87 protein-coding genes (2 of these 87 only partly in view) are annotated in these 115,343 nt (G+C 46.4%); 51 read left to right on the top strand and 36 right to left on the bottom strand.

Features of this window, described 5'->3' with window-relative positions; all coding sequences use genetic code 11:
- The 13 genes from BMZ72_RS10560 to BMZ72_RS10500 form a co-directional block, all read left to right on the top strand.
- Positions 1–912: the 3' portion of an MATE family efflux transporter gene (locus BMZ72_RS10560; protein WP_255373172.1), read on the top strand. 432 nt of this gene lie to the left of the window's left edge; 912 of the gene's 1,344 nt are visible here — the last part of the coding sequence; its start codon lies beyond the left edge, outside the window; it ends in the stop codon at positions 910–912.
- A complete protein-coding gene (locus tag BMZ72_RS10555; protein WP_089808016.1) occupies positions 909–1,925 on the top strand; it encodes a polysaccharide pyruvyl transferase family protein in 1,017 nt (338 codons plus the stop codon). Before BMZ72_RS10560 ends, BMZ72_RS10555 begins: the two co-directional genes overlap by 4 nt.
- The gene (locus BMZ72_RS10550) at positions 1,909–3,006 is read left to right on the top strand and encodes a glycosyltransferase family 4 protein (RefSeq protein WP_089808014.1); all 1,098 of its coding nucleotides are present in this window, start codon (positions 1,909–1,911) and stop codon (positions 3,004–3,006) included. Before BMZ72_RS10555 ends, BMZ72_RS10550 begins: the two co-directional genes overlap by 17 nt.
- 2 nt (positions 3,007–3,008) lie before the next feature.
- Positions 3,009–4,238 (top strand): glycosyltransferase family 4 protein, encoded by a 1,230-nt coding sequence (locus BMZ72_RS10545; protein WP_089808012.1) that lies wholly within the window; start codon positions 3,009–3,011, stop codon positions 4,236–4,238.
- 27 nt (positions 4,239–4,265) lie between these two features.
- Positions 4,266–5,702 carry a hypothetical protein gene (locus BMZ72_RS10540; RefSeq protein ID WP_089808010.1) on the top strand — a complete coding sequence of 479 codons (1,437 nt, stop codon included), beginning with the start codon at positions 4,266–4,268 and terminating at the stop codon, positions 5,700–5,702.
- Positions 5,703–5,979: 277 nt separating this feature from the next.
- Positions 5,980–6,987, top strand: a complete 1,008-nt coding sequence (locus BMZ72_RS10535; RefSeq protein ID WP_089808008.1) for an acyltransferase family protein — start codon at positions 5,980–5,982, stop codon at positions 6,985–6,987.
- 26 nt (positions 6,988–7,013) lie between these two features.
- Complete coding sequence (locus BMZ72_RS10530) at positions 7,014–8,201, top strand: glycosyltransferase family 4 protein (RefSeq protein ID WP_089808006.1); 1,188 nt, start codon at positions 7,014–7,016, stop codon at positions 8,199–8,201.
- A 40-nt stretch (positions 8,202–8,241) separates the two neighbouring features.
- A complete protein-coding gene (locus BMZ72_RS10525) occupies positions 8,242–9,372 on the top strand; it encodes an XrtY-associated glycosyltransferase XYAG1 (protein ID WP_089808004.1) in 1,131 nt (376 codons plus the stop codon).
- A gap of 52 nt (positions 9,373–9,424) precedes the next feature.
- Positions 9,425–9,895, top strand: a complete 471-nt coding sequence (locus tag BMZ72_RS10520; protein ID WP_177222749.1) for a VanZ family protein — start codon at positions 9,425–9,427, stop codon at positions 9,893–9,895.
- 6 nt (positions 9,896–9,901) lie between these two features.
- Positions 9,902–10,468 carry a WcaF family extracellular polysaccharide biosynthesis acetyltransferase gene (locus BMZ72_RS10515; RefSeq protein WP_089808000.1) on the top strand — a complete coding sequence of 189 codons (567 nt, stop codon included), beginning with the start codon at positions 9,902–9,904 and terminating at the stop codon, positions 10,466–10,468.
- A 33-nt stretch (positions 10,469–10,501) separates the two neighbouring features.
- Positions 10,502–11,752, top strand: a complete 1,251-nt coding sequence (locus tag BMZ72_RS10510) for a WcaI family glycosyltransferase (protein ID WP_089807998.1) — start codon at positions 10,502–10,504, stop codon at positions 11,750–11,752.
- 22 nt (positions 11,753–11,774) lie between these two features.
- Complete coding sequence (locus tag BMZ72_RS10505; protein ID WP_089807996.1) at positions 11,775–13,160, top strand: undecaprenyl-phosphate glucose phosphotransferase; 1,386 nt, start codon at positions 11,775–11,777, stop codon at positions 13,158–13,160.
- Positions 13,161–13,295: 135 nt separating this feature from the next.
- Positions 13,296–13,982, top strand: a complete 687-nt coding sequence (locus BMZ72_RS10500; RefSeq protein WP_089807994.1) for a histidine kinase — start codon at positions 13,296–13,298, stop codon at positions 13,980–13,982.
- Between the two features lie 107 nt (positions 13,983–14,089).
- Here the strand turns inward: BMZ72_RS10500 and BMZ72_RS10495 are convergent, their stop codons facing one another.
- From BMZ72_RS10495 to nirB, 7 genes are all read right to left on the bottom strand, one after another.
- Positions 14,090–15,577: a malate:quinone oxidoreductase gene (locus tag BMZ72_RS10495; RefSeq protein WP_089807992.1), complete on the bottom strand. Its 1,488-nt coding sequence runs from the start codon at positions 15,575–15,577 to the stop codon at positions 14,090–14,092.
- 158 nt (positions 15,578–15,735) lie between these two features.
- Entirely contained in the window at positions 15,736–17,217 is a 1,482-nt protein-coding gene (locus BMZ72_RS10490; RefSeq protein ID WP_089807990.1) for a rubredoxin, read from the bottom strand.
- A gap of 2 nt (positions 17,218–17,219) precedes the next feature.
- Positions 17,220–20,777 (bottom strand): nitrate reductase, encoded by a 3,558-nt coding sequence (locus BMZ72_RS10485; protein WP_089807988.1) that lies wholly within the window; start codon positions 20,775–20,777, stop codon positions 17,220–17,222.
- A 2-nt stretch (positions 20,778–20,779) separates the two neighbouring features.
- A complete protein-coding gene (locus BMZ72_RS10480) occupies positions 20,780–22,084 on the bottom strand; it encodes an MFS transporter (RefSeq protein WP_089807986.1) in 1,305 nt (434 codons plus the stop codon).
- 106 nt (positions 22,085–22,190) lie between these two features.
- Positions 22,191–23,546 (bottom strand): alginate export family protein, encoded by a 1,356-nt coding sequence (locus BMZ72_RS10475; RefSeq protein ID WP_255373171.1) that lies wholly within the window; start codon positions 23,544–23,546, stop codon positions 22,191–22,193.
- Positions 23,547–23,600: 54 nt separating this feature from the next.
- Complete coding sequence (gene nirD, locus BMZ72_RS10470) at positions 23,601–23,969, bottom strand: nitrite reductase small subunit NirD (protein WP_089807982.1); 369 nt, start codon at positions 23,967–23,969, stop codon at positions 23,601–23,603.
- Positions 23,970–23,993: 24 nt separating this feature from the next.
- Complete coding sequence (gene nirB, locus BMZ72_RS10465) at positions 23,994–26,513, bottom strand: nitrite reductase large subunit NirB (protein ID WP_089807980.1); 2,520 nt, start codon at positions 26,511–26,513, stop codon at positions 23,994–23,996.
- Between the two features lie 195 nt (positions 26,514–26,708).
- Between nirB and cobA the strand changes: the two genes are divergently transcribed.
- Positions 26,709–27,467 carry a uroporphyrinogen-III C-methyltransferase gene (gene cobA / locus BMZ72_RS10460; protein ID WP_089807978.1) on the top strand — a complete coding sequence of 253 codons (759 nt, stop codon included), beginning with the start codon at positions 26,709–26,711 and terminating at the stop codon, positions 27,465–27,467.
- Positions 27,454–28,146, top strand: coding sequence for a Crp/Fnr family transcriptional regulator (locus tag BMZ72_RS10455; protein ID WP_089807976.1), 693 nt, complete (start codon positions 27,454–27,456; stop codon positions 28,144–28,146). Before cobA ends, BMZ72_RS10455 begins: the two co-directional genes overlap by 14 nt.
- On the opposite strand, the gene BMZ72_RS10450 is transcribed toward BMZ72_RS10455, so the two are convergent.
- From BMZ72_RS10450 to BMZ72_RS10430, 5 genes are all read right to left on the bottom strand, one after another.
- The gene (locus tag BMZ72_RS10450) at positions 28,143–28,766 is read right to left on the bottom strand and encodes a response regulator transcription factor (RefSeq protein ID WP_089807974.1); all 624 of its coding nucleotides are present in this window, start codon (positions 28,764–28,766) and stop codon (positions 28,143–28,145) included. The two genes, BMZ72_RS10455 and BMZ72_RS10450, sit on opposite strands and share 4 nt — an antisense overlap.
- Positions 28,767–28,782: 16 nt before the next feature.
- Positions 28,783–30,747, bottom strand: coding sequence for a tetratricopeptide repeat-containing sensor histidine kinase (locus tag BMZ72_RS10445; protein ID WP_089807972.1), 1,965 nt, complete (start codon positions 30,745–30,747; stop codon positions 28,783–28,785).
- A gap of 511 nt (positions 30,748–31,258) precedes the next feature.
- Positions 31,259–33,445: a catalase gene (locus BMZ72_RS10440; RefSeq protein WP_089807970.1), complete on the bottom strand. Its 2,187-nt coding sequence runs from the start codon at positions 33,443–33,445 to the stop codon at positions 31,259–31,261.
- 46 nt (positions 33,446–33,491) lie between these two features.
- Positions 33,492–34,082, bottom strand: coding sequence for a YciE/YciF ferroxidase family protein (locus tag BMZ72_RS10435; protein ID WP_089807967.1), 591 nt, complete (start codon positions 34,080–34,082; stop codon positions 33,492–33,494).
- Positions 34,083–34,293: 211 nt separating this feature from the next.
- Positions 34,294–34,725: a DUF983 domain-containing protein gene (locus tag BMZ72_RS10430; RefSeq protein WP_089807965.1), complete on the bottom strand. Its 432-nt coding sequence runs from the start codon at positions 34,723–34,725 to the stop codon at positions 34,294–34,296.
- A 188-nt stretch (positions 34,726–34,913) separates the two neighbouring features.
- On the opposite strand from BMZ72_RS10430, the gene BMZ72_RS10425 reads away from it, so the two are divergent.
- The gene (locus tag BMZ72_RS10425) at positions 34,914–38,141 is read left to right on the top strand and encodes an AsmA family protein (protein WP_089807963.1); all 3,228 of its coding nucleotides are present in this window, start codon (positions 34,914–34,916) and stop codon (positions 38,139–38,141) included.
- A gap of 196 nt (positions 38,142–38,337) precedes the next feature.
- Here the strand turns inward: BMZ72_RS10425 and BMZ72_RS10420 are convergent, their stop codons facing one another.
- The 4 genes from BMZ72_RS10420 to BMZ72_RS10405 form a co-directional block, all read right to left on the bottom strand.
- Positions 38,338–39,642 carry a hypothetical protein gene (locus BMZ72_RS10420; protein ID WP_089807960.1) on the bottom strand — a complete coding sequence of 435 codons (1,305 nt, stop codon included), beginning with the start codon at positions 39,640–39,642 and terminating at the stop codon, positions 38,338–38,340.
- A 192-nt stretch (positions 39,643–39,834) separates the two neighbouring features.
- Positions 39,835–40,896 (bottom strand): hypothetical protein, encoded by a 1,062-nt coding sequence (locus BMZ72_RS10415; RefSeq protein WP_089807959.1) that lies wholly within the window; start codon positions 40,894–40,896, stop codon positions 39,835–39,837.
- Positions 40,893–41,492 (bottom strand): hypothetical protein, encoded by a 600-nt coding sequence (locus BMZ72_RS10410; RefSeq protein WP_089807957.1) that lies wholly within the window; start codon positions 41,490–41,492, stop codon positions 40,893–40,895. The genes BMZ72_RS10415 and BMZ72_RS10410 overlap by 4 nt, the downstream gene beginning before the upstream one ends.
- Positions 41,492–41,827, bottom strand: coding sequence for a PadR family transcriptional regulator (locus tag BMZ72_RS10405; RefSeq protein WP_089807955.1), 336 nt, complete (start codon positions 41,825–41,827; stop codon positions 41,492–41,494). Before BMZ72_RS10405 ends, BMZ72_RS10410 begins: the two co-directional genes overlap by 1 nt.
- 622 nt (positions 41,828–42,449) lie before the next feature.
- Here BMZ72_RS10405 and spt point away from each other — a divergent pair.
- Genes spt through BMZ72_RS10355 form a run of 10 tightly spaced genes read left to right on the top strand, consistent with a single transcriptional unit; the run spans position 42,450 to position 53,487 of the window.
- Entirely contained in the window at positions 42,450–43,655 is a 1,206-nt protein-coding gene (gene spt, locus BMZ72_RS10400) for a serine palmitoyltransferase (RefSeq protein WP_012790064.1), read from the top strand.
- Entirely contained in the window at positions 43,656–44,837 is a 1,182-nt protein-coding gene (locus BMZ72_RS10395) for a hypothetical protein (RefSeq protein ID WP_218155229.1), read from the top strand.
- Entirely contained in the window at positions 44,834–45,817 is a 984-nt protein-coding gene (locus BMZ72_RS10390) for an NAD-dependent epimerase/dehydratase family protein (protein WP_089807953.1), read from the top strand. The genes BMZ72_RS10395 and BMZ72_RS10390 overlap by 4 nt, the downstream gene beginning before the upstream one ends.
- Before the next feature lie 26 nt (positions 45,818–45,843).
- Positions 45,844–47,169, top strand: coding sequence for an inositol-3-phosphate synthase (locus BMZ72_RS10385; protein ID WP_089807951.1), 1,326 nt, complete (start codon positions 45,844–45,846; stop codon positions 47,167–47,169).
- Positions 47,166–47,630, top strand: a complete 465-nt coding sequence (locus BMZ72_RS10380) for a phosphatidylglycerophosphatase A family protein (protein WP_089807949.1) — start codon at positions 47,166–47,168, stop codon at positions 47,628–47,630. Before BMZ72_RS10385 ends, BMZ72_RS10380 begins: the two co-directional genes overlap by 4 nt.
- Entirely contained in the window at positions 47,627–48,028 is a 402-nt protein-coding gene (locus BMZ72_RS10375; protein ID WP_089807947.1) for a GtrA family protein, read from the top strand. Before BMZ72_RS10380 ends, BMZ72_RS10375 begins: the two co-directional genes overlap by 4 nt.
- Positions 48,029–48,071: 43 nt before the next feature.
- Positions 48,072–50,585, top strand: a complete 2,514-nt coding sequence (locus tag BMZ72_RS10370; protein ID WP_255373170.1) for a DUF5686 and carboxypeptidase-like regulatory domain-containing protein — start codon at positions 48,072–48,074, stop codon at positions 50,583–50,585.
- A gap of 22 nt (positions 50,586–50,607) precedes the next feature.
- Positions 50,608–51,888, top strand: coding sequence for a DUF4833 domain-containing protein (locus tag BMZ72_RS10365; RefSeq protein ID WP_089807943.1), 1,281 nt, complete (start codon positions 50,608–50,610; stop codon positions 51,886–51,888).
- A 21-nt stretch (positions 51,889–51,909) separates the two neighbouring features.
- The gene (locus BMZ72_RS10360) at positions 51,910–52,530 is read left to right on the top strand and encodes a sterol desaturase family protein (RefSeq protein WP_089807941.1); all 621 of its coding nucleotides are present in this window, start codon (positions 51,910–51,912) and stop codon (positions 52,528–52,530) included.
- Positions 52,531–52,536: 6 nt separating this feature from the next.
- Positions 52,537–53,487: a phosphatase PAP2 family protein gene (locus BMZ72_RS10355; RefSeq protein ID WP_089807939.1), complete on the top strand. Its 951-nt coding sequence runs from the start codon at positions 52,537–52,539 to the stop codon at positions 53,485–53,487.
- Here BMZ72_RS10355 and BMZ72_RS10350 read toward each other — a convergent pair.
- The gene (locus BMZ72_RS10350; protein ID WP_089807937.1) at positions 53,477–54,691 is read right to left on the bottom strand and encodes a tetratricopeptide repeat protein; all 1,215 of its coding nucleotides are present in this window, start codon (positions 54,689–54,691) and stop codon (positions 53,477–53,479) included. The genes BMZ72_RS10355 and BMZ72_RS10350 overlap by 11 nt on opposite strands.
- 329 nt (positions 54,692–55,020) lie before the next feature.
- Between BMZ72_RS10350 and BMZ72_RS10345 the strand changes: the two genes are divergently transcribed.
- Positions 55,021–55,713, top strand: coding sequence for a sulfite oxidase-like oxidoreductase (locus BMZ72_RS10345; protein ID WP_089807935.1), 693 nt, complete (start codon positions 55,021–55,023; stop codon positions 55,711–55,713).
- Between the two features lie 407 nt (positions 55,714–56,120).
- Here BMZ72_RS10345 and BMZ72_RS10340 read toward each other — a convergent pair whose 3' ends face one another.
- From BMZ72_RS10340 to BMZ72_RS10330, 3 genes are all read right to left on the bottom strand, one after another.
- Complete coding sequence (locus BMZ72_RS10340) at positions 56,121–57,716, bottom strand: hypothetical protein (RefSeq protein ID WP_143087662.1); 1,596 nt, start codon at positions 57,714–57,716, stop codon at positions 56,121–56,123.
- Positions 57,717–57,772: 56 nt separating this feature from the next.
- Positions 57,773–59,680, bottom strand: coding sequence for an AAA domain-containing protein (locus BMZ72_RS10335; RefSeq protein WP_089807931.1), 1,908 nt, complete (start codon positions 59,678–59,680; stop codon positions 57,773–57,775).
- A gap of 83 nt (positions 59,681–59,763) precedes the next feature.
- Entirely contained in the window at positions 59,764–60,741 is a 978-nt protein-coding gene (locus BMZ72_RS10330; RefSeq protein WP_177222748.1) for an EndoS/ChiA family endoglycosidase, read from the bottom strand.
- A gap of 319 nt (positions 60,742–61,060) precedes the next feature.
- On the opposite strand from BMZ72_RS10330, the gene BMZ72_RS10325 reads away from it, so the two are divergent.
- On the top strand, positions 61,061–61,663 hold the full coding sequence (locus BMZ72_RS10325; protein WP_089807927.1) for an HD domain-containing protein: 603 nt from the start codon (positions 61,061–61,063) through the stop codon (positions 61,661–61,663).
- 135 nt (positions 61,664–61,798) lie between these two features.
- Positions 61,799–62,596, top strand: a complete 798-nt coding sequence (locus BMZ72_RS10320; protein ID WP_089807925.1) for a phosphatase PAP2 family protein — start codon at positions 61,799–61,801, stop codon at positions 62,594–62,596.
- Positions 62,597–62,793: 197 nt separating this feature from the next.
- Here BMZ72_RS10320 and BMZ72_RS10315 read toward each other — a convergent pair whose 3' ends face one another.
- The 3 genes from BMZ72_RS10315 to BMZ72_RS10305 form a co-directional block, all read right to left on the bottom strand.
- Complete coding sequence (locus BMZ72_RS10315; RefSeq protein ID WP_089807924.1) at positions 62,794–63,321, bottom strand: hypothetical protein; 528 nt, start codon at positions 63,319–63,321, stop codon at positions 62,794–62,796.
- Between the two features lie 157 nt (positions 63,322–63,478).
- A complete protein-coding gene (bioA, locus tag BMZ72_RS10310) occupies positions 63,479–64,753 on the bottom strand; it encodes an adenosylmethionine--8-amino-7-oxononanoate transaminase (RefSeq protein WP_089807922.1) in 1,275 nt (424 codons plus the stop codon).
- A 115-nt stretch (positions 64,754–64,868) separates the two neighbouring features.
- The gene (locus tag BMZ72_RS10305; protein ID WP_089807920.1) at positions 64,869–65,252 is read right to left on the bottom strand and encodes a VOC family protein; all 384 of its coding nucleotides are present in this window, start codon (positions 65,250–65,252) and stop codon (positions 64,869–64,871) included.
- A gap of 199 nt (positions 65,253–65,451) precedes the next feature.
- On the opposite strand from BMZ72_RS10305, the gene BMZ72_RS10300 reads away from it, so the two are divergent.
- Entirely contained in the window at positions 65,452–66,459 is a 1,008-nt protein-coding gene (locus tag BMZ72_RS10300; protein ID WP_089807918.1) for an RNA ligase (ATP), read from the top strand.
- A 157-nt stretch (positions 66,460–66,616) separates the two neighbouring features.
- Here the strand turns inward: BMZ72_RS10300 and BMZ72_RS10295 are convergent, their stop codons facing one another.
- A complete protein-coding gene (locus BMZ72_RS10295) occupies positions 66,617–67,348 on the bottom strand; it encodes a GntR family transcriptional regulator (protein ID WP_218155228.1) in 732 nt (243 codons plus the stop codon).
- A 184-nt stretch (positions 67,349–67,532) separates the two neighbouring features.
- Here BMZ72_RS10295 and BMZ72_RS10290 point away from each other — a divergent pair, with 184 nt between their 5' ends.
- Genes BMZ72_RS10290 through BMZ72_RS10275 form a run of 4 tightly spaced genes read left to right on the top strand, consistent with a single transcriptional unit; the run spans position 67,533 to position 74,449 of the window.
- Complete coding sequence (locus BMZ72_RS10290; RefSeq protein WP_255373169.1) at positions 67,533–70,427, top strand: glycoside hydrolase family 38 N-terminal domain-containing protein; 2,895 nt, start codon at positions 67,533–67,535, stop codon at positions 70,425–70,427.
- A gap of 17 nt (positions 70,428–70,444) precedes the next feature.
- A complete protein-coding gene (locus BMZ72_RS10285; RefSeq protein ID WP_089807914.1) occupies positions 70,445–72,301 on the top strand; it encodes a class I mannose-6-phosphate isomerase in 1,857 nt (618 codons plus the stop codon).
- Positions 72,285–73,598 (top strand): MFS transporter, encoded by a 1,314-nt coding sequence (locus BMZ72_RS10280; protein WP_089807912.1) that lies wholly within the window; start codon positions 72,285–72,287, stop codon positions 73,596–73,598. Before BMZ72_RS10285 ends, BMZ72_RS10280 begins: the two co-directional genes overlap by 17 nt.
- On the top strand, positions 73,598–74,449 hold the full coding sequence (locus tag BMZ72_RS10275) for an ROK family protein (RefSeq protein WP_089807910.1): 852 nt from the start codon (positions 73,598–73,600) through the stop codon (positions 74,447–74,449). Before BMZ72_RS10280 ends, BMZ72_RS10275 begins: the two co-directional genes overlap by 1 nt.
- Before the next feature lie 121 nt (positions 74,450–74,570).
- On the opposite strand, the gene BMZ72_RS10270 is transcribed toward BMZ72_RS10275, so the two are convergent.
- Positions 74,571–75,137 (bottom strand): dihydrofolate reductase family protein, encoded by a 567-nt coding sequence (locus BMZ72_RS10270; protein WP_089807908.1) that lies wholly within the window; start codon positions 75,135–75,137, stop codon positions 74,571–74,573.
- Between the two features lie 138 nt (positions 75,138–75,275).
- Between BMZ72_RS10270 and BMZ72_RS10265 the strand changes: the two genes are divergently transcribed.
- Positions 75,276–76,256 carry a GlxA family transcriptional regulator gene (locus BMZ72_RS10265; RefSeq protein ID WP_089807906.1) on the top strand — a complete coding sequence of 327 codons (981 nt, stop codon included), beginning with the start codon at positions 75,276–75,278 and terminating at the stop codon, positions 76,254–76,256.
- 1 nt (position 76,257) lies between these two features.
- Here BMZ72_RS10265 and poxB read toward each other — a convergent pair whose 3' ends face one another.
- On the bottom strand, positions 76,258–77,982 hold the full coding sequence (poxB, locus tag BMZ72_RS10260) for a ubiquinone-dependent pyruvate dehydrogenase (protein ID WP_089807904.1): 1,725 nt from the start codon (positions 77,980–77,982) through the stop codon (positions 76,258–76,260).
- Between the two features lie 191 nt (positions 77,983–78,173).
- Between poxB and BMZ72_RS10255 the strand changes: the two genes are divergently transcribed.
- The 11 genes from BMZ72_RS10255 to BMZ72_RS10205 all read left to right on the top strand — a co-directional run bounded on the left by BMZ72_RS10255 (position 78,174) and on the right by BMZ72_RS10205 (position 91,464).
- A complete protein-coding gene (locus BMZ72_RS10255) occupies positions 78,174–78,626 on the top strand; it encodes a helix-turn-helix domain-containing protein (protein ID WP_089807902.1) in 453 nt (150 codons plus the stop codon).
- Positions 78,627–78,831: 205 nt separating this feature from the next.
- Positions 78,832–79,590 carry an SDR family NAD(P)-dependent oxidoreductase gene (locus BMZ72_RS10250; protein WP_089807899.1) on the top strand — a complete coding sequence of 253 codons (759 nt, stop codon included), beginning with the start codon at positions 78,832–78,834 and terminating at the stop codon, positions 79,588–79,590.
- 304 nt (positions 79,591–79,894) lie between these two features.
- Entirely contained in the window at positions 79,895–82,711 is a 2,817-nt protein-coding gene (locus BMZ72_RS10245) for a SusC/RagA family TonB-linked outer membrane protein (RefSeq protein ID WP_218155227.1), read from the top strand.
- Positions 82,712–82,723: 12 nt separating this feature from the next.
- On the top strand, positions 82,724–84,070 hold the full coding sequence (locus BMZ72_RS10240; RefSeq protein WP_089807894.1) for a RagB/SusD family nutrient uptake outer membrane protein: 1,347 nt from the start codon (positions 82,724–82,726) through the stop codon (positions 84,068–84,070).
- 32 nt (positions 84,071–84,102) lie between these two features.
- Positions 84,103–85,011, top strand: coding sequence for a cyanophycinase (locus BMZ72_RS10235; protein WP_089807892.1), 909 nt, complete (start codon positions 84,103–84,105; stop codon positions 85,009–85,011).
- 238 nt (positions 85,012–85,249) lie between these two features.
- Positions 85,250–87,613: an ABC transporter permease gene (locus BMZ72_RS10230; RefSeq protein ID WP_089807890.1), complete on the top strand. Its 2,364-nt coding sequence runs from the start codon at positions 85,250–85,252 to the stop codon at positions 87,611–87,613.
- Positions 87,614–87,904: 291 nt separating this feature from the next.
- Positions 87,905–88,153: a hypothetical protein gene (locus BMZ72_RS10225; RefSeq protein ID WP_089807888.1), complete on the top strand. Its 249-nt coding sequence runs from the start codon at positions 87,905–87,907 to the stop codon at positions 88,151–88,153.
- Between the two features lie 164 nt (positions 88,154–88,317).
- Positions 88,318–88,980 carry a DUF4272 domain-containing protein gene (locus BMZ72_RS10220; RefSeq protein ID WP_089807886.1) on the top strand — a complete coding sequence of 221 codons (663 nt, stop codon included), beginning with the start codon at positions 88,318–88,320 and terminating at the stop codon, positions 88,978–88,980.
- Positions 88,981–89,075: 95 nt separating this feature from the next.
- Positions 89,076–89,951 (top strand): alpha/beta hydrolase, encoded by an 876-nt coding sequence (locus BMZ72_RS10215; RefSeq protein ID WP_089807884.1) that lies wholly within the window; start codon positions 89,076–89,078, stop codon positions 89,949–89,951.
- Between the two features lie 446 nt (positions 89,952–90,397).
- Complete coding sequence (locus tag BMZ72_RS10210; RefSeq protein ID WP_089807882.1) at positions 90,398–90,685, top strand: ArsR/SmtB family transcription factor; 288 nt, start codon at positions 90,398–90,400, stop codon at positions 90,683–90,685.
- 92 nt (positions 90,686–90,777) lie between these two features.
- On the top strand, positions 90,778–91,464 hold the full coding sequence (locus tag BMZ72_RS10205; RefSeq protein ID WP_089807879.1) for a GNAT family N-acetyltransferase: 687 nt from the start codon (positions 90,778–90,780) through the stop codon (positions 91,462–91,464).
- A gap of 79 nt (positions 91,465–91,543) precedes the next feature.
- Here BMZ72_RS10205 and BMZ72_RS10200 read toward each other — a convergent pair whose 3' ends face one another.
- The 7 genes from BMZ72_RS10200 to BMZ72_RS10170 form a co-directional block, all read right to left on the bottom strand.
- Positions 91,544–93,292: a RagB/SusD family nutrient uptake outer membrane protein gene (locus BMZ72_RS10200; protein ID WP_255373168.1), complete on the bottom strand. Its 1,749-nt coding sequence runs from the start codon at positions 93,290–93,292 to the stop codon at positions 91,544–91,546.
- 17 nt (positions 93,293–93,309) lie between these two features.
- Positions 93,310–96,837, bottom strand: coding sequence for a SusC/RagA family TonB-linked outer membrane protein (locus BMZ72_RS10195; protein WP_089807874.1), 3,528 nt, complete (start codon positions 96,835–96,837; stop codon positions 93,310–93,312).
- A 54-nt stretch (positions 96,838–96,891) separates the two neighbouring features.
- Positions 96,892–97,905, bottom strand: coding sequence for a FecR family protein (locus BMZ72_RS10190; RefSeq protein WP_089807872.1), 1,014 nt, complete (start codon positions 97,903–97,905; stop codon positions 96,892–96,894).
- Positions 97,906–98,067: 162 nt separating this feature from the next.
- Positions 98,068–98,601, bottom strand: coding sequence for a hypothetical protein (locus tag BMZ72_RS10185; RefSeq protein WP_089807870.1), 534 nt, complete (start codon positions 98,599–98,601; stop codon positions 98,068–98,070).
- Complete coding sequence (locus BMZ72_RS10180; protein WP_089807868.1) at positions 98,601–99,596, bottom strand: AAA family ATPase; 996 nt, start codon at positions 99,594–99,596, stop codon at positions 98,601–98,603. Before BMZ72_RS10180 ends, BMZ72_RS10185 begins: the two co-directional genes overlap by 1 nt.
- A 26-nt stretch (positions 99,597–99,622) precedes the next feature.
- Positions 99,623–100,240 carry an RNA polymerase sigma factor gene (locus BMZ72_RS10175; protein ID WP_089807866.1) on the bottom strand — a complete coding sequence of 206 codons (618 nt, stop codon included), beginning with the start codon at positions 100,238–100,240 and terminating at the stop codon, positions 99,623–99,625.
- A gap of 98 nt (positions 100,241–100,338) precedes the next feature.
- The gene (locus BMZ72_RS10170; RefSeq protein ID WP_089807864.1) at positions 100,339–101,664 is read right to left on the bottom strand and encodes an APC family permease; all 1,326 of its coding nucleotides are present in this window, start codon (positions 101,662–101,664) and stop codon (positions 100,339–100,341) included.
- A gap of 225 nt (positions 101,665–101,889) precedes the next feature.
- Between BMZ72_RS10170 and BMZ72_RS10165 the strand changes: the two genes are divergently transcribed.
- The 4 genes from BMZ72_RS10165 to BMZ72_RS10150 all read left to right on the top strand — a co-directional run bounded on the left by BMZ72_RS10165 (position 101,890) and on the right by BMZ72_RS10150 (position 108,790).
- Positions 101,890–102,489 carry a sigma-70 family RNA polymerase sigma factor gene (locus BMZ72_RS10165; RefSeq protein ID WP_089807862.1) on the top strand — a complete coding sequence of 200 codons (600 nt, stop codon included), beginning with the start codon at positions 101,890–101,892 and terminating at the stop codon, positions 102,487–102,489.
- Between the two features lie 300 nt (positions 102,490–102,789).
- The gene (locus BMZ72_RS10160) at positions 102,790–103,749 is read left to right on the top strand and encodes a FecR family protein (protein ID WP_089807860.1); all 960 of its coding nucleotides are present in this window, start codon (positions 102,790–102,792) and stop codon (positions 103,747–103,749) included.
- Positions 103,750–103,908: 159 nt separating this feature from the next.
- Positions 103,909–107,139 (top strand): SusC/RagA family TonB-linked outer membrane protein, encoded by a 3,231-nt coding sequence (locus BMZ72_RS10155; protein ID WP_255373167.1) that lies wholly within the window; start codon positions 103,909–103,911, stop codon positions 107,137–107,139.
- Positions 107,140–107,173: 34 nt separating this feature from the next.
- Positions 107,174–108,790 (top strand): RagB/SusD family nutrient uptake outer membrane protein, encoded by a 1,617-nt coding sequence (locus BMZ72_RS10150; RefSeq protein ID WP_089807856.1) that lies wholly within the window; start codon positions 107,174–107,176, stop codon positions 108,788–108,790.
- 43 nt (positions 108,791–108,833) lie between these two features.
- On the opposite strand, the gene BMZ72_RS10145 is transcribed toward BMZ72_RS10150, so the two are convergent.
- From BMZ72_RS10145 to BMZ72_RS10135, 3 genes are all read right to left on the bottom strand, one after another.
- Entirely contained in the window at positions 108,834–109,517 is a 684-nt protein-coding gene (locus BMZ72_RS10145; protein ID WP_089807854.1) for a RibD family protein, read from the bottom strand.
- Between the two features lie 109 nt (positions 109,518–109,626).
- The gene (locus tag BMZ72_RS10140; RefSeq protein WP_089807852.1) at positions 109,627–113,052 is read right to left on the bottom strand and encodes a PA14 domain-containing protein; all 3,426 of its coding nucleotides are present in this window, start codon (positions 113,050–113,052) and stop codon (positions 109,627–109,629) included.
- Between the two features lie 286 nt (positions 113,053–113,338).
- On the bottom strand, positions 113,339–113,809 hold the full coding sequence (locus BMZ72_RS10135; RefSeq protein WP_255373166.1) for an ankyrin repeat domain-containing protein: 471 nt from the start codon (positions 113,807–113,809) through the stop codon (positions 113,339–113,341).
- Positions 113,810–114,240: 431 nt separating this feature from the next.
- Between BMZ72_RS10135 and BMZ72_RS10130 the strand changes: the two genes are divergently transcribed.
- On the top strand, positions 114,241–115,343 hold the 5' portion of the coding sequence (locus BMZ72_RS10130) for a catalase (RefSeq protein ID WP_089807850.1). 439 nt of this gene lie beyond the right edge of the window; 1,103 of the gene's 1,542 nt are visible here — the first part of the coding sequence; it begins with the start codon at positions 114,241–114,243; its stop codon lies off the right edge, out of view.

The raw sequence follows: 115,343 nt of genomic DNA, 5'->3' as shown, positions 1-115,343 counted from the left end.
TCGCTTATTCCTTCTTTCTTCATGGCGTTGTCAGGTACCATCCTGCAGATTGCGCCGAAGCTGAGACAGGACATTGCGCCTTTGCAGAAGAACCAGGTCTACATGAACTTAGGCAGGCTGGTATTGCTGGCACTGACCATCTTCATTTTCCCTTTTGCTTTTGTAGCAGTACTCGCAGCAGGATTGCCACAGATATGGGGAAATATGAACCTCCGGAAGATCTCATCCGGGTATGCGGACTGGCATAAGAAACCCGATCCGGAGATCAGGCAGAATATCATGAAGATGGTACGCCGTCTGCTGCCGATGGGTATCTACACCTGTCTGTCCGGACAGATCACGATCTGGCTGATCTCCATCTTTGGTACTACCAAAGGGGTGGCACAGCTGGGGGCACTGGACAGGTTGTCAATGGCGCTGAGTTTCATTACGATCGTTTTTGGCACTGTGATCTTACCAAGGTTTTCAAGACTGCCTAATAACAAAGCATTGCTGATGCGTCGCTTTGTGCAGATACAGGGAGGATTACTGGCAATGGGTGCCTGCATTGTTTTTACGGCATGGCTCTTCTCTGCACAGATCCTGAAAATACTGGGACCCAATTATTCGAATCTGACGAACGAGGTAGTACTTAAGATCACCATCAGTTGTCTCGGTATTATCGCAGCATCTACTTTTTCATTGTTCACAAGCAGGAGCTGGGCGATCAACCCGTTCATCTCCATTCCGGTAAGTATCGCATCGATCGCATTGGGCGTCGCATTTATCGATGTATCGTCCCTGCGCGGTGTACTCTTCATGAACATCATGATACAGCTGATACAGGTAGTGATGAACGTTTCATACACTTTCCTGAAGATCAGCAAAACAAACAACTCATTACCCACTGAAAATAACAAAGAATCTATATGACATATTACTATCAGGTAGAAGGATTACTCCGCAATAATATCGGAGATGTACTTCAGGGAATGGTCGCAAAAGACCTCTTGCCTGAAGGCGCAAAGGTAGCTGACAGGGAAGCACTGGCTGACCTGGCAGGCAGAGACAGCGGACTGCTGGTCGCTAATGGCTGGTACATGCACTCTTTTGCGAAGTTTCCCGCACCAGATAATATTACGCCTTTATATGCCGCTGTGCATGTCGCTAACTCTGCTTTGCTGTCAAGCGAACATGTAAGAGAGCATTTCAAACAGCACGCACCCATCGGCTGCCGTGATACAAAAACTTTACGTCTGCTGCTGGGTTGGGGTATTCCTGCTTACTACTCCAGCTGTCTGACCATTACATCAAAACCACGTGGTCCTATCAACAAAAATCCTGATGGTGAGATCATCCTGGTTGATAACGTAGACCATCCGGTACCGGATGCAGTGGTTGCCAAACTGGAAAAAGTACTGGGTAAGAAGATGGTGAGAGTATCTCACGATCCGCCAGATACAAGTGGTTCTATCGAATCATATGCGAAAGTATCCGAGGAGCACATGAACAGTCTGCTGGCCCGTTACTGCAATGCATCCCTGATCCTGACCACCAAGATCCACTGTGCACTGCCTTGTCTGGGTATGGGTGCAAATGTGAAACTGATCCATCCAAATCCTGCTGACCCGCGTCTCGCAACGGTAGCAGAATTTATCGATATTATTTCCTACAAGGATATCCTCGATAAAGGGGATGCAGGTCTCAACGATTCTCCTGTCAACAAAGAAGCGCTGGCAAAGAGAAAAGCGTTCCTGTTGGAGCTGGTAGCTGATTCTGTAAAAGAAGGCGCCAATGCTGTACAGGTATCAGGTAAAATGCGTTACCGTCTGATCAGAATGAAAGCTAACCTGTTGTCTAAGCTGTACCGCATGAGCGTTGTACTGTCTTACCGCACAGGATTTGCAAAAGAAAAGATCCAGAGAGTGTATGGCGCAGGTTTCTGATAAACAACGTATACTGGTTTATTCTACCCAGTTAATGGAAACTGGTGGTATAGAAAGCCATCTGCTGGAATTCTGCCGGCAGATGGCTGCTAACGGTACGGAAATAGACCTGGTGGTGCTGAATGCAGCTACTACCGGCGAAACAGAACAGGTCTACAGAAGTATCTGCCGTAAGGTACACTTCGGAAGACATGGCCGTTCCTACAAACGTTTACTGTGGATGTTGCAGACAGGTCTGAAACTGCGCAGCTCCCGTAAATACGATGCGGTTTATACCAACGGTCAGGGGGAGAGTATCTGGATGCTGTCCCGTATGCTGCCGGGTTATGCTACCTGGGTACACCATCACCATACTTCCGGTGATGCGAAAGATCAGGCCACCTGGGGCGAGAAATACAAAAAGACATTGCATACTGCCAATACCATTATTGCCTGTTCACACAGAAATGCAGGCGATATGCAAAGCGTGTTGCAACGTCCGGTAGATACGATTCCCTGTTTCTCCAGAAATGTGGAAGTCTCTTTTACCGAAAATAATTCAGGCAAGCTGCGTTTTGGTTATTATGGCCGTCTGATCGCGGAGAAAGGCATTGACCTGATCTGCAGGATGAGTGAAGACGCAGACCTGAAAAATGAAGTGGAATTTCATCTGTGGGGAGAAGGAAAGAACTATCCGGCTCCTTATTTCGATCAATATCCCAATGTACATTATCACGGCACATTCGCAGGCGAAGCGGGTTTAAAGGGCGCTATTGCGCAACTGGATGCCTATCTGCTGCTGTCTGTGCATCCGGAGGGACTGCCTATCAGTCTGCTGGAAGCAATGAGTGCAGGATTGCCCTGGCTGGCGACAGACAGAGGTGGTATTCCTGACATTGCCTGTGATCCTTTGTCGACAAGAGTGATATCAGCCGCATCTGATTATGAAGCAGCGAAAAGTGCGGTAATGGCATTTGCAAAAGATATCAGGAGCGGAGTGGTGACAAAGACAACGCAGAAGGACCTGTATGCAAACAGATTCTCTGCCGTGGCATTACGCACCGCCTGGAGTAATGTACTTGGACTTCAAAAGCAAAACTAACAATGGTCATTATATCACATCCCACCGGTAATGCCAATCTGAGAGCAGCAGTAGCTGGTCTCGCAGATGCAGGCATACTGTCTGAGTTTCATACGGCCATTGCCAGCTTCCCGGGATCTGCGTTCGGACGCCTCGCCGGTTTCGGACCACTGTCAGAAATTAAGCGTCGCGGTTATGAACCACGTCTGGAAGCTTATACCCGCTTACATCCCTGGCATGAACTGGGACGCCTTGCGGCGACAAAAGCGGGCTTTAAAAGCCTTACAAGGCAGGAGAAAGGCATGTTCTCTGTAGATGCAGTGTATCATGCCATGGACAGAAGAGTGGCTGCCCGTCTGAAAAGTGTAGGCCGTAAAGCCAATGCGGTGTATGCATATGAAGACGGTGCTATGCTTTCATTCAGAGCAGCAGACCGCCTGGGACTGAAACGCCTGTATGATCTGCCGATAGGTTACTGGCGCGCTTCTCAACGTCTGCTGTCACAGGAACTGGAACGCTGGCCGGAATGGAAGAATACCATCTCGAGTCTGAGCGCTTCTCAAAAGAAACTGGACAGAAAAGATGAAGAGCTACAACTGGCCGACAGGATCTTTGTAGCCAGCAGTTTTACTGCCAAAACACTGAAAGATTACCCCGGACAGCTTGCACAGATAGATGTGATACCTTATGGTTTCCCTGCTGTGTCTGCGACAAGGGACTATGATAAAATATCCGGCCGGCCACTGAGAATATTATTTGTAGGTGGGCTGTCACAAAGGAAAGGTATCGCCGATCTTTTTGCCGCTGCAGATAAACTGGGTAATGCGGTAGAGCTGACAATCGTGGGAAAGAAGATGTCGGATAACTGTCCGGCACTGGATAAGGAACTGGCGAAACATACCTACATTCCGAGTCTGGCGCATACAGAGATCCTCAGGCTGATGAGAACGCAGGATGTATTCATCTTCCCTTCGCTGTTTGAAGGATTCGGACTGGTGATCACAGAAGCGATGTCACAGGGCACACCGGTGATCACGACTGACCGTACTGCGGGACCGGACCTGATCACGGATGGAAAGAACGGATGGCTGACAGCTGCCGGTTCGACGGACGCTTTATATAATGCGATCGCTGCTTTGCTGAACAATCCTGACAGTGTACCCGAAGCGGGACTGGCAGCGATGGAAAAGGCCCGCAGCAGACCATGGGCAGTGTACGGGCAGGAGCTTGCCGCTGCTATCTCAAAAGTTTAATTACATGACGTTTGCATAAGTGTGAAAATGAATAATCAGTATCCCAATAATATGACGGCGGATCGTATGGCCGACCTGGCGTCCCGGCGCTTTCAGGAGATCACAGCGATGAACAATCAGAAGTTCATGCTGCGACTCAAGCAGGGCGTATGGGCATATCTGCTGCTGCTGTTGTTTGAGGGGGCGTTGCGTAAATGGTTCCTGACACCGCTGGCGACACCTTTGCTGGTTGTGCGTGATCCGATCGCTTTATGGCTGATCGTGATGTGCTGGCAGCGTAAGTTGTTTATTCCTTCTTATGCCCTGCCACTGATGACGCTCATTGGAGTGCTCGGATTGATATTCGCGGTGACGGTCGGACACGGGAATCCCTTTGTGGCGATATTTGGCGCGCGTATCTTACTGATCCACTTCCCCATGATATTCGTTATTCAGGGGTTATTTACACGAAAAGACGTCATACAGATCGGGAAGTTTATGGTGGCCCTATCGATACCGATGCTGGTCCTGATCGCGTTGCAGTTTTATAGTCCGCAGAGTGCCTGGGTAAACAGAGGTGTCGGTGGTGATGAAGGTGGTGCGGGTTTCAGTGGTGCAATGGGATATTTTCGTCCGCCAGGTACCTTCTCTTTCACGAATGGTACAACCTTGTTCTTTAGTTTACTGGGACCCTACCTGTTGTATTTCTGGCTGAATCCGGACGGTATCAAACGCTGGATATTGATTGGCGGTACGGTTGCCCTGTTAATGTCAATACCATTGTCTATCAGCCGTGCCTTGTTATTCCAGACAGTTATCGCCGTGATGTTCTGCATGTTTGCGGGATCGAGTAATCCTAAGTACGCGGGCAAGTTATTTGGTGCATTGTTCGGCCTTGTTGTACTGATCCTGATACTTAGTCAGACGTCGATCGTGGGAGGGGCCATTGAAGTATTTATGGCACGCTTTGATAATGCGAATGAAAGTGAAGGAGGTATGGAAGGCGTATTTATAGATCGTTTTCTCGGTGGACTGGTGGGTGCATTCAACACCACTTCGGCATTACCCTTATGGGGATATGGTATCGGTATGGGAACGAATGTGGGTTCCATGCTGCTGACAGGAGGCGTTACCTTTCTGATCGCAGAAGGGGAGTGGGGCAGAACTATCGGGGAACTGGGACCTATTCTTGGTCTGGGTGTTGTATTCCTCCGTATGGGAATGGCTATCAATATGGGCTGGCTTACCTTCGACAAATTACGTCGCACAGGAGATATGTTGCCATGGATGTTGTTCAGTGACGCATTCCTGCTGGTTGCTCAGGGACAATGGGGACAGCCAACAGCGCTTGGTTTCTGTGTATTTATCGGCGGATTGCTACTGGCATCGCTGCGCGAGGATCCGGAAGAAGAAGAAGAGGAAGCCGCTGTAATTGAACCGGCAGATAAACCAACTGAACAGAAAATTATTTACTATCATAACTAAGAAGACCTGTGAACTTAATGTGTAGCTGTAACAGTAGCTGTTACACCACTGAATAGCGTAATCAGAGATTATTATAACCATACTTATTGTTCGAGGGACCTTATCTGTCTGTCCTTTCTTGTGTTGATATGAGGCAGACAAAAATCTCTCCTTCAATACCTGTATAGCTAAGCCGATTGTTGACAATCACAATAGTGTATCAGGTTTTCATCAATAGACCATATAAAGTGTAGTTGGCCGGTTTGGCCTTTACTATGCTGCTTTAACAAAGACCGTAATGAGCACCCAATCAAGAATCGCATGGATCGATACCCTGAAGGGTATTGGTATTCTGACAGTAGTGGCCGGACATATCTTTCCGGAAGCTGTGTCCAGGTACATCTTTCTTTTTCACATGCCGCTGTTCTTTTTTATCGGAGGGTTCTTATTTAAACCTGCTGCCGATCAGAAAGAATACCTGGCAAAGAAATCGTTTCACCTGCTGGTGCCTTATGTCGCATTTCTTTTCCTGATCTATGTGCCGTATGAATTGAAAGAGATCATGGCGGGTCGTGAAACGTATGTGAAGGCGGTGATCAGACCTGTGCTGGGTGGACGTTATCTGATAGAGTGGGTGTCTGTGTTCTGGTATATCACCTGTTTCTTTCTTGTGCAGCAGGTGATGAATGTGCTGATGAACAAAGTGAGTAAAAAAGTCATTGATCTGTTGATGTTGGTAAGTCTGCTGGTCAGCTATGCACTGAGCAGATTTCTACCTTCTTTCTGGTTGCCATGGAATGCAGATGTGGTATTTGCAGCGTTGCCGATATTCTATCTGGGTTACCTGTACAAAGGCGCACAGGAGCAGATCAGCAGGTATAAGATCGCATTGTTTGTATTGCTGGCTGGTGTGATCCTATTCACTTATTACTATCCGGCAAACAGATATGAAATGAAAGCGGCTGTGTATGGTATTCCTTTTGTTACACTATTCTCCAGTCTGGTAGTTGTACTATGCCTGATAGAGTTATCAAAAGTGATCGCCACTAACGCCACAGTCAGTAAAGTGTTCAATGAACTGGGTACTGCTTCGATGATCGTGATGTTCCTGCATCAGCCCATACAGTTCATCGCAAAGGAGCAGTTTGGTATTGCAGATCCTGCGACGCGTTTTTTCATAGCAGTGGTATTGTCAATGGCAGGTTATTATCTGTTGAACAGTCTGGCTTTTGGAAGAGCCGTCTTCATGGGATCACTGACAGATTTCAAAAAGATATTCAGTAAAGAAAAGCTGGCAACGGTATAAAAGAAAAGGAAAATTAAACGGAACGTATGCGCATTGTTTTAGTAGGGAATTATCCGAAGGATAAACAGGAGAGTATGGAGCGGTTTGCCAGAATGATGGAAGCCGGCTTTAAGAACGCCGGTCATGCTGTGGAGATCTGGCGTCCGTCTGTTTGCTTCGGTCGTCCTTTTAAAGCAACAACCGGAGGAATTGCCAAATGGTTCGGGTATCTGGATAAGTGGTTGTTATATGCCCTGGTATTGCGTATAAAGCGATTGTTTGCCGGAGCAGATACACTGTATCATGTATGTGATCATTCCAATTCCTTTTATGTAAGACATCTTCCTGCCGAAAGGACGAGCATTACCTGCCATGATGTGCTGGCGATCAGAGGCGGACTGGGATATGCAGATGCTTATGCGCCTGCTTCCGGTTTTGGTAGATACATGCAGCGCTGGATACTTTCCAATCTGCTGACCGCTAAAAAGATCGCCTGTGTGTCTCAGTTTACACTGGGACAGCTGACCGATCTCGCACAGCATAAAGGGAAACAACCTGCTGACTGGCGTGTGATACACAATGGATTCAATGATGATTTCAGTCCTGTCAGCAAAGAAGAAAGCAGAGAACTGCTGAAAAGCGTTGGTGTCAATATAGACGAACCTTACATCCTGCATGTAGGCTCCCGTCAACTCCGTAAGAACCGTAAGATGCTGATCGATATGGTGCATGCGGCCGGTGATAAATATACCGGTAAGATCGTATATGCCGGATTTGAGATAGAACCAGCTCTATATGCACATGCAGCACAACAGGGTGTAAAAGACAGGGTGATCGGCGTGACCAAACCACCACATAAAGTATTGAAGGCGTTATACAGTTCTTCCTATGCTTTTGTGTTCCCTTCTTTATCAGAAGGATTTGGCTGGCCGGTGATCGAAGCGCAGGCGTGTGGTACGCCTGTTATCGCCAGCAGTACAGCACCGATGCCGGAAGTGAGCGGAGGAGCTGCATTACATGCCGATCCATTGAAGCCGGAAGCATTTGCCAGTGCACTGGCGCAATTATCAGATCCGGCTGTAAGGGCAAAACTGCTGGAAGACGGAAAGCGTAACGTGACACATTTTACGCCTGAGATCATGATGGATGCATACGAGTCTATGCTGGGCATCCCAACTGATAATAGCAAAGCGGGCGTACAGGAACGTAACAGATCTGTAGCATTGCCGCAATAACAAAATAACAATCACCTAATTAATAGAAAAGAAAGCACCGATGAATATTCTTCATATCATCCCTTCGTATAAACCGGCATATATCTATGGAGGTCCCATTTATTCCAGTTCTGCCCTGTGTGAACAGCTGGTGGCAGACGGACATAAAGTGACTGTACTGACGACAACCGCAAACGGAGAGGTGGAACTGGATGTGCCTCCCGGTGTGGCACAAAACATTGATGGTGTAAGTACACTGTACTTCAAACGTGTCACGAAAGACAATACAAACTTCTCACCTGATCTTGTTAAATACCTCTATAAGAATATTAAGCAATATGACGCTGTGCATATTCATTCCTGGTGGAATCTTGTGGCCATCTTCACCGTACTGGTATGTTATATCAGAAGAGTGAGACCTGTGTTTTCACCAAGAGGTATGCTCTGTCAGTATATCCTGGAAACGAATCACCCTTTCCAGAAGAAGGTCATACAGACAGTGATTGGTAACAGACTGTTGCCTAAAGTGAAATTTCATGCGACATCTACTGCGGAATTACATGAGATCAAAGAATTGTATCCTTCTTCACAGGTAGAAGAGATCTTCAATTTTGTATCTGTTCCGGAAACGCCGACAGTACCCAAAGCACCTGCAGGAGAAAAGATCAAGTTCCTTTTCATGAGCCGTATCGATCCGAAGAAAGGACTGGAGCTGCTTTTCAAAGGACTGAGCATGGTTGATTTTCCATATGAACTGAACATTGCAGGTCCTTACAAGGAGGAATACCTGGAGCAGTTGAAAGCAGCTACACGCGAACATGGTATTGATCAGCATGTGAACTGGTTAGGTCCTGTATATGGTGAGGCAAAGTTTAAACTGCTGCGTGAAAATGACGTGATGGTCCTGACTTCCTACAATGAAAACTTTGCCAACATCGTGATAGAGTCACTGGCCGTAGGTACACCGGTACTGATCAGTAACATGGTTGGACTCAGCACATATATTTCCAATAATGATCTCGGATGGATCTCTACAATAGATCCGGTCAACATTAAGGAAACATTGGAGAAGGCTTACGCCGAAAGAGAGCGTTTGCCTGAATTATCAATGCGTGCACCGCAAATGATGAAGAAAGATTTTGACAGAAAGAGCCTGGTGAATAAGTACCTGGATCTGTACAGGGCGAACTAGGCGCATGTCTGTTGTATTGAATAAAAAATCCGAAAGGGAGATCAAAGAAAGAATGGCAATCAGATTAAAGAGAAGCACGGTTATCATCCTGTTGGTAGTGTATATACTGGCAGTGATATACGTTGTGTTCCTCGATCCAACGAGAGTAGCAGGTGAACGGTATGCGGAACCAAGATGGATGCCACTGAAGAGTACCTATGATTTTATTATAGAAGCCGGTAAGTCAGTCCGGTATATCCGTTACTGGGCGTTCTTTTTACTGAACCTTATCGGGAACGTTATCATGTTTATGCCACTGGGTTTTCTGCTGGAAGCATTGTCCGCAGGAGCTGCCAACAAAATAAGAGTAATCACGATCGCATTCTTTTTCAGTCTGAGTATTGAGTTACTGCAGCTGGTGCTGATGATCGGTGTGTATGACGCCGATGACATTGTACTAAACACACTGGGCGCCTGGCTTGGCTTGTGTATGTATCGCAAAATGGCAAAGAAGAATGTGATCCTTGTTCATAATAATTCCTGAATAGTCATGAATAATTTTTATCTGTCACAGGTCCGCCTGAAGGACTTTGACGCATCTGAAGGTCTGAACCGCGGAGCGGGTAAGTTCAAAGAAGCCTGCTGGTATATTGTGAAGATGTTTTTCTTCCTAACAGCTTTTCCTATTCCTTCTGGTCTTAAAGCCAGAATGCTGCGCCTGTTTGGTGCAAAAGTAGGAAATGGTGTGGTGATCAAACCAAGAGTGAATATTCACTTTCCCTGGAAACTGGAGATAGGAGATGATGTATGGCTGGGAGAGGAAGCTTACCTGCTGAATTTTGAGCAGATGGTGATCGGTAACAACGTGTGTATATCACAGCGTGCATTCCTGTGTGGAGGTAATCACAACTATCGTCATCCGGCTATGCCTTACCGCAATGCACCGATCGTACTGATGGATGGCTGCTGGGTAGGCGCCTGTGTATTTATCGGTCCCGGCGTAACAGTAGGAACAGATACCGTGATCACCGCAGGATCTGTTGTAACAGCCTCTGTATCGCAGAATGGTATCTTCAAAGGCAACCCATTGACCTTTGTATCTGAAAGATGGAAATAACCCAAAAAGCAAACAAGAAATCTATATAGCGGTATGTCCAAGCGATTATTACTGATTGGAGGTAATTTCTCACCGGAACCAACCGGAATAGGCAAGTATAATGGTGAAATGATCAAATGGCTGGCAGCCGGAGGATATGATTGCACCGTCATTACAAGTTATCCCTATTATCCGGAGTGGAAGGTGCAGCCTCCGTACGACAAGCACAAAAACTGGTATAAGAAGGAAGTAATTGAGAGTAATGGACAGGGCGGAGGTAAGATCACCGTATACCGTTGTCCGCAATATGTGCCTGCCAGGCCTACCGGCAAGACACGCATCATGCTGGATTTTTCATTTGCAGTATCTGCCTTTTTTAAAGTGCTGCAATTATTACCCCGTAAGAAGTTTGATGTAGTGATCAGTGTGGTGCCGCCTTTTCATTTAGGATTACTGGCGGTATTATACAAGAAGTTCAGAGGCGCGAAGTTCCTTTATCACATACAGGATATGCAGATAGAAGCAGCCCGCGATCTGAATATGATCAAATCTCCAAAAGTGATTAAAGCCCTTTTCGGACTGGAGCGTTACATCTTTAAGAATGCTGATATGGTCAGCAGTATTTCAGATGGTATGATGCGTAAGATCCAGGAAAAGGCAGGCAAGGATATATTCTTTTTCCCGAACTGGGTGGACGTAAGCCTGTTCCATCCTATTGAAGACCGTATCAGACTGAAAACAGCATATGGATTTGATGTCAATGACAAGATCGTGCTTTACTCAGGTGCGATAGGTGAGAAGCAGGGACTGGAATCTATTCTGAAAACAGCGGATACACTGAGAGCAGATACACAGCTGAAATTCCTGATCTGCGGATCGGGTCCTTATAAAGAGAAGCTGAAAGCAGATGCAGAAGCACTGGGATTGTCGAATGTTATTTTCTTTCCGCTGCAACCTTTTGAGAAATTTAATGAGTTCCTGAATATGGCAGATGTGCATCTGGTAATACAGAAAGGAAATGCCAGCGACCTGGTGATGCCTTCCAAACTGACCACTATTCTGGCAGTTGGCGGACTGGCACTCATCACGGCCAACGATGGTACCAGTCTGCATGACCTGGTAAAGAAGCACAACATGGGAATACTTGTGAAGGCAGAAGACCAGCAGGCGCTGACTGACGGTATCGTCAGAGCGATGGGGGACAATGCAGCAGAACTGGCCAGGAACGGACGCTTATATGCAGAGAATCATCTGTCTGTAGGTAAGATCATGTCACGATTTGAAGAAGCCGTAGTTATTAATTAACACTACTGAACCGTACTTTATTATGTTAGACCGTTATCTCAAAATATGTAGCATCCAGATACTCGTGCTGGACTTCATATGCCTCAATGCCTTCTTTTTCTTTACGCTTTCAGGGATGCAGCAATATGGTATACCCGTAAGCGTTAATAAAGACACCTTCCTGCTCGCTACGAACATCTCCTGGATCGTGGCGCTGTATACTACCGGTCTTTATTTTATGAGCACGCATATGTCTGTGGAGCGGATCACCAAGAAGCTGTTACAGAGTATCATGTTATACCTGCTGCTCATGCTGGTGTTTGTATTCCTTACAAAAGAGGCATTCAACAGGATCTTTATTTTGTCTTACTGTACGCTGTTTGTTATTATCGTATTGTTAGACAGGATATTCTTTTATATGCTGACGAACTACATCATTCACCGTAAGGAGATTGAGCGCAGAGTGGTGATCGTTGGCTATAATGACCTGTCTAAACAGCTGGTGGATAACCTGACCGGCCGCAAGAGCAATCTGCGTTTTGAAGGTTATTTCGAAGACTATCACAATGTACATGAGTTATCCATACATCCGGTGATCGGTAACCTGCGGGATTGTATTCCGTATGCACAGTCAAACGGTATCAAGGAGATCTATTCAACCTTATCACCTGAGCAGTTCCCGTATCTGTATACGCTGGCGCATGAAGCAGAGCGGCATTTCATCCGTTTCCGTTTTGTGCCTGACTTCAGGATGTTTGTGAACAGACAGATCTATGTGGACTATCTGGACAATATTCCTATTATCTCTCTGAGAGCGGAACCGCTGGATGATATTGCAAATCGCTTAAGGAAGCGTATTTTTGACATCGCGTTCAGTGGCGCAGTGATGTTATTTATCCTGAGCTGGCTCATTCCGCTGCTGGCCCTGTTGGTGAAACTGGAATCGAGAGGTCCTGTATTCTTTATACAGCATCGTACCGGTCGTAACAACCAGACATTCCGTTGTTTGAAATTCAGGAGTATGTATGTGAACAATGAAGCAAACTCCAGGCAGGCAACAAGAAACGACCGTCGTTTTACGAGAGTGGGCCGTATACTGCGTAAGACAAACCTGGATGAAATGCCTCAGTTCCTGAATGTATTTCTGGGTGATATGTCTATCGTAGGACCACGTCCGCATATGTTAAAGCATACAGAAGAGTATTCTGCAATTATCCAGAAATATATGATCCGTCACTTCCTGAAACCTGGTATTACAGGATGGGCACAGGTGAATGGTTATCGTGGTGAGGTGACAGATGAATTGCATCTGCGCAAACGTATCGAACATGATATCTGGTATATGGAAAACTGGTCTGTATGGCTGGACATTCGTATCATATTCTTAACCGTATTCAACACCGTGAAGGGCGATAAGAACGCATTTTAACATTTCCTATAGCATATTTTACTCGTATTAGTAGGAATGTTAATAGAAAAGAAAGCGTGTTAAGTGTTATTTTTACACTCCGGTAGTAGTCAGGATACGCCGGAGTCAACCAGGGATGCCTGTAAACAACGTTACATGAAAAGTTCCGTTTTAGCACAAAATTTCCTTGATGACAATCGGCTTGTAGAAGACATCTTTCATGAATTGAAGTCTATTGTAGCAAGTATTCTGTCAAGTGTAGAGCTGATCGTATTATATGACGGAAAGGCTATGGGGAACAAGATCACCCGTCAGGCTGAGTCAATAAAATCGCAGGTAATAGAGCTGGACTTTCAGCTACAGAATATAAGGATCATACAGCACATGCTTGATAAGACATTTCAGGTAAAGCGCAAAATGACCAACCTGTTATTCTTCCTGGGGCAGCTGGTACGTGAAGAACCATATAATAACCTGCTGTCACCCGCTGTTGAATTACAGCAAAGCAAAGTACCGGTGGAAGCCAACATAGATGAGTCGGTACTGCGACAACTGATCCTGAACCTTTTTTTTTGGATGAACCGGCATTCAACCACCCATCAGATACCTCGGATGGAGTTTAGTTTTGAACCGGGTAACTTTAAGATCAGGGGATCATTTTATGCGAACTATATCTTTTCCTCTCCTTTCAAATCTTCGGAGAAAGGGGATGGTGAAATAATACACCAGCCGATATGTAAGATGATGTCCTTTCTTGCCTCTTTACACGATGGCACGTTTGAGATTGTGACTGAGCCGGAGAAGAACGTGGAGGTGCTGGTGACCATCCCCTGCAAAGCCTAGTGCGGCGCAGGCTGAAACAAGTCTCTTAGAAACAATAAGATAAGGTTAAAACAAAAGGGGATATTTCCATATCCCCTATTCTTTTTTATACCAGTATGTAAATTATCTTATTTCTTCAGTTGCAGTACTGCATTTGACCAGTCTCTTACCTGTTCGAGCAGGATCGGATTTTCCGCCAGTTTCTGACCATAGGAAGGGATCATTTCTGTCAGTTTATCTTTCCACGCTTTTGTAGCCAGGTATTTAGGGAAGCAACGTTGCAGCAGCTCCAGCATGATGGATACGGCTGTAGAAGCTCCCGGAGAAGCGCCCAGCAGCGCAGCGATAGAGCCATCTGCCGCACTCACTACTTCTGTACCGAATTCCAGGATACCGCCATGTTCAGGGTCTTTCTTGATCACCTGTACACGTTGTCCGGCTACTTCCAGACTCCAGTCTTCTAATTTAGCTTCAGGAAGGAATGCCTGTAAAGCTTCCAGTCTTTCTTCCGGCGACTGACGTACCTGATCGATCAGGTATTTGGTCAGCGGCAGGTTGTCCATACCGGCAGCCAGCATCGGACGGATGTTATTGAACTTAATGGATCTTGGCAGATCGAGCCATGAACCATTCTTCAGGAATTTAGTGGAGAAGCCTGCATAAGGGCCGAATAAGAGGGCTTTTTTGCCATCGATCATACGGGTATCCAGGTGTGGTACAGACATTGGAGGCGCGCCTACAGATGCTTTACCATATACTTTTGCAGCGTGTTTTTCTACGACTTCCTGGTTGGTACAAACCAGCCATTGGCCACTCACAGGAAAACCACCAAAGCCTTTACCTTCAGGAATATCTGATTTCTCCAGCAATGGGAGGGAACCACCACCTGCGCCAATGAAGACGAATCTGGTGTGTAATTTCCTTTTCTTGCCTGTTTCCAGGTTCTTCACTTTCAGGTACCATCTGCCATCTTTCTCCTGTTCCAGATCACGCACCTCGTGTTTAAGACTCAGCGTTACGCCGTTTTGTTGTTGCAGGTAGGCAATGAGCGCGCGGGTCAATGCACCGAAGTTGATGTCAGTACCTGCATCCATGCGGGTAGCAGCTACCTTGTCAGCAGGATCACGTCCTTCCATCACCAGCGGGATCCATTGTTTCAGTACTTCCTTGTCTTCGGTGTACTGCATCCCCTTGAATAAATTATTGCTTTCCAGCGATTGCTGGCGCTTTTTCAGGTATTCTACATTCTTTTCGCCCCATACAAAGCTCATGTGAGGAATGCTCTGTATAAACGTCTCCGGGGACTTAATGCAACCATTCTGTACGAGGAAAGACCAGAATTCTTTGGATACCTCGAAGGACTCGGCGATCTTGATCGCTTTACCGATTTCGATATCACCATTGGATTTTTCCGGGGTGTAGTTGAGTTCGCAGAAGGCGGAATGGCCTGTCCCTGCGTTATTCCATGCATCCGAACTTTCTCCTGCTATGATATCCAGTCTTTCGAATATCTCAATGGTCAGTTCCGGTTGTAATTCTTTCAACAGTACGCCAAGCGTTGCACTCATTATACCTGCACCGATAAGGACGATGTCAGGCGCCGATTTAGGAGACATATTATCTTATTTTCACGATTTGCACCGCAAAAATAGTACTAAATACATTAGTTGTATATGCTTTTACTGGTTGCATGAATACTTTTTACTATAATATGGCACAAATTTTCAGTGTAAACACCTGCTGTAGTGCATATGCGAAAAATGTAAATGTATTGTTAATCCTGTGTCCCGGCCAGCCATCCCAGTGAAGTTGCAGAGACAGTGGCAAAGCTTTCCCCTGGTGCATCACAAAGTGAGCAATGATAAGCGGAAGGGAGGGTGGAAAATGGCGTCCCTGGCGCAATCCCCTGGTCAGGGTCTCCGATCGCCTCATCATAGACGGTCAGACAACGTGTACACTGATGCACAGCTTTCTCTGTGTGAGTGATGGCTGTAACTATCTGCTGACCAGCTACATAACTGATCAGCGGATCGGCAGGCGCGCTGTTGTCATAGAATTCCCTGCATAAGGACGTGATATAGGGGCCAAGATGTTCTTTGGCTACTCCTGTGCGGTAAGGTAATAAAGTGCCGGAATTGGGGTTAAAATCCTGTGTATAGAGAATGTCGTAACGATGATGTCCCTTCAGCCGGCTTTTGTATTTGTCCTCCTGCTTGCTGATCACAATGGAACCGAAGCAGTTATTACCCGGATTGATCCGGATACTGAAACATAAACCATATGTTCTGACATCCGCATTATCGAAATGCCGGATGATATGTCTTTTGATGATCAACGCATCTTCGCTGTTGTCTTCTACATGCCAGTTCAGTTCATTGGCGGCATGCCGCACATTGATCCCGTATTTACCAAGGATATAATCCCACAGTCTTCTGTGCTCCGGTGCAATGTTCTTGATGATAAGCGACTTCCAGGACGTCGCATATAGTTGTCCTGTCTTAGTCTCCAGACAGATATTGCACAGGTTGCGGAGGAAGGCTACCGGGAATTCCTCATCACGCCGGTAGATGCCTAACCAGTAATGATTCTCGTGCCTGTTAAATCCTTCGTAATAAGGCAGATGGAAGGCCGGTAGTTCCAGTTCGGTAGTGACCGGTTTGCTGTTATATTCCAGTTGCGCTTTCACTGCCGTATGTAGGGCTTCATTGCTGATATCCGGTGTTGCGGCCAGGACGGATTCAATACACTGGCTGAGCTGCGCGATGTTATTGGTGTAGATCAGATCGGGCCAGGCAAACAGGCGGCTGCTTTTCGGGAAACGGATGAACAGGTGCCAGTAATGTGCGGACCCTGCTGCAATCCAGTTGATATGCCCCGAAAAGAAGGGCGTGAAGGTCTGTTTGTTATCGCAGATATTGATTTTCAGTACGGGTGCGTAGTCGAACAGAGAGAATACATCTTTATAGATCCCTTCTGTGAGCCAGCCTTCATTAATGAAGATACCAGCACCGGGATAGGAGCTCGTGATATTCGGCGCTGTACCGTAGCTATGCCAGTTGATCTGCTCACGCGCACAATCTGCCTCAAACTGTTCAGCATATTTACCCTGTACTTCCAGCAGCAACTGCTGCCGCAGGCCGAAGCGTACCTGTGTTACTCTTGCCGCTTCTGCAATGTCAAGGATGGTCAGCAGCTGACCAGGAGAAATAATTCCCCCGGTGAAATTAATGCTGACGGTCTGTGTATATCTGCTCATGTTTAAACTGCTTGCATAATAAGTACGGTATCCGCTTTTTTCTCAACTGGCATTTCCTTCTCCAGGATGGCCTTGATCTCCGGTCTGCAGCTGCCACAACCCATACCGGCGCCGGATGCTTTGCACAACTCTTCCAGTGTATGGCAGCCTTCTCTGATCTTCTCACATATATTACCTTCTCCCACACTGCCACAGCTGCAAACAAGCTTACCGAGTACCGGTGCGGCTTTCCTGCCGGAGCGTAACAGTTCCAGCCGTTTATCAGAAAGCTCTATTTTGTTGGCTATCAGGTCTCTGAATTCCAGGAACTCTGATTTATCACCAATCAGGATAGCGCCTACCAGCCTGTCATTGTGGATAACGCACTTCTTATAATAACGTTTGGATTTATCAATGAATACTACTTCTTCATAAGCCGGGTCAGCAGGGGTTTCTATCATTCCCAGTGAGCAAAGGTCTGTACCATGCATCTTGAGGATGTTCATAAACAGGGAACCCTGATAGTAACCGGTAAGATCGCCGGCCATATGACGGGCTACTACGGCTGCCTGTTGTTCTGCTGCTGCGGTGATGCCGAAGAGCGTACCATTGAACTCTGCGATCTCTCCGATTGCATAGATAGCCGGATCGCTGGTCATCAGGTATTCGTTGACGATCACGCCCCGCTTGCATAATAAAGAAGCAGCTTTCGCCAGTTCTATGTTCGGAACAGTACCTATAGACATGACCACGGCCTGACAGGTCACCTGTCGTCCGCTTTTCAGGCGGATGCCATCCAGTTTGTTCAAACCGGTGAAGCGTTCTATTTCATCATTGTATAAGATCTCTATGCCGCGATCTGTCAGTTCTTCATACAACAGCTGGCTGCCCAGGGCATCCAGCTGTCGGTCCATCAGTTTAGAGGTACGCTGCAATACAGCGACCTCTATATCCATTTCTCTTAGTGAAGCAGCTAATTCAATACCCAGCAGTCCTCCCCCTACGATCACCACTTTCCCTGCTGCCGGATCTATGTGCTGCACAAAGGCATCGGCATCTCTGCGGTTACGCATGGTGAAGATACCTGGCAGCGATGGTGTGTCTTTCAGTGTTGCCGCACGGCTACCCATGCCCAGAATGAGCACATCATATTCGTGTACACGGCCTTTACTGTCCGTCACTGTTTTTTGTTCCCTGTCTATTTTTTCGACACTGACGCCCCGGTGTAATGTGATGTCCAGCATGGATTCCTCATCATCTGTCATCTTCACCAGCTGCTGCCATTGCTGTGTCCCGCTGATATAATCCGGTAGCATCACCCTGTTATAGAAGGGCTGATCTTCTTTGCTGAATACGGTAATCGTATCGGTTGTATTCAGCTCCCTGTATGATTTAATAAAGCCACAGGCGCCTGCGCCTGCACCGATGATGATAATACGTTGCCGGGGTTTGCGGTAGAGTTGTACCTGTACCGCTGTATATTTCAGGTCCGGTTGTTTGGATATCTTATCCACCAGTCGGTGGGTCAGGTTGTTAGCCCTGTTCAGGTCATTGTCCAGTATCTTACCCCAGTGCATGGGCAGGAATACCACTCCTTTTTTAATGGAAGTGCTCAGTTGTGCTTTCACACGTACAATACCATTTTCGCTGAATATCTCTACGATATCGGCTTCTTTGATATGCCGTTCCCTGGCATCTTCCGGGTGTATTTCCAGGAGGGGAGCAGGAATATGCTGTTTTAGCTTGCTCACCTTACCCGTTTTGCTCATGGTATGCCATTGATCCCTTATACGTCCTGTAGTGAGAATGAGCGGGAACCGGGGATGAGGTGGACCTGATCTGTTATCATCCGGGAAAGAATGTATGACCGCTTTGGTGGATGATGTATAGAAATGATGATCTGTAAAGAGGCGTGGTGTACCCGGACCGGTTGTGCCGGCAGGGTAGGGCCATTGGAGGGAACGTTTTTCTTTCAGCACCGTATAATCTACGCCACTGACGTCGATATTGGTACCGGCAGTCAGACGACTATGTTCTGCATAAATGTCGGCCGGACTTTTATAATCAAAACCTTTGAACCCCATTTTCTGTGCGAAGCGGCAGATGATCTCTGCATCCGGCAGCGCTTCTCCCGGTGCTTCGTTGACACGCTGCAGATAAGTGACCCTTCTTTCTGCGTTGGTCATGGTGCCTTCTTTCTCGGTCCATGCCGCAGCGGGTAGTACAACATCTGCGTAGCGGACTGTTTCCGGTTTATTCGAGATCTCCTGTACAACGACAAACTTCGCCTTTTGCAGGGCGGCTTCCGCCATACGGGCGTCCGGCAGACTTACCAGCGGATTTGTACACATGATCCAGATGGCTTTCAACCTTCCGTCATTCAGTGCTTCAAACATTTCAGTAGCGGTCAGTCCTGGTTTGTCGGAGATCTTCGTACCTCCCCAGAAAGCTTCTACTTCTTTACGGTGTGCCGGGTTATCCAGTACTCGGTGTGCCGGGAGCATATTGGATAATCCGCCTACTTCTCTGCCGCCCATCGCATTGGGTTGACCGGTAAGCGAGAAGGGGCCACAGCCGGGTTTACCGATCTTTCCGGTGATCAGGTTGAGGTTGATCAGGCTCAGATTCTTATTGACGCCAACAGCGCTCTGGTTTAGTCCCATGGTCCACATGGTCATGAAACTGCGCACGTTGCCCAGCATGGTGGCAGCTTCATAGATCAGGTCTTCTGAAATACCACAAATGGCAGCAGCACTACTGATACTGCGTTCCATCACCGTATCCCGGTATTTTGAGAATCCTTCTGTATGTTGCTGAATGAAGTCATGATCGATATGACCAGCCTCTATCAGCAGTCGTCCGATCGCATGATGTAATACGATATCGGTACCCGGCATGACCTGCAGGTGTATATCTGCGATGGCGCAACTTTGCGTGACACGAGGGTCGCTGACAATGATCTTCAGATTCGGATTTTTTGCTTTAGCAGCTTCGATCCTGCGCCATAAGATCGGGTGACACCAGGCCGGATTAGCGCCTGCCACAAAGATGCAATCTGTCAGTTCGATATCATCATAACAACCAGGTACGCTGTCTTCGCCGAGTGATAATTTATAGGCGGCTACTGCACTGCTCATACAGAGCCTGGAGTTGGTATCTATGTTATTACTGCCAATGAATCCCTTGATCAGTTTATTAACGACATAGTATTCTTCTGTGAGACATTGTCCGGATGCGTAGAATGCAACTGAATCAGGACCATATTGCTCAATCATCTGTTTAAACACGGCAGCGGTGCGCTCGAGCGCCTGGTCCCAGGAAACGCGCTGTCTGGGCATTTGCCGGTGATAGCGCATTTCCGGGTAGTAAAGCCTGTCTGATGTATCCATCACTGTGTAGTGGAGGTTCATGCCTTTGGAACAAAGCATGCCTTTATTGACCGGATGATCTTTATCTCCTTCCACTGTGATCTTTCCCTGCCTGTCCCTGTTGACAATAATACCGCAACCTACGCCGCAATAACAGCAGGTGCTACGGTAACTGCCCGCAGGAAGTTTAGTATGTTGATGATTGCCTGTCATGGTTAATCTGCAAATGCTACCTGCCCTGTAGTGGCGGTGGAGGCTTCAGTAGCTGGTTTTTTAATGAATCGGGTGAGCAGTACAATGACTGATACTGCGATCACGATATAACCGATGTAGGTGAATGCTTCTACATAGGTGATAGATTCCGATTTGAAGAGGAAGCCAAACAGCATACCGCCGAGATTACCGCCTGCTCCTACGATACCACTTACCAATCCGACATTCTTTTCGTTGATGAATGGAACGATACCATAGGTAGCGCCATTGGCCATCTTCAGGAATAAGGCGAAGCTGAGCATGGAAATGATAGCAAGTGCCAGTGTGCCTGCCTGTGCAAACAATAACAGTCCGATTCCTTCCAGTAACAACACACAGGCCAGCAGCATACCTTTACCACGCATTCCTGATCTGGCGCCTACCTTATCAGAGATGATACCTCCCAGTGCTCTTGCGAAGATGTTCATGAAACCAAATACGCCTGCCCAGAAACCTGCGCTGCTTTGTGAAAGATGAAAAGTATCCACGAAGTGTAAAGAAGCGACGTTATCAAAAGTGATCTCCATACCGAAACACATTCCATATGCCAGCGTGAGTGCCCAGATGCGCCAGTCGGCCAGTATACTCCAGTCAGTTTTTGATTTTGTTTTATCACTATTACGGCCGATCTCATCAAAGTTGCCCGCAGGTGTATCTTTTGTGAATTTGTAATACATCCATGCCACGATCAGCATCATCACACCCGGTACGATCATTGCGAAGCGCCATGCTTCCTGTTTGGTATAACCGAAGCCTACGATTGCTGCAAATATCAATGGCATCACCATGTTGGTTACACCGCCACCCAGGTTACCCCATCCACCGGTTACTGCATTGGCAGTACCCTTGATGTTGGCAGAGAACATCATGGAAGTATGGAACTGTGTAATGACGAAAGAAGCGCCAATAACGCCGATGGCAAGACGAAACAGCAGAAACGTTGTATAATCTTTTGACAGTCCTACCAGGAATACCGGCAGCGAACCTGCTATGAGTAATCTGATGGCTGTTTTACGGGGCCCCCAGGTATCACAGAGTTTACCGATAATGAGTCTTGCTATGATGGTGCTGGATACGGATGCAATAATGATATTGCCTACCTGCGCCTTGCTCAGGCCGAGGTCTTCCCTGATTGTTGGCATGAGTGGCGCAAGGCCAAACCATCCAAAGAAGCAGACGAAGAACATCAGCCAGGTAGTATGAAAGGTGCGCATGTGCACCGAGTTCAGTGTAAAGAGGGGGAGTTTATTTAAAGGTTGTGTGTTCATGTTGAAAAGATCTCGGTTGTTAATAATCCGGTGCAGCCAATGTTTATCTGCGCCGGTGACACTTTTATGATTGGTCGTCTGTCTGCACTGTCCGGTCTGTCTTCCGTTAATTTTTCAGCGCCTGTAGCACCATTTCCGGTTTGATATTGATCATCACATATGCCCAGTTGCTGTTGCTTTGTGCGTTGGCGATATTCTTCACGCCAGGCGAAGCGAGTGAAGCGGTGCTCCAGAAATGGCTGTAGCCTGCTTCGAAAGAGATGACCTTAGTCAGTGTATAATTAGCAACCAGGTCTGCTTCTGTACCGAATTTCCTGCTACCGTTATCCGGTATATCGCTGCTGCTGTAGAACTGATGCAGGTCAGCGCTCAGCAGGAATTTTGTATTGGGTTTGTATTTCGTTTTCAGGTAATAGTCCTGCAGACCTCTGTTACCGAAAGCGCTGGCTACGTAGAAGTAGTCCATATATCCCCAGAACTTATGCGGTGTGCCATACAGCGGATCAAATGCATGACTGGTACCGTCAGCGCCAATACCGCCGGTGGTATAATCAGCGCCTAAACCGGCACTGAATGTACTGCACAGCTGGTATTGGAAAGCGGCTGATAGCAGTCCTGCACTTAAGTCCTGTGCATTGGCATTTTTTCCGAACTGGTAGTACCCTGCGGCGGTCAGGGTGAGCTTATCAAGGGTGTTATTATAATAGAGTCCTGTTGTCATGCGGGTGTGTACACCTTTATCCCAGATCTTGACGCCTGTGCTGTCAGGATGGAATTTAGAGAACTGGTCCGCGAGAAAGAGAAAGGAGAGATTACCTTTTCCTAATTTTTTTCCTGCGTATAGATACTCGAGGCTTTTGTACATCGCAGCGCCATTTGTATTGGCGGTATAGTTGCCCGGTGGTGTCGGATTGTACACGGTACCGGCCGCATTTTCCTTGTTCTGATTGAAAGCCGCGCCAAGATGCAATGTATACGGGCCGGTTTCATATTTCAGTACGGCTGCGTCGTGTCTTCTGCCTTGCTGTAGCCATTCCAGGTTACCCAGCAGCCGACTATCATCGTAGACAATTTCCTGCCGGCCTATCTTCAGGTTGAGGCTTTTGTTTTTTACGACAGTGTCCAGCAGCATAATTTCCGCCCAGGCTTCGTGCAGTATCAGGGCGTTGTTGTCTTGTGTGGTCGTCCTGTTAATGGTCGATGCGTCCTGTCCCCATACCCGGACGTCCTGAATAGTGGCGCCTAGTTTAAAGCGATAACCGCTGAATCCTGCTGAGAGGCGGGTACGCTGTGAGGTGAAGAATGCCGGAGAAGCGCCTTTTGGCAGGGGAGCCGCCTGACCATCCCGGAATTCCGAACGCGTTCGGAGTTGTGCCCCTACGGTGAACTGTGCCCACGCAGAGGGAGTGAAAAAGAGCATGGATAGCAGGCAGCAAACGCCTGCAGAGAATAGTCGTTTCATGCATTCTGGTTGATAATGTGAGCAATAAGAGTATTCCCGCTCTCTCTGCTGTTATTATGCTTCCTGCATGATCCCGATGTAGACACAGTCACCCTCTACTTTTACAGGGTAAGTGGTCAGGGAACATTCTGTATCGTCTGACAGACAACGTCCGTCTTCGAGTGAAAATGTTTTTTTATGGAAAGGGCAGGCCACTTTTGGCTCGCCGTTATGCGTACCTGTCATGCCGCGGCTGAGGGCCATCTGCTGGCGGTGCGGACAAAGGTTCTGTGTGGCGTACCAGGCATCGCGGCGTGCAAACCGGAACAGGGCGATCTGTACTTCATCATATTTTACACACACGCCTCCGTTATTGGGAACGTCGTTTACATTACAGGCATAGAACCATGCTATTGTTGTGCTTGTGCTAATGGCGACTGACATAAGTTATCGTGTTGATTGATATAATTATTTCCATTCGGCAGCTTTCTTCTGCTCTCTCAGGTTGTCAAATTTTACCGTCGGATCTTTGGTGCCGGGCGCATTGACGAAGTGTGAGAAACGCTTGCGCAGCTCAGGACTTTCCACTACTTCTCGCCACTCGCATTTGTATCTGTCTACAAGACCCTGCATTTCTGCTTCCAGTTCGGCAGCTATTCCCAGACTATCATTTACCACTACATTGCGGAGGTAAGTGATGCCACCATCCAGTTTATTCAGCCAGGTAGCGGTACGGGTCAGCGGATCGGCAGTTTTGATGTAGAACATCAGGAAGCGGTCGATATAACGGATACAGGTTGCGCTATCCAGGTCAGAAGCCAGCAGTATGGCATGTTGTGGTTTGGAACCACCATTGCCGCATACATACAGGTTCCAGCCTTTTTCTGTAGCAATGATGCCAAAGTCTTTGGACTGAGCTTCCGCGCATTCCCGGATACAACCGGATACGGCGGATTTGAGTTTATGAGGAGCACGTAAGCCGCGGTAACGTTCTTCTATCTGAATCGCAAAAGTGACACTGTCATGCAGACCGAAACGGCACCAGGTAGAACCTACGCAGCTTTTTACCGTACGCAGGGCTTTACCATAAGCATGGCCGCTTTCAAAGCCGGCATCGATCAGTTCTTCCCAGATATTGGGAAGATCATCCAGGTGTGCACCAAAGAGGTCAATACGTTGTCCGCCGGTTATTTTGGTGTAGAGGTTATATTTCAGGGCTACCTGTGCGATCACCAGCAGTTTTGCCGGGGTGATCTCCCCTCCGGGAATGCGTGGCACGACAGAATAGGTACCACCTTTCTGTATATTCGCGAGGAAGCGGTCATTGGAATCCTGCACAGTATCATTTCCCTTGTCGAGGATCATATCATTCCAGAGACTGGCCATGATGGAGGCCACTACCGGTTTGCAGACCTCACAGCCATCACCCGCGCCATAATGGTCGAGCGCTTCATCAAAAGCACGGATATTTTTGATGCGGATCAGGTCATAGAGTTCCTGACGGGAGTAGGCAAAGTGTTCACAGATAACGTTACGGATATATTTACCCTGCGCTTTCATGGTACCTGTGATCAGGTCTTTTACCATCGGCGTACAACCACCGCAACAGGTAGCTGCTTTGGTACATTTCTTAATAGCGCCCAGTGTTTCGTTACCTGCTTCCACGGCAGAACAGATATCGCCTTTGGTGATGCTTTCGCAACTACAGATGATCGCGTCATCAGGAAGTCCCAGTACACCTGCACCCGTTTCCTGACTACCACCACGTGCGCCCAGCAGTACATCTTCCGGATTGGGCGGGAGGATGACCTTGTTCTTAGCGGTCTGCAGCAGCATATTGTAGGCATCTGCATCACCGATCAGGATACCGCCGAGCAGATGTTTTCCGTCATTGGTAATACTGATACGTTTGTATACGCCTTTCATTGTATCTTCAAACACGATACTACGGCAGGTATCAGCAGGAGCGAAGGGATCACCGAAGCTGGCAACGTCCACACCGATCAGTTTCAGTTTGGTGCTCATGTCAAAACCGGTGAAGGTCTTTTCAGGAATGGGAGCTGCGGCCAGACTATTATATATGTGTGTGGCGACCACTTCCGCCATTTCATAGCCGGGAGCTACCAGACCGTAGATCATGCCATTATAGAGGGCACATTCGCCGATCGCATAGATCTCAGGGTCAGTGGTCTGCATGTATTCATTGACAAGAATACCGCCGCGGTGACCAGTTTCCAGTCCGCTGAGCTTTGCCAGTTCATCCCTTGGTTTGATACCGGCGGAAATCACCAGCATATCCGCATCGAGGTGGGTTTCATCGGCAAACTGTAAGCCGGTGATGGTATCTCCACCCAGTACTTCGCTGGTATTTTTATTGGTGTGGATAACTAAGCCTAACTGGTTCAGTTGCTGTTCCAGGATGCGGGAGCCATTTTCGTCGATCTGGCGGGGCATCAGTCTGGGGGCGAATTCGATGACGTGTGTATCAGCAATGCCCAGATCCAGCATGGCTTTAGCCGCTTCGAGACCCAGCAGACCGCCACCTATCACGACGCCTCTTTTAGCGCGGGGAGCATAGTCCTGCATGAGTTCGAGGTCTTCGATCGTGCGGTAGATGAATACGCCTTTTTTGTCCACGCCGGGAATAGGAGGTACAAAAGCGGAGGAGCCGGTTGCTATTATAAGATAGTCATAGGCTTCCGTAATACCTTTATAGGAGTGAACGGTCTTGTTGGAGCGGTCAATCTGCTGCACCGGATCGCCCAGGTGCAATGTAATATCGTTGGCAGCATACCAGTCAGCCGGCGCCATTACAAGGTCGTCTGCTGTTTTGCCGGCGAAAAATTCACTTAAGTGGACACGGTCGTATGCGGGACGGGGTTCCTCGCCAAAAACTACGATCTCAGCTGTACCTGCCGGAATTCTGGAGATTATTTTCTCACAAAATTTGTAGCTGACCATGCCATTGCCTATAATTACAATTTTCATTGGCAAAGAATTGAGTTGATAAAATGAGAAACGGCTAAGTATTATGAAAAATATAATATGATATATATTTTCCTGATCGAGTGATAAAAATTGCCGTTTTTTATGATCTGCATCATGAAATTAGGAATAAAGGTTCTAATTTTATAGTGGTTAGTATGATTTAACTCATATAATTTTATTTGTAATATATCTCATATGGCATATTTATCCTTAGTAGGTGCTGGACCCGGAGATCCAGAACTCATTACACTGAAGGCAATCAATGTGATCCGTCAGGCGGATGTCATCTTATATGATGCGCTCGTTAATGAGACCTTATTATCCTATGCAAAGCCAGGTGCTGTAGTTCGTTTTGTAGGAAAGCGGTATGGATGCCATTCGCTGTCCCAGCAGGAGATCAATCACCTGATAATAGAGTATGCGCAGTCTCACGGCCATGTGGTAAGACTGAAAGGAGGTGATTCCTTTGTATTCGGCAGGGCAACGGAAGAAATAGCGGCTGCCAGAGGAGCAGGTATACCCGTACAGGTAGTGCCCGGTATCTCCAGTGCACTGGCTGCGCCGGCAGGACAGATGATCCCGCTGACATCCAGGGGTATGACCGAAAGCTTCTGGGTAACTACGGGTACCACGCTGACAGGGGAGATCTCTGCAGATATTCAGCTCGCCGCCCAGTCTACTGCTACTGTCATTATATTAATGGCTATGAGCAAGCTGGAAGCAATAATGGATATATTTGCAGGGTACGGCAAAAGCAGTATGCCGGTAGCGATCATCCAGAACAGTACAACTGATAAGGAGAAATTCGTTACGGGAACCGTTAAAGACATAGTATTCAAAGCGCAACATGCCGGCATGTCCAATCCGGCGGTAATAGTGGTAGGGAAAGTGGTGGACCTGAGGGATATGGCTGGCACGGTGCAGCAATTAATTGACAGGAATGAAGAAAGATAAACATGGTTGCGATCTGCAATCCTGTATGTTGTGTACATTATGTATACCCGCCTGGAAACCGGCTTTAGCAGCACATCGGCAACATCTTACATTTAAAAAAGGTGAATTGCTTTTTCGGGAAGGAGAACCAGTGAATGGAATTTATTTCGTGAATGCAGGTAAAGTAAAAGTGCATAAGCACTGGGGCGAAGGCAAAGAGCTGATCGTCCGTTTTGCGAGAGATGGAGATATCGTTGGGCATAGGGGAGTAGGCAGTGAAATGGTCTATCCTGTGTCAGCGACCGCCCTCGAAGCAGTGAACATCTGTTTTATAGACATGACCTTTTTCCAGGCAACACTGAAAGTCAACCATGATTTCCTGCAGGCCTTAATGATGTTCTATGCCACTGAACTACAGGAGTCAGAAAAGAATATGCGCAACCTCGTGCATATGCCGGTGAAAGGGCGCATTGCCCATGCACTGCTGAATTTACAGCGGAAGTTTGGCGTCAACGAAGAAGGCTATATCAATATGACACTAAGCCGGCAGGATATTGCTTCCTATACCGGTACGACATATGAAACCGCCTTCCGTATCATGAGCGATCTGATACAGGAGAACATCATTGTACTCTCCGGTAAAAGCATTGCTGTGAAAGATGCTGCGCGGCTGGCCCAGCTGGAACTGGAAGCCGGTTAAAGCAGTTTGTATTCAGACGCCAGTTTTACCACAGAAGTGGTGTTATTCACACCAAATTTCTCCATCAGATTCTTACGGTGACTTTCCACTGTATGTGTACTGATGAACAGTTGATCAGCGATCTGCATGGTCGTCAGTCCTTTACCGATCAGCTGTAATATTTCTTTTTCCCTGCGGGTAATGCGGGGGATCGCTTTTAACAGTTCCATGTCTGCATTTTTCAGCGCCTCTTTGGTGCTGCTGCAGAGATATTCTTCTCCATCCATGATCGCATAGATGGCGTGGATGATCTCATTGCCCAATGCGTTCTTCTGCACATATCCGCTGGCCCCGTTCTGTAACATACTGTGAATAACCGGTTGTTCGTCATGTGTACTCAGTGCAATGATCCTGACATCTTCGTATTTCTTCTTCACTTCACCACAGAGGTTCACGCCACTGATATCCGGCAGATTCACATCCATCAGCATAACATCAGGCTGTCCTTTCTCAAGTGCCTGTAATACACTTTTACCATCTCCGTAAGCACCGCTCACTTCTATACCTGCATCACTACGCAGGATATTCTTCAGTCCTTCCACCATAATGGGGTGGTCTTCCACCACTACTACTTTGATCATAATTTTCAATTGGGTTTTACTGGTTTAGAGAGGTAGCACATTCAATGGTTATCGCTGTTCCGGTGCCCGGTTCAGACTGTATATCTATTTTACCGCCAAGGAATTCCACCCTGGCCTCAATATTGGCAAGTCCCGCACCTTTCAGTTTATTACCGGCAGCGGCATCAAAGCCTTTACCATCATCTTCTACGGTGAGGAATAATGTTTTATCTGTCTGTTGCAGCAATACCAGGATCTGTGAAGCTTCCGCGTGTTTGATCGCATTGTTCACCAGTTCCTGCATGATGCGGTACAATACAACCTGCCGGGTATGTTCCATATCGGCTACCTGGAAGTTAAATACCTGGCAGACGATATTATCAGTACCAGTCTTCTTCAGTCCTCTGCAATATTCAACCGTAGCTTCTCCCAGTCCGTATTTGATCAGGATCTCCGGCATCATACTACGGGCAATACGGCGCAGTTCATCCATTGCACCATCCAGTCTCTGCAGGGTATTCTGTATGAGTGATTGCCGGTGCACATCAGTCTGGGAAGGATTGACCGTAGACAGCTCCAGTTTGATCCCTGAGAGTAAACCGCCCAAACCATCGTGCAGGTCACGCGCCAGTCGGGTACGTTCTTTTTCCTGTCCTTCCAGCATGGCAGAGAGGAGGGAGATCTTATGTTCCTGGCGAATACGCTCTACTTCAAATTCATGCAGCCTGCGTTGTTGTTCCAGCAGTTTACGGCCATTCCTGTAGAAGAGATAACTGAGTGCCGCCACCACAAATAACGACAACATGATCACCACCATCAGGGAAATGAGGAGCCTGTTTTTCTGCAGGGCAAATTCCTGGCGTTCATTTTCGTGTTGCAGCTGCATAATACGGTTCTCCTTTTCGGAGGACTGATACTCTGCTTCCAGTTCGTGGATCTTTTCTGTTACAGTCAGTTCCTTCAGACTATCCGCCAGTATGATATACTGTCTCAGATAGTTATATGCCTGATCCGGAAAGTGTTGTTTGAAGGACAGATCGGCCCTTAGGTCCAGTGCACGTAAGCGGAACGGAAAGTCCTTCAGTGTATAGGATAGTTTGCCATATTCATCCATGAGCACCATGGCGCGGTCATACATCCCCTGTTTTTCAAACAGTCTTGCGAGTGAGTACAGGTTATTGCAGATGGCGCTGTTATAGCTGGTTCTGCGGGCGATAGACAAGCCGGCGTAAAAGGTGGTCGCTGCACGGTTGTACATCTGCCGTTTTACGTCGAGCTTTCCCTGCAGGTGATAGTAATCTGCCCAGATATTGATGGAGTCTACGCCTGTTCTGTCCAGTTTTTCCTTCGCCGCCGCCAGATTGGTTTCCATGTTATGCAGACTGTCCAGGTGATACATGGCATTGGCCAGTCGCAGGTGTCTGCTGGCAATCAGGTGACAATAAGGCGCCGGGTCGGCATAAGCCCCCAGACTTTTATAATAATAAGTGATAGCGGTTTTATACTGTGACTTATTAGAGAAGATATCTCCCAGATTCTGATAGGTCTCATTCAGTTCCGGAATAGCATTCGCCTTTTCCAGGATAGGGATGGTTTGCAGGTATTCTTCCGCCTGTAGCTGTGTCTGACCTTTGTTACCCAGCACAATAGCCAGGTTCACCTTTGTACTGGCCAGCAATAAACGTCCTTCCCGGCTGGTATCCTTCAGCATATTCTCCCGGGCGATGAGCAGGTGTTTCTCTGCTTCGTTATAATTATTGATGGAATTGTACCAGCTGCCGATCGCCAGATATGTACGGGCGATACCCAGTTTATTATCGTTTTTCTCTTCCAGCTGCAATGCCTGCTGAAAATACTTTAATGCCTGTACGCTGTCACGCAGGGGTGATTTCCGGGCTAGTCTGATATACAGATCGGAGGATACGGCGTCGGAGGACGTTCGATTCTGCGCGTATAAACCAGCCGTGATACAGCAAAGGATGATAAGTATAGGTACTCTCATAGGACATAAATCAGCCCGAAATATATAATTATTTGAGCTACATATTATTAATATTTTTTAACATAAGTGGTTTAGGAAGACCTCCCTGATAAAACCCCTGTTTTCCGGGATTCTTTTTCCCTGATCTGGTATTTACTTTTGCAATGTGATTATGAGAGCCCTTGATGAGGAATGATGTTACAGGTATAGCTGCTTTAAGATTGTCGTGGAAAATTGTTTAGGAACAATGACTTACGTGCAACGGCATATGCTGCATCACCACCAGAAAGGATGCTACGCAAAATTACACCAGGAATATAAGAAGGAGCTACGGTAAGTAGTGTGCGGACAGCAGGAGAGGGATCTGTTTCCTGGAAACGCTTTTAAAGCGTTCATTTCCAAGAATCTCTTATAGTATCAACATAGTATCGAAAACCATTTTTTGAGACACCCCAGATTGTATTTTTGTTGAAGAACCTAGATGAAAGGCAGCGGGTGTGTGGACCCGCTGCCTTCCAGCCAAACAAAGTCATCACGCTGGTACTCTACGGGGTTTTTCCCGCTCCCAGAACCGGTGTTGCGCAATCGACCTGATAAATATCTTAGACAGTTTTTTTACATCTTCCTGAACAACAACACCTTCCATCAACGCTGATTCTTCTGAATCATCTTCCGGCAGTTTCTTTGCGAAATAAGTGGTCTCCAGTACCTGTCTGGCATCCGCATGTGCAGCAATGGCCTTACAATGCCTGTAGGCTTCGTTGAGGAAGTGCACAGCATCTGCGTCCGCCTCCAGGGTACCCGAACTGGTAGGGCCGGAAGGCACATATAAGGCGTCGTAAAACACGGAGGAAGCAGTCAGCAGGCTTTTTTGTACCGGTATCACTGAATTGTCAGCTGCCACAATTTCTCCCAGGTGCGGCGCTATGATCTCCACAATAGCTCCCTCTGCTTCCAGGGCGCTTTTTACAGCATTCAGGGAAGCAGCATCCACGCCATCCGCAGCAAGGAAACCGATCTTTCGGGTCTGGATACTATCCTTTATCGTATTAGCCATACTAAGTGCCAGGGAGAGATCCGGAACCGGCTCTTTAGGTGAGAATGGCTCATAATGTGCCGGGTCTGCATCTGCCGGCACGCCATGGTTTACAGGCTGTTCCGGTCCTGGTGGGACATCCAGTCCCAGGCCATACGCTACCTGCGCAGCCAGGTCTTTATCTACCTGTGTCAGGATGCCAATCATCCTTTGTCTTATTGCAACGGTTTCCACTTTACCCAGTTCGAAACGTAAAGCATCGACCAGGTGCTGTTTTTCCGGAGCAGACTGACTATTGAAGAACAGGGTAGCCTGTGTATAATGATCAAAGAAGCTGCGGCTTCTTTCCCTGATCTTTCGCGCATCGATCTTCTCTGTGTAGGATCTGAAGCCGCCATCCGCCGCCTTCACCTGAGTAGGATAACCACCGCCGAGTGAGTTAGGGCTGTAGCTGGTACGGCCTTTATTGATGGTCTGCCGCATATAACCATCACGTTGATTATTATGTACAGGTACGACAGGCCGGTTAATGGGTATTTCCTGGAAATTCGGTCCGCCAAGACGGATCAGTTGTGTATCTGTATAAGAGAACAACCTTCCCTGTAACAACGGATCGTTTGTAAAATCAATACCTGGTACCACATGGCCGATATGAAAAGCTACCTGCTCTGTTTCTGCAAAGAAATTATCAGGGTTCCTGTTCAGGGTCAGTTTACCGATACGTTGCACAGGCACCAGCTCTTCCGGAATGATCTTGGTGGCGTCCAGCAGATCGAAATCAAACTTATGCTCGTCTGATTCCGGTACGATCTGTACACCCAGTTCCCATTCCGGAAAGTTGCCGCTTTCTATCGCTTCCCACAGGTCCCGGCGGTGGAAGTCGGGATCTTTTCCGGAGATCTTCTGGGCTTCGTCCCAGGCCACGGAGTGCACGCCCAGTAATGGCTTCCAGTGGAATTTTACAAAACAGGATTCTTCATTTGCATTGACAAAGCGGAAGGTATGTACGCCAAATCCTTCCATCATACGATAGCTGCGCGGAATAGCCCTGTCACTCATCAGCCACATGATCATGTGGGTCGATTCAGGCATCAGTGAGATGAAGTCCCAGAAGGTATCATGGGCAGACGCAGCCTGTGGTATCTCATTGTGCGGTTCCGGTTTGACAGCATGTACGAGGTCAGGGAACTTGGTGGCATCCTGTATGAAGAACACCGGCATGTTATTGCCCACCAGATCGAAGATCCCTTCATCTGTATAGAATTTTACAGCGAATCCTCTCACATCGCGGGCGAGGTCAGTAGATCCCCTGGAACCTGCCACAGTAGAAAATCGCACAAAAACAGGTGTTTCTCTGGAGGTGTCCGTGAGAAAGCCTGCTTTGGTATATTTTTCCATGGATTCATATACCTTAAATACACCATGAGCGCCTGACCCGCGTGCATGTACTACACGCTCAGGGATACGTTCATGGTCGAAATGGGTCATCTTTTCGCGGAAGATAAAATCTTCCATCAGGGTAGGACCTCTGTCACCAGCTTTCAGCGAGTTATGATCATCACTGATCTTAACGCCGGTATTGGTGTTAAGCTCCTGACCGTTGCTATCTTCTTTATTGGGAGACAGTTCTGCAATTTTTTTATTCTCTGTTGAGGTCTCTTGCGTCTTTTTCTTTTCAGGCATGACGTGTTTTTTATGGTTTCGATGGATGAGTTGGTGGAAAACAGTTTTATTCGCTGGCGGCTTCACAGTTGATACTGTTCTCTGCAATTTCACTGAGCAATGCATCTGTTTCTTTTTCTTCTGCCAGCGTGGCTTCTAATAATTTAACCACGTCTGCCAGACCAAGCGTATTTGCGAGCTGTGATAGCCCACCGTAAGAGGCAATCTCATAATGTTCCACTTTCTGAGCTGCCAGTATCAGCCCGGCATCCCTTACAGCTGTGCCAGGTGCCGTCTCTGCGATGATAGATTCTCCTTCCAGCACGATGCCTTCGATCGCCTGACACTTCTTGGCCCTTACCGGCTTGCCCAATAATTCAAATGCCTGTTCCAGGCGACTGATATGGCCTTCAGTCTGTTTCAGGTGATCCTGGAAAGCCGCCTGCAATACAGGAGAAACGGCGGATTTTATCATTTTCGGAAGGGCAACTTTAATATGATTTTCTGCCCAGTAGATATCTTTCAGCTGATCGCAGAAGAATTCTTTGAGTGGATTGTCGCCAACGACATTTTCATAAGCGGCATTGCCGATAGCTGCCGCCGTTTTTGCAATGGTCTTTTTTACCGGACCGGTACTGGTAGATGATGTTTTTGCCATATTGATCAGATTTTTCTGATTATCAAGCTAACACTATACCGTAATGATAATAGCGGTGGTAAACGGTTTGATTTACATGGAATTGTCAAGTCTGTAGTAATTTTTGCACAGAGTGTCTATGCTGAACAATAAGAGATGTACAGGTAGGGATAATAAAAAAGGCCGCCGGTTATCAACCAGCGGCCAAAAGGAAAAGTTACTCGTTACAAACTTAAACACCAGAAGGACTGGTATTCTCTTTATAGTTTGGCTTATATCTTACGAAGAAAGCCAGCCAGATCGTTCGTGATACCCGCATGATAGGTGGTTGTAAAGCTACCAGTAAAACGCCGTTCACACCCAGCCACCAGAACATCCGGTTGTCATACAGGGAGAATCCTATCAGTACCCACCAGGCAATAAATGTTGCCACGCTAAATGCCACGGTCAGCGCATAGCTGACATACCCGGTACCGTAGTAGAACCCGATCTCCCTTTCAAAATCTTCTCCACACACAGCACAATGATCGTTCATCTCTGTGAAGTGCTTCAGGTTATATGCGTTATCAGATTTGAAAATTTTTCCTCTGCGACAGGCTGGACACCTGTTCGTCAGTATACTGCCCAGCAGATTGGGCTTTTTTTCGGTTTTCACTGCACACATAAAAATGTTATTTATCAGACCCAAAGTTAGCGTAAACGGTCTCCTCCACCGTGGTAGGATTCGACTTAAATGTGGTATTTTTTACCGATTCGTCGGAGAAAAAAGGAGCTACATATAAATTATTTTTATTTTATAGGGGTGCTTTCTATTTTTGTCGTTAGTTATCATTTAAGACAAGTCTCAACACCATGACTGGCAAGACGCGAAAGAGGGTTCTCCGTATCTTATTAATACCTATTGCTATATTGATAATATTGGCCGGCATTGCGGTCGGGGTACTCTACTCCCAGCAGCAGCGCCTGATTAACCTGGCAATCAAAGAGTTAAATAAGCAGTTACCCGGAGAACTGGTGATCGGAGGAAGTATGATATCTCCGTTTCAGAATTTCCCCTATATCTCAATCGGACTGAAAGACGTACAGTTTTTTGCGACCAAGCAGCAAACCGGCCGTCCTATGTACCAGCTTGAAAAGCTGTATGTAGGGTTCAGTCTGCCGGATATTCTCCGGCAGAAATACAATGTCAAGGTGATCTTCCTCAAAAAAGGCCATCTGGATGTGGTGAGAGATAACAATGGTAACCTCAATATCGTAGAAGCCAACAGAATTCAGCAGGACACCATTACGACGGCCGCCGCTGAATCCGCAGCCCTGGATCTCGATATTAAGAAGATCGTGCTGAGCGACCTGGAGATCTCCTTTACGGATAAGCCAAGCGGTCAGCATGTCAATGCCCGTATCAGTAAGATAAAGACGTCCTTCCGGGCGGCTGATAACAAGATCTTCGCCGACTTTACCGGCGGTATGATCGCTGACTATATCACCCCCAAAGATTCTTCCCTTTTCCGTAATAAACACCTGAACGCAGATTTTACCGTTACCTACGACCAGACAAAGGAATTTGTCACCCTGACAAAGGGTAACCTGAAACTGGAAGACTTCAGTTTCAGCGTTTCCGGTACGGCTGATCTGAAAAATGGTAATAATGTTGATTTCAAGATTAAAGGCGACAAGCCGGATATCGGGCAGATAATGTCTTTTGTACCTGCTTCTGTAGCAGACCAGATGAAACAGTTCAAGTATGACGGCCGGCTGTATTTTGATGGTCTGATCAAAGGAAAACTCGCAGGTGAGCAAATGCCACTGATCCAGGTGAATTTTGGTTGTGAAAATGGCTGGCTGATGAATCCGGACGCTAAAAAAAGGATCGATTCTCTCGGTTTTAAAGGCTATTATACCAATGGTGCAGAACATTCCCTGAAAACATCGGAACTGCACCTGATGAATATGAGCGCTATCCCTGAGAAAGGTATTTTCAAAGGGAACTTCGTCATGAAGGACTTTACAGACCCTAAAATGATCATGCAGATCAATTCAGAACTGGAGCTTGAGTTTATCGGCGCTTTCCTGGGCATAGCCGATCTGCAACGCATCACCGGCCATATCAGCATGAAGATGGACTTCAATGAGCTGGTGGATATGACATTGCCGGAAGCGTCCATGGGTAAACTGAAAGAAGGTATCCAGAGTGAACTGAGAGTAAGCGATCTGACCTTCCGTATTCCGAATTATCCGCATATTATCCATAAACTGAATCTTCATGCAGACATGAAGAATGGTTTTGTGAAACTGGACACGCTTTCTTTCTTTTTTGGTAATTCTGACTTTGCGATGAACGGCTCCCTGAGCGATCTGCCAGCACTTTTCCATCAACAGGAAAAGCCGGTACAGGTCACTTTTACTGCCCGTAGTAAAAGGATGATCATGAAGGAGTTGCTGTCTTATGATACCGCGATGGCCAGAAAGGCAAAAGAAGAGATCTATAATTTCAATATCGGTCTGGCGCTGGAAACCTCTGTAAAAGAGCTGCAACATCCCAATCCATTGCCTAAAGGCAAGTTCAAAATGGAGAAACTGTTTGCCAGTTTCAAAGAGTATCCGCATGCTTTCCATGATTTCGGTGCAGAGCTGAATATCAACGATACGGCTTTATTGCTGCGCAATTTTGGTGGTATGATCGACAGCAGTGATATCCGTTTCAGTGGTCGTGTGGTCAACTACCAGCTGTGGTTTGATAAGATCATGAGAGGAAAGACACAGGTGGCATTTGACCTGAAATCACAACGCCTGGCAATGAGAGACATACTCGGTCCGATCAGTAAGAAATATGTATCCAGGGATTATCACCAGGAAGTGGCTGCCGGTCTTTGGTTGCGTGCGAAGGCTGACCTACGCTATGATTCCGTTTTCAAATTTGCCAAAATAAAACTGGCCAACGTATCCGGTGAATTGCTGCAACATAAGATCAAGGTGGATAGTGTGAAAGGTACTGTAAAAGTAGGATCAGATAGTTTCCTGAGACTGGATACACTTACCGGCCGTATTGGTAAAACAGATTTTGATGTCAGCATGCGTCTATACATGGGGAAGGATACGGTGAAACGTAAAAAGGAAAACTTCTTACAGTTTACTTCCCGCAATCTCGACCTGGACCAGCTGACCAACTATAAGCTGACAGCTAATGAAGATGAAGAAACGGTTGTAGCAGCGCCTGCGGCGACGCGTACCGTGGTAAGAGATACTTCACATGCCGCCGGCTTCAATATATTCAGTATACCATTTATTGACTTCAGGGCTACTGTGAATATCGGCAGACTGAAATACCACCGGTTATGGCTCAGAAATATCGTTTCGAATGTGCGAATGCAGGCCAATCAGCATCTTTACCTGGATACCCTGGGAATGGGGATTGCAGACGGACAGATTGGTATGAGAGGACATTTCAATGGTACCGATCCTAAGAAAATCTTCTTCCGCAGCAGAATACGCGCGTTTGATGTAGACCTCGAAAAACTGATGCTGAAGCTGGATCACTTCGGACAGGATTATGTGATCAACAAGAATATCAAAGGCCGCCTCAATGGGCAGATCAGAAGCCGTATACAGATGCATCCGGACCTGACGCCTATCATTGATAACTGTGAAGCAGAACTGGATCTGGGTATTTATAATGGCAGTCTGGTAAACTTTGCACCTATGCAGGCGATGGCAGGTTATTTCAAAGATAAGAACCTGAATATGGTCCGTTTTGATACATTAAGGAATAAACTGAGTCTGAAAAATGGTGTTTTGAATATTCCGAACATGAATATCAACTCATCGCTGGGCTTTATGGAAATATCGGGTAAGCAGTCACTGGATATGAACATGGAATATTACATGCGTATTCCGCTGAAGATGGTGACAACCGTTGGTTTCCAGTCCCTGTTCGGCAGAAAGAAAGAAGAAGTGGATCCTGACCAGGTAGACGCTATCGAGTACCGTGACAAGGACAAAAAGGTACGTTTTATGAATATCAAGGTAACAGGTACACCGGATAACTTCAAAGTAGGACTGGGTAAGGCGAAGAAGGCGTAAACCCGCTGTGGCTACGATAAAAGGGCTTATTTCTACCATTAAACCCTTACTACGCCGCTATTACGCCGTTATTTGTCCGCTTATGAGCGAAGGGGTATGGCCCTAATAGCGTAGTAGTAACGGAATTAAGCGAAGACATACTCAAAAGAAAAGGGTCCACCATACGGCGGACCCTTTTCTTTTGAGTATGAATTACTTATATGTTTCTTGTTCTGCCGCCTCTGCCTGCACCACGTCCGTCGTTGCTGCTGTTGCCGGTTCTTCCACCCGGCGCATTGTTGTTATTGTTATTGCTGCGGGGAGTGGGCTGGTAACTGCCACGGGGACCACCTGAATAGTTGCCTCCCGGAGCGCTCTGGTAGCTGCCATTGCCGCGGTAACCACGACTGGCGCGGGGACCATTGTCATTGCCACCGGAATAATAACCCCTTGTACCAGGTTGGGAATAGTTGTTATTACGACCACCTGACCAGCCATTGCCGTTGTTGTTATTACCATAGTTGCCGGGGCGGTTACCCGAAGGTCGGCCGTTGTTATACCCATTGTAGTTATTTCTGCCACCATCATAACGACCACCGTTGTACCGGCCTGGATTATATCCGCGATCGGCTCTGTAGGAACGGTAATCATTGACTACTACGCGGTTACGGCTGTATACGCTGCCTGCGTAAGTTCTTACTGGATAATACATGACACGTGCAGGCGGTATTCTGCGTACCGGCGCATAGGCATAACCATATCTGAAATGATGACATACAGGGCGGTACGCATATACCGGCATCGGGCGCCATGATCTCCACCATACCGGTGGGTTGACCCATGACCATGGGGAAGTCCATACCACATAGGCAGGTGCATACACCCTGCGTACACAAGGCCAGAACCATACGTTTACGATAACATGTGCGGGTGCGAATGATGGGATATCGTCATTGGCGGACGGACCATGTGCACGGGAACCGCTTTCATTATACCAGGAATTCCTGTTCGGATCGTCGGGATATACGTTATCGGTTACTTCTGTAGGTTCTGTCAGGACGGTTTCACCATAGATATCTTCATCACCGGCGATCTGGATAACAGCAGTGTTCTCACCTGTCTTTTCCAGTTCGATCACCGCTACGTCCTGACTTTCCTGGTTGGAAACCAGTGCCTGTATGATAAATAACTGTACCTGGTCTTTTCTCTTATTGATGACGCGGAGGTAATCGATCCGGCCGTCTTCGTTGAGGTCCAGGTTATTGACCTTATTGGATTCTGTGTTGAGCAGTCGTTCAAATTCTTCTGGTGAGTTTGCCTGTTTAAAGAGGGTGAGTGCACCCTGCAGACTAAAATTATCACCCGGTAAACCGGTGGAATCCTGATCAGGAGGGGACCAGCTGGCCTCATCCCATTCGTCGGTCTGTTCCTGTAATGGTTGTCTGGAATATGGATCCTGTGCATGAGCGGTAAATGCCGAAAGGCATAGTAACAGTACAGGTAGGGAATGGCTGATCTTCATGGCAGTAAAGTTGTTGGTATAGCTATCTGTAAATGAATATACAAATTCTTTAATGCAATAGGTGTGCCAGAGACAGCAGAACCCGGCAGGGGCATAAAAAAAGAAGCGGTCTTACAAGATGTTGCCTGTTATACAACATCTTATAAGACCGTTACTATTATCAGCAGTTTTTACTGTAAAGTTATCAGGTATTTAGTTGCCTCTGCCAGCCCTGCGGCCGCCGCTGTTCTGGCCACCGTTACTACGGCTGTTACCGCCTGTGCGGGCACCGTTATTACGACCACCATTATTGGTACGGCCACCACTTACACGGGTACCTCTGTCGGCTCTGGAGGGGGTATAGCTGTTATTACCTCTGTCAGCTGCACCCGGACGGGAAGGCGTGTATTGTCTGCCGCCATTACCATAACTATTTCTGCCACCATTCCCATTGTTATTGCTATTCCTGGCAGGGGTTACTCTTTCGACCCTTCTGGTGGTACGGTAGTTATTCACGACCACCCTGTTTCTGTTGATTACGGTCACGGAAGTGGTTCTTACCGGACGATAGATCACTCTGGCAGGAGGTATTCTGCGTACCGGCACTACAACGTAATGAGGGGCATAAGCATATCTGTAGGGGTGGTATACGCGCCATGGTAATGGACGCCATGGATGGTACCATACGGGACGGCTTACCCAGGTCCATGGAGATACCCATACGGTATAAGCCGGTGCATATACATAACGTACACAGGGCCATAACCATACATTCACAACGATTCCTTCAGGTGCGTAGGCAGATGGGCCGTGGGTAGCGGGAGAATAATTGAATGCGTTATCTGTTTCTTCTGTTGGTTCGGTGATCACAGACTCACCATAGATATCGGGGTCGCCTATGATCTGGACAATGGCATTGCTTTCGCCTGTTTTTTCCAGTTCGATAACCGCAACATCCTGACTTTCAGTGGAAGATACCAGTGCCTGGAGGATGAACACCTGTACATCATTCTCTTTTTTATTGACTACACGGATATAGTCTGTATTACCATCGTCGTTAAGATCGAGGTTATTTACTTTATTATCGGGCGAATTCAGGCTTTTTTCGAATGCTTCGGGGCTTGGGGACTGTTTAAAGAGGTCGAGGGCGCCCTGCAGACTGAAATTGTCTCCGGGCAGACCTGTGGAATCCTCTGCCTCCTTTTCCTGGGCATGTGCTGTAAAAGCGGTAGCCAGGCAGACGGCGAGTGCGGTGAAGTAATGACGGATATTCATATATACTGTTTTGACTTGATAGACGGAATAATGATATAGACGATCAGCCAGGTGAAGGAGATCAGGAAGGCGAATACGGCCAGGAAGGCATTCATCCGCCAGTGCAGCAGGTAAGCGATACCAGCATGCAGGAGGGCAAACTGAACGACAAAGCCACTCACCTGACGGGTTTTATTGGCAAAACCGTCAAGGCTGTGCAGGAGGAGCAGGGGAAGGTAAATATACCCGATCAGTGCTCCGCCGGAGAGGATCACGACCCTTCTAAGGGGGAGATGTTCCATACGCATATAGATGCCGGTCAGGAGAACGGCTACGGCGAAGAACAGGAATTTGTTCAGGAAGGCGGCATTCAGGAAGGCGGGGTAACTATAATAGCTTTCCTTATTGCGGCCAATTTCCAGAAGTTCCTTTTGCTCCCATTCTTTGCATACTGTCTGTAAGGCTGTTTCAAAGTCTGCGCCCTGCGTCATGCGCATTTCGATCGAAATAGCGAGGTGGTCGGCTATTTCCTGTTGCAGTTCAGGGTCCGTTATCTTGTTGGCCTTCAGATAGTCTATGATACGGTCAAGTTGTTGTTCGGTGATGCCTGGTGTCATTAGGAGGACAGTTTAAAGTCTAAGATCTGGTTTAGGGAATGCAGAAACGAACTTAGTTCCTGCATTTTTAGTGCCGAAATGTCCTTTCCGACCTCAGAAACGTGATAATATTTTCGTTGCCGCCTTCCAATGTGGATAATTTCTGTACTCAGCACCCCTATGGCCTCCAGTTTATGGAGGGTGGGATAGAGGGCGCCTTCGCTGATGACGATCTTTCCTTTGGTTAGATTTTTAACCTGCTGAGTGATCTCATATCCGTACATACTCCCGTTTTCGACCAGCAACTTCAGAATGATGATCTCAATAGTTCCTTTCAGTAGTTCCTTTGAGTACATGTATAGTAGACTATGGGAAATGCAAAGGGTTTAATTACCTTGTATACCAAGGTATAAGGAAAACAGATTATTTTTTGCGTGTAAGTAATTAAAACTGAATTTCAGATAGTTAGTGATAAGGTTGAGCCGGTTATAATAAAGATGATGAGATTAGCTATTTGTTGTATATATGTAATATTTTGGTGTTATTCCCTACTATTTTTGACTCTTATTTGAAAATTTTTCCTAATTTGGTGCCGTCATTCCGGTTTAATACGTGTAAACTCGGCTGATAAAACTGCCTTAAACCACAACTATATACGCTGTTAGACCGCCACTATCACCTATTGTTTCGTTCGAACCCATAGCTGCAAAAGCTATCATTAGTTTAAACCGCAACTCGCATACTGTTAGAAATTACGAAACCTTCGTATGATGGAATTCGTAGTTGGATGAAGTATTATTAGACACTAGCTTGTTTGCGGGGGACTTATCAACTTACCGTCGTCAATTCACTGCAAATTTTTAGTGTTCAATATATAAATTTGGATCTGAAAACGTTTTCAGAACAATAATCTTATACTTTCGCGTAAATAAACAAGTGTAAGTATAAGATTATACAACAGCTTAAGAGAAATATCAGATGAGCAAATTGTTACGTGCAAAGGAAGCCTCATTGGCCAGAGTTCACACCACTAAGGAAAAGGGGATCTACCCTTATTTCAGACCAATCTCTTCTTCTCAGGACACTGAGGTGGATATCGATGGTAAGAAGGTGTTAATGTTCGGATCAAATTCCTACCTGGGACTGACTAATCATCCCAAGGTAAAAGAGGCGGCCAAGCGTGCCATAGACAAGTATGGTACGGGATGTGCAGGGTCCAGATTCCTTAACGGTACTCTTGACCTCCATCTGGAGTTAGAACGGCGCCTGGCGGAATACGTAGGCAAAGAAGCCGCTCTCGTATTCAGTACCGGGTTTCTGGCAAACCAGGGCGCATTATCGAGCCTCACCGGCCGTAATGATTACATCATTCTTGACGAACTGGACCATGCTTCCATTATCGATGGCAGCCGTCTGTCCTTTTCCAAGGTGATCAAGTACCGCCATAATAATATGGAGGATCTGGAAGCCAAACTTTCTGCGCTGCCACAGTCATCAGTACGTCTGATCGTAGTGGATGGTGTATTCAGTATGGAAGGTGACATCGCTAAACTGCCTGAGATCGTAGCCCTGGCTGATACCTATGGTGCGAATATCATGGTGGACGATGCACACGGACTGGGTGTGGTAGGTCTGAATGGCGCCGGTACGGCTGCTCACTTCAACCTGACAGACAAAGTTGACGTGATCATGGGTACTTTCAGTAAGTCTTTTGCGTCTTTGGGTGGATTTATCGCAGGCGACGGCGATGTTATTGAGTACCTGAAGCACTCTGCCCGTTCACTGATCTTCAGTGCGAGTATGACACCTGCTGCTGCTGCGAGTGTACTGGCTACGCTGGATATCATCCAGTCAGAGCCTGAACATATCCAACGTCTGTGGGATAACACCAACTATGCGCGTAACCTGCTGAAAGAAGCTGGTTTTGATACCGGTCATGTGTCTGAAACACCTGTTATTCCGATCTACATCAGAAATGAAGAGCAGGTATTCCGCATTACCCGTATGCTGCAGGACCAGGGTGTATTTGTGAATCCGGTAGTTCCTCCGGCTGTACAACCAGATGCAACGTTGATCAGATTCTCTCTGATGTCTACACACACGTTTGCACAGATTGAAACAGCTATCGATAAATTAACGGAGACATTTACACTTGCGGGTATACCCTTAAAGCAAAAAATATAAATGGAAACTTTGCAAACCTCTCAACAGACGGTACATGCTCCAGTGTCAGGTGGCGTTTCGGCAGTGACGGTTATCCCGGTTACTACGAAAAAGCAGCTGGCCCAATTTATTGATTTTCCGCACGATCTGTACAAGGACGATAAGAATTACGTTCCAGAGCTTTTTATCGCTCAGCGTGATCTTCTGAGTCCGGGTAAACATCCCTTTCATGAACATTCCAGTTTACAGGCATTCCTTGCCTTTAAGGGGAATAAGATCGTAGGGAGGATTGCAGCCATAGACAATAAGAACCACAACGCTTTTAATAAAAAGAACGACGGCTTCTTCGGCTTCTTTGAATCTATCAATGACATTGAAGTGAGCCAGGCTTTATTTCAGACAGCTACTGCGTGGCTGAAGGAACGTAAGCTGAGCACCATGATAGGCCCTGTTAACTTTTCTACCAACGAGACCTGCGGTCTGTTGATACAAGGGTTTGACGGTCCGCCGGTAGTCATGATGCCCTATAATCCTCCATACTATAGTAAATTGATTGAACAGGCAGGGCTAACCGAAAACGTTACCCTGCTTGCTTATAAGATCATTCCGCAGTACATGAACGATCGTCCTTACAGGATCATGGAAGTACTGCAGGAAAGACTGGCCAGACGTAACATCACTTTCCGTAAAGTCAACGTTAAGAACTTTGACTCGGAAGTGAAGCAGATCATGGCTATCTATAACAGCGCATGGGATAAAAACCTTGGTTTTGTACCGATGACCGACAAGGAATTCGAGTACCTGGCGAAGGACCTGAAAATGATACTGGACCCTGATTTCTGTATCATCGCTGAGGAGAATGGGAAAGCGATCGGTTTTGCACTGGCAATTCCTGATCTGAACCAGATCCTGATCAAGATAAAAAGAGGTCGTTTATTACCGACCGGTATATTTAAGCTATTACTGGGCAAAAAGAAGATCAATGCTGTAAGGGTATTGACGCTCGGCGTACTGGAACCTTACCGTAAGCTGGGTATTGATGGTTGCCTGTATGGTGAACTGATGAAGACGGGTAGAGAGAAAAATGTAGCATATGGTGAGGGTTCATGGATACTCGAAAACAATGATCTGATGAATGCGGCGATGTTGAGTATCAATGCCGATCCTTACAGAAAATACAGGATTTACGAAAAAGAGATATGAAACCTCGCGTACTGATAACAGGTGCCAGCGGTTTTGTAGGATATCATCTGGTGGAGGCAGCCCTCGATGCAGGAATGGAAGTTTATGCTGCTGTTCGCGCATCGAGCAATGTCTCCCACCTGAACCATTTACAGGTAAATTATGTTTATCCTGATTTCAGCCGCAAAGAGGCGCTGACAGAATTAATGAAAGAACACCGGTTTGATTATATCATTCATGGTGCAGGTATAACAAAAGCAAGGTCTTTAGACGAATATAACAAAGTTAATGCAGGGTATACCCAAAACCTGGCGCAGGCAGTCAGCGAGTCAGGCATACCTCTTAAGAAATTTTTATTTATCAGCAGTCTGGCGGCCGTAGGCCCCATCGCATATGATGCCAGCTGGCCCGTACCGGATGTAACAACACCCAGCCCGGTCACCAGTTACGGAAAAAGTAAACTACTGGCAGAAGAATTCCTGGGCGCTATTTCGGATGTTCCCTGGGTTATATTAAGGCCCACTGCTGTATACGGGCCGCGCGAGAGAGACCTTTTCGTATTGTTCAAAACATTCAGACGGGGTTTGGAACCTTATATGGGCAGAGGTGCCCAGTGGCTGAGTTTTGTGTATGTAAAAGACCTCGCGGATGCAGCTATACTGGCGTTAAAGGCGCCTGTATCAGGAGTCGCTTATAACATTTCAGATGGTAATAGTTATGACCGTTACGCACTGGCAGCGATTATCAAACAACACCTGAAGCTGCGCACACTTCGCATTCATTTGCCTTTGCCTGTCATTAAGATCGTTGCCGCTATTTCGGAAAAGGTGAGTCGTGGCGCCCCTTTACTGAATAAGGATAAATTGAACGAACTGACAGCTGCGAACTGGAATTGTAATATAGATAGCATACGCCGGGACCTGGGTTACCAACCGCGCTATAATCTTGAAAAAGGTATGCAGGAAACCCTGGACTGGTACTCGGCCAATAAGTGGTTTTAGATTAAAACAGAAAATAAAGTTTAAAAATGAAACATCAAATTAAAGAAGCAAAAGGTAAGCTGGGTGTTTTGATGCCAGGCCTTGGCGCGGTGGCCACAACATTCATCGCCGGGGTGGAGGCAGTTAAGAAAGGATTAGCACAACCAATCGGTTCTGTCGCTCAGATGGGACACATCCGACTGGGTAAAAGAACGGACAACAGAAATCCACTGATCAAAGACTTTGTGTCTTTAGCAAGTCTGAATGATCTGGTATTTGGTGGTTGGGATGTATACGAAGACAACGTATACACTGCAGCTGTAAAAGCTGAAGTACTGGACAGATTCCAGCTGGAAGCGATCAAACCTGAACTGGAAGCCATTGTTCCAATGAAGGCCGCTTTCGATAAAAACTTTGTTAAAAATCTTGACGGCACACACGTTAAAGATAACAAAACCCGTTACGAGCTGGCACAGGCCGTAATAGAAGATATTAAGAATTTTCAGAAAGAAAAAGGCTGCGACCGTGTTGTAATGGTATGGTGCGGTTCTACCGAGATCTATCACGAAGCTGCGGATGTACATATGTCCCTGGCGGCTTTCGAACAGGGTCTGAAAGACAATGACCTGCGTATCGCTCCGAGCATGATCTATGCTTATGCAGCGCTGACACTGGGCGTTCCTTTCGCAAACGGTGCTCCTAACCTGACCTGCGACATTCCTGCCCTGATCGAGCTGTCTAAAAAGACAAAAACGCCGATCGCAGGTAAAGATTTCAAAACCGGACAGACCCTGATGAAGACCATCCTGGCTCCAGGTCTGACTGCACGTGCACTGGGTATGGAAGGCTGGTTCTCCACCAACATCCTGGGTAACCGTGACGGATGGGTACTGGACGATCCGGATAACTTCAAAACCAAAGAAGTTTCCAAACTGGGCGTACTGGAAGACATCCTGCTGCCGGAAGAAAATCCTGAACTGTATGGTGACATGTACCACAAGATCAGGATCAACTATTATCCTCCACGCAAGGATAACAAAGAGAGCTGGGATAACATTGACATCATCGGCTGGATGGGCTACAAAATGCAGATCAAGATCAACTTCCTCTGCCGTGACTCCATCCTGGCTGCGCCAATCGTACTGGACCTCGCACTGTTCATGGACTTCGCTAAACGCGCAGGTATGAGCGGTATCCAGGAATGGCTGTCTTTCTATCTGAAGTCTCCGCAAACAGCTCCGGGTCTGCGTCCTGAGCATGACATCTTCAAACAGCTCATCAAACTGCAGAATACACTGCGTTACCTGATGGGTGAAGATCTGATCACGCACCTGGGTCTGGATTATTATGAAGGTATTTTAAACGAAGAATGATCCGAATTCACAAAATATTCGCTACCAGCCTGGGTATAGGCTACATTGGCAAAGGCGGGGGCACAGTCGCAGCGGCTGTGGCAGCGCTCTGCTGGTACCTTGCACTGGCTGGTAGTGCATTTGCAGGCCTCTGGCCGTTAGTTTTCACCGTAGCGATCACAGTGCTCGGTGTCTGGTCCGGTAATGAAGTAGAACCGTACTGGGGCAAGGATGATAAGAAAGTGGTGATTGATGAAGTGGCCGGTATGTGTGTCAGCCTGCTGTTCTTACCGGTAAATTACTGGTATGTACTCGCAGGACTGGTATTATTCAGATTCTTTGATATCGTAAAGCCATTAGGTATCCGCCGCACCGAACAGCTGAACGGTGGTCTGGGGGTAATGATGGATGACGTGGTAGCAGGGATATATACCAACTTGTTACTGCAGATAGCCTATCACAGTAACCTTTTTGGAGGATGATTAAGTTTTTAAAGGCGCAGGCCTCCTCATTAATAGCAACAGGTGTTGACTTTACTGTAGTAGTCATACTGTCAGCGCTGGCCGGAGAATGGTCAGCCGGCGTTAATGTGATCGGCGCCCTGGGTGGCGGTACAGCCAACTTTATGATCAACAGGCAATGGGTCTTTAACAGGGAAAAAGGAGCAATAGGAGGGCAGGCATTGCGCTATGGTATCACCTGGGTGGGGAACATGCTGTTAAATACAGCAGGCGTGTGGTTGATACTGCATTTTACAGGATGGCACGATGTTTCCAATAAAGAAACAGCGCTTAGACTGTCCATCGTAAAGTTGTCAGTTTCGTTGCTGGTTGGTTTTACTTACAGTTATATAATGCAGAAGCGATTCGTTTTTAAATGATGTTAGATAGATGAATGGTAGTAAAAATATTAGTTTAGGTCTTTTGTTATTGCTTACGCTCGGCTTTAGTTCAGTATTTGCACAAACAACGACAGTTAAGGGGCTTGTTACCGATAAGTCGGGCTCCCCTTTGCCATTTGTAAGCGTTTTTGTGCCTGGTACTTCCTTTGGCATCTCAACAGATGCTGCCGGAAGATACGAATTACAGTTTGATAGCCCAAAAGATAGTGTGCGCTTTTCCCTCATGGGGTATAAAGCCATAACAATACGCGTACAAAAGGGACAGGAGCAGGTACGGAACATGGTACTCGACAACGGAGCAAAACAGCTCACAGAGTTTGTCGTGAAGCGTAAGAAAGAAAGATACAGAAACAAGGACAACCCGGCTGTAGAGCTGATCCGACTGGTCATTGATAATAAATCAAAGAACAGGATGGAACACTATGACTATGCGAATTATAACCAGTACGAAAAACTGGAATTCGCACTGAGTAATCTCTCCGAAAAGATACAGAACAGCCGCTTTACCCGCAAGTATAAATTTGTGTTCGAAAATCAGGATACGACCAAAATGGCCGGCCGCTCGCTGCTGCCCATGTACCTGGAAGAAAAGCTCGCTGATGTATATTTCCGGAAGGATCCCGAGAAAAAGAAAACAATCATCACTGCTGATAAGAAGGTCAGCTTTGAGAATTATATTGATAACCGTGGTCTGAGTGCTTATCTGAACCACATCTACCAGGATGTGGATATCTATGATAACAACATGATGCTGTTCACCAACCAGTTCCTCAGCCCGATCGCCAACGCAGGTCCCACTTTTTACAGATATTATATCGCCGATACAATTGTGACAGCCGACAGCTCCAAACTGATCGTACTGGAATTTTATCCGCGTAATAAGACGGACAGGTTACTGGAAGGTAAACTGTATATCACGCTCGATGGTAACTACGCCATCCAGAAAGCAGATATGACCGCCAATAAAGAGATCAACCTGAACTTTATCCGTGATTTTCACCTGTATATGGACTTCGAAAAGACTCCTGACGGGCGCTATTTCATGAATAAAAATACCCTGATGGCCGATTTCGGTCTGTTTAAGGGTAGCAGCGGTCTATATGGGGAACGTACCGTTTCCATCAAAAACATGGTGATCAACAAGCCCATGCCGGATGGGTTCTATGCAGGAACGGCCGTTGTGCAGAATGAAGACCAGGTGGAAAAACCGGATAGCTTCTGGATCGCGAACAGGCATGATAGTCTGACTACCGCAGAATCCAAGGTATACCAGAATATTGATAGTCTGCAGAACATGAAATCCTTCAAACGGACCCTGGATATCGCCACCTTCCTGCTGGCAGGATGGAAGAGCGTAGGTCCGAAATTTGAGGTAGGTCCGGTAAATACCTTCTATAACTTCAACCCGGTGGAAGGTTTCCGTCTGAGACTGGGTGGTAGAACGACGCCTAAATTCAATAAGAGTCTCTACCTGGAGGGCTATACCGCCTACGGTTTCAAGGATGAAAAGTGGAAATATTACTTCGGAGGTTCTTATGCCTTCAATCATAAGTCTATTTACGACTGGCCGGTACGTGCCCTTAAGGCAAGTTACCAGCACGATACCAAGATCCCGGGTCAGGAACTGCAGTTCGTACAGGAAGATAACTTCCTGTTGTCCTTCAAACGTGGTAATAACGATAAATGGCTGTACAACGACATTTACAGGTTGTTTTACCTCCATGAATTCGATAACCACTCTTCCTTCCAGCTTGGATTCAAACACTGGGGACAGACGCCGGCAGGTACCCTGTCTTATTATAAGGGGCTTACCCAGTCAGACAGCGTAAAGAAGATCACAACGGCAGAACTGTCACTCGAACTGCGCTGGGCGCCGCACGAGGAGTTCTACCAGGGTAAGAACTTCAGAATACCTATCCCCAACAAATATCCTATTTTTACATTCAGAGCGATCGCGGGAGTTAAAGGCCTGTTCAACAGCGGGTACAATTACCAGAACCTTTCCCTGAATATTTATAAGATGGTATTCCTGGGACAGCTGGGATATAGTGAAGTGGTTGCAGAAGGTGGCATGATCTTCGGTAAAGTACCTTATCCTTTGCTGACGATTCACAGGGCGAACCAGTCATATGCTTATCAGTTACAATCGTATAACCTGATGAACTTCCTGGAGTTTGTGAGTGACCGCTACGCAGGGGTAAATATTGACCATAACTTCAACGGATTTATTTTCAATAAGATACCTTTGCTGAAGAAACTGAAGTGGCGTGAGGTAGCAACCATCAAAGTACTGTATGGTGGACTGAGCAAACAGAATGACCCACGTCAGGATCCTTCAAAGATCCAGTTCTCCAATTATGCAGATGGAACGCCGATCACCTACACGTTAGGCCGGGAGCCATATGTAGAAGGTAGTGTTGGTGTTTCTAATATATTCAAATTACTCAGGCTTGACCTGGTAAAAAGGTTTACTTATCTGGACAACCCGCTCATCTCCAACTGGGGTATCAGAGGCAGGGTCAGATTTGATTTTTAATTGACGTTTTCAATCGTAAGCCATGAAAAAACGATTCAGAGATAAACTACAGCAGGCAATTTACGTAGTGATCAACCCTTTCGTAAAAGGGCTGATTAAAATGGGGCTGACGCCGAATGCGGTGACCCTCATTGGTTTCATACTGAATATAGGTGTTGTTGTAATTTTTGTGACAGGCGTAGAGGAAGGTAACAGAGGCGACCTGTCATATGTAGGATGGGCCGGCGGTCTGATCCTTTTTGCAGGATTATTTGATATGCTGGATGGTCAGGTAGCCCGTCTGGGAAATATGGGGTCGCGTTTCGGCGCTTTATTCGACTCCGTACTGGACCGTTACAGTGAAATGGTCCTGTTCCTGGGTATCTGTTATTACCTGATCGGTCACCACTATTTCCTGAGCTCCATATTCGCTTTCATTGCCCTGATCGGCTCCATGATGGTGAGCTACACCAGAGCACGTGCCGAAGGACTGGGGATCGAATGTAAAGGTGGATTGATGCAGCGTCCGGAAAGGATCGTGATCATCTCCCTGTCAGCGATCGCCTGCGGGGTGACTTCTCATTTTATCGGAGGCGACTATAAACTGTTCATTCCGGGTATTCCGTTCCATGTATTTGAGACCATTTCGATCTTCACTTTCCCGCTGTTCATCATGGCGATCATGACCAATATTACAGCGGTAGGCCGTATCCTGGATGCGAAGAAAGCGATCGATAAGCAGGATCAGGTGACCCGTGTTATCAGAAGCGCTACCACCACACCGGTGATCGCTCTGCTGATCATGGTACTGCCTGTGATGGCGGTTGCGATGCCAGCCGGCGGAGGACAGGGTAAAGAACCCAACTTTCCGGTACCGTCAGGTATCCCGACCATGCTGTTTTATATGCAGCGTACGCCTAACGCCAACACCATCGTTTATGATCTGAACCTCCAGAAAGATGGTACGCTCGACGAAGATGAGCCCGTAAATATTTACTGGATCAGATACACAGAGAATAGTGAAAAGAAGGGATTAAACTATATACAACGTAAATTTGCATACGGTCTGAAAATAAAACAAGTATCTAAAGACAAGTATGAATTGCGTTCCGTCGCCTATGACAAGAAGAAGTTATACCTGATGAAATCTGCTGAAGGTCAATACCATATCTATACACAGATTGGTAACGTAATGGCCCAGCTGAACAGAATATATCTTCAGATCGAAGGAGGTACCTTCTGGTTGCCGAATGTTGTTTACATAGAAATGAAAGGAATAGATCCTGCCACCGGCAAAGAAATCAAAGAGCAATTCAAGCCCTAGTTGATTGTTAAATTCGCAACGATGAGTAATAGACATTACATTTCCAACTCTCATGAGTCTACTCAGATGTTTAAGAGTAGCCTTTTTGAGAAACTATCAAAAGTTCATTTCAGCGTTCCGCTGTTTTTATACATTCCTGTTATCACCTGGTGCTGCTGGACAGCCCTGGTTGTTGAGCAATCCGGTCTGATCATCTGGGCCCTGTGCGTTGCCGCCGGCCTGTTCGTATGGTCATTTGTAGAGTATGTGATGCACCGCTTCGTATTCCATTTCGAGCCATCCTCCAAATGGGGCAGAAGACTGCACTTCATTTTCCATGGTGTACACCATGATTATCCAAACGATGCACTGCGCCTGGTATTACCTCCTTCTGTGAGCATTCCGCTGGCGACAGGCTTCTTTTTTCTGTACAAGAGTTTTATACCTGAAGTATATTTCTATGGTTTCTTTGCAGGCTTTATAGCCGGATATCTTTTCTACGATATCTCCCACTATGCCCTGCATCATTTCAATTTCAAAGCCAGGTTCTGGAAGAAGTTAAAGAAACATCACATGATGCATCACTATGCCGATGCAACCAGAGGATATGGCGTAAGCTCTTCCTTCTGGGACAAGATCTTCAGGTCAGATTTTCAAAAGTGAGATAAGATGGACGCACCTGTTCCTGCCAGGCCTACAACTGCATTTTTAGATAGGCGATATATGCTGATCGTAACTGCGGTCAGCATTGCCTATCTGCTGCTTTCGGCCTGGTTGCTTGGATTTAAGACCGATCAGCTCTGGCTGGTAGCTTTATTCAATGGTTGTTATTATGCATCCCGGCCTACCCGCCGGTTTATATTGGGATTCTCGATCTTCATCTTCTACTGGATCGTGTTTGACTATATGAAGGCGTTCCCGAACTATCTGACGGGACCCGTGCATATACAGGACATTTATGAGCGAGAGAAGGCCTGGTTTGGTATTATGCTGGATGGCGTGAGAGTAACGCCGAATGAATACTGGTTACACAACACCCGCGTATGGCTGGATGTGCTGACTGGTTCTTTTTACCTCTGCTGGGTGCCCGTTCCGCTGGCATTCGCGGGTTACCTGTTCTACAAAGACAGACTTCAGTTTATACATTTTGCCCTGACATTCATATTGGTGAACTGGCTCGGATATATCGTGTATTACACATATCCTGCGGCGCCACCATGGTATGTACAGGTGCATGGCTTTGATTTCATTGCCAATACGCTGAGTAATGCGGCCGGATTATTAAGGTTCGATGATGCCCTGCACGTGAATGTCTTCGGTTCTCTCTATGCGAAAGGATCGAATGTATTTGCGGCCATGCCATCCCTGCATTCTGCCTATCCGCTGATCGTATTCTTTTATGCGAGAAAGACAACAAACATCTTCTTTACCACGATCTTTGGTATTATCGCCTTAGGTATCTGGTTTGCAGCCGTTTACACCAGTCACCACTATGTGCTGGACGTACTGGCAGGCATTACCTGTGCAAGCGTCGGTATTGCCTTATACAGACTTGTATTGATGAAGAGTGTGGCTTATAATGAGCGCATTTCGAAATTCTATACAGTGATCACGAAGTAGCTTTTTGAGTATCCAGACGGCGTAATAACTCTTCCACTTCGTTCCCGTAATTGCGTTTGAAGTGAAAGCGTTGCGCCTTCTGGAGCATCTCCCTGGCCGTCTCCACATCCTGTTCCTTCAGGGATAATAAAGCCAGGTTCCTGTAAGCATACGCATTTCCTTTATTGATCTGCAATGATTTGAGTATCAGTTCTCTGGCTGCTACCGGGAATCCCAGGTGCATCAGCACATAACCTTTGTTATTATACGCATAGGCACAGTCTTCATCATACGCAATTGCCTGATCGAAATAAGAGATCGCTTCCACATACAACTCAAGGTGAATACATTCAAACCCAAGACTGTTCAATAATTCGGAAGATCCCGGATTAAGCGATAACGCATGTGAATACAGTTTCAGAGCCCATTCATGGTTACCCATTTCACTATGACAATGCGCTACTTCGGCCAGTACGCCGGTATGCTGCGGATGTTTATGATGTACTTTATCATAGAAAGGCAGGGCCTTCTGAAAGTTACGTTCCACTCTCCAGGTCACACCGGATAACCACAATGCATTGACATGGTCAGGCTGCATCTGTAATACCAGGTGACATAAGGTTCTGCACTTATGAATATCATTGTATTGCAGTAACGACTGTGCTTCACTGAAGTATCTTTCCACCGCATTTTTCTTCTGCTGCGGACCATAAAACAACTGTAAAAAAGGATGGAAAAAACTGATGTAGGAAGTCTTGATCCGCGGACTGCGGAAAGGCACCTCCGTTGTAGCTTTTCGTATTGAAAGCAGCTGTTCCAGGTATGTTTCGAAAATGATACCCAGGGACTTGAATTTGTACTGACAACGATTTTCTATGGTGAGTATCGAGAGGATGATGTGCTGTGGATGGAGTTGTTCATCCCCCAGTTTTTTCTGGAACCAGGTGGCATTTTCCAGCATCCTTTCTGCTTCTGTCATGATAGGCACCTTGGGTTTGCTGCCCGTGGGAATAGGGGCGCCGGGCCGTTGTTCCCAGTCCAGTGCGTGTAACCACTGGAGCATCTTTTCCCTGTCGCCTGCCTCGATGGCTACATCGCTGGCGTAAGAGTCCAGGATACCCAGTAATATCATCTGGCTATCAATGTAATAAAGCTTCCTCTCCAGGCTGAAACTCCTGGCATAGGCAAATGCTGTCTTTAGTTCATAGGAGGAAGTTAATAGCATCAGCAATGGTTGAGTACAGTATCAAATTTATGTTTTTTATGGGTATCTACCAGCTGCCAGACATCCATTATTCAATGCGCTGGTAGTACAGCCCGCGGGCCTGCCAGTAAGGATTATCACAAAAACTGCTCCATCGTCAGACAAGTTTACTTGTTTTCACTGCAATTGAATTGTAACTGAAAGGGTTATCTCCCTATAATTCTGTCAGCCGGTCAGGAACGTTCTTAAAACACTTATTATCAGCCGGGGATTTTTTCCTCAAAATTTCCTTCCACCGGATCTTTGATATTCATATCTGCCGGTTTTTTAATAATACCTACCTTCAGTACATGGAAGAATCAGAAAAGCTGAAAAGGGTCGTTGAAGCCCGTATGAAACTCAAAGCCCGCTTTGAGGGGAAAATGAGCCAGACGCCTTCTATGGCGGATGATAAACCGATGGGCAGCGGCAGGCCTAATCGTCATGGTATGCCGGTTGTACCGGTAGGGCAGGTATTGACCCGTAAATGGCCGGTACTTGACCTGGGTATAGAGCCCGAAATTCCGCTCGATGAATGGAAGCTGGTGATAGATGGCGCAGTAGAGCACCCGGTAGAACTGAGCTGGGATGATTTTATGGCACTGCCGCAAACGGAAGATACTTCCGATTTTCATTGTGTGACCACCTGGTCAAAGCTGGATATGAACTGGAAAGGGGTACGTCTCCTGGACCTGGCGGCACTGGCGCAACCAAAGGAAAATGCCACACATATCCTCTGTTACGGCTACGATGATTATACGACCAATGTCTCCCTGGAAGAAGCCCTGAAACCAGACGTACTGCTGGTACATACAGTGGAAGGCGCACCTCTGCCGGTTGAGCATGGTGGTCCGGTGAGAATGATCACCCCGCAGTTATACGCCTGGAAAGGCTCCAAATGGATCCGCAGGATAGAATTCCTGACGGAGAACAAGTTGGGTTTCTGGGAGGAGCGGGGTTACTCGGATACTGCCTATCCCTGGAGAAATGACCGTTATAGTTAAATCGCTTCAAAGACTACCTGTCTGAGGCAGGTATCTGCATAAAAAGAGGGCACTTCAACTTTTGAAGTGCCCTCTTTTTTTTATTTCCCATACCCGGAGGTATACAATTGTTTGATTTTTATCAGAAATGCTTTGTTATGTATAATTCTGCGCACCTAACAGTGTGTAGTTTTGTGCTCTCGATTGAACGCATCGCTGGTCAGGCGACAAAACAGCCGGCTCACTCAAACCGGGGATAGAAATGACCGGCTTTGGTCATTTTCATTGCGGACAAATATTTTGAGCTTTGTATTCACCATTCAGATCCCCCCTGCCGTGACAACTGTGGCAGTTAAGATATGTTACATGAACAGTGTAAACAGTTGTAGGTTTAGCAATGGCTGGAGTATTCCTACTTTAGCCTTTTTTTATTCTTCCGGTGCAAGCCAGACGAGTTTTGCACCTTTCCCTTTTGCTGTTACCTCCAGTTTCAATGTCACATATACGTTGCGCTCACTGTTATAGTCGGCTATATTGAATACAGACAATGCGTGCGTTTCATCTTTTTTCAGTTTTCCGAAAAACGGCGTACGTGCCGGCGTTGTTGTACCTGCTGTATAAATGTAAGCCTGGCCGTTGGACGGCACTTTCAGCTGTACCACTTCCGCTCCTGCTGTACCTTTATTCTGCTCTGCGTCGTTCATGAGTATATACATCCTGTCTTTGATGTTCAGATAGGAGAAGGAGCGATACTGATCTCCCAGGATAAACTGTTGTGCCGACAGGCCGCGATGCGCCAGATAGAAGCTGGAGTAAGCGGTATTTTTCAGGTATTGCTTTTTAGGAATGAAGCTGGAGGAAGTCAGTTTGTGACCGGCATCAAAAGTGCTGATCGCCATATTGTCCAGGTTATAGTAGGTATATGCCTGTCCGTTGAGCGGCTGGTGTTTTTCCGGATTCAGTTCTTCGTAAACGATCGAATAACTGCCATCTGTATGTAATATCAGGTCCTGTGGGGTTCCGGTATAGCTTTGTTTAGGCCCAAAGAGCTTCTTTTTCTCTGCATCTGCCTCAGATGGATAGATGTCCAGGAATTGCTCTGTTTTGCCCTTTAAAGGGTCTATAATCGCTAAGAAACCACTATAAGGCTGAGGGTTGGTATCTTCAATATGTGCAGTACCCAGTAGCATCAGTTTTTTAGTAACAGGATTAAAACGGACGATCGCACTGTCAGCAATACGGTTGTCAGGTAAATCCAGCAGTTCTGCTGTCATCTTACGACCTCCTTTGACGAGAGAGAGCAGTACGAGCTGTCCTTCCCTGTCACTGGTAGCGATCTGATTGTAGGCGAAACCGAGGATACATACCCGGTCTTCACCCAGTACTGCCATATCCAGGTAGTTCAGCGACGTGTATTTGTATGGCGGCTGATAGAATGCCCTGCTGGTTTCCTGGTGCTGGCCATTGTACATCACCACTTCCATCTGGTTCTTGTCAGCAAATTCATTTCTGTTTCTGCGGATGAATACTGCGTAGTTATCACTGGCAGGGTCCTTGCTCACGGCAAAAGAGTTTACCGGGTCAAATTCCGGTATCCAGCGTACGTCCATGAACTGAAACTTCTCCGCTTCTGCGATCTTTTCCTCTCTTTGCAGATTACCGGTAAGGCCGTCGAATACGATCCTGTAGAGCGATGGGGTCCTTTCCTCTACTTCGCTGATCAGCATAACGATAGAACCATCGGCTTCGAAAATGCCATTTACACGGGCGCCTCTCAGCTTTTGAAAGATAGGGTCATGATGTTTGTTCAGCGAAAGTTTGTGCTGGGGATCGTAAAACGTCAGATTGATACCGTTCCTGTTGGACAGATGGACCACCACCGTGTTCCCATTTTTTAGTTGCAGGAGTTTGGCAAATCCGGACTCAGGTTCCTTAAATAAGGGTGTTTCGGCTACAGTTTTGAATTGCGCGAATGCAATTGCCTGTAACAAGGCAAGCAGACACGATAGGATAGTTGCTTTCATAGGTTCAGTTGTTCGGTTGTTAGGATTTTCCGGTACTAAGGTATCAAATATCCCCGTTAGTTGTCCATAAATTCCCATGCGCTCTGGTAGGCGTTCTGCTGCTCTGCATAGGCTATAAACCCTGCATAGAAGGGCAATTGGGACAAGGTAGCGCTGTCACCTATGATCACCAGCTTCTTTCGGGCTCTTGTCATAGCCACATTCATACGTCTGATGTCAGAGAGGAAGCCGATCTTATTGTCGTTATTGCTTCTTGTCATGCTGATATAGACAATATCCCTTTCCTGCCCCTGGAAACTGTCGATCGTATTCACAGAGATCCTGTCTCCGTAAGCCTGTAGCTCCGGTACGGACAACAGTTGTTCTTTCAGGATATTGATCTGTTGTTTGTAAGGGGATATGATAGCAATGCTGGGGAATTGCTGCGGCTGATAATGTGTGTGCAGACCTGTAACAAATTGCCGCAGGTGTTTGAACAGGAAGGCTGCTTCTTCCGGATTGGTCGTACTGGTACCTTCTGTTTTTTCATCAAAGCCACAACCGGCAGTATCTACAAATGACAGTGGCATATCATCGGGGAACAGCGTATGTGCTGCTACAGAGGCATGTGCTTTCAGTTTATCTGCATAGAAAACAGCAGATGAATAACCCATGATCATCTCGTGCATACGATATTGTTCTTCCAGCAATACCACTGATTCCGGATGAAGGGCAATACATTTTTCCAGCAGGGTAGTGCTTAACCCGTTTCTGGCTGCTTCATCCGATTTTACAGTAGGTGACAGCTGACAATGGTCGCCGGCCAGTACCACTTTCTGTGCTTTCAGAATAGGTATCCAGCAGGCTGGTTCCAGCGCCTGTCCTGCTTCATCGATGACGATAGTATGGTATTTCAGCTTCCGGACGGTATAGTGATTGGCGCCGACCAGTGTAGCTGTAATGACCTGTGCTTTTGCCATCAGATCGTCCATGATATACTGTTCGGTGTTCTCTACCGACTTCATGATATTGCGGGCTTCGTCAAACAGGGCCTTGCGTTGTTCACGTTCTGCTTTTCCGAAATTACGTTTGTATTTGTGGGCCATGTCTCTGAACTCATTGGCCTGTTTTTTCAGGCGTTTGATCTCCTTCATACTGGCATGTTCCGTCATACGGCTATCCAGTGTGAGGGAAGATAAACGTTCGGACACACGGGCCGGGTTGCCAACCCGGAGTACGTTGAGACCTTCTTCAGACAGCTTTTCACTCAGCAGGTCCACAGCGGTATTGCTGGGCGCTACTACAAGGATCTGTTTATTATCCTGTCTGATCAGCGCTTTGATCGCCTGTACCAGTGTGGTGGTCTTTCCGGTACCCGGAGGACCATGCACAATGGCAAGATCATTCGCAGCCAGTATACGGTTCACAGCATTTTGCTGGGAAGCGTTGAGTTTTGGAATAGTGACAGGAGGGAGGTTGTCATGGAAGGTAGGCGACTTTTCGCCTGTCAGCACCCGGATAAGGCGATCATTTTCTCCTTTATCAGCAAAGGTATCAGCCTGTTTGAGCGCATTTTGCATCTCATCATAGCTGTTGTCGTCAAAAAGGAGGTCGATCCCCAGTTTACCATTGCTGGCCCATTCCGGCAGCTCGTCGGTACGCAGGGTGATCTTCAGCTTATTACCGCCCTGGTAGGTGACAGTGCCTTCCACCCGGTCGGTTTTTGGATCATGATTCGAAAAAAGTACTGCTGATACGCCAAAACGGAGCTGGTGACCGATATCCTGGTGAGTGGTACGCTCTACCTCTACGGTGAGATAGTCTCCACGGCTCATTTCTGAACCCCTGATAGCAATAGGGTACCAGCTGAGTCCATTCGCCCTGCGCTCGGCTACAGACGTGGAGGCTGTCATTTCCAGGTATGCTTTTCTATCTACTTCCCGCTCTGTCTTCAGTAATTCCAGCAGCTTTTTGAAATAATCCATGGCGCGAAGGTACGGCAATAATAGTTTTGCCAGGGAAGGAGGAGAAGAGATAGGCCGGATAGTTCATATCCGGCCTTTGCTTTTTATGACTTCTTCAGGCGACCAAGGATATTTGTCGTATAACTCACATCCTTTGTAATGTTCCCGTTCTGATCTTTATTATGATAACTGCATCCGAAGATAAACTCCATCATACCAGCACCCTGAAATGAAGCGCGCAGGGTATCTGCGATCTTCAGTTCTTCGCCTGCCGGCGTCTGCTGACCAGCCGTGATCGCACAACCCGCGCCTACACCGATCAATACATTCTGCTGACTACCGATGGCGTCTGTATATGATTTTACAATGCTCCTGATCTGATTCGCCTTGTTCCAGTAAGACATGGTCTGTACGTAATCCAGGTATTGTTTTGAACGTTTGATCTGTGCAGTGTTATAGTTGTTATAGTCTACTACAGACAGGATCCTGCCGGTACCTGATGCCGGTCCGGCTACCTTGCTGAGGGCAATGACGCCACTGTCAATATTCGCGGTCCGGCCACTGCTGTATTCCAGATCCAGGTCTACGCCGTCCAGTTTCCATTTATCGAGTGAATCCCGGACTACTTTTGCCATAGAGTCAGCAGCTGCGGCAGACAGCTTTACCAGTGAACCGGCAAAGGAGGTGGCCACTACCCTGATACCACGTTTTTGCAGGGCATATGCTTTGGTCAGTACGTCGCTCCATTCATTCTGGCCGGATACGCCTCTGTGTTCAAATTCCCATCCACCTGCAGCGGTTCTGCCAATACCAAGGGTAAAGATATTCACCACGTCTACGCCATCAGGTATAGCGTCCAGCGGACCAACTGATGACCTGTCGTAACAGCAGCCTCCCCAGTATTCGACCATAACAGGACGTTTGGTGAGGGAAATACCGTAAAACGGAGAACGATCCTCCTCATGGGTCGTATCAGTACCACCGCCGGTACCTGGCTGGTCAGGGTTATTGTCTTTCTTACAGGAATTGGATAAGGTCAGCACGGTTCCGATGCAGGCAAACAGTACAGCGTACTTTAGCATAAAGTAGAATTTGGGTTTCATGTGTGTAACCGGTCGTTTAAAACGTTATAAATAGGTAAGTAGTTTATCAGTGGATGTCAACATAAACAGGCAGCCCCGGTCACCAGGGAGCAGGTATAATGATAATGTATGATGACGGGAAAGTGGGTATGAGGCAATCGCTGATAGCTATAATAAACGCATGAAAACACAGATTCGTATAATTGGCGGACTTGTTTTAAGAAATAGCTATTTTAGGAGTGGTGACAGAATTTTTTCAGATTTGGCCCCGATATTTGTTGATACCCGGTCCTGAGACTTCAATTTATTATGATGTGATATGGATTTGATACTAACCGCACAGATAATGGAGAAATATGTAGTTGATCTTTTTGAACGGCTGACGTCTTCGGCCCTGCTATACCATAACTTATCCCATACCCAGCAGGTAGTAGCGCATGCAACGGAGATCGCCACTTATTACCAGCTCGATGAACAGACCCTATTTATTATAAAAGCAGCTGCATGGTTTCACGATACCGGTCACCTGGTGGCTGAAATGGCCGTACATGAGGCAGCCAGCGTTGGTCTGATGCGCACCTTTATGGAAACGCAGCACGTCAGTGATACACTCATAGAAGAGATCTCCCGCTGTATCATGGTGACGCGCTTTCCTTCCAACCCGCAAACGCTCCCCGAGTCAATTATCTGTGATGCAGATACTTACCATTTCGGAACACCGGAATTTAAGATAACAGATGACCTGGTGAGACAGGAGTTTCAGCTAAGGCTCTGCACGCAATTTCCTGACTGGTACGAAGGGGCATTGAGGTTACTGAAGTCCCATCATTTCTTTACTACCTACTGTCAGAAAAAATTAGATAGTGGAAAATTTAATAATATTTTATATATTGAAAAAAAATTAGAAAACAGATCTGTCTGAAAGCCCGTTTCTTTGGTTTGTCTACAGAATTGCTTTTTAAATTTACCTATGAATAATCAGCATGTTATGAGCGAGTCCTATACCAGCCACTGATAACATCAACAAGAAATTTACGGACCTACAACTGTTAAGATTATGCTTAAAAAAGTGTTCAGCTTTTTGCTGCCTGCTATTGTCCTTTGCTGTCAGTACTCAACCGCCCAGCAATCCTTGCCGACAACATTAGCGCTATCCGAAACTGACTCTGTGTATGGGTATGTGCAACCACCTTCCAAACATCTTGATGGCCGCTTAATTGCGATACCGGTTACCTTTATTGCCTATGGTGCTGCTTCTTTGAAACTAGGTGACCTGAAGAAGCTGAACACGCATATGAATAACGAGATCTTCCTGGAGAGCCGTCACAAGCCTTTACATTTCGATAACTATCTGCAATATGCTCCTGCCGCAATGGTATATGGACTGAACCTGGCGGGAGTGAAAGGAAAGAATAACTTCATCGATCGTACCATGATCTACGGTATTTCCAATGCGATCCTGGGCGCTACCGTGATGACCACAAAACATTTTACCCATGAGTGGAGACCGGACGGTTCCAATCAGATGTCTTTTCCTTCCGGACATACTGCGACTGCTTTTGCAGCAGCAGAATTCATGAGAAGAGAATACCAGGACAAATCTGTATGGTACGGTGTTGCAGGTTATGCTATGGCAGCTACAACGGGTTATATGCGTATGTATAATAACAGACACTGGTTCGGAGATGTAGTGGCAGGTGCTGGTGTGGGTATCCTGTCAACCGATCTGGCTTATTTTCTCTATCCGAAGATGAAACGGATCTTTACCGGTATCAGAGATAATGGGGCTACAGTGGTTACACCGACTTACCAGGATGGCGCTGTGGGATTATCCCTGGTGCATATGTTTAAATAAATAATTATATACTGTTACCGGTATCCCCACATTCGGGGATATGCTACCCGCTTCTTTCTACAGACCTTCGTCCCGTCAATACGGATGATGTCTAAATCTAAATCGAAATTACCGGGCTTGTGTAAAACGCCTGAACAGTATGCGCATCCTATTGTATAAAAAAAGGGAATTACATCATGTAATTCCCTTTATATTTTTTAGTCATTCACGACTGGCATCAGGCCTCTGAAGTTCCCCTGTATCACAGCATCTGTGTAATCCAGCACATAACTTATGCGATAGGTTTCAGAAGGGTCTTTTTCGATCTTTATACTGCCGGAGCGGAGCTCAGATAATTGTGTTCCGGTACCGCTAACGATATTGCCGTTGCTGAAATCAGCATCCAGCCCTGTTGTTGCAATACTGAAGTTGTTCTTTTTGTCAAATGAAGCAGACTCTCTCGGCATGTACATATAGGTCTGTCCATTGACAAATGTATCTATCTCTATCTGTATTCCGGTTACTTTACCGGAGAAAGAAAGGTTATTCACATTCGCGTTTGATATCAGCATTCTGCCGCCTTCCTCTGTACTCCATTGTATACGGAAACCGTATGGAGTTTCAACAGGACTGCCGCTGTTAAGGCTGAATGTGTTTTCCGGCACCTGGGTAGAACCGTCTTTGTCTTTACTACATGCGGAAAATAATGCAACAGCAATAGCGCAACAGAAGATTAATCTTTTCATGGTTTTGTCTTGTCGTTTAAGAAAGTTCAGGTTTAAAAAGTATGGTTACATTTCGAACGTACTGTAGTTCTCATTGTAGGTAGCATGGCCCACAAAACGGCAACAATAATGCCAGATATAAGGGAGACCGGCCATATCCCCGGGTTTGGGGATATGCTTATTTTATCTGTTCAATCCATTCCTGCATGGTGTGCAATACTGTCAACAGCTCATTGTCACTGATGATGTAGGGAGGCATCAGGTAGAGTACATTCCCTATAGGACGCAGCCATACGCCTCTCTTTTGTGCAAACTCCTTAAATCCGGCAAGACACTGTGCATCTTTCATCTCCAGTGCACCAATGGCCCCAATGGTACGTTTCTGTATCACCGCAGGTGCGTTGATCTTATCAAATGCCGCGCGGATCATGCTTTGTATATGGGTAATCTTCTCGAGGTAATTTTCAGATTGTATGATATCGATGCTTTGCAGCGCGACTGCACAGGCCAGCGGATTAGCCATAAAAGTAGGACCATGCATCAGTGCCTTTTCATAGTTATCTCCCAGGAAACTATCAAAGACGGCACTGGTAGCCAGCGTGGCGGCATGCCCCATATAACCGGCCGTCAATGCCTTCCCTAAGATCATCAGGTCTGGTGTGATGCCCGTATGATCTGCAGCAAACAGTTTTCCTGTGCGGCCAAAGCCGGTAGCTACTTCGTCAAACACTAACAATACATTGTATTTCGTACACAGTTCTCTGGCCAGTTTCAGATATAAAGGCGAATAAATATGAAAGCCGCCTGCACATTGTACGAGGGGTTCAACAATAAAGGCAGCAATATTTGCATGCTCGCGTATCAACAAAGCCTCCAGCTGATCTGCTGCGGCTTGTACTGTTGCTGTATCCGCATCAAACCCACCAGTGGGAATGTCAAGTATAAAACCCCTGTTCAGCACATCTGCAAAGGCCCTGGTGAAGTCGGAATCATCACTTACTTCCATTGCTTTGAACGTATCACCGTGATACCCGTTCTTCAGCGAAATGATCCTGCTTTTGCCGGTATATCCCAGGTTGCGCCAGTACTGAATACTCATCTTCAGCGCTACTTCCACACCAATGGAACCACTGTCAGAAAAGAACACATGATTCAGTCCTTCAGGCGTAATACTAACCAGCTTTGCCGCCAGATCAAGGGCAGGATGATGTGTCATACCTCCCAGCATAACATGGGCGAATTTATTGGCCTGCGTAAGGAGTGCTGCGTTGAGTACCGGATGATTATAACCATGAATAACGGCCCACCAGGAGGAAATACCATCTATCAGTGAACGGCCATCTTCCAGGTGCATGATCACGCCTTCTCCTGCTACCATCCTGGGCAATTCACTGATCTGTCTCATCTGTGTATAAGGATACCAGAGGGACTGACTATTTTTATGATCTGACATATGTAATTAGGAATTAAGAATTAGGAATTAAAAATTAGGGATGAGCGCAATTGGCACCAATTCTTAATTCTTAATTCCTAATTCCTAATTTTTCCGCAAATATAGCCTATCAACACTAACTTTCTTCCGGTTGCAGCACCGACAATATATTCCCTGCCGGGTCTTCAAACCAGGCGATCAATGGCCAGCCCTGCCGGCAGATACCTTTCTCATCCGTCCTGATAGGTTCGTCATATTGCAGGAAACGGATCCCTCTTGCCGTCAGTCCGTCTACTGCTTCATCTATATTCTTAACAGGAAAATTGAGGATCGTAAAGCTTGCTGCGGAGTGATTCGGTTTCTCATAGATGATGATATGTCCGCCACCATTGATGTTCAGCTGTAACATACCTTCCATGAGGTCTTCTACATCGAGTCCCAGTGTATCTGCATAAAAATTCCTTGCCCTGGCGATATCATTGACAGAAAATCCGCTGAATGCTTTTGTATGCCTGAACATAATGTAAGGATTTGGTGATACTGAAATGGCATCAATAAGCGGGCCGGATCGGCTCCTGCTCAATATGAACAAATTGTAACTATCTTATAAGTGTGTAAAAAATCGTATATTTGCATCCCTTATCTATGAACCTGGCTATAGATAACACCAAACAACATTTTGTAACCCTAAAACACTTCACAAATTCAGAAGTACAACAATGGAAAGGAAATTAGTGTCCCCGGTTGTCATTGATGACGTACAACCAATTGAGGGTGCGGACCTTATCGAAGTAGCCACCGTTAAGGGGTGGAAGCTTGTTATTAAAAAAGGAGAATTCATAACAGGTGATCACGCAGTCTATTGCGAAATTGATTCTTTCCTGCCGGTAAAGGAGGAATTTGAATTCCTGAGAAAAAGCTCATTCCGCAGAATGGGAGAGCAGGAGGGCTTCAGGCTCAAAACAATGAGAATGAGAGGACAGATCTCTCAGGGTCTCTTATTGCCTATCAGATTGCTGGATGGCTATACCTACCAGCTGGGTGAGGACGTATCCGCACACCTGGGTGTGGTGAAATACGAGCCACCTATGCCAGCTGCATTGGGCGGTATTGCCAAAGGCAATTTCCCTTCCTTTATCCCTAAAACGGATGAGGAAAGGATCCAGAACCTCAGCAAAGAGTTTGCGTCATACAAGCAACATACTTTTTATGTAACGGAAAAACTGGACGGTTCTTCTGTAACATACTATATGAACGAAGGTCTGTTCGGCGTATGTTCCCGTAACCTGGACCTCGAGGAATCAGAAGATAACAGTTTCTGGAAGGTAGCTGCAAAGGAGAATATTGCTGCTAAACTGGCTGCGCTTGGTAAGAACATCGCTATTCAGGGTGAATTGATCGGTGAAGGTATACAGGGGAATGCGTATGGTCTCCGCGGACAATCCGCACGCTTCTTTAATGCGTTTGATATCGATGCATACAGGTACCTCGGACTGGACGAATTCAGGGAGTTAATAGCATCGCTTGAATTGCAGACAATACCTATCCTGGACCTCAACTATACATTACCGGCTACACTGGATGAAATGCTGACCATCGCAGATGGTGCGTCAGTACTGAGTCCGGCGGGTAAGTCTGTGGAAAGGGAAGGACTGGTGATAAGGTCTACCGACAGAAAGATCTCATTCAAGGTGATTTCAAACAAATTCCTTTTGAGCGAAAGATAAAAGAAAAGGGTCCGCTACTAACGGACCCTTTTTTATATACTTATAGGTTCTTCTATAGTCTGACTATACTTATCTTCCGTAATTCTTTCGATGATAAGGCAGCATTGAACGAAAGAGAGGTATATTCAAACCATTGTCTGAAGATGAAATGACTCAACTACCTCCTGCTTTCCACGGTGTAGATAAAACTATCTGACTTATAATACCCCATATTCAGTTCAATAGGTTTCTCGTCCTGATCATAGACAAAACGTTTCCTGAACAATACCGGACTCCCCGCATCGATCTCCAGTTTACCCCCTATAAAATTGTCAGCAGCCTTCGCGCTGATCTCTTCCTTGGAAAGGGTGGCAATCACCTTATAATCCTGCTCCAGTATTTCATATAACGGCCGTTTAAAATCCTCTTCGCCACTCAGTCCGATAGCAGGATGAAAATAGGAAACAAAGTACACAAAAGGTCCTTCCGGCCGTCCGCGCAATCTCTCCAGTTTTAACACCTTCTGCTCTGGTTTGATGTCAAAAAAGTGCACCAGTTCTTCCTGTGGTTTTACCCAGCTGATATGCAGTTCAAAATTTCGGATAGGAATACCCCGTGCCGCCATCTCCTGGGAGAAACTTTTCCAGTTCATAGACTTCGAACTGACCGTCTTCTCCGAGACCTTTGTCCCGATTCCTTTCTTACGTACCAGTAGTCCCTCATACACCAGTTTATTCAGGGCCTGGCGCAGGGTTGTACGGGAAATCTGTAACTCTTTGGATAACTCGACTTCATTAGGAAGAAACTTTCCGTTGCGGAATTGCGGGTCTTCAATCATTTTCCGCAATAGTTCCTCCGCCTGAATATGCAGGGGCACATTGCTGTTATGGTCAATAGAAAGATGCATCATACGGGCCGAAAATATCAAAAGTAAAAGACTATGTCTAAAAAAGGGGCAAAATAAATTTGCTTTCTATGAACAATGTTTTATATGTTTGTACATATTAAAATACTGTAAGTCGCTTATTTACAGTATTAATCCCTAAACCGAATGACTAATACTATAATATCAATTGTATATGTATATACATATTATGAATAGACTAAAACGATGGTATACAGACAAATACTGTGTGCTGCTGCTCGCAGTGATGACTGTCAGTGCCGCTCATGCACAGCAAACGCCTGCTTTTACGTCTATCGGACTCCAGCCTACTGTAGCCTATTTAAAGTATCAGGGACGTTCTGCCAGGATGGTCAGACTACTTTTCCATGGTGGAAATAGTTATGCGCCTGCTATGGCTTATATGACGTTTAACGGCCTGTATGACAGTATCCCGCTGACGGCTGCTGAGAAAGGCATCAGTGTATTTGAACTGCCTTTACCCGGTGCACCGGTACAACATGAAACGCAGTTATATGTAAAACTCACATCTGGTGGAAGGGAATATACAGCCCGTTGTATGGTAGCGCCTGCGCCGGAATGGAAAGTATATCTGCTGCCGCACTCTCACGTGGATATCGGGTATACCAATGTGCAGGAGAAAGTCATGAAACTGCATATGAACAATATTGACGAGGCGATCAGGATTGCGGAGCGTACACAAAACTATCCACCGGATGCCCGTTATAAATGGAATACAGAGGCTTTCTGGGTAGTGGACCACTACCTGGCTGCCGCAGATGAAACAAAGAAAAAAGCCTTCTGGGAAGCCGTTAAAAAGGGTTGGATCATTATCGATGGCGCTTACGCGAATATCAATACCAGCGTAACAGATTCCCGTCAGCTGATGCAGATGTTTTATACAGCCGTTAAAACAGCGAAAGACCACGGACTGGATATCACCACCATGTTCCAGGGAGATGTACCTGGTGCTTCCTGGGGACTGGCCAGTCAGTCGGGTATCACCGGCATCCGCTATTTCTGGGGCGCCCCCAACGCAAGTGACCGTATCGGTCAGTCGCCCGGATGGAGAGACAGACCCTTTTACTGGCAATCACCTGGTCAGCAGAAAATGCTGTACTGGCAAAGCGAACCTTATTCCATCGGGTATACATTAAAAGGCAGCAAGATCCCTAACTTCTTCACCGTAGAAGATCCGGTGCCTTATTATACCGGTCATCCTTCGGAGAACTTCCTGAATCCTTATCTGTTCAGTTACCTGGCAGCGCTGGACAAAAAGAAGTTTCCTTACAACATGACCATTATGACATGGGCGATGAGTGATAACGCGCCTATTGACCCTGAACTGCCGGAAGCGGTGAAAGCATGGAATGAGCGTTATACATCGCCAAGACTGGTCATTACTTCCGTGAAACAGTTCTTCACCGATTTTGAGGCCGCTTATGCGGACAAGATACCCGTAGTATCCGGTGATTATACAGAGTTCTGGACAGATGGCATTGCTTCCGCAGCCAGAGAAACCGGCTTTAACAGGAATGCTTCTGAAACATTGCAACAGGCAGATGCGGTATGGGCATTACGGGGTAAAGCAGACTATCCGGCAACGGCCATAGATACGATCTGGAATAATATTCTGCTCTTTAATGAACATACCTGGGGTGCTTACAACAGCATCTCCAATCCTGATGATCCAAAGGCGGTCTCACAGTGGGGATATAAACAGTCCTTCGCATTGAAAGGGCATACACAGTCTGCCGCTATGCTGACATTGGCAACAGGTGGAGACGCTATCGCCAATGCAATAGATGTATACAACACGATTGGGGAAGACCGTACGGAATTAGTATTGGTGTCTGCGGCACAAAGTACTGCCGGCGATCTGGTGAAAGATAGTAATGGAAAGAAAGTACCATCTCAGCGTCTTAGTACCGGTGAACTGGCTATTCTGGTACAACATATCGCACCCTATGCGAAACAACGCTTTACCATACTGGCAGGGAAGGCGTATAGCAATACCAAATCAGTTGTCAGCAATACCACGCTGCAAAATGATTTGTATAAAATAACACTGAATGCAGCAACAGGTACGATCGAAAAACTGGAGCGGAGTGGTATTCAACACAACCTCGCAGATTCCGGTGGATTGAACCGTTATTCCTATCTGCCGGGTGATTCCCTGCAAAGTATCGCATACGCTGGTCCGGCAACTATTACCATAAAAGAAAAAGGTCCGCTGGTAGTCAGTGTGCTGGTATCCGCTGTTGCACCCGGCGCCAATGCACTCAATACAGAAATAACATTGGTGGCAGGTGTAGATCGTGTACAGATCATCAATACGATCGATAAGAAAGCTATTACAAAGAAGGAAGGCGTACACTTCGGATTCCCTTTCAATGTAGCCGATGCACAGGTCAGATACAGCATTCCCTGGGGCAGTATCAATGTAGAAGCAGATCAGTTGCAATATGCCAACAGGAACTGGTATACCGTACAACACTGGGTGGATGTATCCAATAAAGACTATGGTGTAATCTGGTCAACACCAGACGCACCATTGTTTGAAGTAGGTGCACAGACAACCGCCGATCTTACCGGTGGATTGTATGATTCTCCCAAATGGATCAGCTTCACAGAACAACATCCTGCGATCTATTCCTGGGTGATGAACAACCTGTGGCATACCAATTTCAGACATGCCCAGGAAGGACCGACTACCTTCCGCTATTACCTGACCGTACACCATGGTTATGATGCCTATGCTGCGAATCAACAGGGACTGGCCAATCACCGTCCGTTAATAGCAGCGCCGGCCAGTGGTCCGGCAACAGAATCCCTGCCTTTTAGCATCCAGTCCAAATCGGTCTATGTAGAGAGTCTGAAACCTGCGGCTGATGGCAAAGGTGTGATCGTATGGCTGGTGAATGCAGCGCCGGTTGAAACCAGCGTTTCCTTCAGGGCAAACAATACTACAGCAAAACTCCGGCTCACCGCTACGAATATGCTGGAAGAATATAAACAGTCATTAGACAACACCCTCACATTACCTGCAAAAGGTGTGATGATGATACGTGTGGAAAACAAATAACAATAATCAGATTGGTCATGTTGAACGCCGAAAAATATATCACTACGCAGCTTGTATCAGCAGTCACTTCAGACAGCTGGCGTAAATCGGGTCAGCCTTTGCTGCCCTTACAGCAGCCATCCTTACCGGAAGGTTATAATATCTACCCGGCGCATGCACTGGGTAATGGAAAAATAAAAGAAGGGTATGAGACACTGGCTGCATGGATCGCCAGTCATCCTCAGGTGTTGATAGATGGTTATACCGGTGTGTTCTGGGACGAAATACAGGATTCGCTGGCAGTCATATTCGCAGAAAAAGAAATACGCGTAAAGTGGCATTATACAGCAGCTGCAATGAAAGATACAGCTACTGCAGACCAACTGGTAGCACCTTTTACCGGTGAACATGGCGCGGTATGGGGTACCCGTACAACCCTGCAACTGACTGACTTCTTTGATGCACAAAAGCTGGCAGAGATACAACCCGATCCTGCATATGATGTGAATATAGTCATTGGTATTGGTGCGGCCCTGACAACATGGAAAGCGCCACTGATCTATCTGGATATACCAAAGAATGAACTGCAATACCGTATGCGGGCGCAGACTGCCGGTAATCTGGGTACGCAGACGATGGACAAGCCAGCCGAAATGTACAAACGCGCCTATTTCGTTGACTGGGTTGTACTGAATGCACACAAGGCATCTATAGCAACAGCTATCAGTGTGTTTGCAGATTCACAGTGGGGACAAACCCTTACCTGGATCCAGTCGGAAGATCTACTGGCAGGTATACAGCATATCAGCCAGGATACCTTCCGGGTACGTCCCTGGTTTGAAGCGGGCGCCTGGGGTGGTCAGTGGATGAAACAGCATATTGCTGGTCTGCCGCAGGAAGAAGTCAATCTCGCCTGGTCTTTTGAAATGATCGTACCGGAGAATGGTGTATTATTCGAAAGTGATCACTATCTTTTCGAAATACCTTTTGAATGGCTGATGTTCCTGCAATATAAAGCTATTCTGGGCAAACATGCGGGGATCTTCCAGTATGAATTCCCGATACGCTTTGACTTCCTGGATACGTTTGATGGAGGCAACCTGTCCATTCAATGTCATCCTTCCATGGATTATATCCGGGAGCAGTTTGGCGAGACGTTTACACAGGATGAAACCTACTATATTTTAGACTGTAAAGAAGGCGCGGGTGTGTATCTTGGTTTCACAGAGGATATAGATCCGGAGCAGTTCAAAGCTACGCTGGAACATAGTCAGCAGCAGCAACAGCAGCTGGAGATCACGGATTATGTACAATTGCATGAAGCGAAAAAGCATGACCTGTTTCTGATCCCGAATGGTACGGTGCACAGCGCTGGCGCGGATAACCTGGTACTGGAGATCAGTGCAACGCCCTATATCTTTACCTTTAAGATGTATGACTGGGTGAGACTGGGACTGGATGGTCAGCCAAGACCGATCAATATTGATCATGCATTTAAAAACCTGGTGTTCAGCAGAAAAGGGGAACGTGTGCAACAGGAACTGATATCGGTGCCGGCATTAACACAAAAAGGTGCTGACTGGGAATTATGGCACCTGCCTACCCACGAGCAGCATTTTTATGATGTGGAGCGCATCGAACTGGAAACTACCGTATCTTTTGAGACAGCAGGACGCTGTATGATACTGATGCTGGTTGAAGGTACTGCGGTGGCGGTGAAAACAGCGAATGGCAAAGAGACATTGTATCAGTATGCGGAAACATTTGTAATACCCGCTGCTGCCGATCATTATACACTCATTAACAAAGGTCCGGGAACAGCAAAAGTGGTGCAGGCATTTCTGAAAGAGGACCATCCCGTATTCAGCATTATCAGTTATGAAAAAACAATCTAGCTTACTTTTAATGACCACGATGGTCGCCTCGCTGGGCGGCTTCCTGTTTGGCTTTGATATGGCCGTTGTATCGGGCATCCTGCCGTTTGTACGGGAGCAGTTCACCTTATCTTCTTTCCAGGAAGGATGGTTTGTGTCCTCTGCACTGGTGGGCTGTATTATCGGTGTTATCTTCTCCGGTAATCTCAGTGACCGCCTGGGTAGAAAAAAGCTGTTGTATATGGCAGCGGCTCTTTTCCTGGTGGCAGCGCTGGGTTGTGCCTTCTTTTCTACGCTTTTCTGGATCATTGCAGCGCGTATCGGTGGTGGGGTGGCTGTGGGTATTGCTTCGAGCATCGTGCCCCTGTATCTGTCTGAAATTGCGCCTGATGATAAAAGAGGGAGACTGGTCACCTATTACCAGCTGGCCGTTACGATCGGTATCCTGGTGGCCTATTGCAGTAACGCCAGCCTGTTGAGTTATGCCGAAGCGCATAAAGCAGATAATAGTGGTAGTGTGTTCCATTTCCTTTTTGTGCAGGAAGTATGGCGGGGGATGTTTGGTCTTGGTATGTTACCGGCAGCCTTGTTCCTCTTCGGACTGATATGGGTACCGGAGAGTCCGCGCTGGCTGATGCAGCAGGGAAAAGAAAAGGAGTCTGCAGGTTATGCGCCGCTGTTTGTACCTGCCATGCGCAGGGCATTACTGATCGGGATATTACTGCCTTTGTTCTCGCAGTTCAGCGGTATCAATGCGATCATTTACTACGGTCCGACCATACTCAATAATGCAGGTATTACACTCAGTAATTCCTTTGTCAGCCAGATCATCTTTGGTGCGGCCAATGTATTCTTTACCATATTTGCGATCTGGAAAGTGGATAGTCTGGGCAGAAGACCATTATACCTCTGGGGCACGGCGGGAGCTACCATCAGCCTTATCCTGACAGGACTCTGTTTTTACCAGAACGTGGCTACCGGTATTCCGTTGCTGCTGTCTGTTTTAGCCTTCCTGGCTTTCTTTGCTTTCTCTATTGGTCCGCTGAAATTTGTCATTGCCGCAGAGATCTTTCCTGATAATATCCGGGCAAAAGCCTTATCCCTTAGTATCATGGTGATGTGGATCTCTGATACAATTGTCGGGCAACTCACACCGATATTACTGCGTAATCTGGGTACAGCACAGACATTCTGGTTTTTCGCCGTATTTTGTCTGGGGGCATTTATAGCGGTCTACCGCTTGTTGCCGGAAACGAAAGGACAGTCATTTGAACAGATAGAACAGTATTGGAAAAATTCAATCAAAAAGATAGCATAATGGACGGATTGGTATTAGCGGTGGATATAGGCGGGTCTCATATTACAACGGCCCTTGTTGATATGCAGCAGCGGACGTTATTGCCCCGCTCTCTATGGCGTGCGAACATCAATTCACATGGCAGTGCAGAAGAGATTATCGCTGGATGGGTAGACGTTATGCAACAGTCGATGGGCAATACCAATGGCGCTAACCGTATCGGGATCGCGATGCCGGGTCCCTTTGATTATGAAGCAGGTATCAGTCTGATAAAAGGGCTGCATAAATATGAATCCTTATATGGGCTGAATATAAAGGAACTGCTGGCAAAAAGACTGCAGATTTCTCCGGATGCGATCAGATTTACCAATGATGCTTCCTGCTTTTTACAGGGGGAATTATTTGCCGGTGTGGCAGAAGGAGCGCAATCTGCCCTCGGACTGACATTAGGCACTGGCTTTGGTTCTTCTGTGGCAGAAAACGGGATGGCGCAGGAGGGAACTTTCTGGAAAACACCTTTCCGGGAAACGACAGCAGAGGAATACTTCTCTACCAGATGGTTTTTACGCCGGTATGAGGTATTAAGCGGAGCGCAGATCAGCAGTGTAAAAGAACTGGCCCTGATGGCACATGAGCCGGGGTACGCAAAAGACATATTTGAAGAATTCGGTCATAATCTGGCCGCCTTTCTGCAGGAACAGCAACCGCTCCCTTCACTGATCGTATTGGGCGGGAATATAGCGCAGGCTTTTCACCTGTTCTTTCGTGGTTTGGAGGAACAGCTGCCGGATGTGCAGTTTGTGGTGTCTACACTGGGAGAGGATGCGATATTATTAGGCGCCGCAGGCGCGTGGACGACAATTAGGAATTAACAATCAGGAATTAGGAATTGAAAATTAAGAATTGATTAATTCGGACTATTCCGGGTATTAAAAAGTTTCAAGAGGTTGTTACCCATAAAACCTATTAGACACAATTCTTAATTTTTAATTCTTAATTGTTCATTATACGATAGTATAGTATCACTACTCCACTACTAAACGACCTTGTCCGCATAAACTCCAGTCTCACCTTCTCTTCCATATCCCTGAACATCGGCACACCGTTCTGAATAAACACCGGATGTACCCATATCTGGAACTCATCGATCAGTCCCTGCCGGATGAAGGATTGTACGATACTGCTGCTGCCGTAGATGATCATATCTTTCCCGGGCGACTGCTTCAGCTTCAGCACTTCTTCGCTGATATTACCTTTTACCAGCCGGGTATTCTGCCAGCTCGTGTTTTCCAGTGTATGAGAGAATACGACTTTTGTATGGTTGTTCATTAGTTCAGCATATTCCAGTTCTACCCCGGTGAAGGACCTGACCGGCCAGTAACGCGCCATGCGTTCATAGCTACGTCTGCCCAGGAGGATGGTGTCCATCTTTCCCAGCTGATGACAGATATAGAGCGACATTTCCTCGTTCCAGAGTGGAAAATGCCAGTCCAGTTCACCATTAATGCCCGCCATAAATCCGTCCAGCGTAACATTCATAGATACGATTATCTTTCTCATTCCATAAGAATTGCTCAATATCAAAGGTACAGTCACTGGATAGGTTGGAGGGGGCGTGTTCCGGACTTGTGGCGGGGTTGTTTCTGACATGCAAATTTCCTTATTTTTGTTGGGCAACCTGTTTAAATCACATTCCCGATGAAACACATTTCAATCCTCGTGCCAGATGAGGCTGTATTAGGTACAATTGCTGATACACGCTATATGTTCACGACGCTCAACGAGTTCCTGGAGGCTGATGGAAAATCTCCCATGTTCCGCGTGCAACTGGTAGGGTTAGGCGGAGAAGTAAGGCTCAATCAGGGTCTTTTCTCGATCCACCCTGATGTGCTGATCGGGGATGTGTCCCGGACGGACCTGATCGTCATTCCGCCTTTGAGCGGGAATCTGAAAGCCACCCTTGAAAGAAATAAGGCATTTCTTCCCTGGATCATCGATCATTATCACCAGGGAGCCGAAGTAGCCAGTCTGTGTATCGGCTCTTTCATGCTGGCGGCTACCGGATTGCTGAACGGCAGGGAATGTTCCAGTCACTGGGCATCAGCGGCTGAATTCAGGGCCATGTTCCCGGAAGTGGACCTGATAGATGGCAGGATCATTACAGAGGAACAGGGACTGTATTCCAGCGGAGGCGCCACCTCTTACTGGAACCTGTTGCTGCATCTGGTGGAGAAAATGACTGACCGTGAACTGGCCATCAGGATCGCGAAACTGTTTGCCCTGGAAATAGACAGGAAAACACAGTCTCCTTTTGTCATGTTCAACGGACAAAAGAAACACGAGGATGAACCGATCAAAAAAGCGCAGGAGTTTATTGAATGTAATCTGACGGAAAGGATCTCTGTGGATGATCTGGCGTCCCGTTTTGCCATCGGAAGAAGGCATTTCGACCGTCGCTTTAAAAAGGCGACCAACAATACACCCGCTGAATATATTCAACGGGTGAAGATTGAGGCCGCAAAGAAATGGCTGGAAAACAGCCATAAGAATGTGAATGAAGTTATGTACGAGGTAGGTTATAACGACACCAAATCTTTCAGGACAGTGTTCAAAAAGATCACGGGATTGTCGCCTATCGACTACCGGAATAAATACAATAAAGAAGCGGTAGTGGCCTGACCTAATCCAGGAAATTGGAGGTCAGCGTATCCCACACTTCCTTACCATTACCGTTGAATACCTGTTTCAGGGCATACATACCAAAACCTTTCGCCTGGGAGAATTCGATCTTGGGCGGCATGACCAGTACGGATGGATTCACGACTGCGTCTATCAGTACCGGACCGTCATGTTCAAACGCCTTTTGCAGGGCGGTACGTACATTGGCAGGATTCTCCACGCGTATGCCTTTGATCCCGATCGCTTCCGCCATCCGGGCAAAATCCGGGTTTTTGAGGTCGGTACCGTAAGGCGGCAGACCGGCCACTTTCATTTCCATGGCAACGAATCCCAGCGAACTGTTATTGAACACGACGATCTTTACCGGCAGGTTATACTGCACGATGGTCAGAATATCTCCCATCAGCATGGAAAAACCACCATCTCCGGAGAGGGAGATGACCTGTCTGCCGGGATGTGTCAGCTGTGCGCCAATTGCCTGCGGCATGGCACTGGCCATAGAGCCGTGGTTAAATGATCCCAGCAGGCGTTGTCCCTTTTTCATTCTCAGGTAACGGGCTGCCCACACGGTAGGTTCTCCTACATCCGCAGTAAAGATGGCATCCGGATCGGCCAGTTCGTTGAGGACATGTGTCAGGTACTCCGGATGAATAGGCGTAGCATCTGCCTTGCCAGTGGCATGACTTTCCAGGGATTCCCGGCTGTTTTGATAGTGTGTGATGCATTTATCAAGGAAGGACCTGTCTGTCTTTTGTTTGAGCAACGGCAACAGACAATAGAGCGTTTCCTTCACATCACCAACCAATCCCAGAGAGATGGCACAGCGCCTGCCCAGGCGTTCTGCCCGGATATCCACCTGGACGATCTTCGCTTTGGAGGGGAACCAGTCCTTATAAGGGAAATCGGTACCCAGCATGATTACCAGGTCACTCCGTTCCATCGCATGATAACCCGAAGAGAAACCGATCAGTCCTGTCATCCCTACATCAAAAGGATTGTCATATTCCACAAATTCCTTTCCCCTTAAGGCATGTACCATAGGAGAATAGACCTTCTCACCAAAGGCGATCAGTTCATCATGTGCACCCGCGCAGCCACGTCCGCAGAGGAGGGTAACTTTTTCGGCAGTATTGATCAGGTCAGCCAGTTTATGCAGTTCCCTGTCAGATGGCCGGATAGCTGGACGGCTCATCAGCAGGGGATGCTCCAGTCCGTTACTCTCCACTGTCTGTGTGGCGACGTCCCCTGAGAGGGCAATCACGGCCACACCACCCAATCCGATCGCATGCTGCATGGCTGTCTGTAATACCCTGGGCATCTGCCGCGCAGAGGCGATGGTTTCACAATAGTGACTACATTCCCGGAAGAGGGCTTCCGGTCTGGTTTCCTGAAAATAGGAGGTGCCTATCTCTGTGCTGGGGATCTGGGCAGCAATCGCCAGTACGGGCGCCATACTACGGTGTGCGTCGTAGAGTCCGTTGATCAGGTGCATATTGCCGGGTCCGCAGCTACCTGCACATACTGCCAGCTGACCAGTCAGCTGCGCTTCTGCGCCTGCGGCAAAAGCAGCGGCCTCTTCATGCCTGTAATGGATCCAGTCCAGTTCTTTGTGCTGGCGTATCTCGTCCGTGATACTGTTGAGAGAATCGCCTACTACGCCGTGTACTCTTTTTACTCCGGCGGCTATCAGTTGTTCTACTATTTGAGCAGCTATTGTTTTGGGCATAAACAAGGTATTTATGAATTAAATGTACTGTTTCAAATCAATGCGTTAGGTCGCTTAACCGGAATTTCGTTGATTCTGGCATGAAGAACCATAACCTGTACAAAAACGGATGAGGCTACCAGAAAAACTGAAATGCTCACCATTTTTTATCCCGGGGAAAGCGTAAACTTGTATACAAAACCGTAAACGCAATGATCACAGTGTTGTCAAGTCCGGCCCGGAATAGTGTAGTGTCCCTGGTAGTATCAAAAGAACAGGCGGAAAAGATCAAAGTGCCAAAGAAATATATCAGCCGTAAGGAAGAGATATTTCAAAACTATCTCCAGCAGATAGATCAGCACCTTGCTGACCTGCTGGCAGGAAAAGTAGAAGAGATGTTTGAACTGAGAGACTTCGCAGAAGCACTGTTCATTCATCCTACACACTTCAGCAATGTTATCAAAGAACATACCGGCTATCATCCCTGCTATTTTTATGAAGAGAAGCTGTTGCAGGTAGCAAAGGAGCTGCTGATGGATAACAAGTATTCAGTAGCAGATGTTGCAGCGCTGATGACATATGATCCTTCTAATTTTACGAAATGGTTTAAAGCGTTTGAAGGCATGACGCCGACGCAGTATCGGAAATTAAGAATGAACGATTAAAAATTAAGAATTATAAGAAAGAGCGCTTCTGTCATTGAAGCGCTCTTTCTACTTATATAACAAAATGTCTTCCCAATTCTTAATCCTTAATTGTTAATTCTTAATTTTTCCAAGATACTGAACTTGCTACCATTTTTCCTTAACTGTTCACCATAATCACATCTCCCCAAAGTCTCACCTTTGTCTTGTTAATAAAACAAAAAAAATGGCAACACAGAAAATAGCACTGGTAACCGGCGGTAGCCGTGGATTAGGAAAGAATGCAGTACTCGAACTGGCAAAAGACGGACACCATGTAGTGTTCACTTATCATAGTAAAAAAGAAGAAGCACAGGAAGTGGTAGCAGCGGTACAGCAGTTCAATGTAGAAGCAATCGCTTTACAACTGGATGTAGCAGCAGTTAAGTCTTTCCCTGCTTTTAAAACAGCCCTCCAACAGGCATTAAAGGAAAAATGGAATACAACGCATATTAACTTCCTGGTGAACAATGCCGGCATTGACCGTTATTCGCAGATCCCGGATACAACAGAAGAGGATTTTGATGCATTGATGAATACCCATTTCAAGGGTGCTTATTTCCTTACACAGACATTACTGGATACCATCGCTGATGGTGGCCGTATTGTTAACTTCTCTACCGGACTGGCACGGTTTGTAACACCTGGTTATGCTGCTTATTCTTCTATGAAAGCAGCTGTGTATAACTTCACAAAGTATCTTGCTAAAGAACTGGGTAAAAGAGGTATTACAGCGAATGTGGTAGCACCTGGTCCTATTGAGACAGATTTCACAAGAAATGCATTTGAGATCCCTGGTGTGAAAGATCACCTGGTAGGACAAACTGCACTGGGCCGTATGGGCGTGCCGGATGATATCGGTGGTATTGTAGCTTTCCTTTGCAGCGAAAGAGCAAGATGGATCACCGCACAGTGTATTGAAGCATCTGGTGGACTGTTCCTGTAGTCTTTTTCTTATCTCGCAGTTGTAGCACCCGCATGGCATAACCATGCGGGTGTTTTATTATTGGCAGTAATTATTCTCCCGGATATTTTGAGAACTGATTTTTTGAATTATATTTGTCTACATAATTAGTAGACTAAACTATCGACCAACTATATGTCAGCTTTAATATGTTGAACGACTGATCTTTGAGCCCGTTGTATCCCACCAGCACAATAAGGCCCATTTCTGTAACACAATAGCAACCTTTCCATAACTATCAACAGTATGCTGTTGATACGGCATACTATTATCCAAACTGTTCGATGTGAAAAAACATTTACATGCTCCTATTGTCCTGTGCATGCTGGTGGGGCCATTACTGAGTAATGCACAATCTTCCGCTCCTCCGTCTGTGGACACCACTATTGCTTCTTCTATGAATCGCACACTGGGCGATGTCATTGTCGTAGGATATGGCGCACAAAGCAGAAAAGCAGTGATCGGCGCTGTTACGAGTATAAAGGCAGCAACGATCAAAGACAGGCCTGTCGCCAGTTTTGACCAGCAACTACAGGGACGTGCACCTGGTGTCCAGGTAAGCGCCAATACAGGTGTTCCCGGTGATGGTATCTTCTTTCGTATACGTGGTACGACCTCCATCAATGCTGGCAACGATCCGCTGTATGTAGTAGATGGTGTATTCATCAACAATCAGTCTTTACAGAAAGTCACTACGCAGGGACAGGGCAATAATCCACTGGCAGATATCAATCCTGCCGATATTGAATCTATCTCTATTCTGAAAGATGCCACTGCAACTGCCATATATGGTGCGAGAGCCGCCAATGGTGTAGTACTGATCACGACAAAAAGAGGGGCATACAACAGCCGGCCTAAAGTAGGATTCAACACCTATCTGGGACTCGCCTGGGCGCCTGAACTGTGGGAACTGGTATCTGGTCCGGAACACGCGACGATCATCAATGAAGCGTGGGTAAATGACGGGAAACCTTTTGATACAAGGCCTTTCCGGCCTAAGTCAGCAGGTGGCCGCGGACTACCGGAAGAACAACCTACCTACGATCGTTTACATGATATATTCCGCACAGGTGGTATCCAGAACTATGACCTGTCTTTATCAGGTGGTAATGAAAAAACAAGGTATTATCTCAGCGGTGGATATAATAAACAACTGGCCAGTATCAAGACAAACGACTATCAGCGCGCCAGTCTGAAAGTCAACCTTGATCAGCAGATCACAGACAGGATACGCGTAGGTAGCAGTAACTCCTTATCACGTTCACGCCGCACCAATGCGAGGGTAGGAGATGGTCCGCAGGGTGGAATACTACAGGCGGCATTACATACGCCTACCTATCTGCCGAAATTCAATGATGATGGCAGTTATGCAAAATGGGCCGGTTTTGACAACCTGGATGTACTGATTAAGTATACAGACATGAACTCGACCAGCATCCGCTATATCGGTAATCTTTACGCGGAAGCAGACATCCTGAAGCAACTGAAATTCCGTACCAGCTGGAGCCTGGATTACAACGACTATGATGAGTTTGAATATTGGAATAGTTATACCAACAGAGGCAGTGCCAGCAAAGGACTGGCCACTTCCAGTGTGAGTAAAAATACGGTGTGGGTGAACGAACAGACATTGTCTTATCGTAATAACAGTCAGCGGCATGCAATAGGTGTATTGGTCGGTAATTCCATACAGGGAAATATTGCGCAGCAAACCTGGGCACAGGGTACCAACTTCCCCAGCGATGCATTCAAACAAATCGCTTCTGCTGCAACAACTACAGCTTCCTCCAATCGTGCGGAAAACAGACAGGTGTCTTTCTTTTCCCGCGTGGAATATAACTATGAAGGAAAATACCTCGCGGAAGTCAATTTCAGGGCAGATGCATCTTCCAAATTCGGTAAGGATAATCAGTGGGGATACTTCCCTTCACTGGGTGTCGCCTGGAGAGCAAAAGAAGAACAGTTCCTGCAGGGCATAGACGTTATCAGCGATCTGAAACTGAGAGCGAATTATGGTCTGACTGGTAACCAGAATGGCATCGGCAACTTCGCTTCAAGGGGTTTGTGGGGCGGTGGTGCCAACTACCTGGACAATCCGGGTACCATCCCACAGCAATTAGCCAATCCGCAGTTAGGCTGGGAAACGACACGTCAATGGAACTTCGGATTAGACCTTGGTTTGCTGGATGATCGCATCAGTGTAGAGTTTAACTGGTATGATAAATACACTTCTGATCTGCTGTTAAATCTGCCTTTGCCGGTGAGCAGCGGCTTCAGAACAATTGCGAGTAACTCCGGAGAGATCAGTAATAAAGGGCTTGAGTTAGGGATCAATACGGTGAATATCCGCACGAAGCAATTCAGCTGGCAGACGGGTTTCAACATCGCCCGTAACATCAACCGTATTGAAAAACTGAATATTCCGATCGATGCGTCTTATTCCGTGGAGAGAATGGCGCAGGGGTACCCGATGCATTCTTTCTTTGTGTATAAACAGTTGTATGTGGATGAGAAGACCGGTGATGCGGTGTATGATGATGTAACAAAAGATGGTAAGATCACAGCGGCGGACAGACAAATGCTGGGTCAGGCTACGCCGAAGTTTTTTGGTGGCTTGAATAACACATTTAGCTATAAAGGTTTTGATGCGTCCATATTTTTCAATTTTCAGTATGGCAACAAAGTATATAACAGTAACCGCTTCTTTCATGAATCAGGTGGCACCAGAGATGACCGCAGGGCCATCAATAAAAATCAGCTGAACAGATGGCAGAAGCCAGGAGATGTAACAGATGTGCCAAGGATCACTACCATTGGTAACAACTATGCACTGAACCCAATCAGCCGTTTCCTGGAAGATGGTTCTTTCCTGCGATTGAGTGCGCTGACCCTGGGATATGCCGTGCCGGCAAGAGTGGCTAACCGTATCCATGCGAGCAATATCCGTATTTATTTCAGCAGCACCAATCTATGGCTGCTGAAGAAATATATAGGGCCTGATCCGGAGGTAAACGTGACTTCTGATCCTAATGTACAGGGATATGACCTGGGTACACCTCCACAGCCACGAACAGTACAATTTGGTTTAAATCTGACGCTTTAATCTGCTTACAACATGAGATCAACATATACGATACTGACCGCTGTATTACTGAGCACTATTTCGTGCAGTAAATTCCTTGACGTACAACCAGAGCAGCAGGTAGATGATTCGCAGGCTATCACGAATGCAGGCAGTGCAGAAACTGCGGTTAATGGACTGTACAATCTGTTAGGCAGTGATGGGTACTACGGATCGAATTTTCAGGCACTTTCCTATCTCTCCGGAGGCGATATACAATGGACAGGGTCACAGTCTGCCCCGCAACAGATCGCCAATCGTCAGCTGAGTGCTGATAATGGCAATGTGGCTACCTCCTGGGCCGCTATCTATCGCACAATTCTTTCGGCGAATTATATCATTGACGCCATCCCTCCTTTATCTGATCCTTTATTCACACAGGCAAAGAAAGACCAGCTGACAGGAGAGGCTTATTTTGTCCGGGCATTGAGTTATTTTGATCTGGCGCGCGGCTGGGGAGGTGTACAACTCATATTGACACCTACCCGTTTACCCGGTGATCATAGCGGTATAAAGAGAAGTAGTCTGACGGATACTTATGCGCAGGTATTGAGCGATCTGAATAAAGCAGCACAACTCTTACCACTTACAACCAATCGTAATCGTGCAACGCGTAAAACGGCCTGGGCTTTGAAAGCGCGTTACTTCCTGTACCAGGAAAAGTGGGATTCAGCAGCTGTGTATGCGACAAAAGTTATAGACGATGCAGCGAACTATAAATTGGCCAAACCTTACAGTGCATTCTTTGCAAATAATGCAGTAGCAACTACAGAATCCGTATTGGAAATCGCCTATAGTGTATCTTTCAAGAATGGTCATTACAACTGGTGGTTACCACCTGCTTTAGGTGGCAGAAGAGAATGGGCGCCGAATGCGCAGCTGGTTGGTCTGTTAAATGACCCGGCAACAGGTGGCAACAGAAATGCCCTGATCGGACAGACGGCTCCTCCGGGTAATCTCTGGTATGGTAAATTGTATTACCGTACACCAACAGGCACCGATCCGGCCTATCTGATCCGCATAGCGGAGTTATATCTGATCCGTGCAGAAGCAAGGGCGAAGTCGGGAGAACTCACAACAGCACTGGAGGACCTGAATGCGATCAGGGACAGAGCAGGTCTTACTACATTTACGGAAGCAACACAGGCGGAAATAATACTGGCTGTGGAACAGGAGAGAAGACTGGAGTTTGCATTTGAAGGAGATCGCTGGTTTGACCTGGTACGTACGGGCAGGGTAGCGACGGTGTTGGGGGTAACAGATAAGAACAGGCAGGTGTTCCCTGTTCCTGCCGACGAACTACTGGCGGATAAATCCCTGGAACCTAATCCAGGATATTAATACATGCTTATATATTCATTAAAATGATTGCTATGAAACGCTTATTGGTTGCTGTATTTTCGCTGCTGTTGATAGCAGGTACAAGTATGGCGCAACAGACAAAAGATGCGGTGGTTGGTCCGCAGAAAGGTGCACTGGTGATTGTAGGGGGTGGTAAAGTAGGACCTGAGATATGGGCACGATTTGTAGAACTGGCAGGTGGTCCTAATGCGAATATCGTGGTAATTCCAACTGCAGGAGAAGACTCTGCACTGGCCACAGGTAAATCCTTTGAAAAGGAACTATTACAGGATCTGGGAGTTGCAAATGTGACCGTATTGCATACCCGTGATCCAAAGGTGGCTAATACGGAAAGTTTTGTGGCGCCCCTGAAAAAGGCGACCGCAATATGGTTTCCCGGAGGCAGACAGTGGAAGATAGCAGATGCTTATCTGCATACATTGGCTGAAAAGGAGATCAAAGCGGTGCTGACGCGCGGAGGTGTGATCGGTGGTACTTCTGCTGGTGCGACGATACAGGGTTCTTTCCTGCTTCGCGGAGATACAAAAGGCAATGGTATACTGGAAGGGGATCATGTGCAGGGACTGGATCTCATTCACAAGGTGGCGATCGATCAGCACATCTTACGCCGTAACAGACAGTTTGATCTTACGGGTGTGATCAAGGCACATCCTGAACTGCTGGGCATCGGTATAGATGAAAGCACGGCGATAGTTGTGCAGAAGGATACATTCGAAGTGTTCGGCAACTCTTATGTAGCGATCTATGATATTGCGCATATTAATGGGAAGGAGAAGAGTCCGACTGGAGAATACAACACCGATGGTCCTTTCTATTTCCTGGGCAGGGGACAACGTTTTGATCTGCAGCAACGCAGAGTGATCACGACCAGTCCTGTGCGTCAGCCAAGCGTTAATACGCCGCGGCTGAGTAATAATTAATGTTTAGTCAGACAATCGCATATAGTAAGGCTGTTCGTCAGATGACGGACGGCCTTTTAATTTTGGTGCTTATCTATGTCAGCTATTGAACGGAGAACGGTTCGGAAATGAACACATGATTTATTTGTATATGTATAATATGTTTCTTTTTAGTTTCCGGTAAATTGGCATCAGCTTGGTGCATCAGCTGGCGTGGGGACCTTTTCCGTGAGATGCGATAGCTGATAAAAATCCCGCGATGTTTAAAAATTACATCAAAATTGCCTGGCGAAACCTGATGAAGGACCGCCAGTTTACCGTGCTTAATCTGATAGGATTATCCACCGGATTGATTTGCGCCATTCTGATCTATCTGTGGATCAACGACGAAGTGCATATGGATAAATTCCATGAGAAAGATGCACAGTTATACCAGGTAATGACCAATGTGGAAACGTCTGCCGGTATACAGACGATGGCGGCTACGCCAGGTATACTGGCGAGGACTTTGAAAGAGGATATGCCGGAGGTGGAGTATGCCGCCAATGTCATCTATCCTTTCTGGTCAGGTGAGACGGTACTGTCCACAAAAGAGCAGAAGATTAAAGCGATCGGATATTACGCAGAGAAGGATTATTTCAGCATGTTTTCCTATCCTTTATTGCAGGGGAATAAAGAGCAGGTACTGGCAGATAAGCAATCTATTGTGATCTCAAAATCTTTGGCGCTGAAACTGTTCCATACAACAGAGAATATCGTGGGACGTGCTATTGAATGGGAGCCGGGTGTAACCCTGCAGGTTTCCGGTATGTTTGAAGACCTGCCTGCGGCTTCTTCTGCGAAGTTTGATTATGTACTGCCTTATGAGCGATACCTGGATAATTATTCCTATCTGAGAGAATGGGGCAATCTCGATCCTTCTACTTATGTAGTGCTGAAACCAGGGACGGATATCAGTCAGTTCAACCGTAAAATAGCGGGTTTTGTAAAGACAAAAAATAAGGATGTTAATCTACCGCTGTTTACCCGGCGTTATTCTGCGGCGTATCTGTACAACCGGTATGAGAACGGTGTGCTGAGTGGTGGCAGGATCGAATATGTGCGGATGTTTTCTATTATTGCCCTGTTCATTCTGATCATCGCCAGTATCAACTTTATGAACCTTTCTACAGCGAAGGCTTCGAAAAGAATGAAGGAGGTGGGTATCAGAAAAGTGGTGGGCGCAGGCCGGCGCTTACTGGTGTTTCAGTATCTGGGGGAATCTGTGCTGATCACATTCATGTCCCTGGGATTGACACTGATCTTACTACCATTCCTCTTACCGGCATTCAATGCGATCACCGGTAAGCAGATCGGCTTATATGCGGATCCTTTCCTGATCGTTGCAATATTGAGCATTACTGTTTTTACCGGCTTACTGGCCGGAATTTACCCCGCCTTTTATCTTTCGGGGTTCAATCCTGTTGCGATCCTGAAAGGCAAATTAAAGAGCTCTATTGGCGAAATATGGGTAAGAAAAGGGCTGGTGATTTTCCAGTTTGTGATTTCAGCCGTTTTCATAGTGGCCGTGCTGGTTGTTTATAAGCAGATCCAGTACATACAGACGAAAGATCCGGGATATAAAGTGGATAACGTAGTGAGTTTTCAGCTGGGTACTGACCTGGTTAAAAGAACGCCGCTCTTTGTGAATGCAGCCAGGAATATACCAGGTGTAGCAGCTATATCAAGTATGGACCATACTTCAATAGTAGCTGATTTCGGCAGCACTTCTGATATCCTGTGGGAAGGTAAGCAACAGGGTGATAAGACTGATTTTGCTAATATCGGCGTTGGCTACGGGATGATCGAAACATTGGGGATGGAAATGAAAGAAGGTAGGAGCTTCAACAGCAGCCTCAGTTCGGATAGTGCGGAGATCATCTTCAACGAGGCTGCTATCAAAAGTATGGGCCTGACAAATCCTGTGGGTAAGGTAGTTAAGATGTGGGGACAGAACAGAAAGATTGCGGGTGTCGTGAAAGATTTCAATTTCCAGTCCTTTCATGAAAATGTAAGACCTTTTGCCTTCCGGCTGGAGCCTTTGCTGACATACAGGATAATGGTCAGGATCAAAGCAGGACAGAACAAAGAAACTTTAGCTGCATTGAAGAACTTATACCAGCAGTATGATCCCGGTTTCCCTTTTGACTATGCGTTTGTCGATAGCGAATACCAGGCGCAGTATGTTACGGAGAGCCGCTTAGCGAAACTATCGGGTTATGCCGCCGGACTGACGATTGTTATTTCCTGTCTGGGATTATTCGGACTTGCAGCCTTTACGGCACAGCGCAGACATAAGGAGATCGGTATACGTAAAGTACTGGGTGCGTCTGAAAGGAATGTGGTCGTGCTATTATCCGGCGACTTCCTGAAGCTGGTACTACTGGCCGTACTGATCGCATTTCCCCTGGCATGGTGGGCGATGAATAACTGGCTGGCAGGTTTTGCCTACAGAATACATATAGGACCGGATGTATTTCTGATAACAGGCATTTCCACCGTCCTGCTGACGCTCATGATCGTGAGTTATCAGGCGATCAAAGCAGCATTGGCGGATCCTGTAAAGAGTCTGAAAGTAGAATAACTATACGGAAGATATAATGTTTGATACCGGGTGGATGTCTGCCCGGTATTTTTATTGTATGTAATGGCGGAGAGGGGATCCGCGAGATATTGAAAGAAAGAGCTGGACAGGACTATCCAGCTGTCATATCTCACGTTATGAAGAGACATGCTTCCGCATGTCTATCAGGTCCGCAATATAGCGTCCTGAACCAAAAGAAGCTATGAATGGCCTGTTAAAAGAGTTGTTAAAAAATGTCCCAAGTAATCATGTAAATCGTTATGTGGCGGGGTTGACAAGCTCTTGTACAGTATGAACATCCGGTCATTTCTAACGAAAACATCAGCTGTTGTGCTGGCTGTTGTGTTTGTGACTGCTGGCGCCTACGCACAGGAACCTTATAAACATGATTCCACGAAGGTGCATCGTAAAGTACAGAAGGAGGAAAAGAAGGCCAACAGGGAGATCGAAAAGGCAGATAAGAAAATGGACAAGACGGAGAAAAAGATAGACAAAGGAGCAAAGAAAATGGAAAAACAGCGAAGGGATTCGATGCGATAAAAAGGAGAACTTACTATAAAAACAGCGGCAGGTGACAGTTCACCTGCCGTAATTTTTACAGGAAATAGGGTTGCTTTCTGTAAAAAGTTATATCTTGGCAGGAATTGTATGTTTATAGCATAATATCCTGTGAATAAATATATAGTAGAAGCCTAATTAGATAAATGTTAGCAGCACGAATTACAAGAATTGAGGAGAGACTCGCGCAACATGGAATCAACAATTATCAGATCGCGTATCCCGAATACCTGAATTTTGATCACCAACTATTTGCGACTCCGCGGGAAGTAGGGTGCAGAGTAATGATTTTGCTTGCAATTGCCTACACTATACAGGACAATTCGAAGAAATTCGGTATTGTGAACTGGCTCAGGAATGAGCATATCTGGTCTTATGTGAGCGAAAAGGAAGCGATCTACCTGAACGGTGGTATTGTAAGCGATGATACGCTGACAGCCCTGTGCTGGAGAATAGAAGCTGCTTATATACTGGCCTGGTCACTGAATCTGGTAAGGGACAGACCCGTACCCGGTCAGGAACTGAGTGAAGAACAGATCAGTGAGCTGATTGATAGTCTGCCTGCGCTGGGCGATAAACTGGGAGATTTCCTGGACCGCCTGTATTTCCGTAATCCGGAAGAGATCTACGACGAAAATATCTTTTACGAACTGACCACCACGCACTACAGAGATAACCTGTTTGCCGGCCGCCGAAGTACGGCAGACGTACATGTACCTGCTTCTTTTGAACGTCATCTGGCACTGAACTGGCTGAGACGTTTCATGAATGTGCGGGACTGGGATCTCACAGATACCTCTACTTTATAATATCCGCATATTTGCAGCTTTATACAGGCCGTATCTTCCCTTGTATTGGAAAATACGGCCTGTATGGCCTATATTGTAAGTAAACCAGAATCACTATGCAACGCAGGTCTGTTTTACTGACATTGTTCTGCCTGATGTCAATTTCCACGCTTTTAGCCCAGGATACGGCCAAAACCTTCTATTTGTGGCCCAATGGTGCCCCCGGTTATGAAAGCCGGAAAAACGAGCCGGAAGAGGCCAAAGATTACTACGTAAAGAACATCCACAATCCTTCAGTCACTATTTATCTTCCGCCAAAGGAAAAAGCAACCGGCGCAGCTGTCGTTATCTGTCCCGGTGGAGGCTTCCGTTTGCTGGTATATACCTCCGAAGGACTGGCGCCTGCCCGTTTCCTGAACAGTATAGGCGTAGCGGCGATCATCCTGAAATACCGCCTGTTCCGGGAGGAGAATTCTCCCTACACATTGGAAAAGGAGATCCGTCAGGATGCCTACAGGGCCATGCGCTTTGTACGGAGTCATGCGACGGAATGGAATATCGATACCAACAGGGTAGGCATCTGGGGCTTTTCTGCCGGTGGAGAAGTGGTATCCCAGGTAGCCTATACGCCCGGATATGGTGATCCGGCTGCCAAAGACCCGATCGACCGCCTGAATGGTAAACCTGATTTCCAGATACTGGTTTACCCTGGTCCGCTGGGAATTCCCGAAAAAGTGCCTTCAGATGCCCCTAAAGCGTTTCTCATAGCCGCGAATGATGACGAATGCTGCTCCGTACCGATCGTGCAGCTACTGGAGCGTTACCGCCAGGCAAAAGTGCCGGTAGAGGCGCATATTTTTGCTAATGGGAATCATGCCTTCAATATGGGCTACCGTTCCAATCTGCAATCTATTAAAGCATGGCCCTCACTGCTGACCAACTGGATGACGGATAGCCACATCCTGACACCTGCAACAGCGGCTGCGAAGTAGTATTTCATTTTTTATATACCGAACCCCGGACCGATTTATTCGGTCCGGGGTTTTTGTTTTAATAGCCTTTGGGTGAGGTTCTGCTATATCGCAACTTACTCTTTATCAGGGCTGGGTCAGGGAGATTTTTCATAGATAAGCTGTAGATAAGCCGTAGATAACCCGTATACAAGCCATTCCTATAGATACGGGTTATCTACGGGTTATCTACGAATTATGTACTGCTTATCTACGGGTTGTATTCCTGACCCAGCCCTGATAAAGCGCTTTCAGGGAGCAACCTTATATCTTCCTGAAATATGTTTATGAGATCGCATAGGTAGTAACATGTGCGTTACAACCCTTAATGACTGATTTTATTAATATATCGACATGTGACAATTAAATGACAAGTTGAGGAATTGTCATTCAATTGCCATCGGGCAGGAATCGATAAATTTGCGATAATGAATAAGAAATTAGACATTAAAAGAATTGAAAGAATTTCCAAAGCACTGGGTGACCCATATCGCATCAAGATCGTTGAAGCCATAAAAAAAGAGCAGGACTGGACACAATGCACCGTTCTGCTGGAAATGCTCGACCTCGCACAATCCACCGTTTCCCATCATATCAAACAACTGGTAGATGCTGACCTGCTGATCGCAGAAAAGGAGGGACGTAATGCTAAATACAAGCTCAACAAGGAGATCTTTGCAGAGTATATCAGATACCTCTCTATTTTCACTGTGTAAGCAGCTTTAAATGAAAGCACCCTGTTGCTTTTTTTTAATGTCTACTGATCGAAACTTTTAGATACATACCCGCCTTCTAAAAATACCGTGCTATGCTTAAACATTTTGAGATGCTGGACAATCCGGTCTGGCAGGCTTTACAGACAACACATCAGTCATTTGCACAGGGAACGGCTCAGGTACAACGATATCCTGTGGGCGTGCTGCAGTTCATGGGATGTGCTGATCCGGCGACTGCTGATATCAATGAGCTATTGCCCTGGACAACTGTAGGAGAGAAGCTGATCATTATCGGGGAATTACCTGTATTACCTGATAACTGGGCGCTTGTGCGTCAGCTGGATTGTATACAGATGACCTGTGAAGAAACATCGCCTGTTGATGAAAAAGAGACAGTGATCGCTTTGGATAAAAAGGATATTCCCGATATGCTGGCACTGACCGGTCTGGTACAACCGGGTTTCTTTTTTGAAGGTACGCCCTTGCTGGGTCAATACTATGGCATCCGGCAGGAAGGGCAACTGGTGGCAGTTGCCGGCGAACGCACCAAGGTAACAGGAATGGCAGAAGTAAGTGCTGTATGTACACATCCTTCCTTCACCGGCAGAGGATATGCACAACAACTGGTGACACATATCATGGCTACGAATGTAGCTAAAGGGAATGCCCTGTACCTGCATTTCGTCAACACCAATGACAGGGCAAGGAAAGTATATGAGCTGCTGGGATTCAAATACAGACGTCCGATCGTATTCTGGGAGATCATCAGAAATAGCTAAACAAAATAGAAGGGTATATCAGTGTGTTGATATACCCTTCCGTGTTAAATGTTGCTCTTTTTTTACTAACCACCAATTATCAATGGTATCCGTTGTTTTGTTGTAATGTTATCTTACCTCCATTCGTAGAAAGATCAATTTGTCGTTGTGGGATCGCAAAATATTCATTGGTTCCCTTTATAAAATTCGCACCCTGTATATCCAGTGTAATGCGGCCTTCGAAAGCAAAGAACGCATTCATGGCCTGGTCTGCAATACCCCAGCGCACCAGGTCAAAGAAACGATGACCTTCCATCGCCAGCTCCAGTTTACGTTCGAAATAGATCGCTTTTAGTGCATAATCTTTTCCTTTGGATGAGAAGGTTCCGGTAGGATAGGGTGACACCTTATAATTGGCTGCGGGTACATCTGAAAAACCATCCATCGGTTCGCTGTCATCCTCATATTTATACACGGCACTTTCTGGTCTGGCAGCGCGTGTACGCACAATATTCACATATCTCTCCGCAGCGTCTGTATTCCCAAGTTGCGCTTCACATTCTGCCGCCATCAGCAATACATCTGCATACCTTATCACGTTGTAGTTAATGGCATTACCAGGCGCCCATCCACGTGGATCATAGTATTCATCCTGTGTGGACTGCCAGTAGACATTCTTCTTTGGAGAATAATGACCTGCGGTAGACGCCTCTCTGATCCAGGTATCGCCGGGATGTACGCCCCAGTCGAGATAGGGAATGTCTTTCCGTCCGACAGTCCAGTCCAGCCGTGGATCGACCGTTTCTGTGTTGACATTATGCGTATTATAACCATCCAGGATGGGTAATCCCTGTGCATCGGTGATATAGGAATTTACAAGGTCCTGGGTAGGCTGAAAGAAGCCGCAGCAGCTGAACGGCCCATTATAAGGATAGTTCAGCATCTGTCCCTGATTGGCATTGGCGGAAGTACCTGAATTGTCATTCGCATCATACTGAATCGCGAAGACTGATTCTGAAGTGTTTTCTGTCGCCGCATCAAAGTTATCCTCAAAACGATTCCTCAATGCATAACGATCACCTTTAGATGTTACGCCTGTTGTCGTGATCAGATCAAATAATGGCTTCGCTTCATTGTAGTTGTGTTCATACATATACGTCTTTGCGAGATAAGCTGCTGCTGCCCATTTGTTCGGTCTTCCCACTTCGCTTTGTGTCAGGGCAAGATTGTCCATAGCGAATTTAAAATCAGCTTCGATCTTTGGCCAGATATCCTGGTTATTCGGTGTTTTCATGTCGGTGGTGGTTTCATCGATCCATGGCACCATGTTGAACATCTTTTTCAGATCGCTGTAGTAATGTCCGCGTAAGAAGTGTGCTTCTGCAGCAATTTCGGTCTTCTCATCTTCTGACATATCTGTTGCTTCCGGTAACAACTTCAGTACCGTATTGCAACGGGTGATACCTTCATAATTCACACGCCATTTATCATTCAGAAAACTATTGGTCGCACCGGCACTGAAACGAGCCAGGTCCAGCGTAGGCGGTGAGTCAAAGTGATCGCTGCCTTTATGTGCATCGCCACCACATACGCTGCCATAGATCCAGTTGTCAGGAGATACAGCATAACCGCTGCCACCTGAAAGATTCGTCATATCACCATCGGTGAAGTCCTGTCCGTCAAGGGCGCCATATGCGCCTACCAGTAATGCGTTGATCCCTTTTTTATTGGCCACCAGTTCTTCTTTTAATGAAGAAGGCGGCACCCTGTCCAGGAACTTACTACAGGAAGAGATACTTAGGCTTATGCCTGTAAAGAATAATATAGAGAGTGATTGATACAGTTTCATGGTTTTCAGATTTAACATCAGAAGGTAAGATTGAGACCGGCCAGGAACTGGCGCTGACTTGGATAAGTGCCTTCGTCAATACCGAAGCTTCTTACATCGCTACCGCCTATTTCCGGGTCTATACCACTGTATTTTGTGATCGTAAACACGTTAGCTGCCTGTACATAGATGCGCAGTCTTTCAATATGTAGTCTGCCACCCAGTCGTGCAGGGAACGTGTATCCCAGTTGAATGTTCTTACAACGCAGATAAGCGCCGTTTTCCACGTAATAAGAGTTAGGAACCGCATTCGTACTGAAAGAACCTTCTCCTTCCTGGATAGGCGCTTTGGCATTCATGCGTTCAGGCAACCAGGAGTCATACAGCGCTGTTTTACTTTTTGCGCCATCAAAAGAAGAGGCGAAGTCTGTCCACCATTTAACCTGGTTCCAGATCTGATTGCCCTGTACGCCAAACAGGAACATACTAAAATCAAATTGTTTGTAGGTCAGTCCGAGATTGACGCCATAAGATACCTTCGGATTTGGATTACCGAGGAAGGTGCGGTCATCTGCATTGATCACGCCATCATGGTTCAGGTCCGCATAGCGGAAGCGTCCCGGAGCAGCATCTTCCTGGAAACTGGCGGAAGGGTCATTGGTGGCAGCCTGTGCACCCTGATCGGCTTTATCTATATCACTCTGGCTGTTCCAGAAACCAGCGATCTGATAACCGTAGAAGCTGGAGATAGGTTGTCCGACAGCATTACGAATGATGCTTTCGCTAAAGTTGCGGGGCTGGCTGTCAAAGTAGTCTACACCCTGCGCAATTTTTACGATCCTGTTTTTGAAGGAAGTGAAGGTCACTGTTGCATCAAATTTGAGATCTTTTGCAAGGTTGGCATGTGTGGAGAGGGAGATGTCTACGCCTTTGTTTTTCATGTTGGCAACGTTGGAGTAAGGGGCTGGTGCCGTTCCAAAGGTGCCGGGCAATTCACTGTTATATAATAGATCCTTGATGTTTTTCTGGTAATAGTCGGCCGATATTTCGATAGCCCCACCGAGCAGGGTTGCATCAAAACCGATATTGGTATTGATATCACTTTCCCATTTTGCATCCGGGTTACCGATCTGTATTTGCTGGAAACCTAACACGATACTATTATTGGTACCCAGCAGATCATAGTAGGAGGTGTTTTTATTGCCACCGTAAAGTGTAAAGGCGTTGCCCGGTGTAAGACTCAGCTGATTACCCATGATACCCCATCCGCCGCGTATTTTCAGGTCTGTCAGCCAGCCGATATCTTTCAGGAATGATTCCTGTGAAATACGCCATCCTGCACTGGCAGCGGGGAACATACCATAACGGTTATTGATGCCGAATTTGGAAGAGCCATCACGACGTAAGGTAGCGCTCAGCAGGTATTTATCACGGAAACTATAATCGATCCGGCCGATGAGTGATAATAATCCGGCGGAGTACCGGGAAGCGGCAATGACTTGTCCGCCGGCGCCTGTACCATTATCCACATAGTCCGGATCAAAAGAGAAATAATCCTGTGTGGTACCGATCTGGCTACGTGAACGTTCATCATAAGCTTCTGTACCGGCGAGGATATTCAGCGTATGTACTTTATTGAAAGTATTGTGATAGGTCAGTGTGTTGGTCCATGTCCAGTTATGTGCGAAGTCGCTGGATTCTGTATAAGAATTGACACCGGCATTTTCCTTGTTCTCATACTGTGGATAAGTGAAGTTATGTCTCCAGCCGGAGTTTACTTCACCACCAAAACTGGTATGGAAAGTAAAGTGGTTCAGGAAATCAATATCTGCATAAATATTCCCGAATACCCTGTTTACCTGTCCCCGGTCATTCCTGGTACGATATTGCATCGCTACCGGGTTCATAGCATCACCGAGTCCGAGGCCATTCGACCCACCGAAATTACCTTTGATATCATACACAGGAATGATGGGTTGTTCACGGAGAGCCATGCCTACTGCGCCACTGGCAGTAAGCAGGTCTACCGTCGGATTATCTGTAACGGAGAAAGACAGGTTTTCGCCTATTCTGATGTTCTTACTGAGGCTGAACTGACTATTGGAACGGATGATATATCGTTTAAGATAAGTGTTCATCAGCGTTCCCTGTTGATTGTAGTAGTTCAGTGAAAAGAGATAACTTCCTTTATCTGTACCGCCGCTGACAGACAGATTATGACTGGTCATGGATGCGGGATTGAATATTTCATGAAACCAGTCGGTACCTGCCTTGTTGGCTTTGGTGATATAGTAGAAACTGTTGTAGTCATCCTGGTCGGTGTAGTTGGGATTGACATAATAGAGATCCGGATTCACCCGCGGATCGCCTTCCATCAGACCAACAGGTTGTATATAATCCGGCAGACGCGGAGCGGCGCCGGTGCCGTATAAAGTATCGCTGAGCGGTTCACCTGTATTCTTATAACGCAGCCAACGCAGATTGGCCATTTCCTGCGAATTGAGCGTGTGCCATACATTTCCTCCCTTAGGGTACTGACGGCCGTAAAAAGCGTCGTATTTGATCTTCACCTTACCATTCCCTTTCTTCGTCGTAATGATAATAACACCATTGGAAGCGCGGGAACCATAGATCGATGCAGCGCCTGCATCTTTCAGTACCTGCATGGAAGAAACATCATTGGGGTTGAGGTCATTGATACTTTGTGTAGGTACGCCATCCACTACATACAAGGGTGTATTGTTGTCAAATGTATTGACCCCACGGATACGTACTACAGGCTCCTGTCCCGGTTGACCGGAACCAATGACGGTAACACCGGATGCCTGTCCCTGTAACTGGCTGGTGACCTGTCCGGAAGGCTGTTTGGTCATTTCACTGATATCGATCACAGTAACAGCACCTGTCAGGTCTTTCTTCCTTTGAGCGGTGTAACCTGTTACGATCACTTCATTGAGCGTACTGGTATTTTCGGAGAGGGTGATGTTGATTTCCTGTTGAGTGCCAACGGTAATTTCCTGGGACTGATAACCGACGAATGTTACTTCCAGTACCTCATTACCGGTGCTGGGGATATTAAGTGTATAGGTACCATCAGCAGCAGTAACAGCGCCGGTTGAGGTGCCTTTAATACGAACAGTTACACCCGGTAATGCAGCACCTTTTGCGTCGACCACCTTACCACGTATGGGACGTTGAGCCATGGCGATGACCGGTGCGGGCGGGGCTTCCTTTGCTTTTATGACATAAAATTTCTCACGCACTTTTTCGAAGGCAAGATTGAAGTGTGCCAGTGCTTTCTCCAGTGCTTCTTCCGGCGACTTACAGGTGGCGATATCCACGCTTGCCTTCTGGTCAGTCACCAGTTCGGTTTTATAGGCAATGGAGACGCCGAACTTTGTTTCCGTTTGCCGGAATAACTGTTTCAGGGGAATCTCATCCTGCTGGATATAGCTGGCAGCAGACGGATATGCAATCGCTGTTACCGGCTTTTCAGCCAATGCCTGGGAGCATAGGGCGCCTGACGCAAGGGTATGCATCAGCAGCACACGTAAATGTTTTTTCATGTGCGATTTAGTTTTGGTTAATAAAAATGTCGGGTATCAGTCTTTCTTCGTGGTTTATTTATCCTGTCTGAAAAAGCGTGTGTTAAAAGCTTTTTCAAATTGTATAAGCATTGTATCTGCGTTATAACTAATGGGCATCGATCCTGAAATACTGTATTGCAGCGTCTTTTTGTCTTTAACTGTTACATGTCTGTCAAACACCTGTTGCATAAACTGTATAGCATCTGCTACAGTGTAGTCATCCATGATGAGTTGTCCGCGGGTCCATGCGCCTGCTTTTTCGGCATCTGTTTTACTCTTTGTATATGCGCCGTCTGTTTTATTATACCGTAATGCCTCTCCCGGCCGCAGATACAGCTGTGTAGGTGTTTGTCCGGGCAGTTCTGTGATGTTCAGTTTAACGCTTCCCTCCTGTAATACAACTGCTATCTTATCCCCGACGTTATTGACATTAAATTGTGTACCGAGTACTTCCACAGAGAGTTTGTCGTAGGTGTGCACGATAAAGCGGCTGTTCTCTGTCGTATGCTTTACATGAAACCAGGCTTCCCCATCCAGCCATACTTCGCGCGCGCTAAGGTCTTTCTGAGTATACTGGATCTTAGAGGCGGCATTGAGCCATACTTCCGAGCTGTCAGGCAACAGGAAGTGTTTTGTCTGTCCTGTCTGCGTGGCCATACTGGCTGTTACAGGCGTAAACGCGGGTTGTTTCCGCATGAACCATAATACACCTGCTATCAGCAGGACAACGGCAGCAGCGGCATATTTCCAGGGGAAACGCCGGTGGACAGTCGCGGGTAATGCTGTTTCATGATCGCTTTCTGCGGCAATGCTGTCCCATATATTGTCCCAGAGGGCTTCTTTTTCAGCCGGCGGCATAGCATAGTCGCGGAAGTGGATGGATTTTACCAGTCTGACGGCAGCGGCTATAACTTCTGTTTTCTCCGGATGTTCTTTCTGCCAGTTTTCCCAGTACCAGGTGTTTTTAACATCCGGACGCAGGACCCATTCCTGGAAGTATTCATCCAGGGCAAAGTCGCGTATGGTGTAGAGGTGGTATTGGTTCAAAAGGGTGTTTTATTATAGAGAGACGGGGAGGAGGGGAATCTCATCGGTTTGGGGGGAAATATTTTTGAAAATATCAGAATACGATGATTTTGTTGGGCTTTTAATGGCCAGAGGTCTGATATTTACTGAATTGTTTAGTCGGTCTGGACACGGGTTGCCGAATCAGATGGAAATTAACTTGTCAGCTTCGGCTTTGTAGGTATTTTCTTTTAAGTATCTAACCCAGTTGGCAAGCCTGACTATATCCTCAACACCGGCAGCATACATTGAACGGAATAGTTCTTTGAATCTCCAATCATTCTTGGTTGCTACGGATTTGGATGTTTTCTTAAATGCCTCTAATTCTTCCGGTAAGCCGAAATCTGTTAACGAAATGCCTGCAATGGATGCACCATCTAGTATGAATCTTTCCATGGCAGGATTTATCTGAATAATGTAATGATGTATCGCCGGCTTATTGTGCCTGTGGAGTATAAGATAATCGGTTTGCCTCAGGATATTAAATTCCTTAAGGTAATCTACTTCCTGTTTGTCCTTGTCTATTATGCCAAGTGCAAAACTATCAGGGAATTTTTCTTTCATAACTTTAGTAACTTTTCCACATCCTTTTTGATGATTGTATTGACTGGTAGGTGGAACTAAAGTTTCTATCAGATTAGTATCTATATAGCATTCAGGAATAATAGCCAGATCCATTAAATAAAACTTTCACTATTAGTAAATAAATCTACGCCATATTGAAATACGTCGTGCAACTCTTTATCTGAAAGTTGCTTAACCTTTGTTTCGAAATCCTTATAGTGAACTAAATAGATGCTTAGATCTTCCCGGCTATTTTCAAGAAGGTCGTTTAGAATAAAAGGGCTGTGAGTAGCAACTATATATTGATTGTTCCTGTTGTGTATCATTTCCTGCGTGAAGAAAGACATGTATGGCGGAAATGAGTGGGCTTCAGGTTCTTCAAATAATAAAACGCTGTTCTCATTGGAAGCTATCGCAGACTTGTAAAAAATTATGCGTTGAAGTGTGTCCGCAATTGAGTTGTAAGGAATCAGAAATATTTCATCCTTATCGTTAGATTTTGATTGTATGATCTTAATAGTTTGACTGCTTTTGTCAAAGGCTATTTCTAAGCCATATTCGCTGAATAAACTTTTGATCTGTTCTCGTAGTTCTTTGTATTGATCAATTATTGAAAATAGATTTGATCCAAAAGGAGGAATGAGATATTTGCTATGTCCCTTTTTATAAATTATGTCAGATTTATAAACATATTTTTTTATTGGCGATTCAACATACTTGCTTTGACGCCCTGTTTTAATGTTTAACTTTTCATCGATCTGAAAGGATTGTGAATATTCCTGAAGCTGGATATCAATTTTTAGTCCTTCTTTGGGATGATAGCTGAGAATGGCATTTCCATTATCTATCTGAACAGATCCCTGGGATTGAATATTTCCATTATAAAAGAGTTCGGCTTCATTCTCCATTCTGACCACATTGGTTATCTTTTTGAATGATCCTTCTCTAAAAAAAGGGATTGAAAAGACTGACAAAGCCTCCAGAATATTAGACTTGCCTACATTAGGCCGCCCAATAAAAAGGTTGATTCGCCTGAAGCCTGTTATTTCCAGATTTCTGATAGACTTGAAGTTATTGATAGATATATTGTTGATTGAATTTGCCATCATACGCTAAAATAGCGAATTTCTATTATTCATCTGCCAGGATACATCAACAATACCATCACCGCCGGCGGCAACATCTTCTTCAGCATCCCGATCGCCTTTGAAATAATATTATACACTGAATCCACTTTCATAGACATCATACCTGCGATCTCCTGGTAAGAAAGTTCATGAAAGAACCTCAAATAAATCGCTTCCCGCTGTCTGCGGGGCAACGCATTCAGCGCAGCATATAATTGCTTCAGTTGTTCCTGCTGATATTCATCCTGTATAATCAGGTGCTCTTTACTGGGAATAAGTTCAAAATCACCTGCCATGTCTGCAGCGCTGGTTAATAGACGTCTGTTCTTCTCTAAAGTCCTTAACAGGCGGCGGCGAATGCTGCTGAGCAGATAATAACGGATATTCTGGATCTGATCGGCAAGATGTTCTCTTGTCTGCCAGAGGTCATGAAAGAGTTCCTGCATGGCATCTCTGACCAGTTCTACGTCTCCGCAGAAATGACAGCCATAATGATAGAGATGGTCTGCATGCTCCTGGTAGATCAGGGCAAAGGCGTCACGGCTACCTTGCCGGAACTGGTTCCATACTTCCTCCTGTGGAGATACTGTTGGCGAAGCAGTGATGGCGGTTTTTACTGCTTTCATGCTGATATTTTGGTTGATACGTTCCTCTTGCCTTATAAAAATAAGCAATTTGGAAGATAATAACCAGTATTTACCAGGTAAGGTCTACAACAGCGTTGTCAGTTGTTCTGGATAGGTAGTCTTGATTTAATGAAGTAAACGATGATACCAGCGACTGTTACGGTCAGACCAGCCAGCATCATGTGAGGTCCGGTTGAAATGAATATACAGGCCCATATCAGGATCGCGAGGATCACAGGAACAGGGTACAGGGGCATATGCCATTTGAAGAAGCTCCGGCCGTTTCTCTGGCTGAGCAGGATCAGTCCGACTGCCTGTGCAATGAATTGTATCATGATACGCATGGCAAGTATGGCGTCAATTACTTCCTTTATTTTGAACAGCAGACTGAATACAAAGGCGACACCACCCAGTACCAGCAGGGATATATGCGGGAAGTTCTTGGTAGGATGCAGACGGGCGAAGACAGAGAAGAAAGCGCCATCCTTTGCTGCTGCATAGGGTATACGGCTGTAACCTAATGTGGCAGAGAACACCGAGGCAAATGCGACCCATAAGATTAATACAGTGCCTATTTTGGCGGCTGTACTGCCCATCAGGGCTTCTATGAATTCACTGACTACAAAACTGCTTTGTTCGATCTGCTCCTGTGGTAATACAGAGGCTACGCTGATATTCATACATAGGTAAAGCACCGAGATGCCCGCAATGGAGATCAGCATACTACGGGGGATATTCTTTTCCGGCCGGGTGATCTCACCACCCAGGTGACAGACATTATAATATCCCAGGTAGCTGTAGACCGTTTTTACGCTGGCCATGCCCAATGCAGTTGCAAAGGCATAATTGAGTTGCAGACCATCATTTACATGTCTGATCGGTTCCATGAACTGGCCATGCGCAATACCACCGCCAATGATCCAGGCCATGGTAACCAGTACGCCCATCCAGAGAAATACACTGATACGCCCGATGGTTTCTATCTTGCGGTACAGCATGAATATGATCAATAACACCATCCCGCCACTAACCGCTTTGGTACCCCAGAAGCCCAGAGGAAGAATATATCCAACATAGTGGGCAAAGCCGATAGCGGCTGAAGCAATCACCAGGGGTGCCTGTATCATAGTCTGCCAGACAAAAAGGAAACTCATCAGCTTACCGGTCCGCGGACCAAACCCTTCTTTCAGGAAGTTATAACTACCGCCGGCCATAGGGAAGGTCGCGCCCAGCTCACTCCATACCATTGCATCAATAAAAGATAGGACCGCACCCGCTACCCAGGCATAGAGAAAACCCGGTCCATGCATAGTGGTAGCCACTAAGCTCAATACTATAAATGGGCCGATGCCCACCATATCTGTCATATTAATAGCAGTCGCCTGTAAAAGACTGATGCGCCGGGAAAGTTCTGGTTGCTTCATTTCTATAGTAAAAATAAATATTTTGCAGTCGTATGCCGAAATATTTATTGAAGGATGTCAATATTTGAATAAGAAGGTCTGCCGCCAGGTATGCGCTGCTGTTATACCTGTAAAACCACGAACGGTGTTATCCCTACTAATGAGTAGCATCTTCAGACCGTTCGGAGCAGTTAATAATTTTTTAACGTGTGCCGAGCAGCCGGATTTATAATTTTACGTTTTGAAATGAGGCCACCAGATACAGAAGATAATTTTTCACTGTTCTCCGCCGCTAAAGGGGATGATACTGTTGCATTTAAAGCTTTGTACCAACGCTATTGGAAGAAGCTTTATGTCAGCGCCTGCAAGCGTGTGGATACCGATGATGCGAAAGATATTGTGCAGGACGTCATGCTGACCCTGTGGAGACGAAAGAATGAAATTACCATTGACAGCGAGGAAGACCTCAGCCGTTACCTGTATTCTGCCCTGCGTTACCGGATCATTTCCTATTATGCCTTCAGTAGCTCCACTGTACAGATCCCTGAATGGTTTGACCAGCCGGTACATTCTTCTTTTGAGTCTTCTTTTGACGTCCGTAAACTAAAAGACCTGATCGATGGGGAAGTAGACCGGATGCCCGATCGTATGCAACAGATCTATCACCTGAGCCGGGAGGAAGACTTGTCAGTAACGGATATTGCCATCCAGCTCAATCTTTCTGAGCAGACCGTCCGTAATCAGTTGTCCCTGGCCATGAAGCGCCTGAGAGACCTGCTGAGAAACAATCATCAGAGTGACCTGGTGATCTGCACACTATTATTTGTTGACGTGTTTTTGAATTAAGCATCAGCGATTAAGCATTAAGCAATAAGCATGGCCGCCGTCTGCATGCTAAGGGACACTTGTGCCCCTGATTGTCCGGAATACTTTAAAGTACATCGTTGATATCTGGCTTTCTCTCCTTCAAAAAAAGGAACATTATTCCTAATCAGCTATCGCTATTATTCTCCAATTATTATTTATAAGTGTCTAATTGTTAATTTTTTATTCCTCATCTCTTCACTTTTTATTTTGTTAACATTCTGTTAACATACTTCACCCGGTATGAAATCCATTTTCTCTGATGTAGAGATATAGTGTGATATGAAATACCTGAAAATAAAACGCTTATTCAGGAAATACCTGGCCGAAAAGGCGGATCATGAAGAGCGAAGATTAATTGAACATTGGTATGATAAACTCGATAAACGGGAGCCAATACAACTTTCAGCTGCTGAAGAAGAACAGCTGGAACACGACATCTGGCAAAGGTTAGAGCCGATGTTGTCAGCGCCGCAACGGAATATGCGCAGAATATATACCTATATCAGTGTAGCTGCCAGTGTTGCCGTACTGGTATTCGCCAGTGTGATTTATTTAAAACGGAACAAAACAGAAGGACAGAAGACGGCCGACGTCAGTGAGCTGTTCCAGGACTACTATACCGCCAAAGGGGAAAGAAAGCAACTGAGACTACAGGATGGTAGTGTGATCGCCATGAACAGCGCTACACATGTGCGGGTATACCTCGATTTTACTACCAGCAGACGTGCTGATCTGACCGATGGAGAAGCATTCTTTGAGATTCAGCATGACCCTGCACATCCTTTTGTTGTTCGTTCCGGTAAGCTGACCACGCATGTATTGGGTACCGCTTTCAATATCAGGGCCTATAAAGAATTAAAAGAGATCTCGATCGCTGTGACAGACGGAAAGGTACAGATCTCCGACACCTTACAGGCACTGGGGATCGTCAGCAAACAACAGAAACTGGTGTTCAACCAGCAACAGGCGACCTACGATATTCAGACTTTTTCAGAAGACGTAACAGGCTGGAAAAGCGGAAAGCTGATCATCAAAAATGCCCTTTTTGAAGATATGGCATTACTCATGGAAAAAAATTACGGCATAACATTATCGACGGCCAGTACCGATCTGCGTAAAAAGAAGTTCACTGCAAGTCTTCCTTTATCACTGTCAGCCGCTAAAGCCGCTGAAGTCATCGCATCTATTCATCAACTTAAAATCAAACAGGGGAGGGATACTATCGAACTATACCGCTAACATTCAGAAAACAAAGAAGGCTTTGCTGCAAACAAAGCCTTCAGAAACAGCCGCTGCAACGGCTTTTGCTCATTATTTATCTCAAATTAAAAAGCCATACAATGTATGAAAAAAAAGGGACAGTCCAGTAATAAGAAGAAAGATTTTATCATAAAAGCTATGAGATTAACATTTCTTTCCATAACTATTGTGCTTACTACTTCCCTGATGCTGTCGGCTAATACCGGCAAAGGTCAGGAACTGAGTAAAAAGATTTCAGTGAGCATCCGCAGAGGATCACTGGAAAAGGCATTGAAGCAGATGGAAACACAGCTGAACCTGAACTTTGCTTATGATCAGCAGATGCTTCAGCGTTATCAGACTGACGATCACAGATTCCAGGACCAGCGCCTGGATGGTGTGCTCACCTTGTTGTTTGACAACAAAGACCTTTCCTTCAAGGAAGTGAATGGTGTCATTGTGATCAATGCAGCTAAAAAAGAACGTGTTGTAAAACAACAGCAGGGTAAAATACAGGGTAAGGTGACCGACGAACAGGGCGCCCCTTTACCCGGCGCTACTATCAAAGTGATAGGCGGTACACAGCACGCCATCAGTGATGCAGACGGTAACTTCTCCATCGCTATGGAACCTGGTGTGTATACACTGGAAATAAGCTTCATCTCCTTTAAAGTTCAACGTGTGCAGAACGTCGTGGTAAATACTGACGCTCCGGCTGTGCTGACTGTAAAGATGAAGGCTGACATGGGCTCTCTGAATGAAGTGGTAGTAGTAGGTTATGGTACACAGAAACGTAGTGAAGTGACCTCCGCTGTTTCCACCGTAAGGGCTGATAATTTTAACAGAGGTGGTATCCGTTCTACCATGGAACTGATCCAGGGTAAGGTGCCAGGTCTGAATATCACCAAAACACAGGGAAATAACCCGAATGCGGGCGCTTCCATCCAGCTGAGAGGTGTTACCTCATTAACTGGTACAACTGCGCCATTGGTCGTAATAGACGGTATTCCGGGTGGTAACCTCGATCTGTTACAGCCGGATGATATCGAGTCATTCAGCGTACTGAAAGATGGTTCTGCTGCCGCGATCTATGGTACCAGAGGTAACGCAGGTGTTATCCTGATCACTACCCGTAAAGGTGCTGCCGGCGATCCCCGCTATGAGTATAATACCTATTTCCAGCGTGATTATACTGACAAGAAACCAAATTTCCTGTCAGCAGAACAGTTCCGTCAGAAGATCGCCGAAGGTATTATCTCTCCGACCTCTGACCTGGGTGGTTCTACCAACATGTACAATGAACTGATCAATAAAAATAACCTGAGCCAGTACCACAATCTGTCTGCTTCAGGTGGCAGCGAGAAGTCCAACTACAGAGCATCGCTCTACTACAACGACTTCCAGGGTATCGCAAAAGAGAATGGCAGAAAACAGGCGGGTGGCCGTCTGAACATCAACCAGAAAGGTCTGAACAACAAACTCACCATGCAGGTGAATATGGTGGCTAACTTTAATAAAGCTAACCTCCTGGGTGGTGATGCCGGTTATTTCGAGCAGGCAGTTGCCTGGAATCCTACTGCTCCCATTTACAAAGCAGATGGTAGTTTCTTCGAGATCAATGAAGCTTTCAACCCGGTAGGTCGTCTGAATAACCGCCTGAGTCAGCGTGATCAGCAGACCTTTGCCGGTGATGCAAGATTCAGTCTGGCACTGACCAAAGATCTGTCTGTATCCCTGTTCGGTTCTTATCAGCGTGATAACTACAACGACCGTTATTACCGTTCCATGAACGACTTTGAACAGCGTCCGGGTACCAGCTGGCAGGGGATGGGTTACGCCAGTAAAGGCAATGAACTGAACTGGACCAAAACCCTCGATCCTACTGTTAACTATGAGCATAGCTGGGGTGCACATACCCTCTCCGCTATCGCAGGTTATAGCTATCAGTACAGCACCAGAGAAACTTTCAGTGCTAATAACAACGGTTTCACGACTGATGCATTCCTCGACTGGAACCTCGGTGCAGGTAGCGCAACGAACAATACTGCATTGCCAAGACCTGGTCTGGGAAGCTTCAAGGAAGATAACACCCTGATCGCATTCTTCGGTCGTCTGAACTACGCTTATAAGAATAAATACCATGCGCAGGTGATCCTCCGCAGAGAAGGTTCTTCCCGCTTCGGCGCCAATAACAAATGGGGTAACTTCCCGGCTGCTTCCATTGGCTGGACGCTCACAGAAGAGTCCTTCATGGAGAATGTTGATTTCGTAGATAACCTGAAACTGCGTGTTGGTTATGGTGTAACCGGTAATCAGGGTATTCCTAACTATCGTTCCCTGATCACACTGGGTACTGGTGGTGTATATCCACAGAATGGTATTTATCTGCAAACTTACGGTGCATCCCGTAACCCTAACCCCAACTTACGCTGGGAGAAGAAACTGGAATGGAACTTTGGTCTGGACTACGCGATCCTCGATCACCGTATCAGCGGTTCCATCGATGTATACTCCCGCGAAACCCGCGACCTGCTGTATAACTATGCAGCACAACAGCCGGCCTTCGTCCGTGATGGATTGTATACCAACGTAGGTACGATTAAAAACCATGGTGTGGAAATCCTGATCAGTGGTCAGGCAGTGAAAACAAAAGACTTCCAGTGGACGATCGATCTGACGGCAAACTCTCAGTTCAACAGATTATCCAAACTGTCTAACGAACTGTATAAAGCGACTTACCTGACCTTTGCTGATATTCCAAATCCGGGTGCTATGGGCCCTGCTATCCGCCTTGATGAAGGTGGCGTCGTAGGTAACTTCTATGGTAAACGTTTCGCAGGATTCTCAGAAGATGGTAAATGGTTGTTCTACAAAGCAGATGGTTCAAAAGCACCTGCTTCCCAGATCAATGAAAATGACAGAACGATCATAGGTAACGGGGTACCTAAATACAATGCCGCACTGAACCAGACCTTCCGTTACAAGAACTTCGATCTGACACTGCTGCTCAGAGGTAAGTTCGGATTTGATATCCTGAACCTGCAGGAGATCTTCTTCGGTAACAGAAAGTATCTGCCGAACAACATTTTCAATAGTGCCTTCGATAAACATGCTCAGCTGAAAGACGATCCTCAGTACTCTGATTACTACATCGAGAAAGGTGATTTCGTAAAACTGGACAACCTGACACTGGGTTACAACTTCAACTTCAAATCGCCTTATGTGCGTAATCTCAGAATGTTCGTATCCGGCCGTAACCTGTTAACCTTTACCGGTTACGACGGACTGGATCCTGAACTGGAAGATACCGGCTTTACCACTGGTGTGGATTCAAGAGGTTTCTATCCAAGAACACGCTCCTGGACGATTGGTTTGAACGTTGGATTTTAAGTAATAAGCGGCATTCATTAAAAAGTGTAACGACATGAAATATCTGAAAAAGTTAATATACTGCTGTGGCATCGGTTTACTGTTAGTGCAGGACTTTGGCTGTACCAAACTGGATGAAACCGTATACAGCGACATCTATAAAGAAAACTTCTACAAAAGCAGAACAGAAGTATTACAGGCAGCACTGCGTCCTGTAACACATATGCAATCCTGGATCGCACCTATCCGTGGCGATGGTTATTACTATCATGCGGAAATGTGTTCCGATCAGGTAGCATGGCCACAGAAAGGTCGTCACGCATATGACAACGGCGACCACATGAGACAACACTATCATACCTGGACCACCAATGAAGGCAGGATGCGTAATGCATGGGTTGGTATGTGGACAGGCGTTGGTTACTGTAACGCAGCTATCGAAGACCTGGAAGCACTGGATTATGCAAAACTGGGTATGCAGGAAGCAGAGATGACAGCAATCATTGCTGAACTCCATGTACTGAGAGCGTTCCATTATATTAAACTGATGGACCTTTGGGGTAATATCCCGGTAGTTACACAGGTTGGTAAACCGGCAAACCCGGCTACACAGCCAAGAAAAGAAGTATTCAACTTCATCAGAACAGAACTGGAAACATACGTACCTCAGTTGCTGCCCTACAAACAGGAACTGGTGGGCAGGATCGGTCAGACCGGTGGTTATGCCATGCTGGCGGAAGTATATCTGAACGCTGAGAAATGGGCCGGTACGCCGATGTGGGATCAGTGTATTGCTGCATGTGATAAGATCCTGAGTGGCGATGCAGGTGGTCTGGGTGGTAAACCAACACTGGCTACTGACCTGAAACAGACATTTGCCAACACGAACAGGTCTGCTTCAGAAGCACTGTTCCAGTATGCTTACAGCAACAAAGGCGGTTTCGTATGGGACTGGATTCCATTATTTGGCTTCAGCAATATGAGTGCTGCACTGGATGTAGGATATGCGGGTAACAACGGTTATGTCGTGATCCCTTCTTTCTTTGATACTTATGCTGACAACGACCTGCGTAAATCAGAATGGTTCCTCTTTGGTCCGCAATACAAATACGGTACAACAGATCCTATTCTGGGTACAGAAGAATACAACGGTAAACCACTGGTGTACGTAAACTATATCAGAAGAGCTTCAGAGAACAAAACAGAGAGCACTATGGCTACCGGTGAAGAGAACAGTGGCGCGCGTTTCAATAAGTACAAAACAGGCCGTCTGAGCGATCCTAACTATCGTGAGAACCACTTTATGATCTATCGCCTGACAGAGATCTATTTTGACAAGGCAGAAGCGCTGATGCGTAAGAACAATAAGATAGCAACGCAGGAAGCAGTCGATCTGATCAATGAAAGCCGTAAGAGAGCATTTACGCCGGCAGACTGGCCAGCGGCAGCTTACACAACAGCTACGCTGACGATGGATGAATTACTGGCAGAGAAAGGTCGTGAATTTGTATTCGAAGGCAGACGCCGTACTGATATTATTCGTTTTGGAAGATTCAACAGTGGCAGCTGGTGGGATCACACGCCAACAAACGATGTAAATAAAGAGGTCTATCCTATTCCAGGCACTCAGATCGCAAATAACCCGAATCTGAGACAGAACGACGGATATTAGAAGAGTGATGAAAGGCCGCGCTATTTTTGGCGCGGCCATTTTATTATTTCTGTACTTTGTATTTCATCCATACCACATCGTCTCCCAGTTGTTCCACTTTTAGCAGTTTCAGGTGTTTGTAAGGAATGCTTTCTGTGGATGTAAGTCCTGTATCTGTAATGGTGGCTGTAGCAGTACCATCAGCAATAGGGTAATACAGGATGCTGAATTCATCAATCAGACCAGCAGCATGAAATGAACCATTCACTCCGCCGCCGCCTTCCAGCAGGAGCTTATTGATATTAAAATGCTGTTGCAGCTTTTGCAGGACTGATGAAAGATCTACCTGATCCGCACCGCCAAAGAGATAGGAAATCTGTTTGGATTGCAGATAACCCAGATATTCCGCTTCAACTTTTTCAGTCAGTACCACAATAAGCCTGTCACCATCCAGATCATTGGAATCCCATCCTAGTTTACCGGCAGCATCCAATGCCACGACATAAGACTTTGCCTGTTTATCAGCGATGTAGTCTGCTTTGTTGGGTACTTTTTCAAAACCGGATACGTCTGGTTTTTCTGTGGCAAAGTGTTGTTCCATGGTAACCCTTCCGCAGAACCAGGCATCCGCTTTCTCCTGTTTGCCGGTCTGTTCGTAGTATTCCACTCCCTTAAAAGGTCGCCAGTTTTCTGTAATGATGCGTCCGTCGATAGAGCAGAGCATATGACAAATAACGTATGGTTGCATATTCTTCTGTATTGTTGATCAATCGGTTTGTACAAAGATGATGCAAATTAGGAGACGACGGTTGATAAAACACAAAGCCTTCAGCTATGAAATCAGATAGCAATAGTATTTACTCAGCACTTTTTACCAGGTGTTTGACTGTTTTGGTACCATTGATATCGAGTTGTATGAGGTATACACCTGCCGGTAAACGACTCACATCAATTGCCTGTCCGGGGTATACGATCCTTGCTGGTACTACCTGACGACCTACTGCATCAAAGATGCTCATCCTTGCCTGTCTGGCATTGAATTGCAGACGAACGCTGCTTTGTGCCGGGTTAGGATAAAGGAGGATATTTTTTTCCATAGTATGGGCATCCTTACCTGCAAGCGCCAGATTAGCGGCTGTCAGTGCAGCAGAAGTCGCATAGAGCTGGTTTTTCGGGATGATCTCTTTACCCTGATTAGGACCTGACCAGGACAGTCTGCAGTTGGCGCCGCCAAAATCTTCAAAGTACTCTACCTTAATATCATATTGTTGTCCTGCTACCAGGTTAATCGTACCGGAATATTCAATATCCCAGTCATTCAGCCATTTGTCGATGATCAGTTGATTATTGACCCAGAGACGACGGCCGTTATCACTCGTCATGTAAAAAGTATAAGTACCGGTGTATCTCGGTTCTACTTTACCTGTCCATCTGATACTATAGCTATCATTGGTGATACCGGTACCTGGAGCACCTTCTCCCCAGTCAAAATCGATCGTTTTATCAATCCGGTTGAAGACAAAGGTTTCAAAGTTTTTACCGTTGTAATAGTTACCACTAAGGCCATTACCATTACCGACAGTCGGTACGGATAACAGCTGCCATCTGGCGCTGGCCTGACCATTACCGGTATGCTGTACTACTTTGGCTTCTGGTGCTGTACTGTTATTTAAAGTAGCGAGTACTTTACCACTGCGTACGGAGATGAATTTATAATAACCACTGTCAGCAGCTACTGCAATGAACTGTTGATTGCTGGCTTCCTGCGCCGTCCATTGCCAGAGACTTACATCTTCCTCCAGACTGGATTGCGGAATATCCAGGCATTTCGCACTGTGATAAGCTGTAATTGTATAACGTCCATCACCCAGGTGTTTCAGGGTAAAGGTCTGGTTAGCTGCATTGGTACCAGTCCATAGTTGTATCGGAGAACCATCACCTGTACTACCTAAACCGCCCCGCACATCGAGGAAGAGATTACTGGCCACATTCCTGATCGTATAGGAACCTGCAAGATTGGGGGTACCATTGGCCAGTACTTTGACAGAGCTGGCTTTTTCATCCCAGTTGCTGCCCAGGGAGGGACTGCTGGCTGTCAGTACAATGGAGTCACCGGCAAAGTTTTCGTTTTCGAACAGTACCACTTTGTATCCTTCTGCTACTTTGATGGAAGAGATCTCATCATTCTGTACACCTTTCAGTTGCAGACCAGCCAGTTTGTAAGCGCCGATTGGCAAACCAGCATGAAAGCCACCGTATTGCGCATTTTCATAAACAGTTACAGGACCATTGCTGGTATCGGGTCTGCTATACAGCTGTGCTTTAGGGATGGCCTGCCGCGCCTGGGAAGTACTGGACCATTGCAGGTGACAGAACGCATCGCCATTCCCTTCACCATACGCTAATTCGATATTGTATTTCTGTCCGGCAACAAGTGTGATCGTGCCGGTACGGGTATAAGCTCCCTGTGTTTCATAATCATTGATGAGGGTTTGTCCGTTGACGGTGAGTTTCACCCCATCATCTGAATAGACATGAAAGGTATAAGGCTCGGAATATAATGGTTGTACCTGTCCGGACCATTTTACGGAGAACTGGTTAACACCCAGCTGTGCCTGATCAGGAGAACCGGTACCCCAGTCAAAATCTACATTAGCATCCGTCTGCGTATACTTAAGCACATCTTTATGATAACCTGCATAGTATTCCGCTTTCAGTCCGTTACCGGTACCTGCAGGCAGATTTCTGAGGTTCTTACGGATCAGCCATACAAATTCATCCGGTGCAACAACACGTACGTTAGGTCCGAGACGATTGATACAGTCCTGTACATCATCTACATCTCTTGACCAGATGTGTACTGATACAAGACTATAACCATCGGCAGAATTGATATTGGTAGATGCCTGGTTCAGCTGATTGGCCAGGGACTGCGGAGAAGATAAAGTCCCCCATAGTGTATATCTGCCGCCAATAGAGGGCTTATCATTGTACCAGTCTATTTGTCCGTGGCGGCCGGTATAATTAGCGCCATAACTATAGTAGAATAATGCGTCGATATTATCCTGTTTAAGGTAAGAAGAAGGATCATTGTCGCTGTCGTCAGCATCAATGATATTGACAATACGGAGGTCGGCTTTTTTCATATAGCTGTTCAGCAGTTTCGACTCCGTTTCAAGGTCTGCATCCGGCATCCGGCCAGGGAAGAAATAGCTTTTACCTGAAGGTCCGGCAATAAGTACGTTTCTGCCATCAGGTGTCGTGAGACAGTTATCCACATACTTTTCATAAACAGCTGGTGCCAGTTCTGCAAGGGAAGGAGAGATGGTCCATCCGAGGTTAACATGTGCACGCGCCGGATTATTCCAATTGTTGATATTGTCGTGGGAACCGAGTAACCATTGTACGTTATCACCATCCGTGATCACAAAGCAGACAGTGTGTACGCCTGTTTTTACTTCAAATGGTTTGATGGGTTCTTTCTGTTTGAAGACTTTCGTCTTTGCCGGAATATTACTGAGAGTGGACATGTTTGCTGCCCAGTCGGAAGGAATGATAGACATAGATTTCAGCGAAAGCTGTTCTACGGTACCATATTCTTCCGGACCCCAGCCAAAGAAGGTTGCTCCTTTATTCATACGGTTGTAAGCGCTGTTAGCGATTGAACCGGTAGGAGAGTTGTCCCAGAACTGGAAGGCCTTTGTATACGCACTGTAATCGCCCATAAAGGATACGCGGTCATCGGAGCTTTGCTGATAGGTAGCTATCTGTTTACTGAACAGGTTACCATAATTAGCCAGTGCCCATGCCTCATCTCTGGCTCTGACGTCCAGGAGTCTTGTGAGTCCGGCGTTAATGGCTGTCTGCTCAATATCCGCAGGAATAGCTACAGCGTTCATCACACCTGCCAGGGAAATGGCCACATTGGTAGAACGGTCTTTCTGGTTACAGAGAATGTAGCCGGAGAGTCTGTTGGCGAAGAAGGCAAGTAGTCCCGGGAAGTTGTTGTAATAGGCGTCATTGACTTTAATACCTGCTTTCTCGACGAGTGCGCGGTGACCGGACAAGTCGCGCAGGATAGCAGGTTTGGTTTGTGCGATCACACCCTGGAGGGTTTGCAGCGCGACGCGTTCGGAGACAGAATAGTTCTCAGAAGTGAGAAATACACTGTCGGGTACAGCAGATACCGGATAGGGACTGCCTGGTACACGTAGTGTCTGTGCCTGTGACAAGAGCACGGGCAGGCATACGACAAGCAGCGTGTAAAGGATTTTCTTTTTCATGATGGAATTGATTTGGGTTTTGCTTACATGAGTACTGAACGTGAAATAACCTGGACTTGTAGTGGAATGGGTTGAGATAGTTTTCAGCTATTACGAGCTACGGGGCGGGTTCGCACACACTAATATAGTGAGGAGTCTGTGCATTTCATAGCGGGCGTGTAAAAGTTTTTAAAAAGGTAACCGGATGGCTGATAAAATAAGAAGGCGCTGCCTGAGTAGCAACGCCTTTTAGTTGTGTCCTGGTTCTTTTTGTCCTATGTTTCTGTGTCCTGTGTCCTTGTGAGAATTAAAGCGGTTTGGGGATGGCCGTCTTTTTGGGAGACAACATGCGGGAGAATAATCCCATGACCATTTTTATTTTCATGCTGAACTTTTTCTTAAGCGGATTAGCGCCATTGTCCAGTAAAAGATCTACGATATTGTGATGCCCGAAGGTAGCTGCATACGTCAGTGCAGTTGCACCATGGTCTGTTTCTGTCGCTACGGAAGCGCCTTTTCTTAGTAACAGTTTTACGATGTCAGCGTGTCCTTTAAAACAGGCCCCCATTAATGCGGTATGTCCGAGATTGTCTGTTAATTCCACTTTGGCACCTGCTTTCAACAGATAAGAGACTGCTTCACTATGGTTATAGTAAGCAGCAATGATGAGGGGCGTAGATGCCCGGTCGTCTCTTGCATTTAGCAATCCGTCTGTTACAAATTCCTTCAGGAGTGATACGTTATTGGTTCTTGCTGCTTCGAATACGTCTATCATCATAACAAATCTTTTCTGTTGATTATGTAATTGGTCTGTGTATAGTCTGACTATACTTATCTTCCGCCAGTGCTCCGTTTTGAACGTGAGTGTAATGGAGAGTAACTATAGTCAGACTATAGCATAACCAGTAATAGGCTGCAATATTATCCATTATAAAGATGTATTTACCTCATATAAATTAATATCATAGCCAATAGATTTTGTCTATTGAGATTTTTCTTTCTATAAAGGTCTTTGATGTTTGGTGAGTTTTACATTGAAACAACTATCTTTATCTAAAGAGATATATTACAATCTCCTGCCCATCCGGTAACCTCACAATGCCTTTCCTGATAGAAGCAATCTATTGATGATCTTATTTCTTTATTCCCTTTCCCAGATATATGGGCTGGGATACTTTTGTCAAAAATAATCACACAAAAACGCGCTTTATGAATCAGGATCAACAGGTAAAGAACAATGGACAGACAGCTGCAAATCAGGCAAACCACCATCTGACTACCCGTCAGGGACAGCCGGTACACAACAACCAGAGCATGCGGACGCTGGGCAATCGTGGCCCTGCCGTAATGGAAAACTATCAGTTCCTCGAGAAGATCGCTCACTTTGATCGTGAACGTGTACCGGAAAGAGTGGTGCACGCACGCGGAGCAGGTGCACATGGTGTATTTGAAGCATATGGGACCGTAGGAAATGAACCTGCATCAAAGTACACCCGTGCGAAATTATTCCAGGAGAAAGGTAAACAGACGCCGGTATTTGTACGTTTTTCGACCGTTATTCATGGCGGACATTCACCAGAAACCTTAAGAGACCCCAGGGGTTTTGCCGTGAAATTTTATACTGAAGATGGCAACTGGGACCTGGTAGGAAATAACCTGAAAATCTTCTTCATCCGTGATGCGATAAAGTTCCCCGATTTTATTCATGCATTGAAACCAGATCCTGTACACCACCGTCAGGATGGAGGTCGTGTAATGGATTTCTTTAGCAATTCTCCAGAGGTGATGCACATGATCACCTGGTTGTTCTCTCCATGGGGTATTCCCGCGAATTACCGGCAGATGCAGGGCTCCGGAGTAAATACCTATAAATGGGTAAACAAGGCAGGTGAAGCGGTGCTGGTGAAGTATCACTGGGAGCCGGTCGCTGGTATCAGGAATCTGACGCAACCGGAAGCAGAAGCGATACAGGCAAAGAACTTCAATCATGCCACACAGGACCTTTACGAAGCAATTGAAGCAGGTAACTATCCGCAGTGGGAATTATTTGTGCAGATCATGAGTGATGACGAACATCCGGAACTGGATTTTGATCCGCTGGATGATACGAAGATCTGGCCGGCGGAACAATTCCCCTGGTTGCCGGTAGGCAGAATGACGCTGAACAGGAATCCGGAGAATTATTTCGCAGAAGTAGAACAATCTGCATTCGGACCAGGAGTACTGGTAGATGGAATGGACTTTTCTGATGATAAAATGCTGATCGGCCGTACGTTCTCTTACTCTGATACCCAGCGTTACAGGGTAGGTAC

This window comes from Chitinophaga sp. YR627 (assembly GCF_900114995.1).
Lineage (GTDB): Bacteria > Bacteroidota > Bacteroidia > Chitinophagales > Chitinophagaceae > Chitinophaga.
The sequence above is the reverse complement of the archived record's forward strand: the minus strand, read 5'-3'. Positions and strand labels throughout refer to the sequence as shown.

Bases quoted from the DNA above. Each gene is read 5' to 3' on its own strand.
- BMZ72_RS10515 (WP_089808000.1), top strand. From the start codon at position 9,902: ATGAATAATTTTTATCTGTCACAGGTCCGCCTGAAGGACTTTGACGCA.
- BMZ72_RS10195 (WP_089807874.1), bottom strand. From the start codon at position 96,837: ATGAAAAAACATTTACGTGTGCTGCTGATGCATACCCTTGCGTCAGGC.
- BMZ72_RS10525 (WP_089808004.1), top strand. From the start codon at position 8,242: ATGAATATTCTTCATATCATCCCTTCGTATAAACCGGCATATATCTAT.
- BMZ72_RS10345 (WP_089807935.1), top strand. From the start codon at position 55,021: ATGGAAGAATCAGAAAAGCTGAAAAGGGTCGTTGAAGCCCGTATGAAA.
- BMZ72_RS10160 (WP_089807860.1), top strand. From the start codon at position 102,790: ATGAAATACCTGAAAATAAAACGCTTATTCAGGAAATACCTGGCCGAA.
- BMZ72_RS10270 (WP_089807908.1), bottom strand. From the start codon at position 75,137: ATGAGAAAGATAATCGTATCTATGAATGTTACGCTGGACGGATTTATG.
- poxB (WP_089807904.1), bottom strand. From the start codon at position 77,982: ATGCCCAAAACAATAGCTGCTCAAATAGTAGAACAACTGATAGCCGCC.
- BMZ72_RS10320 (WP_089807925.1), top strand. From the start codon at position 61,799: ATGCTTAAAAAAGTGTTCAGCTTTTTGCTGCCTGCTATTGTCCTTTGC.
- BMZ72_RS10490 (WP_089807990.1), bottom strand. From the start codon at position 17,217: ATGAGCAGATATACACAGACCGTCAGCATTAATTTCACCGGGGGAATT.
- BMZ72_RS10235 (WP_089807892.1), top strand. From the start codon at position 84,103: ATGAAACGCTTATTGGTTGCTGTATTTTCGCTGCTGTTGATAGCAGGT.
- BMZ72_RS10455 (WP_089807976.1), top strand. From the start codon at position 27,454: ATGAAGAAAGATAAACATGGTTGCGATCTGCAATCCTGTATGTTGTGT.
- BMZ72_RS10495 (WP_089807992.1), bottom strand. From the start codon at position 15,577: ATGTCTCCTAAATCGGCGCCTGACATCGTCCTTATCGGTGCAGGTATA.
- BMZ72_RS10290 (WP_255373169.1), top strand. From the start codon at position 67,533: ATGAATAGACTAAAACGATGGTATACAGACAAATACTGTGTGCTGCTG.
- BMZ72_RS10240 (WP_089807894.1), top strand. From the start codon at position 82,724: ATGAGATCAACATATACGATACTGACCGCTGTATTACTGAGCACTATT.
- BMZ72_RS10150 (WP_089807856.1), top strand. From the start codon at position 107,174: ATGAAATATCTGAAAAAGTTAATATACTGCTGTGGCATCGGTTTACTG.
- nirD (WP_089807982.1), bottom strand. From the start codon at position 23,969: ATGTCAGTCGCCATTAGCACAAGCACAACAATAGCATGGTTCTATGCC.
- BMZ72_RS10325 (WP_089807927.1), top strand. From the start codon at position 61,061: ATGGATTTGATACTAACCGCACAGATAATGGAGAAATATGTAGTTGAT.
- BMZ72_RS10355 (WP_089807939.1), top strand. From the start codon at position 52,537: ATGGACGCACCTGTTCCTGCCAGGCCTACAACTGCATTTTTAGATAGG.
- BMZ72_RS10340 (WP_143087662.1), bottom strand. From the start codon at position 57,716: ATGAAAGCAACTATCCTATCGTGTCTGCTTGCCTTGTTACAGGCAATT.
- BMZ72_RS10450 (WP_089807974.1), bottom strand. From the start codon at position 28,766: ATGATCAAAGTAGTAGTGGTGGAAGACCACCCCATTATGGTGGAAGGA.
- BMZ72_RS10140 (WP_089807852.1), bottom strand. From the start codon at position 113,052: ATGAAAAAGAAAATCCTTTACACGCTGCTTGTCGTATGCCTGCCCGTG.
- BMZ72_RS10390 (WP_089807953.1), top strand. From the start codon at position 44,834: ATGAAACCTCGCGTACTGATAACAGGTGCCAGCGGTTTTGTAGGATAT.
- BMZ72_RS10200 (WP_255373168.1), bottom strand. From the start codon at position 93,292: ATGAAACTGTATCAATCACTCTCTATATTATTCTTTACAGGCATAAGC.
- BMZ72_RS10155 (WP_255373167.1), top strand. From the start codon at position 103,909: ATGAGATTAACATTTCTTTCCATAACTATTGTGCTTACTACTTCCCTG.
- BMZ72_RS10540 (WP_089808010.1), top strand. From the start codon at position 4,266: ATGAATAATCAGTATCCCAATAATATGACGGCGGATCGTATGGCCGAC.
- BMZ72_RS10145 (WP_089807854.1), bottom strand. From the start codon at position 109,517: ATGCAACCATACGTTATTTGTCATATGCTCTGCTCTATCGACGGACGC.
- BMZ72_RS10275 (WP_089807910.1), top strand. From the start codon at position 73,598: ATGGACGGATTGGTATTAGCGGTGGATATAGGCGGGTCTCATATTACA.
- BMZ72_RS10350 (WP_089807937.1), bottom strand. From the start codon at position 54,691: ATGCTATTAACTTCCTCCTATGAACTAAAGACAGCATTTGCCTATGCC.
- BMZ72_RS10360 (WP_089807941.1), top strand. From the start codon at position 51,910: ATGAGTAATAGACATTACATTTCCAACTCTCATGAGTCTACTCAGATG.
- BMZ72_RS10305 (WP_089807920.1), bottom strand. From the start codon at position 65,252: ATGTTCAGGCATACAAAAGCATTCAGCGGATTTTCTGTCAATGATATC.
- BMZ72_RS10550 (WP_089808014.1), top strand. From the start codon at position 1,909: ATGGCGCAGGTTTCTGATAAACAACGTATACTGGTTTATTCTACCCAG.
- BMZ72_RS10220 (WP_089807886.1), top strand. From the start codon at position 88,318: ATGTTAGCAGCACGAATTACAAGAATTGAGGAGAGACTCGCGCAACAT.
- BMZ72_RS10405 (WP_089807955.1), bottom strand. From the start codon at position 41,827: ATGTACTCAAAGGAACTACTGAAAGGAACTATTGAGATCATCATTCTG.
- BMZ72_RS10135 (WP_255373166.1), bottom strand. From the start codon at position 113,809: ATGATGATAGACGTATTCGAAGCAGCAAGAACCAATAACGTATCACTC.
- BMZ72_RS10315 (WP_089807924.1), bottom strand. From the start codon at position 63,321: ATGAAAAGATTAATCTTCTGTTGCGCTATTGCTGTTGCATTATTTTCC.
- BMZ72_RS10330 (WP_177222748.1), bottom strand. From the start codon at position 60,741: ATGCTAAAGTACGCTGTACTGTTTGCCTGCATCGGAACCGTGCTGACC.
- BMZ72_RS10205 (WP_089807879.1), top strand. From the start codon at position 90,778: ATGCTTAAACATTTTGAGATGCTGGACAATCCGGTCTGGCAGGCTTTA.
- BMZ72_RS10225 (WP_089807888.1), top strand. From the start codon at position 87,905: ATGAACATCCGGTCATTTCTAACGAAAACATCAGCTGTTGTGCTGGCT.
- BMZ72_RS10375 (WP_089807947.1), top strand. From the start codon at position 47,627: ATGATTAAGTTTTTAAAGGCGCAGGCCTCCTCATTAATAGCAACAGGT.
- BMZ72_RS10265 (WP_089807906.1), top strand. From the start codon at position 75,276: ATGAAACACATTTCAATCCTCGTGCCAGATGAGGCTGTATTAGGTACA.
- BMZ72_RS10180 (WP_089807868.1), bottom strand. From the start codon at position 99,596: ATGATGGCAAATTCAATCAACAATATATCTATCAATAACTTCAAGTCT.
- BMZ72_RS10415 (WP_089807959.1), bottom strand. From the start codon at position 40,896: ATGAATATCCGTCATTACTTCACCGCACTCGCCGTCTGCCTGGCTACC.
- BMZ72_RS10385 (WP_089807951.1), top strand. From the start codon at position 45,844: ATGAAACATCAAATTAAAGAAGCAAAAGGTAAGCTGGGTGTTTTGATG.
- BMZ72_RS10485 (WP_089807988.1), bottom strand. From the start codon at position 20,777: ATGACAGGCAATCATCAACATACTAAACTTCCTGCGGGCAGTTACCGT.
- nirB (WP_089807980.1), bottom strand. From the start codon at position 26,513: ATGAAAATTGTAATTATAGGCAATGGCATGGTCAGCTACAAATTTTGT.
- BMZ72_RS10170 (WP_089807864.1), bottom strand. From the start codon at position 101,664: ATGAAGCAACCAGAACTTTCCCGGCGCATCAGTCTTTTACAGGCGACT.
- BMZ72_RS10380 (WP_089807949.1), top strand. From the start codon at position 47,166: ATGATCCGAATTCACAAAATATTCGCTACCAGCCTGGGTATAGGCTAC.
- BMZ72_RS10420 (WP_089807960.1), bottom strand. From the start codon at position 39,642: ATGAAGATCAGCCATTCCCTACCTGTACTGTTACTATGCCTTTCGGCA.
- BMZ72_RS10285 (WP_089807914.1), top strand. From the start codon at position 70,445: ATGTTGAACGCCGAAAAATATATCACTACGCAGCTTGTATCAGCAGTC.
- BMZ72_RS10445 (WP_089807972.1), bottom strand. From the start codon at position 30,747: ATGAGAGTACCTATACTTATCATCCTTTGCTGTATCACGGCTGGTTTA.
- BMZ72_RS10410 (WP_089807957.1), bottom strand. From the start codon at position 41,492: ATGACACCAGGCATCACCGAACAACAACTTGACCGTATCATAGACTAT.
- BMZ72_RS10365 (WP_089807943.1), top strand. From the start codon at position 50,608: ATGAAAAAACGATTCAGAGATAAACTACAGCAGGCAATTTACGTAGTG.
- BMZ72_RS10545 (WP_089808012.1), top strand. From the start codon at position 3,009: ATGGTCATTATATCACATCCCACCGGTAATGCCAATCTGAGAGCAGCA.
- BMZ72_RS10300 (WP_089807918.1), top strand. From the start codon at position 65,452: ATGGAAAGGAAATTAGTGTCCCCGGTTGTCATTGATGACGTACAACCA.
- BMZ72_RS10215 (WP_089807884.1), top strand. From the start codon at position 89,076: ATGCAACGCAGGTCTGTTTTACTGACATTGTTCTGCCTGATGTCAATT.
- BMZ72_RS10530 (WP_089808006.1), top strand. From the start codon at position 7,014: ATGCGCATTGTTTTAGTAGGGAATTATCCGAAGGATAAACAGGAGAGT.
- BMZ72_RS10430 (WP_089807965.1), bottom strand. From the start codon at position 34,725: ATGTGTGCAGTGAAAACCGAAAAAAAGCCCAATCTGCTGGGCAGTATA.
- BMZ72_RS10295 (WP_218155228.1), bottom strand. From the start codon at position 67,348: ATGATGCATCTTTCTATTGACCATAACAGCAATGTGCCCCTGCATATT.
- BMZ72_RS10520 (WP_177222749.1), top strand. From the start codon at position 9,425: ATGGCAATCAGATTAAAGAGAAGCACGGTTATCATCCTGTTGGTAGTG.
- BMZ72_RS10510 (WP_089807998.1), top strand. From the start codon at position 10,502: ATGTCCAAGCGATTATTACTGATTGGAGGTAATTTCTCACCGGAACCA.
- BMZ72_RS10210 (WP_089807882.1), top strand. From the start codon at position 90,398: ATGAATAAGAAATTAGACATTAAAAGAATTGAAAGAATTTCCAAAGCA.
- BMZ72_RS10250 (WP_089807899.1), top strand. From the start codon at position 78,832: ATGGCAACACAGAAAATAGCACTGGTAACCGGCGGTAGCCGTGGATTA.
- BMZ72_RS10475 (WP_255373171.1), bottom strand. From the start codon at position 23,546: ATGAAACGACTATTCTCTGCAGGCGTTTGCTGCCTGCTATCCATGCTC.
- spt (WP_012790064.1), top strand. From the start codon at position 42,450: ATGAGCAAATTGTTACGTGCAAAGGAAGCCTCATTGGCCAGAGTTCAC.
- BMZ72_RS10230 (WP_089807890.1), top strand. From the start codon at position 85,250: ATGTTTAAAAATTACATCAAAATTGCCTGGCGAAACCTGATGAAGGAC.
- BMZ72_RS10505 (WP_089807996.1), top strand. From the start codon at position 11,775: ATGTTAGACCGTTATCTCAAAATATGTAGCATCCAGATACTCGTGCTG.
- BMZ72_RS10255 (WP_089807902.1), top strand. From the start codon at position 78,174: ATGATCACAGTGTTGTCAAGTCCGGCCCGGAATAGTGTAGTGTCCCTG.
- BMZ72_RS10425 (WP_089807963.1), top strand. From the start codon at position 34,914: ATGACTGGCAAGACGCGAAAGAGGGTTCTCCGTATCTTATTAATACCT.
- BMZ72_RS10535 (WP_089808008.1), top strand. From the start codon at position 5,980: ATGAGCACCCAATCAAGAATCGCATGGATCGATACCCTGAAGGGTATT.
- BMZ72_RS10335 (WP_089807931.1), bottom strand. From the start codon at position 59,680: ATGGATTATTTCAAAAAGCTGCTGGAATTACTGAAGACAGAGCGGGAA.
- BMZ72_RS10395 (WP_218155229.1), top strand. From the start codon at position 43,656: ATGGAAACTTTGCAAACCTCTCAACAGACGGTACATGCTCCAGTGTCA.
- BMZ72_RS10555 (WP_089808016.1), top strand. From the start codon at position 909: ATGACATATTACTATCAGGTAGAAGGATTACTCCGCAATAATATCGGA.
- BMZ72_RS10175 (WP_089807866.1), bottom strand. From the start codon at position 100,240: ATGAAAGCAGTAAAAACCGCCATCACTGCTTCGCCAACAGTATCTCCA.
- bioA (WP_089807922.1), bottom strand. From the start codon at position 64,753: ATGTCAGATCATAAAAATAGTCAGTCCCTCTGGTATCCTTATACACAG.
- BMZ72_RS10440 (WP_089807970.1), bottom strand. From the start codon at position 33,445: ATGCCTGAAAAGAAAAAGACGCAAGAGACCTCAACAGAGAATAAAAAA.
- BMZ72_RS10480 (WP_089807986.1), bottom strand. From the start codon at position 22,084: ATGAACACACAACCTTTAAATAAACTCCCCCTCTTTACACTGAACTCG.
- BMZ72_RS10185 (WP_089807870.1), bottom strand. From the start codon at position 98,601: ATGGATCTGGCTATTATTCCTGAATGCTATATAGATACTAATCTGATA.
- BMZ72_RS10500 (WP_089807994.1), top strand. From the start codon at position 13,296: ATGAAAAGTTCCGTTTTAGCACAAAATTTCCTTGATGACAATCGGCTT.
- BMZ72_RS10435 (WP_089807967.1), bottom strand. From the start codon at position 34,082: ATGGCAAAAACATCATCTACCAGTACCGGTCCGGTAAAAAAGACCATT.
- cobA (WP_089807978.1), top strand. From the start codon at position 26,709: ATGGCATATTTATCCTTAGTAGGTGCTGGACCCGGAGATCCAGAACTC.
- BMZ72_RS10280 (WP_089807912.1), top strand. From the start codon at position 72,285: ATGAAAAAACAATCTAGCTTACTTTTAATGACCACGATGGTCGCCTCG.
- BMZ72_RS10165 (WP_089807862.1), top strand. From the start codon at position 101,890: ATGAGGCCACCAGATACAGAAGATAATTTTTCACTGTTCTCCGCCGCT.